Genomic DNA, 115,343 nt, shown 5'->3' on the forward strand with positions numbered 1-115,343 from the left:
CTGCAGGAGCCACAAACGGCCATCCTCGACGGTGAATTCGACATCCTGGACATCGCCGAACGCGCGCTCGAGGCGGAAGAGCACGGCGCTGAGTTCTGTCGCGAGATTCGGTAGCGCACGGGCGATGGTCTCCGCAGTATCGGGCGGGCGCCGGCCCGAGACGACGTCCTCGCCCTGGCCGTCAAGCACCATGTCGATCACCGGCCGCGGCGTGCCGCTCGACGGGTCGCGGGAGAATGCGACACCGGCGCCGGAGGAAGGCCCCGAATTGCCGTACACCATCGCTTGAACGGTGACCGCGGTACCCTGGAGGGATTCCAGATTCTGCAGGCGGCGATAGGTGTTGGCGCGTTCGCTGGTCCAGGATCGATAGACGGCGCCGGCGGCAGCTTCGAGCTGCGCCATGGCGTCGTCTGACCAGATTTCTCCAGCCTCCTCGATCAGGGCGAGGTGTTCAGCCGCGAGATCCTCGAGCGCGACGCTGTCGAGATCGCGTTCGCTCGTCGCGCCGTCGGCGGCGACGGCCGCGTCACGGCGGGCGGTGAACGGCGCCGGTGCCAGGCCCAGCACCGTCTCGGCGTAACTCTCCAGGAAGCGCCGCCGGCAGTCCCAGGCGAGTCGCGGGCGTCCGGTGCTGCGGATCAGTCCCTGCACGGCGTCCAGAGTGCAGCCGACATCGAGGACGGTGTCCAGCATGCCGGGCATCGATCGTTCGGCCCCGGAGCGCACCGAGACCAGAAGCGGGCGCCGTCGATCGCCGATTCGCTTCCCGGTCTGCCCCTCGAGAAAGGCGACGCCCTGCTTGAGACTGTCGCGTAGTTCTCGGCCGGCGCGGCGGTCGCCGCGGATCACGGCGGCACAGAGCCGGACCGGCAGGACGAAGGCCGGAGGCACCGGCAGTCCGAGCGCTGCCATGCGGGCGAGATTGGCGGCCTTGGCGCCGATGTTCTCGGCGGAATGATGCCGCTTGCTTCCATCGCCGATGAGGATGAGGGTCATGGCAGGTCTCGTCAGGCGGTCAGGTCGGTCATGAGGTAGCGACGCAGCAGATGTCCGAAGCCGGCCAATCGATCGGTCGCCCGCTCGATCGCCCGCGCGAGTTCGAGGATGGCGAGCGCCTGGGGCATTTCGATCGTTCCGCTCAGGGCCAGCGCCGTCAGGTGCCTTTCGTGGGCGTCGGCGGCATGCTCGGCATCGGAGAGGCGCGCAACACAGGCGAGTGCGTCCTCGGAATCGATCTGGTTTCCCTCCGGTATCTCGCAAACCGCGGCAAGTCCGCTGGCTGCCGCCTCGATGCCGGACAGCGCCTCATGGCAAAGGCCGACCAGCGCCGGCACGCAGGTCGCGTCGATCTTCGCCGGCAGCAGCGAGGCGACAAAGGTGGCCTGTTCGAGGTCGTCGATCGCGTCTTCGAGGCGATCGACGAACTGTTCGATCATCGCGCCGCCCTGCAGACGGGCGATATCGCCGCGCGCTTCGATGGCGATCCGATCGGCCTTGCGCTCGATCGCCGCGGCGCGGGCGGCGAGGGTGCTGCCGTCGCAGCTCCGGCCGGTCTGTAGCGTGGCGACGTGGTGAGCGAGGGCCGCGGCGATATCATGGGCAAGTCCGGCCTGGCGGATGACGATGGCGAGCAGGGTGACGTCGACACTTTCGAGGCGACGGACGAGATCGGACTCGATGCTGTCGCGCACCAGCCTGACCGAGCGGCCGGCGGTAAGACCGTCGGTCGACATGCGCAGCGTGGTCTTGAGAAAATCGACCGCTCCGCCGCGGCCCAGCACTTCGTCGAGGCGTTCACCGAAACCGATGCGCGTCGGCGCCGCATTGCGGACCGCCGCGCCGATCAGTTCGCTGCCGCCGAGTTCGAGGAACGCGCGATGCCCGACCCTCGCCCGCGCTGCCCAGGTCAGGATCGAGACGGCATCCGTCTTGCCGACATAGTCGCGCAGCAGTTTACGAGCCCGGTTCCAGTCGATCAGGAACACCAGCGTCGCGCCGAGCGCGGCAAGGGCGGCGTCGCGTTCGGCGGCGCTATCCGTCTCAAGGCGTCCGGTGACCAGATAGAAGCCGTCGTCGCCCAATCCTTCGGCGTCATGGCGGTCGAGACCGCTCCAGACGAAGTCGTGGCCCTCCATCAGCGAGATCAGGAACTTCGCGCGCGGGCGATGCACGTCGGTATAGGTTACCGTCACGGCATTGCCTTCTACCGAGATCACCACGACATGGGCGTCAGTCGTGCCGATGTCGTTCTGGATCACCAGCCGCTCGCCGGAGCGCGTCGCCAGCGTATCGAGTCCGGGATGGTCGAATTTGAGTCCGCGGGTTTCGGCGAGACCGCGCATGAAGGCCTCGACGGCGCGGTGATCCTGCGGCGCGAGGCCGAAGACCCGCGCGCCCGCCAGTTCCTCCTCGGCGCAGCCGGCGGCCAGCCTGTTGAGTTGCTTGTGCAGATCCAGCACCAGGCGGTGCAGGCTGTCGCCGCCGCTTTCCGCCACGGCAGTCAGTCTGGCGATCTGCGCCGCATCGATATCGTCGCCGGCGTTCAGCGCGCCGCCGCCCCTGATCGCGATGAGCCGATCCTTCACACCGGCGCCTGCCGCCGGGTCAGCGGCAGCGACGGCGTCGATCATCGCGAGAGTGTCCTCGGCAATGTCCTTCATCAGGCGGTTAAGGGCCGGCGCGGCGATGCGACCCTCGCCGACGAGATGAGCTCCGGCGATGATTGGACTAATCGCAGCGGGTGCAAGCCCCGCCTGGCGGCACTCGACATCGAGATCCGTCACGGGACGCATCGGTTCTCGGGCGTGCAGCGCCGCGGCCTGCAAGGCGCTCAGCCGCACCTTGATACGATCGTTGGCACGCAGACCCTCCGAAACCAGCTTTGGCAACAGGACGGCGGTCTCGCCGAGTTCTTCGATCATCCGGGACTTCATGGCCTGTCCTTCGGGCGGCGTGGCCAATCTGCCATTTAACGGAGCCGACGTCTTGCGCTAGATGGGATACGAACGTTGGAAACGGGACACTAGTGTGGCGTCTCGCAATTGCCTACCGCCTTTGCGGCAAGCCTCTCGTAGGCAATTGCGAGACATAAGCCACACTAGCACTTTGATTTTTCTAGTGTCCTTATGTCTCCGAATTACCGTGCGAGGGTGAGGCAAACGAAGCGGTAATTCGGAGACAGGACACTAGATCATTCATCTGATTGTCATAACCGCTGTCGCCGCCGGCCTGCGGTTGCAGGGCGTCACTGCTACAATTGCGCAGGATCAAGGGGCGGGAGACGGGGCTATGGATGATACCCCGGGTGGAAAGCGGAGGAGCCACGATGGTCATCACGGATATCAACTGCGGATGCGGCGCAAGTTATCGCTGCGCCGAATCGTTATCACTCCGCGGCGAGGGCGGAGAATTTCTCTGCAGCTGCTGCGGGGCTTTGGTCGCTCGCTGGGATCGCCCGAGCCGGCGCGCCTATCGCCTCATCCACGCGCCGGAGCGGTTCTTCGCGCTTCATGTGCCGGTCGCGCCCGCGCCCGTTGTGCGCCCCTCAGGCTTGCGTTCGCAGGTATGAGGGAAAAACCGGCATACTAAATCTTAAGCTTGCCCGGATATGATCGAGTGAACTTCAATCATACGGGCGCGCGCGATGAAGCTGTTTGCCAATCTGTCGATCCGAGCAGTTCTGGGGCTGATGATCGGCCTGCTCGGCGTCTTGCTGGTCGGATTGTCGTCGATGGGCGTGCTCGGCGCGATCGAGCGCAACACCGCCGCCCGACGGGTCGAGACCCTGGCCGGGACGAGCCAGCAGCTGTTCGCCACCCTGCTCGGGTTTCGTCTTGAGCGCGGTACCGTCAATCCAGCGCTGATCGCTGAGGCGCCGGCCGATACAGTCGCCGATGCCCGGATTGCGACCAATCGCCAGGCCTCGGAGAACGCCTACAAGGCCGTGCAGGAGCATCTCGCCGGGGTTGTTGACCAGAATCTTTCCGCACTGCTCGTCAGGCTGACCTTGGCCCACGACGCCCTGTCGTCTCTGCGGAAAAATGCGGATGCTGCGATCCACCAGCCCAAGGCGGCGCGCAGCGCGACGATCGCAGCCGACTATGCCCGGGCGGCGCAGGCCTATCTCGATGCCATCGTCGAACTGACCGGTGAGCTGGAAGCGACCCTCAAGCTGTTCGATCCCGTGGTCGACCAGCTCCTGTCGATCAAGCAGTCGGCCTGGGCCGCCCGCAATTTCGGCGGGCTGGTGGCCGTGCGGATCGAAAATGCCGCTGCGGCCGGTAAGCCCTGGACGGCAACGGATATCGTCGGGGCAGCGGAAGACACCGGGCGTGCGGCGCAGGCCTGGTCTCAGGTGCTCGATGCCGCGGCGCGGCCCGACGCGCCCGGCGCGATCGCGGAGGCGGTGGCACGGTCGAAGGGCGCGGACGCGCTCGCCATGGCGGAGCGTCAGAAGGCGGTCGTCAAGGGCTTGAGCAACAATCAGACAATCGAAGTCAAGATCAGCGAATTGCAGAAGCTCAATACGGCGCTCCTCGTCTATAGCGTCGATGTCGCCAACTCCGCGCTCAAGGAGATGGTGGCCCGGGCGGAACGCCAGATGGCGGCCGGCACGCGTAGCCTCGTCGTCAACGGGCTGATGATGCTGGCCGCGGTGGCGATGGTCCTCCTCGGCTTTCTCATCGTGCATCGGCGCGTCAGCGCCCCGATCCTCGCCTTGACCGAGTCCATGCGCCGTCTCGCCGACCATGATCTATCGACCGAAGTCCAGGGGTTCGATCGCCGGGACGAGATCGGTGCGATGAGCCGCGCCGTCGCGGTCTTCAAGCAGAACATGATCGCCGCCGATCAGCTCGCCGGCGAGAAGGAGGCCGAACAGGCCCGCAGGGAACGGCGGCAGATCGCGGTAGACACCTTGATCGCGCAGTTCGAAAAGACGGTGCTGGAATCGCTGCAAACGCTGGCAGGAGCTTCCAATGAGCTCAATGCAACGGCCCAGTCGATGTCGTCGACCGCCGAGCAAGGGCGCTCGAAATCGACCGCCGTCGAGCTGGTCTCGAAGGAAGCTTCGGCCAACGTCCAGACCGTGGCCGCCGCGACCGAGGAACTCTCCGCGTCGATCAGCGAGATCAGCCGTCAGGTGGTGGAATCCACCAGCATCACCGGGGAAGCGGTGATGCAGGCGGAGCGGACCAATGGCGAAGTGCAGGCGCTTGCAGATGCCGCGCAACGCATCGGCGACGTCGTGCAGCTCATCAACGGCATTGCCGAGCAGACCAACCTGCTCGCGCTTAACGCGACGATCGAAGCGGCGCGCGCCGGCGAAGCTGGAAAAGGGTTCGCCGTGGTCGCTGCCGAGGTGAAGAATCTCGCGACCCAGACCGCCAGAGCGACCGGGGACATCACCGCCCAGGTGACAGCGATCCAGGACGCTACCCGGGCTTCAGTGCAGGCGATCCACGCGATCGGCGGCACCATCAACCGCGTCAACCAGATCGCCGCGGCCATCGCCGCCGCGGTCGAGCAACAAGGCGCCGCGACCCGGGAGATCGCCCGCAACGTGATGCAGGCTTCGGAAGGCACGTCCCAGGTGTCGGGGCATATCGTCGGCGTCAGCGAGGCGGCAACGGAGACCGGCGCTGCAGCCGGTGAGGTGCTGGACTCGGCGAGAATGCTGGCGCGCCTGTCCGACGACCTGCGCAACGATGTTGATCGCTTCGTCGGCCATCTGCGCGCCGCCTGAGGGCGCGGCGACCGCCCCGAGACGGCGGCGAGGGAAGGCCCAGTTCAGGGCTTCTCGCTACGCTCGTCGATCAGGAGGTCGAGCGCGTATTTGATCGTCGCGCGTTCGTCGTCGGAAAAGCGCCTCAGCAGATCGGCCTCGTGGGCTTGGGCGGCGCGCAGCACCGGCTTGACCAGCTTGCGCCCCTTGGCGGTGAGATGGATGGGTGTGCGGCGGCGGTCGGCGGCGGTGCCGCGCCGCTCCACGAGGCCCTCGGCCTCCATGCGATCGAGCACCTTCGTGAGCCTCGGTTGCTTCATCAGCGCCATCGCGGCGAGTTCGCCGACCGAAAGGCCGTCGGCATCGGTCAGGCAGGCCAGCACCCGCCATTCGGGCACCGAGAGATTCCACGTCCCGAGCGTGGCGTGAAATTCGCCGGAGACGATGACGCTGGCGCGGGCCAGCAGATAGGGGAGATAGTTGCGGACGAAACCCGAACTGGCGGCCGCCGGCGTCCGGCGCGGACCTTCGATCCGGCGCATCACGCCGGAATGGAACAGCAGCGGATCGTGAACCCGCTCGACCAGGCGGATCACTTCGCCGACGAGGATGGTGTGATCGCCGCCGTCGTAACGCGCCCAGGTGCGGCATTCGAAGATCGGCGCAAGTTCGGTCAGGAGCGGGGCGCCGGAAATTCCCGTCTCATGGGGAATATCGGCAAACTTCTCGGCAGTGCGGCTGGCGAAGCGAAGCGCAAGATCCTGATGGTCGGCGCCGAGAAAGTGGATCGCGAAGCCTTCCGCGGCGACGAAGGCGTCGTGGCTCGGAGCCGCCTTCGCCGGGCACCACAGCACCAGGGGCGGGTCGAGGGACACTGACGCGAAGGAATTGGCGGTCATGCCGAGGCGGCGATCCGCGCTCTGGGCGGTGACGATGGTGACCCCGGTGGGAAACTGGCCGAGCGCCTTGCGAAAGGACAGCGGATCGAGACCGGCAGCGCGGCGGGTGTCCAGTTTGGTTGTCACGACTTTGGTTGTCACGACGGTCCTCGCGATGCCGACCGGCTGGCCAATACTTTAAACGTAAAAAAATTCCTTTTCATATAACACGGCCGCTTTTATGCTCCAATGGTCAATGCCGTCGAGGGATGGGATGCTGGCCGACAGGATCGAGGGAAAGTGGATCGACGCGTTCTGCGAGGTTTTCGCACGCTGCGCCGTGAAGCCCGGTGACACAGCGGCCATCCTGTCGGAGACCCAGTCGCGCGCCCTCAACGTCCAGCTCGCCGAGCTGGCGCTGCTGCGGATGGGGGCGCGGCCGTTCCATGTGGTGGTGCCGACGCCGCGCAATCGCCAGCCGGTGCCGATCCGCTCCACCGGGGCGAGCGAGGCGATCCAGCAGCTCGGGCCCGTGATCAGCGCGATGCAGCAGGCCGGCTTCGTCGTCGATTGCACCGTCGAAGGCCTGATGCACGCCAAGGAGACTGCCGCCATTCTCAAGGCCGGCGCCCGCATCCAGGTGATCTCGAACGAGCATCCCGAAGCGCTCGAGCGCATGGTGCCGGATGTCGGTCTCGAAAAGCGCGTGCGCAACGCGGCGCGGATGCTGCGAGGTTCAAAGCGCATGCGCGTCACCTCTGCCGCCGGCACCGATCTCGACGTCGACATGGAAGGCGCATCGACGGCCGGGGTCTGGGGCTGGACCGACAAGCCGGGGACGCTGGCGCACTGGCCGGGCGGCATCGTGGTGTCCTTCCCCAAAAGCAAGTCGGTCAACGGCACGCTGGTGCTCGCGCCGGGCGACATCAACCTCACCTTCAAGCGCTATCTCGCCTCGCCGGTGCGGCTGACGATCGAGGACGACTACGTCGTCGCTCTCGCCGGCGAAGGCACCGATGCGGCGATGATGCGGTCCTATCTTGCGGCCTGGGGCGACCGCGAGGCCTATGCGGTGTCCCATGTCGGCTGGGGCATGAATCCGGGAGCGCGCTACGAGGCGCTGTCGATGTACGACCAGCGCGACACCAACGGCACCGAATTGCGGGCGGTGTCCGGCAATTTCCTGTTTTCGACCGGCGCCAATGAATTTGCCGGCCGTTATACCGCCGGCCATTTCGACCTGCCGGTGATGAATACGACGATCGAGATCGACGGCACCACCGTGATCAGGGATGGGGTGCTGCAGGACGTGTTCGGCTGAACGAAGGCGCTGCGGGCCCTCGTCCTCTCAATCCAGCACCGGTGGCTTCGCCAGCCCCATCCGCTGCAGCTGGGCCGCCAGTTCGGCGAGACGGCCGTTGCGGTAGGCCTCAACGTCCATGCCGGCATAATCGAGGAAGCCCTCGCCGGTGCGCAGGCCGATGCGCCCTTCGGCCATGTTGCGCTCGACGATTTCCGGAGCGGCGTAGCGATCGCTGCCCAGCGCGCCGGACAGATAGCGGCTGGCGTAGAACAGAATGTCGCCGCCGCCCCAATCGATGAATTCCAGCAGGCCGAGCACGGCGAAGCGGAAGCCGAATCCGTACTTGATCGCCTTGTCGACATCTGCAGCGCTGGCGACGCCTTCCTCGACCATGCGCGCGGCTTCATTCATGGCGAGGGCCTGGATCCGCGGCACGATGTAGCCGGGTCGGGCGGCGCAGGTCACCGGTACCTTGCCGATGGCTTCGAGGATCGCAATCAGCCGCGCCGTGACCTCATGTGATGTGTGCTGGCCCGGAGAGAGCTCGACCAGCGGCACGAGATGGGCGGGGTTGAGCCAGTGCGCGTTGAGGAAGCGCTCCGGCTGCGCCACCGCGGGGGACAGGTCATCGACCAGGATGGTGCTGGTCGTGGAGGCGATGATCGGCTGCGGGCCGGCCAGCACGGCGGCTCGGCTCAGCGCCTCGCGCTTGAGATCGACCACTTCCGGTACGCCCTCGAAGATCACCTCGGCGTTGGCGAGGGCGGCGGCGGCCTCGTTCTCGGGGACGACGCTGACGCGGGACATCAGCCGATCGACCTGTGCGGGCTCAAGCGCGTTCAGGCGGCCGAGGCTGTCGAATGTGCGGCGCACGTCGCTCAGCGCCTCGTCGCGCAGGCCGGCGAAGGCGGCACCATCGCGCCGTTTGAAATCGACGATGGCGACCGGATGCCCCGCCCAGGCGAAGGCGACGGCGATGCCGCGGCCCATCCGCCCGGCGCCGAGGCAGGCAATGGCGGCGCGCCCGGTCATGCGAAGCCCCCCTTCAGCAGGCGCTGCAGTGCGTCGCGGTCGAGGTCGCCGAGGCCGAGGCCTGCGAGCGTGCGGCCGCCTTCGAGGAAATTCCCGCCGCAGATCGCGCCGCCGATGGCGAGAAAGGCGGTGGCGAGCGGGGTGGCGGCGCCGGCGAGGCGCGCAACCGAGGTCAGGAAGGAAAGCCCGACGCGCAGGTCCTCGCGCATGTACCGATGCTCGCGCAGCACAATGCGCTCGCGCCAGTCGCCTGAATCGGTCAGCCGGTCATGGGAGCCGCGGCCGTACATCCACTCTGGCCCTTCCTTGGCATAGTGGTCGGCCAGCGGGAAATGCGGCGCGCCGTAGTCGAGCGCGGCGCGCACGGCGATGCGTTCGGCGTCGAGCGCGTCGGTAACGCGGCGGATCGCTCCTTGCGTTCCTTCCTTGTGGATGTCCCAGCGCTCGAAATGCTCGATCGGGCCGGCATTCATCACGATCAGCGGCGGATGGATGATCGGCCCGGCATTCATCAATGCGCCGGAGAGCGCGTCGCCGCAGGAGGTGATGACGCCGGGAAAGGCCTTGCCGATCACGTCCAGGGCGTGATCGCTTGCCGCGAGCGGGAATACGCCGGTGGGCAGATGCTTGGCGCGCACGGTGATGGCGACTTCGAATGGGCCATGCTTGCGCGCGAGCCAGGGCAGCGTGCCGGTTTCGGCGAAGGCGAGCTCGGCGCGGTTTCCGGCATCATGGGCGGCTTTGGCGAAGATGAACGAACCGAATGTGGCCGGCGGCAGGAAGACCACCTGTCTGTCGGTGAGATGCGGCGCCAGCGCCTTGGCGATGTCGGCTTGGGCAAAGGCCGGCGCGGGGCAGAGCACCAGCTCGGCGTCCTTGATCGCCGCGGCGATGTCAGTCGTGACGAGGGCGAGTTCGGTTTCACGGCGGCCGCGGGCGTCCCTGACGGTGACGCGGCTGCGCGCCTGTCGATGGGCTTCGACCATGGCCGCGTCGCGCCGCCACAGGCGCACCTCGTGGCCCTGAAGGGCGAAATCACCTGCCGCCGCGAAGGAGCCGTTGCCGCCGCCCAGTACCGTAATCCTCACGCATCGTCTCCTTGTTCGTTCTTCATGACAGCGGCGGGGTGCTTCAGTCTCTTCAGTCTTCGGGCGCGCGATCCCGCAGCCGGAAATGCTGCACCTTGCCGAGCGCGGTGCGCGGCAGGTCCTCGACGAAGACGATGTCGCGCGGCACCTTGAAGCGGGCGAGATGCAACAGCACATGGCCGCGCAACTCGCTGCGCAGAGCGTCGGCGTCGGCGCTGACGCCACCGCGCAGCAGCACATAGGCCACGGGCACCTCGTCCCATCTCGGATCAGGACGACCGACGACGCCGACGTCGGCCACTGCCGGATGGGTCAGCAGCACGCGCTCGATCTCTGCGGGGTAGATGTTCTCGCCGCCGGAGATGATCATGTTCTTCTTGCGGTCATGGACCCAGAAATAGCCGTCCTCGTCGCGGGTGCCGATGTCGCCGGTGCGATACCAGCCGTCATGGAGCGCATCGCGGGTCGCGGTCTCGTTGCCCCAATATTCGAAGAACACGTTGGGCCCGCGCACCACGATCTCGCCGGCGCTGCCGTAGGGCAGCTCGTTGCCGTCGTCGTCGACGACCGCCGCCTCGCAGCAAAGACCCGGCAGTCCGGTCGAGCCGCGGCGCGAAAGGTCGCCGCCCATTCTCGTGTAGATCGCAATCGGGCAGGTCTCCGTCGAGCCGTAGACCTGCAGCACCGGCACGCCGCGCGCAGTGAAGCGATCGATCAGCGCCGGCGGCACGATGGTGGATCCGGTGGCGATGGCGCGAAGCGAGGAGAAATCGCTCGTCGTCCAGGCAGGGTGATCGAGCAGCGCCTGAAGCGTTGCCGGCACCAGCACGGTCAGGGTCGGACGCGCGGTCGCGATGGCCGCAAGGGTGGCGTCGGGGGCAAAGCGCTCATGGATGGTGACGGTGGCGCCGTGGTGCAGCGCCGGCGTCGTCTGGATATTGAGGCCGCCGACATGGAAGAACGGCAGCACGGTAAGCACGTGATCGTCGGACGTGAGGTCGTGCATGTGCTGGCTCATCACGCCGTTCCACAGCAGCGCCTCCTGGCGCAGCACGGCGCCCTTGGGCCGCCCGGTGGTGCCGGAGGTGTAGACGATCAGCAGCGGGCATGTGAGGTCGGTGTGCGGATTGCGCCCGTCGCCGGCGGCGCAGGCGAGCAGGTCACCAAAGCCGAGGCCATTGGCCGGGCCGAAATCGAGGCCGACCGGACGCACCTGGGGTAGCGCTGCGTCAAGGTCCGGCAGCAGAGCCTCGAAGGCCTGTTGCAGCACGACCACCTTCACCGCGGCGTCGCTGACGATGAAGATCTGTTCGGCGCCGGCAAGGCGCCAGTTCAGAGGCACCAGAATGGCGCCGAGCCGCGCGCAGGCATAGAGCAGAACGAGGTAATCGGGGTGGTTGAGGCTGAGAATGGCGACGCGATCGCCGCGCCCGACGCCGAGCTCGGCCTTCAGCGCCTGTGCTGTCGCCGTGATCCTCTCGTGCAGGGCGCGATAGGTCAGGACCTCGCCGCCGAACACGATCGCCGGCTTGTCCGGGGTGAAGGCGGCATTGCGCTCGATCAGGCTGGCGAGATCCATCTGTAGCCGTCGCTATGCGGTCGTCATTCGTCGGTTTCGCCGGGATTATACAGCGCCTCGCGGCCGATGCGGTCGAGGCACAGCTCGGCCGTCCAGGGCAGCATCAGCGATCCACAGCGGCTGTCGCGGTAGACCCGTTCCAGCGGCAGTGACTTGAGCATCGCCTGGCCGCCGCAGGTCCGGATCGCGAGGCGGGCAAGATCGTTGGCGCCCTCCATGGTGGAATATTGCGCTGCATAAGCCCGCAAGACCTGCTCCTTGCTCGGGTTCGGTCCGGCCTCGGTCACGGCCTGGAACCACAAGGCCTTGATCTGCTCGAGCTTGACCTGCATCTCGGCGACGGCGATCTGCTTGGTCGGATACATGCGCCGCTTGACCGGCGGCATGCCCGGGACCTCGCCGCGCAGATACTTGACGGTGAAATCGACCGCCGCCTGGGCGAGGCCCATATAGGTCGGGGAGAGCGTCAGGAACATGTGCGGCCAGCGCAGCGCCGCCTGGTAATAGACCCCGCGCGGCATCAGCGCCGCATCCTCGGGCACGAAGACGTCCTTGAAAATCAAGGTGCGCGAGACCGTGCCGCGCATGCCGAGGGGGTCCCAGTCCCCCACCACCGAGATGCCGTCGCTCACCGCGGCAATGGCAAGGTACAGCGTATTGCGGCGCGTCGCCTTGGCGCCTTCCTGCACTTCGGTGCAGAGCACGCCGTAGTAGTCGGCGTGTCCCGCGAGGGAGGCGAAGATCTTCTTGCCGTTGACGATCCAGCCGCCCGGCACCGGCCTCGCCTCGGTGCCGAAGGCGACGCCGCCGGCCGCTGCCGCGCCGCCTTCCGAGAACGGCTGCGAATAGACCGCGCCGTCGTCCATGATCCTGCGGTAATGGATCGCCCGGCGGCGCTCATGCGCCGCGCGGGTTTGCGCGTCCATGTCGAGATCGTCCGCGAGGGGGCCCGACCACAGCGTCGAGCACACGTGCATGTTCCAGGTCAGCGCGGTCGATCCGCAGTAGCGGCCGATCTCGGCGGCCGTCAGCGCATACGTCTGGTAATTCGCGCCCATGCCGCCGAGAGTCTTGGGGATGGCGATGCCGAGGAGGCCGGCGCGGTGGAGGTCCTTGTAGTTCTCGGTCGGGAAGGTGGCTTCGCGGTCATGGACCGCGGCACGGCCGGCGAACACGGTCTCGCCGAGATGACGCGCCTTGGCCATGATGTCGGCCTGCTCGGCGGTGAGGCGGAACGCCTTGGGATCGAAAATCGGCGCATCGGGCGCGGTGGTCGTGGCGGTGCTGGCGCTGCTGCTCATGGCGGTCTCTCGGCGTCCCTTATGATGGCCGGGGCAGGGTGGCGAAGAAGTCGTCGAGCGCGGCGTTGAAGGCCGCCGGCTGCTCGAGATTGGCGAGATGGCCGACGCCGCTCAGTTCGACATAGTGGGCACCGGGAATGAAGGTCGCCATCCTGGCCATCATCGGCGCCGGCGCATTGGTGTCCTTGCTGCCCGCGAGGACCAGGGACGGGACGGCGATGCGGGGCAGCGCGCTGCGCAGGTCGAAGCCGAGCAGGGCGGTCATTGTGGCGCGGTAGGTGGCCTCGGGAACTGAAGCCATGCAGTCGCGGGCTCGATCCATGCCCGCGGCATCAGGAGCCTCACCGGCGAGCTCCTGCACCAGCGATGGCGCCAGCTCCGCCATGGTGGCGCCGCGATCGAGCGGCCCGAGGCGGGCGGCGATGAAGGCCTTCTGCCAGTCGCCGTCGGATTTGCCGAAGGCGGGGCTGGTCTGCGCCAGCACCACGGCGCGGGCCGCGTTGGCGTCGTCGGCGAGCAGCTGCTGGACGATCATGCCGCCGATGGAGTGACCGACCAGCACCGGGGGGGTCGCGCCGGTTGCGGCGAGAAAATCGCGCAGCGCGCCGGCAAGCGAGGCGATGCTGACCGTGTTGAGCGGCGCTGAGCCGCCATAGCCCGGCATGTCCCAGGCGAGGGTGCGAAAGCGCGGCGCGAAGTGCGCAAGCTGCGAGCGCCAGGCGCGGGCCGCGCCGCCGATGCCGTGGAGAAAAATCAGGGCCGGCGCGTCGGTTGGCCCGGCCTCGTCGTAGACGAAGCCATCATTCGATTTCGTGGCGATCTCGACCATCAGCCTCTCCGGCCCAATATCCACAATCCTAGCAGGCCGAAGATATATGAAAAGCGATAATTTTAGGATTGAAATAACTAGGCGGTAGGCAGAGCCGCGGTGGCGGTGTTGTCACGGTCCGGCCGCCGGATGCTTATGGGGTCCGTTCGCGCGATGCGTCGTCCTCGACAACCTTGTTCCTTGGCGCCAGGCACCCGCGAGCGCGGCGGTGCGCCGCTCAGGCACGCGCTGGGCGCGCTGGCAAGGTCTGCGATTGACGGTATAGTTCCTCGACGGGTTGCACCCGCGATCACGTCCTAAAGGCATGGTCACGCAAGCATGCCGCTGTCGCCCTCCGGCTTGACCATAGGAGATTCACGCATTGGGACCGCAACAGATGCGCCCTGACAATAATTCATTCTCGTCATGGCCGGGCTTGTCACCGGAAGTCGGATGTTTCCGACTTCCGGCATGAGAAAAGAACGCGATCCGGCAAGAGCCGGATCGCTATGTCATCCACGTCTTTCAGGTTGAGAGGCTCCAAAGTCGTGGATGCCCGGCATCGCAGACAAGTTTACGCAGTCTGAGTGGCCGCTTTCTCGGCTGCGGATCAGATGTGTGAATACGATAGGGCTCGACCGGAGGGCCCAGTACCGAGGTCTTGTCGAGGGACTGTAAAGATGAAGAAACCGCGGTCGCGGGTTACGACCGATGGGCTCGATCGGGCGCCGCACCGCGCCTTCATGCGAGCCATGGGGCTAGACGATGCCGCCATCGCCAAGCCGATGATCGGCGTCGTCAGCATGAAGGGCGAGCAGACGCCCTGCAACATGACCCATGATTTCCAGGTCGCCGCCGCCAAGGAGGGCATTGCCGAGTCCGGCGGCACGCCGCGGGAGTTTGCCACCATTTCGGTGTCCGACGGCATCAGCATGAATCACGAAGGCATGAAATTCTCGCTGCTGTCGCGGGAATTGATCGCGGATTCCATCGAGGCGGTGGTCCACGGCCTCGCCTATGACGCGCTGATCGGATTTGGCGGCTGCGACAAGACCCTGCCCGGGGTGATGATGGGCATGGTCCGCTGCAACGTGCCCTCCGTCTTCATCTATGGTGGCAGCGCGCTGCCTGGCCGATTCGAGGGGCGCGACCTCACAGCGCTCGATTCCTACGAGGCGGTGGGCTCCGTGCTCAGCGGCGACATGGACGAGGCGACGCTGGCGCGCATCGAGCGCGCCTGCCTGCCGACCGTCGGGGCCTGCGCCGGCCAGTTCACAGCCAATACCATGGCGATGGTGTCCGAGGCGCTCGGCCTCACCATTCCGAATATCTCGATGGTGCCCGGCGTCTATGCCGAGCGCGCTCAGGCTGCGCGTCGCGCCGGTCGCCTCGTCATGGAGATGCTCGCGAGAGGTGGCCCGAAGCCGCGTGACGTCGTCACCCGCATGGCGCTGGAGAACGCCGCTGCCATTGTCGCAGCCACCGGCGGCTCGACCAATGCGGCGTTGCATCTGCCGGCGATCGCCAACGAGGCCGGCATCCGCTTTACGCTTGATGATGTCGGCGAGGTCTTCGCGCGCACGCCGCTGATCGGCAATCTTCGTCCGGGCGGCAAACACACCGCGAAGGATGTCTATGACATCGGTGGTGCCGCGGTGGTGATCCGCGCACTGATTGCAAGCGGCCACATCGAGGGGGATTGTCTCACCATTACCGGACGGACGTTGGCGCAGGAGCACGACGCCGCGCCGGCGCCCGATGGCGAGGTGGTGTTCGCGCCCGCTTCGCCGATCATGCGCGACGGCGGCGTTGCCATCCTCAAGGGCAATTTGTGCCCCGACGGCGCGGTGATCAAGGTGGCCGGGCTCAAGGCGCTGCAGTTCGAAGGGACCGCCCGGGTGTTCGAGGACGAAGAGAGCTGCGTCGCCGCGGTCCGCGACCGCGCCTATGCCGCAGGGGACGTGCTGATCATCCGCAATGAAGGTCCCGTCGGCGGGCCGGGCATGCGCGAGATGCTGGGCGTCACAGCGCTGATCTATGGTCAGGGCATGGGCGAGAAGGTGGCGCTGGTCACCGACGGCCGTTTTTCCGGTGCCACCCGTGGGCTGTGCATCGGCTATGTCTCACCGGAGGCTGCGGTCGGCGGGCCGCTGGCGCTGGTTGCAACCGGCGATCGGATCCGCATCGACGCCGCGGCGAGGCGCATGGATCTGCTGGTCGACGACGCCGAACTCGACCGCCGCCGCGCCGCCTGGACCGCCCCGCCGCCACGCCATCGCGCCGGAGCCTTGGCGAAATATGCCAAGCTCGTCGGCCAGGCGCCGGGCGGCGCGGTCACCCACGATTGTGCGGCGGATTGGCCGTGGTTCGATGATGAGGTGCGGTAATGGCTGGTGAGCCTGCGGAAACCCTCGGTTATATCGGTCTCGGCCTGATGGGCCTGCCGATGGCCAAGCGGCTGCTTGCCGCCGGCCACTGCGTCACCGTCTGGAACCGCTCGCCGCAGAAGCTGGCCGAGGCAGTCGCCGCGGGTGCGCGTGCCGCGCCAGGACCATCCGGTGTCGCCGCCGCGAGCGAGATCATCTTCATGTGCCTGACCGACGCCGCCGCCGTGGAGCAGGTCGCCTTCGACTCCGGCGGTCTTGCCGAGGCTGCCGGAACGGGACGGATCGTCGTCGATTTTTCGTCGATTCATCCGGAGGCGACCCAAGATATCGCCGCCCGCCTGCACGCCGCCAACGGCATGGCCTGGATCGATGCCCCGGTCTCCGGCGGGACCAAGGGCGCGGCGGAGGGGACGCTGGCAGTGATGGCCGGCGGTGTGGCCGAGGACATCGCGCGAGTCGCCCCCTATGTCGGCGTGATGGCGCGCAACTTCACCCACATGGGCCCGCTCGGCGCCGGACAGACCACCAAGCTCTGCAACCAGATCATCGCCGGGTGCACCATGGCGGTTCTGGCCGAGGCGGCGCGGCTCGCGGTCAATGCCGGCATCGACGCGGAGCGTTTGCCCGTCGCGCTGAAGGGCGGCTTCGCCGACTCGATCCCTCTCCAGCTCTTCGTGCCGCGCATGGTCAAGGCCATCCACGATCCGCCGCTCGGGCATGGCGTGACCATGCTGAAGGATCTCGACACGGTGCTCGACGTCGCGCGCAAGTCGAAGACGCCGGTGCCCATGACCGGTCTCGCGGCGCAGCTGTTCCGCATGCTGCAGGCAAGCCGCGGCGATGACGCCGAGGCCTTGGAGATCTACAAGCTCGGTGGTCCGATCTCTGCCTGATCGCCCTCGGTCGCGCCGGCGGTCTGGACAGTCGGCAAGATAAGATGTATCTATAGTATATCTTATTGAGCGCGAGGCCAGCATGCGTCTCACCCATTTTTCCGACTACGCCCTCCGGGTGCTGCTGTTCGCGGCGGCCGCCGGCGACCGGCTGGTCACCATTGACGAGACGGCCAAGGTCTACGGCATCTCGCGGGCCCATCTGATGAAGGTGGTGAATCAGCTCACCAGGGCGGGCTTTCTCGCCGCGGTGCGCGGCCGGGCCGGCGGCCTCAAGCTGGCGCGGCCGCCCGAGGCGATCCGGCTCGGCGACGTGGTGCGGGCGACGGAACCGGATTTCGCGCTGGTGGAGTGTTTCAGCCCGGACTGTGCCTGCCGAATCATGCCGCGTTGCCGTCTGCGTGGTGTCCTCAACGAGGCGCTCGATGCCTTTCACGCCAGGCTGGACCGCAGCACGCTTGCCGATCTGATGCTGCCGCCCCGGGATTTCGGCTTGCAGCCGGCGGCCTGAGCGGATGCGGACTTTGAACGATCCAACAAAGAATCCACGACAGCCATGACCGAGACTGCCATTCCCCGTGCCGTCGCCCATGACGAGGGCGGACCGGAGCGCCGCGCTCGCATCACCGCCGAACTGGCGGCGCAAACCGGCATCGACGATGCGATGATCGCGCGTCTCGTCCGCACCTTTTACGACCGCGTTCGCCAAGATGCACTGCTCGGCCCGATCTTTGCCGCCAAGGTCGAGGATTGGGATCGGCACATCGAAAAACTCTGCGCCTTCTGGTCTTCGGTCGCGCTGATGACCGGCCGTTATCACGGTCAGCCGATGCGTGCGCATGCCGGGTTGCCGGTGGAGCGGCGGCATTTCGATCATTGGCTCGCTCTGTTCGAGCGCACGGCGCAGGACGTCTGTCCACCGGTCGCCGCCGCCCATTTCGTTGAGCGGGCGCGCCGCATCGCCGACAGTCTCGAAATGGGGATCGCCACGGCGCGGGGCGAGATCCTCGCGCCGCGCCATCAGCGCTGAGATGCCGGTTCTGTTCACCGGGTGCAAACCAGGATGAATTCAGGTCTTTCTTAACTGCGTCCGACGCTCGTGGACTCCGACAACAGAAATTAAAGGGTGCGCGTGCGAGAAGCCTCGCCAATTCAGAGCGGTTCGCATGGGTAAATCGGGCATCAACGGGAAATTCTGGTATCTCGCCTCCCTGGTCATTCTCGGGGCGCTGGCGCTCGGCGTCGGTCTCGTCTGGAACGGCTACGCCAAATATCGGTCGGATGGGGTCAATCTCGTCAATATCCGGCAACTCCACGGCGCACTGATCGTCATGGACCGGATTTCCGCCGAGCGCGGACCGGCCAATTCGGCCATGACCGAGGACGCCGGCGCGGAGGCGTTTGCCAGGGCGCTGAAAGGCGCGCGCGGCGGCGTCGATGATGCCCTGACGGAACTAGCCGCGGATATCGCCGCCAGCGGCGTCGCCGATGCCCAGGCGACGCTTGCCCGGCTCGATCTCGTACGCGATCGCCTGCTGCGCGCCCGCCGCCGGGTCGATGCCGTCGCGCAAACGCTGAAGAGCCAGCGGGATCCCGTGGCGCTGCAGGGCGCTATCGAGGCCATGTTCGGCGTCGTGGACAGTAGCGTCGCGCTGGCGGAGGACATCGGCAGCCGGACCACCGCACATGATCCGGCGATGGCGCATACAGTCATCGTTGCCAGCATCGTTACGGAATTGCGTGACATCGCCGGCCGGCTCGGGTCTCAATACATTGTTCCGTTGCAGACCCAGCAGGTGCCGTCGGCGGAGCGGCTGAAGGAAATCGTCCGGTTACGCACCCGGATCGAACAGATGCGCGATATCGTCGCCACAAGCATCCGGCCGCTGCTCGATGACAGCGACGTTGCCCGCAGCTGGAGCGAAGTCAACGGGCGCTATTTCGACCGCGCGTTCCAGTTCCTCGATGGCCTGCATATGGGCGATCCCTCGGCCGTGCCTTATCCGCTGACGCCGGCCGAATTCACCGCGCGGCTTGTCCCGGACATGAACACGCTGCAGGGACTGCGCGACGTCATCCTGCGCACGACCTTCGCCCGTGCGATGGCCGCCCGCGACGCCGCCTGGCGCGTGCTGGTGATTTCGAGCGGAACAACGACGTTGCTGATCCTCGCCATTGTCAGCATCATCATCGGTATCCAGCGCTTCCTGTTCCAGCCGCTGCTCTATATCCGTGATCAGATCATGGCGATGGCGCTGGGTACGCCGATGGAGGTCAAGATGCCTTCGGTCGGCAGCGAACAGGTCGGCGAGGTGCTGCGCGCGCTGCGACTGCTGCGCGAGAGCCAGCGAGCACGGCTCGCGGCGGAACGCGAGCGCGACGAGTTGAATTTGCGCCTGAAGCTGCTCGCCGAAACCGATCCGCTCACCGGACTGCTCAATCGCCGGGCGCTGAAGGATGCGCTCACCCACCGCCACAATCACCTTGCCGGCTTCGATGGAGCGATCGGCGTCGTTCTCCTCGATCTCGACCACTTCAAGCAGGTCAACGACGTCCACGGCCATCTTGCCGGCGACCTGGTCCTCCAGGAAACTGCGCGGCGCATCCGGCAGTGTGTCAGGTCGGCCGATCTCGCCGCGCGCTACGGCGGCGAGGAATTCGCCATCATTGTCGCTCAGCCGACAACCGAGCTTGTGGAATCGATTGCCGAGCGGATTCGTGACGCGATCGCAGGGGGCGCTTTCGAGGCCGGGCCCGGACTGCGGCTGGACGTCACCGCCAGCCTGGGCGTTGCTCTCGGCGACGATCGCGTGCATGGCTGGACTCACACCTTCGGTTGCGCCGACCAGGCGCTCTATCGCGCCAAGGACGAAGGCCGTAACCGCGTCATCTTCACCCGCGTAACGAGCGGCAAGCGCGCGGCGGCGTAGGATCGCCGCGTTCATCAGTTGGCCTCCGGAGGCGCCACGGTGTAGCCGGGGGCCGAGGCGAGAAACCGCGCATAGGCGTCGGCATCCGGCGGTGCGAATTTCTCGACCAGCGCGCTCCGCCGTCGGGTGCCGGCGCCCATATCCTCCAGCAATTCGTCAAAGTGCCTGAAATGGTAGGGCGCCACGCAAAGCCCGCCATAGACGCCCGCGGCCGGTCGCTCGTGCCGCTTGAAGCGCAACATCATGTCGATGTTGTCGTGCATCTGCGCCGCGGTCGGCTGCCGCGCAAGCTGACCGTCGGCGTAGCGCACCAGCCAGTTGGCGGCGAGATCCGCGCAGAGCACGGTGCAGAAACTGGAGTTGAACCCGACGAAACCCATGTCGGGCAGGTCGGGATTGGCGATAATGCGATAAAGGCGATATTGGCCGTCGGGTTCGACCAGCTTGTCGCGCCAGGCTGCCGGCAGGAATGGCACGCCCAGCTTGAAGCCGATGGCGAGGATGACGACGTCCGCCTCGACTGCGGTGCCCCCGGTGGTGATCACCGCGCCGGCTTCGTAGTCATTGATACTGCCGCGGATCGCCCGGATGCGGCCGTCGGCCACCATCGGATAGAAGCCCGGAGTGGCGATCGGAACCGAGCAGTTGACGCCGTCTTCAATCCGCTCGTCCGGGATCATGTCGCAGGCTTTCAGCCGAAGCTGCAGTTTGAGCAGGCTCTCCAGCGCGCGCCAGTTGGCCCAGACGAATGGCCTCGCCAGGGCGTGATTGATCCGGGAGCGAACGCTCATGCCCCAGCTTCGAAACATCTCTTCCTGAGCCCGAATGTAGAGGATCCGCTTGAAGTTGATCAGGCCGCCGATGAAGTAGGGAATGCGCCAGACGGGCGTCCGGTAAACGAGGGTCACGGCGCTGGCGCCGGATCTGACTGCATTCACCGCAATGTCGGTCGCCGACTTCGAGCCGCCCAGCACCACGACACGGCGTCCCTTGACGATGCTGCCGTCGTTGTATTTCGACGAATGCAGGATCTGGCCGCCGGCAGCCGTGAAAGTGTCGCGGCCGGGCAGTTCGAGGTCCTGCGGCTCGTTGAACTGTCCGGTGCAGACGGCGACGAAATCGAAATCCTCCTGAGCATGGTGTCCGTCTGCATCGCGCAGATCCAGCCGCCATCCCGGCTCGCCGTCCGGACGCCGGTTCATCTCCAGCACGGCGGTGTTGAACCGGATCAGCCGGGCGAGATCATAGGTCCTGGCGTAGTCGACCAGATAGGCATGGACCTGAGGCCCTTTCGGCCACTCCGGATAGGTATCCGGCATGGCCTTGTCGATGAAACGGTAGAGTTCCTTTGGGCTCTGGGTCTGGACGTCGGGGTAGGATCGCGCCGGCTCCCATACGCCGCCGAGATCGCTGCTGCGTTCGATGATCGTGACCTTGTGGCCGCGCGAGGTGAATGCCTTCGCGGTGGCCAGCCCGGAGACGCCGGCGCCGATCACGCAGACGTTCTTCTGCCGGATCATGGCATCCTCTTCACTCATTGGCTTCGGGCGGCAGGAAGTCGACGTCGTGAAGCGCCGAGATGCGGACCACTTCGGCGGGGTCGCTCAAATTGTGCAGTTGGTTGAAGAGCTCCTCGAGTTTCTGCATCGGCGACACCCAGAACAGGGCGCGCGCCGGCTTGTCCGATTTGTTGAAGTAACCATGGGGGATGCCGCGCGGCATGCGCACGAGATCGCCGACGCTCGCCTTCACCCAGACGCCGTCGAGCTTGAGATCGAGCGTCCCCTCCTGGACGAGGATGAATTCGTCCTGGGTGGGATGAATGCGGACCGGCACGAACTGGCCGGGTTCGCTGTTGGTCTCGAATGCGAACGCCGAGTCGGTGACAGCCTTGGGGTAGTAGACCTGTCCAAGGATGTTCCAGGACTTGCCGCCGTACCCCTCTCCGTTGCGGGTAATGCCTTTTTCCAGTGCTGGCATCTGTCGTCTCCTTGATCGCCCGGGACGTCGAGTGTCCCCGCAACCAAGGCTGCGGCGGCGGATCGCGCCGCGCTATCCGCAAAACGAATCCGGTGTGCGGGGGCCTGCGGAAAATGCGTCCGATGCTGCGGCGCATCAGGGAATCAGCTCCTTGCTGCGCAACAGAACAGCACCCGGTGGCGCCGAATTGAACTTGGCCGGAGCATCAGCGGTGGATAGTCTAAGCTTAAAATAACTGGCGTCGGCGCACTCGAGCGGAGCGTGCAATGGCCTGGAATGCCGAAGGTGCAGAGGGCGGGCCGCAGTCGTTGCCACTGGGCGCCTATCGGCGGGTGTCGACCGATCGTGTCGACGACGCGGCCGAGGCGATCGGGCAGATCTTCTGTCCGCACAATCTGGAACCGATCCGCGGCACTCAATCGCGCTTCTTTGCCCGGCACCACTGCGCGGCCCTCGACGGCATCTCCGTGAACTACGTCGCTTATGGCGGCACCGTCACCATCGATCCGGGGTGCCTCGACCGCTTCTTCTTGCTGCAGGTGCCGCGCACCGGCGCTGCGCGCGTCTCAACCGCGTCGCGTCTGGTCGAGACGCTGCCGGGCAACGTGGCGTCGCTGCTGTCGCCGACGGTGCCGACGCGGATGGAATGGCACGACGGCTGCGGTCAGATGATCCTGTTGATCGATCGCGACGTCCTCGAACAGCGTGCCGCCGCGCTCGCCGGGGCGCCGCGCCAGATCGTGGAGTTCGATCCCGCCCTCGACCTGCGGAATGCGGCCGGTCGGATGCTGGTTGCGCAGCTCACTGCGTTGATCGATGCCCTCGATCGCCCGCCGGCCGGGCGGGGCCTGTCTCGGCTGGCGGTCGCCGACTTTCGCGAAGCGTTTCTGTCGATGCTTCTCAACGGGCAGCCGCACGGGCTGACCGAGCCGATCCGCAGGTTCAGCGGACAAGCTCCGACGACGCCCGCGGCGCTGCGCCGCGCCCGCGACCATCTGCGCGCCCATGCCGACGAGGCGTTCGACCTCGCCCGGCTGGCGGCCGTTGCCGGCACTGGCATCCGGGCCTTGCAGCTCGGTTTCAAGCGCCATTTCGGCACCACCATCTCGGAGATGCTGCTCGACATCAGGCTTGATCATCTCAATAGTGCGCTGCGTCGGGCAGCCGACGGCGCTTCGGTCACCGACAAGGCCTACGAGCTCGGCTTCACCCATCTCAGCCGGATGGCGGAGGCCTATCGCTGCAAATATGGCGAGCCGCCGTCGGCGACGCTGCGCCGAGCCCGCCGGCCTTCCTTGCAATCATTTCAAGCTTAAAATATATTGACGGTCTCATCCGAGGTCGTCCGATGCCGATGTTTTCCACGGATCAACATGCCCTCGTCACCGGCGGCGGCCGCGGCATCGGTCGCGCCGTTGCCGCGGCACTCAGCGAGGCCGGAGCGCGCGTCACCATCGTCGGCCGCAACCGCGCGGTGCTGGAAGCGGCCGTCACCGAGGGGGCGGCGGCGGCCTATGCGGTCGCCGACGTCGCCGATGAAGCCGCGCTCGCCGCGGCGGTGGCCGAGGCGGCCGCCGTGCAGCCGATCAGCATTCTGGTCGCCAATGCCGGTGCGGCGGAATCGGCGCCGTTCGGCCGCAGCGACGCGGCGCTGTTCCGCCGCATGATCGACATCAATCTGATGGGCGTTGTGCATGCCGCCCAGGCGGTGGCGAGGCCGATGGCCGAGCGCAAGCGCGGGCGCATCGTCGCCATCGCCTCCACCGCGGGCCTCAAGGGCTATCCCTATGTCAGCGCCTATTGCGCCGCCAAGCACGCCGTGGTCGGATTCGTCCGGGCGCTGGCGGTGGAGATGGCGGCGAGCGGGGTCACGGTCAACGCGGTCTGCCCCGGCTTCACCGACACCGATCTCGTCGCCGAGAGCGTCGAGCGCATCGTGCAGAAGACCGGCCGCAGCCGTGACGAGGCCCTGGCGGATCTCGCCCGCCACAATCCCCAGGGGCGGCTGGTGACGCCGGCTGAAGTCGCCGATGCCGTGCTGTGGCTGTGTTCGCCGGGAGCGAGCGCGGTGACCGGACAGGCGATTGCCGTGGCCGGCGGGGAGATCTGATCGCCCGCAGCGCCGCCGATTGCGGCGAGGAGGCGGAGCCGCAGATTCAAAAGCAGATATTCGAAGGACGGAGGAAGGCCCGATGACCAGCAGCGCGACCGTTTACGCCAATGCCGTGACCCTGCCGATCGCGCAGTACCAGCCGCGGCACTTCCTGCTGGTGGTAGACGGCCCGGTGGCGATTGTGACGCTCAACCGCCCCGAGCGGAAGAACCCGTTGACCTTCGAGAGCTATCGCGAATTGACGGACTTCTTCCGCGCCTGCGCCCATGACGACGTGGTCAAGGCGATCGTGGTCACGGGGGCGGGCGGCAACTTCTCCTCGGGCGGCGACGTCTTCGAGATCATCGGCCCGCTGGTCGCCATGGATACCAAGGGGCTCACCGCCTTCACCCGCATGACCGGCGATCTCGTCAAGGCGATGCGCGCCTGTCCGCAGCCGGTGATCGCTGCCGTGGAGGGAATCTGCGCCGGTGCCGGCGCCATCATCGCCATGGCGTCCGACCTGCGGCTGGCCGCCACCGGCGCCAAGGTCGCCTTTCTGTTCAACAAGGTCGGGCTGGCCGGTTGCGATATGGGCGCCTGCGCAATCCTGCCGCGCATCATCGGTCAGTCGCGGGCGTCCGAACTGCTCTACACCGGCCGCTTCATGAGCGCGGAGGAGGGCGAGCGGTGGGGGTTCTTCAGCCGGATCGTCAGCCCGGCGGACGTTCTGCCGCAGGCGCGACGTCTGGCCGCCGAGATCGCGGCGGGACCGACCTTCGCCAACACCATGACAAAGCGGATGCTGGCGATGGAATGGGCGATGAGCGTGGAAGAGGCGATCGAATCCGAGGCGATTGCCCAGGCCTTGTGCATGACCACCAAGGATTTCGAGCGGGCCTTCAAGGCGTTCGCTGCCAAGCAGAAGCCGGTATTCGAAGGCGACTGAGCAAAAGCGCGCCGCAGCGCAAACGCCCTTGCGGGCCGATTTATTTTAGACTTAAAATATCTGGGTTGGCTCTGCCTCGGAGGTGCTCATGAAGGTTGCGATCATCGGTGGTGGCCCTGCGGGTCTCTATGCTGCCATCCTCCTCAAGAAACAGCGCCCGGAAGCCGACATCGCCGTCTATGAGCGCAACCGGGCCGACGACACCTTCGGCTTCGGCGTGGTGTTCTCGGACGCGACGCTGGACAACTTCGAACAGCACGACCTGCCGAGCTATCGGCGCATCACCGAAGAATTCGCCTACTGGGACGATATCGCCATCCATTTTCGCGGCACCGTTCACAAGGTCGGCGGCAACGGCTTCTGCGGCTGTTCGCGCCGCACCCTGCTCCTGATCCTGCAGGAGCGGGCTCGCGAACTCGGCGTCGCCCTGCATTTCGAGACCGAGATCAGCGACGAGGCGCAGCTCGCCGATGCCGACCTGATCCTGCTGTCGGACGGCATCAACAGCCGCTTTCGAGACAAATACCTCGATCACTTCCGGCCCGAGACCGACCTGCGCGCCAACAAGTTCGCCTGGATGGGGTCGACCAAGCCGCTCGACGCCTTCACCTTCGTCTTCCAGGAGACCGAGTGGGGGCCGTTCATTGCTCATGCCTACCAGTACGAGGCGGGCCGCTCGACCTGGATCTTCGAAACCGATCCGGACACCTTCGCCCGCGCCGGGTTGAGCGGCCTCGATGAGCAGCAGTCGGCCGACCGCATGGCCGCGATCTTCGGCTGGTTCCTCGATGGCCATCCGCTGCTGATCAACCGCTCGATGTGGCGGAATTTTCCGATGATCCGCAACCAGCGCTGGGTCAAGGACCGCATGGTGCTGCTGGGCGACGCCAAGTCGACCGCGCATTTTTCGATCGGCTCCGGCACCAAGCTTGCCATGGAGGATGCCATCGCCCTGGTCGAGGCGATCGGCAACACGGCCAGTCTCGACGATGCGCTTGCGCTCTACGAGAGCGGCCGGCGCGAGGAGGTCGAGAAGACGCAGCACGCCGCCGACGTCTCGCTGGTGTGGTTCGAGCACCTCGACCGCTTCTGGGATTTCGATCCTGTTCAGTTCGCCTTCGGCCTGATGACGCGGTCGAAGGCGATCACCTACGATAATCTCAAGCTGCGCGCGCCGGATTTCGTCGCCGAGGTCGATCGGGTATTTGCCCGCCAGGTCCGGGCTAAGGGGCTCGACGTCGACCTCGACAAGCCGGGCGCACCGATGTTCCAGCCGTTCCGGCTGCGCGACATGGTGCTGGCCAACCGCGCCGTGGTCTCGCCGATGTGCATGTATTCGGCCAAGGACGGTGTCCCGCAGGATTTCCATCTCGTGCATTACGGCGCGCGTGCCATCGGCGGCGCCGGGCTGGTCTTCACCGAAATGACCTGCATCGCGCCCGACGCGCGCATCACCCGCGGCTGCGCCGGCCTGTGGAACGATGCCCAGGAGGCGATGTGGACGCGCATCGTCGATTTCGTTCATGCCAATTCGGCGGCCAGGATCTGCCTGCAGCTCGGCCATGCCGGCCGCAAAGGCGCGAGCAAGCTGATGTGGGAGGGCATGGACCGGCCGTTGGAAGAGGGCGGTTGGGAAGTGTTTTCGGCGTCGCCGATTCCCTATTTCCCGGACAGTCAGGTGCCGCGCGAGCTCGACCGTGCGGACATGATCCGCATCCGCGATGAATTCGTCACCGCCGCCGAGCGCGGTATCCGCTGCGGCTTCGACATGCTCGAGCTGCACTGTGCCCACGGCTATCTGCTGGCGAGCTTCCTGTCGCCGCTGACCAACACCCGCACGGACGCCTACGGTGGCACGCTGGAGAACCGCCTGCGCTACCCGCTCGAGGTGTTCCGGGCGTTACGCGCGATGTGGCCGGCGCACAAACCGATGTCGGTGCGTATCTCGGCGACCGACTGGGCGGAAGGCGGCATTACGGGCGACGACGCCGTGAAGATCGCGGGGGCCTTCCATGCGGCCGGCGTCGATCTCATCGACGTCTCCACCGGCCAGACGGTGCGCGGTGCGCGCCCGGTCTATGGTCGCATGTTCCAGACGCCGTTCTCGGACCAGGTCCGCAACGAGGCCCGCGTCGCCACCATGTGCGTCGGCAACATCACCACGGCCGATCAGGTGAACACGATTCTGGCGGCCGGCCGCGCCGACCTCGTCGCACTGGGACGGCCGCACCTGGTGGATCCAGGGTTCACCCTGCGGGCCGCCGCCTGGTACGGCGCCGAGCAGGCCTATTGCCCGCTGCCCTATCTGCCCGGCAAGGAGCAGCTCTTCCGCAACAGCGTCCGCGACCGGGCGGATTTCGAGGAATTGAAGGTCAAGAGCAAGCCGAAGACGCGCGCCGAATTGCGCGGCGAGGCAGCCGGTCGCCTGGCCGCGGAATAATCGGCGCCGACGGTGCAGCGAAGGGCGTTATCCATGGCCGGCGGCAGTTCGCGGCGGCGCCGCCGCGCGCTTGCTTTGCCGGTCGGTTAGGGCATGATTGATACTTCCATGCGTCTGTCGTGGGAGTAGGGAATGAAGGCGATCATCGTCGGTGGCGGAATCGGCGGGCTGACCACCGCCCTGATGCTGCGGGCGCGCGGCATCGATTGCGAGCTCTTCGAGCAGGCGGACTCCATCCGTGAACTCGGCGTCGGCATCAATACGCTGCCCCACGCCATCCGCGAGCTGACCGGTCTCGGACTGTTGGACCGCCTGGACGAGGTCGCGATCCGGACCGACGAACTCTATTACCTCACCCGCCGCGGCCAGGAGGTCTGGCGCGAGAAGCGCGGCATGGATGCCGGCTACGACGTGCCGCAGTTCTCGATCCATCGCGGGCGGCTGCAGAGCGTCATTCATCGGGCGGTTGTCGAGCGGCTCGGCGCCGACGCCGTCCACACCGGCTGTCGCCTCGGCGCCTTCAGCCAGGACGAAGGCGGCGTCAGCGCCTATTTCTTCGATCGCCATGGCAGCCACACGCTGACCGCGCGCGGCGACGTCCTGATCGGCGCCGACGGTATCCATTCCTTCGTCCGTCGCTCGCTGTTTCCGGACGAGGGCCCGCCTTGCTGGAACGGCCTGATGCTGTGGCGCGGCGCCACCGACTGGCCGGTGTTTCTCACCGGCAGCTCGATGATCGTCGCCGGCGGTCTCAACGCCAAGGCGGTGATCTATCCGATCGCCGAGGGCTCCAGTCCCGCCAGCCGTCTCACCAACTGGGCGGTGCTGGTGCGGATCGGCGACGCCAACACGCCGCCGCCGCGGCGCGAGGACTGGTCGCGGCCGGGCAAGCGCGACGAATTGATGCCCCATGTCGCCGGTTTCAACGTTCCCCAGGTCGATCTCGCTGCGCTGATCGGCGCCACGCCTGAATTCTGGGAATATCCCTGCTGCGACCGCGATCCGCTGCCCCACTGGACCAGCGGGCGGGTGACGCTGCTCGGCGATGCCGCGCATCCCATGTATCCGGTCGGCTCCAACGGTGCGTCGCAGGCGATCCTGGATGCACGCGGCCTCGCCGACGCGCTGGCTTCGGCCGAGCACCCCCGCCAGGCGCTGCTCGCCTATCAACGAAAGCGTCTGCCGATGACCGCCGAGATCGTCGCCGCCAATCGCCGCGGCGGGCCGGAGGGCGTCATCGACGCCGTCGAGCAGCTGGCGCCGCAGGGTTTTTCCGATCTCAACGCGATCCTCAGCTATGACGCCCGCGAATCCATCGTGCGCGGCTACGCGGCGAAGGCCGGCTTCGCCGCCCGGGTGGTGCAGCGCGCCTCCTGACAGTAAGCTGGTCGGCAATCCCATCTTCTCGACGGTGAGGAATGTGCTGCCGGTGAGCAGTGGCGCGAGCACTGCCGCTGCATTTGTCGGTGTGCCGGGTTTCTGTTATGGAACCCGCGCCCGGCCTCGGCGAACAGCGCCACAGCCACAGACCTCAGGGAGTGCCCGTGTCTCCAGCCGATCTGCCGCCTGCACGCCGGACGACGGTGGTGTTCGACCTCGGAGGGGTGCTCGTCGACTGGGACCCGCGTTATCTCTATCGCAAGCTGTTTGCCGGCGATGACGCGGCCATGGAGCGCTTCCTCGGCGAGGTCTGCACCAGCGAATGGAATCTCCATCAAGACGCTGGCCGCAGCTTCGCCGACGCGAGCGCGGTTCTCAAGCAGAAGCATCCCGAACAGGCGCAACTGATCGACGCCTACCATCAGCGCTGGCCGGAAATGATCGCCGGGCCGATCGATGGGACGCTGGCTATCCTGCGTGAACTGAAGGCGCAGGCGACGCCGCTCTACGCCCTGACCAACTGGTCGCACGAGACGTTCCCGCTGGCGCTGGAAATGTTCGACTTCATGGCCTGGTTCTCCGGCATCGTCGTTTCCGGGCAGGAGCGGCTGATCAAGCCGGACCCGGAAATCTTCCGATTGCTGATGCGGCGTTACGGCCTGCGCGCCGAGGACCTCGTCTATATCGACGACAATGCGCGCAATGCGCAGACGGCGCGTGATCTCGGCATGCACGGGATTCATTTTTCCGGCCCCGAGGCGCTGCGGCGCGAACTGGCGGTGCTCGAGATTCTGCCAGCCTGACGGCGGACAACGGCGTTGCGCGGCCTTGCCGCGCAACGCTTGATGACCCGCGTTCGGCGGCGATCTCAGCAGTAGTGAGCGCCCTGCGTCTCCACATAGACGGCATAGAGCGACTGGCTCGCGGTCATGAACAGCCGGTTGCGCTTGACCCCGCCGAAGCACACATTGGCGCAGATTTCCGGCAGGCGGATGAGGCCGATGCGCGCCCCGTCCGGGGCGAAGACATGGACGCCGTCGTAACCCTCGCCGACCCAGCCGACGCCCGCCCAGACATTGCCCTCGATATCGACGCGCATGCCGTCCGGGAATCCTGATTTGCCGTCCATCGTCATGTCGGCAAAGATGCGCGGATTGGACAGCTTGGCGCCATCGATATCGTACTGCCAGATGATGTTCTTGGCGTTGGGATAATGGGTGATGCCCGTATCGCAGACATAGAGCTTCTTGTAGTCGTGGCTGAAGGCGATGCCGTTCGGCTTGAACGGCTCGTCGGCGACCTTGGTGATCTGGCCGGTCTGGCCGTCGATCCGGTACACCGCCTCCTTCTGATAGGGCTGTACCGAACCGGTGTTGGCCCGCTGCCCTTCATAGAGGCTGTTGGCGCCGTAACCGGGATCGGTGAACCAGATCGATTTGTCGTTGGGGTGAACCACGATGTCGTTCGGCCCGTTCAGCGGTTTGTCGCCGACCCGCTCGGCGAGCACGGTGGGCTGGCCATTGTGCTCGAAGCGCACCACGCGGGTCCGTTCGCAGGTTAGCTGGCGTCCTTCGGGATCGAAGGTGTTGCCGTTGCTCTCGTTGGACGGATAGCGAAACCGTTCGGACACGTGTTTGTCGTCGTCGAGATAGCGGAGCTGACGATTGTTTGGGATGTCGCTCCAGAGGAGATAGCGGCCCTGGGCGTTCCAGGCCGGACCTTCGGCCCATAGGCATCCGGTAAAGAGGCGCTGGATCGCGGCGTTGCCGACCTTGGCCTTGAAACGCTTGTCGTCGATGACGACGATATCCGGATCGGGATAGCGCTGCGGCTGCGCATTGCGGCCGAAATCGCGGGCCAAAGCGCTGCCGCTCAGCATCGCCGCCGCCGTGGCTGCGCCGGCGGTGCGCAGCAGGTCCCGGCGATCGAGCCCGGTCGTGCCGCCCCGCGCCGTGGCGGTGGACGTCTCTTGCCGCATTCCCATGGTGTTTCCCCTGACTGATGTTGTTCTGTTTCTTCGAGACGGAATTTCGCAGTCAGGCCGGGGCCGGACGGCGGTCGAGCCAAACCCCCAGCCTGCTTTGAGGTTCCGCTGCAAACAAAAAAGACTGCGACAGGGCCGCAGCCTTTGAACAGCAATCAGCGGTTGTTCTGGGACTGTCCGTCGTGGAACTGTCCCTAGTGTGGTGGATCTGACGCTCGTTTCAGTATCGCAGCGAGTTCTTCGAACGAGCGTCAGATCCAAAACCACACTAGAATCATAATGATGCTAGTGTCCCTTTGGTTCTAACGTTCGTAGAAGTGCTCGCTGCATGGGAATACGAACGTTAGAACCGGGACACTAGTGTGGCGTCTCGCAATTGCCTATGCCCTTCGCGGCAAGCCCCTGTAGGCAATTGCGAGACATAAGCCGCACTGGCTTTTTGATTTTGCTAGTGTCCTGATGTCTCCGAATGACCGTGCGAGGGTGAGGCAAATGAAGCGGTAATTCGGAGACAGGATACTAGTGTGGCGTCTCGCAATTGCCTATGCCCTTCGCGGCAAGCCCCTGTAGGCAATTGCGAGACATAAGCCGCACCAGCTTTTTGATTTTGCTAGTGTCCTGATGTCTCCGAATGACCGTGCGAGGGTGAGGCAAATGAAGCGGTAATTCGGAGACAGGACACTAGCCGCACGTCGTGCGGGTGTTATGCCGCGGCCGGCGGCGGCAGGAAATGGATGTTGTGTTCGGCGGCGAGCGCCACGACAGCTTCCGGCGTCTGCTCGCGCATGTTGTGGATGCCCCAGAACAGGTCGTAGAGCCGGCGGGTGGGAGTCACCCAGAACAGCGACTTGGCCAGCTGCTGCGACTTGTTGAAGATGCCGTGGGGCTTGCCCATGGGCAGGCGGACGAGATCGCCGGCGGTCGCATAATCGTCGGCGCCGTCGAGGAAGAAGTCGAGGCGGCCCTCGAGAATATAGAGGTATTCGTCCTGGTCGGGGTGGATATGCGGCGGCACAAAGGTGCCGGGCGGGAAGGCGGCGTGCCAGGAGAAGGATTGGTCGGTGCGGGATTTCGGCACATAGGTCTGGCCCAGAATGTTCCAGCTGATGCCCTGCATCCCCTCATTGGCCCGGGTGATGCCGGCGGTCTCGAGCAGTGGCATGGTCCTCTCCATCAGGTTTGCGCATTCGAAATCGTGCGCGTTGATTATCACACGTGCAGAAAACGGTCCTTGGCGGACGCGTCGGCCTTGAGGTCGCGGCTGGTCCCGGTCCATACCACGCGCCCCTTTTCGATGATGACGTGGCGATCGGCGAAGGCCGCGAGCGCTTCGACATTCTTGTCGATCACCAGGATCGCCATCCCGTCGGCCTTCAGGCGCTTGAGACAATTCCAGATCTCGATGCGGATCAACGGTGCCAGGCCCTCGGTCGCCTCGTCGAGGATCAGGAGCCTGGGATCGGTCATCAAGGCGCGGCCGATCGCCAGCATCTGCTGCTCGCCGCCGGAGAGCTGGTTGCCGAAATGGCCGCGCCGCTCGCGCAGTCGCGGGAACAGGGCATGGACGGCGTCCAGCTTCCAGCGAGAGCGTCCGCCGTGCGAGCGCGCCGTGGCGACCAGATTTTCCTCCACCGTCAGGGTGGGAAAGATCTGGCGGCCCTCGGGGACGAGGCCGATGCCGCATTGTGCGATCCGGAACGGCGGCAGGCCATTGAGCCTCGTGGCGCCGAACCGAAGATCACCGCCGCTCGGCCTGAGCAGGCCCATGATCGTCTTGACGGTGGTGGTCTTGCCCATGCCGTTGCGGCCGAGCAAGGTGACGACTTCTCCCGCGCCGACATCGAGCGTGATGTCGAACAGGACGCGGGCGGCGCCGTAACCGGCCTGCAGATGGGCGACGTTCAGCATCAGCGCGGCTCCTCCGCCTCGTCGCCGAGATAGGCGGCGCGAACCTCGGCGTTGGCGCGCACCTCGTCGGGCAGCCCGGAGGCGATCAGGCGGCCATAGACCAGCACTGAAACGCGGTCGGCGAGGGCAAAGACCGCATCCATGTCATGTTCGATCAGGATGATCGGCACTTCGCCTTTGAGCGCGCGAAGGATCGCGATCACCCGGGCCGATTCCTCGTGGCTGGTGCCGGCGAGCGGCTCATCGAGCAGGAGCAGCTTCGGCTTCGCGGCGATGGCGACCGCGAGCTCGAGCTGGCGCTTCTCGCCGTGAGAGAGCGTTCCGGCCAGGATGTCGGCGCGGGCGGCGAGGCCGAAGCGCGCCAGGACGTGCAGGGCTTCGTCGTTCAGCGGCGCCTCAGCGGCGGCATGGCCGACGAAGCGGAAGCTCGAACCGGCATGGGCCTGCAGCGCCAGCGCCACATTCTCGCGTGCCGAAAACCCCGGCAGGATCGAGACGATCTGGAACGAGCGGATGAGGCCGCGCCGCGCCCTCGCATGCATCGGCAGTCGGGTGATGTCCTCGCCGTCGAACACGATGCGGCCGGCATCCGGCGTCGCGAGGCCCGAGATCTGATGCACCAGAGTGGTCTTGCCGGCCCCGTTGGGCCCGATGACGGCATGCAGTTCGCGCCGGCCGATGGCGAGCGAGACGTCGTCGGTCACGCGCAGCGCGCCGTAGGACTTGCGCAGGTGTTCGAGGAGCAGGATCGGTGCCGTCATGACCCGCTCCTGAACAGGCCGGCGAGACCGCCGCGGGCGAACAGGACGACGAGAATGAGCAGCGGGCCGAAGATCATGCCCCAATACTCGGTCAGGCCCGACAGGAATTCGGCGACCAGGGTGAAGGCCGCCGCGCCGATGATGGCGCCGCTGAGCGAACCGAGGCCGCCGAGCACGACCATGAAGATCAGGTCGCCGGAGCGCTGCCAGCCGACATAGGCCGGACTGACGAAGCCGCTCTGGTTGGCCAGCAGCCAGCCGGCGACGGCGGCGATCAGGCCGGCGATGACATAGGCGGTGAGCTGATAGCGGTAGGGCGAGAAGCCGATCGCCTGCATGCGCACCGGATTTTCCCTGATGCCGCGCAGCACCCGGCCGAACCGCGAGGCGATGAGCGCCCGCAGCGCCAGATAAAGCCCGCCGAGAACGGCGAAGACCAGGTAATAGAGCGCAAGATCGCTCTCGAGCAGACGCCAGCCGACGATGGTGCTGCGGGAGGCGAGGCTGAGCCCGTCGTCGCCGCCATAGGCGGCGAGCGAGGTGAACAGGAAATAGAGCATCTGGCCGAAGGCCAGCGTGATCATGATGAAGTAGACGCCGCGGGTGCGCAGGGAGATCGCCCCGGTCGCGAGGGCGAACAGGCCCGCCGAGGCGAGCGCTGCGGCGAGCTGGACGAAGGCATCGTCGATGCCGTGGCTCGACAGGATGCCGGCGCTATAGGCGCCGAGGCCGATATAGGCGGCATGGCCGAAGCTGATCATGGCGCCACAGCCGATCAGCAGATCGAGCGACATGGCGGCGATTGCAAGGATCATGGTGCGCGTCACCAGCGCCAGAACGAAGTCGCCACCGCCCAACGCGGCGGCGAACGGCACCAGGGCCAACGCGGCGAAGACGACGATGGGCAGCACCTGGCCGCGGCGCCGCGAGCCGGCCATGGAGGTCGCCGGCTCCGCCTCGTCGTTTCCGCTCACTCCGGGGACGTCGGCCATGTCAGTGCTTCGCCGGAAACAGGCCGGTCGGCCGGAAGAACAGCACCGCCGCCATCAGGATGTAGATGAGCATCGGCGCGATGGCGCGGCCGGTCTGGCTGGCGCTGGCCGGATCGAGCAGGGCGCGCAGCAGCGTCGGGGCGAAGAAGCGGCCGAGCGTGTCGACGAGGCCGATCAGCAGCGCCGCGACGAAGGCGCCGCGGATCGAGCCGATGCCGCCGATGACGATGACAACGAAAGCGAGGATCAGCACATTGTCGCCCATCCCGGGCTCGACCGAGAGAATGGGCGCGACCATGGCGCCGGCGAAGCCGGCCAGCATGGCGCCGACGCCGAACACCACGGTGAAGAGCAGGCGGATATTGACGCCAAGCGCGGAGACCATGGGCGCGTTGCTGGCGCCGGCGCGCACCAGCATGCCGAGGCGGGTGTGATTGACCGTCAGATAGAGCAGGAGGGCGACCGCGAGCCCGGCGCCGATGACGACGAGGCGATAGACCGGGTAGAGCATGCCCGGCGCCAGCGTCACGGTCCCGGACAGGAGTTCCGGCACCGGGACGCTGAGCGGCGCGGCGCCGAAGACGAGCTTCACCGCCTGATTGAGGAAGATGATGACGCCAAACGTCGCGAGCACATGGGAGAGGTGGTCGCGCTCGTAGAGGTGGCGGAAAACGAGCAGCTCCAGCACCAGTCCGAAGATCAGGGCGCTCGGCAGCGCCAGCGCGAGGGCGAGCACGAACGAGCCGGTCAGGGCGGTGAAGGCGGCGGCGAGATAGGCGCCGACCATGTACTGCACGCCGTGGGCCAGGTTGATGAAATCCATCACGCCGAAGACGATGGTGAGCCCCGCCGCGATCAGGAACAGGATCAGCCCGAATTGCAGGCCGTTGAGGATCTGGACGAGGGCGAGTGTGAGCGTCATTGGCGCCTAATACCCGGCACGCGGAGTCGACGAGATCGGCACGCCCATCGCGCGGCCCCCCGCCCCGTTGTTAGTTGCTCGCCGGGCAGTCCTTGGCGAACTGGTCACCGAAGCTGGAAAACACCTTCTGCACGATCTCGGTCTGGAACTTGCCATCCGGGCGCTTGGCCGCCTTGACGAGATAGAAGTCCTGGATCGGATAGTGGTTGGTGTTGAACTTGAAAGGTCCGCGCAGGGAAGTGAAATCGGCCTTCTTGAGGGCGGCGCGCACCGCATCCTTGTCGGCGAGGTTGCCCTTGACCGCCTTCACGGCGCTGTCGATCAGCAGTGCGGCATCATAGGCCTGGAAGGCGTAGGTGCCGGGCACGGAATGATAGGCCGCCTCGTAGGCGGCAACGAACTTCTTGTTCTGCGGCAGGTCGAGGTTCGGCGCCCAGTTCGCCCCGCCGAACATGCCGACCGCCGCATCCTGCTGCGCCGGCAGGGTGGATTCGTCGACGGTGAAGGCCGACAGGAACGGGATGCGGTCGGCGAGGCCGGCCTGCTTGTACTGTTTCACCAGGTTGACGCCCATGCCGCCCGGCATGAAGGTGAAAATGGCGTCGGGGTTGAGTGCCGCGATTTTCGACAGCTCAGCCTGGAAGTCGAGGGTGTTGAGCGGCACGTAGGATTCCTCCACCACCTCACCCTTGTAATCGATTTTGAAGCCGGCGACCGCGTCCTTCCCGGCCTGATAATTCGGCACCAGGAGATAGACCCGCTTGTAGCCGCGCTCCTGGGCGACCTTGCCGAGCACTTCGTGGACCTGGTCGTTCTGGTAGGAGGTGACGAAGAAATAGGGGCTGCAGGACTTGCCGGCGAAACTGGAGGGGCCGGCATTCGGGCTGATCAGGAAGGTCTTGCTTTCGACGACCGGCTTCTCGATCGCGATCAGGATATTGGAGAAGATCGGCCCGACGACGAAATCCACCTTGTCGCGCTCGAGCAGGCCCTTGACCTTGGTGACCGCGACGTCCGGCTTGAGCTCGTCGTCGGCGATGACGACCTCGGCGTCCCGGCCGCCGAGCTTGCCGCCGAGATCCTTGAGAGCAAGATTGAAGCCGTCACGGGCCTGCTGGCCGAGCACCGCGGCCGGACCCGACAGGCTGAGGATCAGGCCGACTTTGACCTTTTCCTGGACCTTGTCCTGCGCGACGGCCGGACTGGCCGCACCGGTGACGCCTGCCAGGATGGAAAGGGCCGCTGCTCCGAGGATCCGCTTCATAGTCATCTCCTGTGCCGCGCCCAGCCGGCGGGACTTGTGAGGTAATTGTGTTCGTTTCCAATTCGCCGTTTCGAACGCGCCGGCCGCTTTCATCCCGCTGCGGTGCACAGTGCGGCGCCGCACCCGGGACAGCCGACCCTAACTGTTGCCGGGCGGCGGCTGCAAGCCGCGCCGCGGCGGCCGCGGTCCGTAATTGCTTGAAACTTAAAGTAACGAAGCCCGCCGTCAAGCGGGCGCGCTGCCCATTCGGCGGGCGCAACGAGCGGCAAGCCGCCGCAGCGATAGGCACGATGCGCTCGCCCGTCCTGCGCCGCCGGACGTGCGGCAAACTGCAGCGGCGATATTGAGCAACAGAACCTCTGCTCCGATCGAACCGGAGCGATGCTTCTTGCATTGATGCGTCTTTCCTTGACGCCAGTGCGGTGGATCCGACGCGCAAGCGCATCGCAACTTGACGAGCGGTGCGGCTGCGGTTTTGACTTCCGGGCCATTCCGACTTATTTGAAGATTAAAGGTGATTGCCGGGCCGGGGGCGATCCGCGATGCGCAGGCCACGGCAAGTGTCCGTCGTCCGAAGTTACAGCGCCGCACGTCCAGGCACGAACTTCGGGAAACGGGGTGCTGGGCGAGACAACCTGCGTTTGCAAGCTCGTGGCCGGAGCTGCGTGCGCCAATTCACCGGGAGCTTCCCGATCATGACCTTCGATTCCGAAACCAAGGCTGTCGAAAAGCCCGAGGACCACGGCGACGAATTGCGGCTGTGGCTCCGACTGCTGACCTGCACGACCTTGATCGAGGGCGAGGTGCGCAGCCGCCTGCGCGAGCGCTTCGACGTTACCCTGCCGCGCTTCGATTTGATGGCCCAGCTCGACAAGGCGCCGGACGGCATGACCCTGTCCGACGTTTCCAAGCGCATGATGGTGTCCAACGGCAACGTCACCGGGCTGGTGGAGAGGCTGGTGGAGTCGGGCCATATCGACCGGCGCACCTCTGACAGCGATCGCCGGGTCCAGGTCATCCGCCTGACCAAGCTCGGCCGGGTGGTGTTCCGCAAGATGGCGGCAGAACACGAGACCTGGATTGCAAGCTTTTTCGCCGATCTCACCGAGAAGGATGTTCGCGACCTGATGCGGCTGCTCGCCAAGGCCAAGGTGTCGACCACCAGGGCGGCGCAGGAACGGCTGGCGCGCGGCAAGGCGGCGCTGCTGGCCTGAGCCCGTCACGGAGAACGATGTGTCCGAAATCGATTACGCCGCGGAATACAACAACCGGGCGCGGGTGCCGGAGCATCCCGGCATTCTCGCCGGCTGGAGCCGCGACGCCGAAGCCTATCGCGCGGCGCGCGCGGGCGCCTGGCGGACCGTCGACTACGGGGCCGGCGAGCGCCAGCGCATCGATTTCTTCCCCGGCGAGGGCCGGGGCGCCGTCGTGGTGTTCATCCATGGCGGCTATTGGCAGAGCCTCGATCGTTCGTCCTCCAGCCACCTCGCTGCCGGCCTCAACGCGCGTGGCATCGACGTCGCCGTGCCGGGCTATGATCTCTGCCCCGAGGTGACGATTGCCGAGGTCCTCGCGCAGATGCGCGCTGCGGCGCGGGAACTGGCTCGCCATGGCAGGCCGCTCGTCGTCAGCGGCCATTCCGCCGGCGGGCACCTTGCCGCCTGCCTGCTGGCGACCGACTGGCGCAGCGTCGATGCCGCTCTGCCCGCCGATGTCGTCACGGCCGCCTATGCGATTTCCGGCTTGTTCGATCTCGCCCCGCTGATCGCGACGCCGCTTAACATTGCGCTGCGGCTCGATTCCGCAACGGCGCAGGCGATCAGCCCGATCCACTGGCCGCCGCCGCAGCATGGCAGCCTCGATGCCGTCGTCGGCGGCGCCGAAAGCTCGGAGTTCCTGCGACAGAGCCGGATGATCACGCAGGCCTGGAGCAAGGCGGGTGTCGCCACGCGCTACGGCGAAATTCCCGGCGCCAATCATTTCACGGTTGTCGCGCCGCTCACCGACCCTAACTCGACGATGACCGCACGGCTTGCCGAACTGGCGCTGGCGGCGGCGTAAGCGCGAGCCGGACGCTCCGGGTCTCGCCGACATCGGTTGCTTTTCAGGCAGGGCGGGCATCAAATGGCAGGCGAAGTCCGCAGGCCCGGTCGAAAGCGACCCCTTGCAGGCAGATATCGACAACACGTATCTGAAACTCATGGCCATGCCTGTCGCCGTCTCGCCCACGATTTCGCTCAAGGTGCGCCGCCTGGGGCCGCGCGACGTCGCCGATTATCGTGACCTGCGCCTTGAAGGCTTGAAGGTTCACCCGGAGGCCTTCGCCTCGTCCTGGGAGCACGAGGTCGACAAGCCAGCCTCATGGTGGGAGGAGCGTCTGGAAACGAACGCGGTCTTTGGCGGCTGGGTCAACAGTTCGCCTCTCGTTGGCCTGGCCGGCTTCAGCGTGCAGGACGGCGTCAAGCTCCAGCACAAGGGCGTGTTGTGGGGAATGTATGTTCGGCCGCAAGCGCGCGGTACAGGATTGGCCGCAGTTCTCGTGAACCAGGTCGTCGAGCACGCCAGGACACTCGTCGAAGACGTTTGTTCGACGGTGGTGGCTTCAAACGCCGCCGCGCATCGCCTTTACGGTGAAGCGGGCTTCGTAGAATACGGATTGGAGCGGCGGGCCCTGAAGGTCGGAAGCGAATACTACGACGAACTGCTCATGGCCCTGCCGCTCAAGCCGCGTGCTTGAGGAGCAAGGCGGACTTCAACATCGAGGCGTTACGCTTGGCGAGCTTGCATATCTGACGGACCGACCTATGCACCTGACGCCGACAGGAGCGGAGTAGCCGCGCTGAACGTCGATCGAGAAGACGTTCGGTTGCTGATCCATTTCATGGAACCTGTCCGGCATGCCGATCCAACTCTCGCCGGATCGCGCTCTGTTTTTTTCAATGCCGGAACGTCCGACGTCCAGTGGAGAGCCCGGCCATGGCGGGAGGGACCGAGTCCGGCCTGACAAAAGAACGAGGCTGCCGTTTCGCGCTGCCGCATCTTGCGGCAGGGCACGGCGAAAAAGCGGGCGGATCCGCCGCAGATTCCATGTTGCGTCCAATTGTTTTAGGTTTAAAATGATTGGTGTCGCGACGGGATCCATGCTGTCGGATCGGAGCGCGACGCCGACTGTGAATTTTGAATTGCGGTTTTCGAGCCGTGATTTGCGGAGCGCGACAGTGGCCGATCGATCATTTCTCGCCTGGCCGTTCTTCGACGAGGCCCATCGCGGCGTCGCCGGCGAACTCGGCCGCTGGGCCGACGGGACGATCGATCGCCTCGTCGATCATCACGATGTCGACGGCTCTTGCCGCCGCCTGGTGGCGGCCCTCGGCCGCGCCGGTTTTCTCCGCGCCGCAGCGCCAGCGGCGCAGGGCGATGGATCGCTGTTCGATGTCCGCACGCTTTGCCTGATCCGCGAGACGCTCGCCTACCGCTCGGGTCTCGCCGATTTCGCCTTCGCCATGCAGGGGCTCGGCACCGGCCCGATCACCCTGTTCGGGTCCGATGCATTGCGGCAGCGCTATCTGCCCAAGGTGGTCCGCGGCGAGGCGATCGCTGCGTTCGCGTTGTCCGAGCCGGAGGCCGGCTCGGACGTGGCGGCGATGACCACGACGGCGACGCCCGATGGCCCCGATCACGTCCGCCTCGACGGCCTGAAGACCTGGATCTCGAACGGCGGTATCGCCGACCATTACGTGGTGTTCGCCCGATCCGGCGAGGCCGCGGGCGCCCGCGGCATCAGCGCCTATGTCGTCGATGCGGATGCGCCGGGGCTGTCGATTGCCGAGCGTATCGATGTCATCGCACCCCATCCGCTGGCAACGCTGAAATTCGATGGCTGCCGTGTGCCGCTTGCCCGCCGGATCGGCGGCGGCGGTGACGGCTTCAAGGTGGCGATGGCCACCCTCGATGTCTTCCGCTCGACGGTCGGCGCCGCCGCGCTCGGGCTCGCCCGCCGGGCGCTCGACGAGGCGCTCGGCCGCGCCGCCAGCCGCAGGATGTTCGGCGGCGTGCTCGGCGATCTGCAACTCACCCAGGCCGGACTGGCTGAGATGGCGACCGGCATCGATGCCGCCGCCTTGCTGGTCTATCGCGCGGCCTGGACCAAGGACCGCGGCGCGGCCCGCGTCACCCGCGAGGCCGCCATGGCCAAGCTGTTCGCGACCGAGACCGCACAGCAGGTGATCGACCGCGCGGTCCAGATCTTCGGCGGGCTCGGCGTCAGGCAGGGCGTCAAGGTCGAAGAGCTCTATCGTGAAATTCGGGCGTTGCGCATCTATGAAGGCGCGACGGAAGTGCAGAAGGTTGTCATCGGCCGGGAACTGATGAAGGCCGCGCAGGCGGCGACCGCCGGAGGCGACGCCGCGCAATAGCGGCGCCGCAACGGCGGCAGGAAACGCAATGGACGGGCCATGGGGTCGCGGGAATCTTGGCGATTCCTCCGACGGAATGGTCGCCGCCGCGGGCGCAGCCGGCGGGGCTGAAAGGGACACGCGATGGCCAAGACGGCGCATGTCGATACATTTGCACAGGATCATCTGCCGCCACGGGAACTGTGGCCGGACATGATCTTCACCCGCCCCGAATTTCAATATCCGGAGCGGCTCAATTGCGTGCACAGCTTCCTCGACCGCTGGGTCACGGAGGGGCGCGGCGACGAGACCTGCATCTTCACCGACGAGCGGACCTACACCTATCGCGAGCTGCAGGCATTGGTGAACCGCATCGCCAATGTGCTCGTCGGCAAGCTTGGTCTCGTCACCGGAAATCGCGTGCTGCTGCGCTCCGCCAACAATCCGATGATGGTGGCGACCTATCTCGCGGTGATCAAGGCCGGCGGCATCGCGGTGGCCACCATGCCGCTGCTGCGTGCCAAGGAGATCGTCTATCCGATCGGCAAGGCCAGGATCCGTCTCGCGCTGTGCGACCATAAGCTCGCCGACGAGATGGAGAAGGCGAAGGCCCAGTCGAGCGATCTCGAACGCGTGGTCTATTGGGGCGGCAACGATGCGCAGTCGCTGGAGGCGCTGATCGCCGACGTCAGTCCGGAGTTCACCGCGGTCGATACCGCTGCCGACGATCTTTGCCTGATCGCCTTCACCTCCGGCACCACCGGCGATCCGAAAGGAACCATGCATTTTCATCGCGACATGCTGGCGGTGTGCGACGGATTTGCCCGCAATGTCCTGCGCGCCGGGCCGGCCGATCGTTTCATCGGTTCGGCGCCGCTCGCCTTCACCTTCGGCTTCGGCGGCGTTCTGTTTCCGATGCATATCGGCGCGTCGTTCGTTCTCCTCGAGAAGACGACGCCGGACAACCTTGCCGCCACCATCGCGCGCTTCAAGGCCACCGTCTGCTTCACCGCACCGACCGCCTACCGGGCGATGCTGTCGCTCCTCGACAAGCACGACTTGTCGTCGCTGCGCAAATGCGTCTCCGCCGGCGAGCCCCTGCCAAAAGGCACCTTCGAGGCCTGGCTGAAGGCGACCGGCCTCAAGCTGATCGACGGGATCGGCTCGACCGAGATGCTGCACATCTTCATCAGCGCCGTCGAGGACGAGATTCGTCCCGGCGCCACCGGCAAGCCGGTTCCCGGCTTTGAGGCCAAGATCGTCGGCGACAACGGCGAGGATCTGCCGCCGGGGCAGATCGGCCGGCTCGCCGTGCGCGGCCCGACGGGCTGCCGCTACATGGCCGACGAGCGCCAGCGCAAATGCGTGCTCAACGGCTGGAATCTCACCGGCGACACCTACCTCATGGATGAGGACGGCTATTTCTGGTACCAGTCGCGCTCCGACGACATGATCGTGTCCTCCGGCTACAACATCGCCGGTCCGGATGTGGAGGCCGCGCTGCTGACCCACGATGCGGTCGCAGAATGCGGCGTGGTCGGAGCGCCTGACGACGCCCGCGGCACCATCGTCAAGGCCTATGTGGTGCTGCGTCCGGGGGTGACCGGCGACGCCGCGCTGGTCGGCGCGCTTCAGGAGCATGTCAAGCGCGAGATCGCGCCCTACAAGTATCCGCGTGCGATCGAGTTCGTCGGCGAATTGCCCAAGACCGCCAGCGGCAAGCTCAAGCGCTTCACCCTGCGGCAGATGACGCAGGAGGCGGCGGAATGAACATGATGACCGGCGCCAAGGCGGCTATTCCCGCGCTGGAGGCGCTTGGCCCGGGCGTCTGGCGCCGGTCGGTGCCGATCCGTTTCTCTCACTGCGACCCGGCGGGCATCGTCTATTTCGCCAAGTATTTCGATATCGCCAATGGCGTGGTGGAGGACTGGTTTGCCGCCGCGCTCCACCTGCTTTATCACGATTTCATCGGGGCTCGCCGCACCGGGCTCGGCTTCGTCAACGTCACCTGCGATTTCGTCCGCCCGGGCATGATGGGCGACGAGGTGATCTTCGCCGTGATGGTGGAGGGGGTCGGCACGGCCGCGATCAGGCTGGTCATCGACGCCTATCGCGAGGGCGAGGTGGTGCTGGCAATGCGCCTCGTCATGGCGACGACGTCGTTGCTGGTTCACCGGGCGATTCCGGTTCCGGACGACCTGCGCGACGCCATCGAAACATACAAGGAGAACTGCCGGTGACGGCGATCAAGGGAACCACGGTTGCGGTGATGCCCGCGGCCACGGATCGGGAAGCTGCGGAGCGTCCTGTGGCGCTGCAGCCGTCGGGCTGGCCGCGGCCGAAAGGCTATGCCAACGGCATGCTGGCCGAGGGCCGGCTGGTGCTCACCGGCGGCGTGGTCGGCTGGGATGCGCAGGAGCGGTTTGCCGATGGCTTCGTTGCCCAGGTCCGCCAGGTGCTGGAGAACATCGTCGCCATTCTCGCCGAAGGCGGCGCCGGGCCGGAGCATCTCGTCCGCCTCACCTGGTATGTGGTGGACATGGCCGAGTACACCGACAATCTCAAGACGATCGGCGAGGCCTACCGCGAGGTGATCGGCGCGCATTATCCGACCATGGCGCTGGTCCAGGTCGTCCGCTTGGTCGAGCCGGTCGCCCGCGTCGAGATCGAGGCGACGGCGGTCCTGCCGGCGCGCGGCTGAGTGCGATCGGCGTAGACACCTCGGCCGCCGTCAGGCTGATGCCACATTCCAGCACCACGATGCTTGCCATTGATGATGGGCCGCGGCGGTTTGCAGTGCGGGAGAGAGGCGCGTTCTAGTGTGGCGTCTCGCAATTGCCTATGCCCTTTGCGGCAAGCCCCTGTAGGCAATTGCGAGACATAAGCCACACTAGCACTTTGATTTTGCTAGTGTCCCTATGTCTCCGAATTACCGTGCGAGCGCGAGGCAAACGTAGCGGTAATTCGGAGACGGGACACTAGTGTGGCGTCTCGCAATTGCCTATGCCCTTTGCGGCAAGCCCCTGTAGGCAATTGCGAGACATAAGCCACACTAGCACTTTGATTTTGCTAGTGTCCCTATGTCTCCGAATTACCGTGCGAGCGCGAGGCAAACGTAGCGGTAATTCGGAGACGGGACACTAGCGCCACCCTGATTCGGCGGAGCGCAGATGGCGAACCAAGATATCGGACCGGTCCGCAACATTCTTTGCGTTTTCCCGCGGTATGCGCCGTCGTTCGGCACCTTCGAATATGCCTACGGGCTGACCGACGGCATTCGCGCCTTCATGCCGCCGCAGGGGCTGCTGGTGATCGCGGCGGTGTTGCCCGGCCACTGGCGGGTGCGCTTCATCGACGAGAACCTCGCGCCGGCCAGCGCAAATGAGTTTGCCTGGGCGGATGCCGTGCTCGTCAGCGGCATGCATATCCAGCGGCGGCAGATCAACGACATCTGCGCCCGGGCCCACGCCGCCGGCCGCGTCGCCGCCCTGGGCGGCCCGTCGGTCAGCTCCTGCCCGGACTACTACCCGGCGTTCGACTACCTCCATGTCGGCGAACTCGGCGATGCCACCGACGAGCTGATCGAGCGGCTCGCCCGGGACGTCGCGCCGCCGCAGCGCCAGGTGGTGCTGACGACGCGCGAGCGGCGGGACATGACCGCATTTCCGCTGCCGGCCTATGAACTGCTGCCGCTGTCGCGCTACTTCATCGGCAGCATCCAGTTCTCCAGCGGCTGTCCCTACCAATGCGAATTCTGCGATATTCCGGGGCTCTACGGCCGCAATCCGCGGCTGAAGGCCCCCGAGCAGATCACCGCCGAACTCGACAAGCTGCTTGCCGCCGGCCTGATCGGCTCGGTGTATTTCGTCGACGACAACTTCATCGGCAATCGCCGCGCGGTCCAGGAGCTGCTGCCGCATCTGATCGATTGGCAGAAGCGCAACGGCTATGCGCTGCAATTTGCCTGCGAGGCGACGCTGAACATCGCCAGGCGCCCGGACATTCTTGCCCAGATGCGCGAGGCCTATTTCACCACGATCTTCTGCGGCATCGAGACGCCCGATCACGATGCGCTCAAGGCCATGGCCAAGTCGCACAATTTGATGGTGCCCATTCTCGACAGTGTCGCGACCCTCAACGGCTACGGCATGGAGGTGGTGTCCGGGATCATCCTCGGCCTCGACACGGATACGCCGAACTCCGGCGAATCGATCCTCGATTTCATCGAGCAGTCGCAAATACCGATGCTGACCATCAACCTGCTGCAGGCGCTGCCGCGGACGCCGCTGTGGGACCGGCTTGCGCGGGAGAACCGCCTGGTCGACGACCCCGGACGGGATTCCAATGTCGATTTCCGCTTGCCTTACGACCAGGTCGTCGCGATGTGGCGCAGCTGCATGGCGAGGGCCTATGAACCGGACAGGCTGTTCGCCCGCTTCGAGCATCAGGCCCGCGCCACCTATCCCAACCGTCTCAAGCCGCCGAATTCGCGCCAGCGCCTGTCATGGCCGAACCTCAAGCGTGGATTGACCATGCTGGCCAAGATCCTGTGGCAGGTCGGGCTGCGCGGCGACTATCGCGCCGCGTTCTGGGCCTTCGCCTGGCCGAAGTTGAAACAGGGGGATATCGAGCGCGTGATTGCCGTCGGTCTCGTCGCGCATCACCTCATCCTGTTCGCGCGAGGTGCGGCCAGTGGTCGCCAGACCGCATCCTATTATTCGACGCGGCTGCGTGAAGCGTCGGTGCCGGCGGAATGATCGCCGGCGATCGGCCGTCGCGGCAAAAGTTCCGCGCATTCACCGGTTGCCAAGCCAGCGTCGGAGCACCAGAATCCAGGGCATAGGGGCGCCCATATCTGCGGTTCCCGCCCGGCTGCGACCGGGCGGGTCCAGAGGAGGAAGACGCCATGCGGGAGATGCAAGTCCACGACATCGCGCGGCAGATGCTGGAACGGCACGGCGGCACAGCGATCGCCCAGGCCGCGCAGAAGGCGGTGATCTGCGAAGAGAAGGGCGACGTCGAAGAGGCCAAGGAATGGCGGCATATCGAAGCCGCCATGAAGATGATGCGCGGCCCGCATCAGAGCTGAGGCACGCATCAAGGACCGCTCGTGATGTGCATCGGCGGTCGCCGCGCGCTTCAACGATCGTCCCGTCGTACTGGATCGTCCAATCAGGCCGGTCGATGACAACGACGGTGAGGCGGCGGCTGCCGGCTCGCCTCGTTCGTGCGTCGGCTGTTGGGGCCGCCTGCGTTCGCGCCGCTGTGGACTATGAGGCCGTTTGAACCTGCTTCCGGTTTCACGACACTCATCGGGATGTGCCGAGAAGCAACATCCCTGTGCAGAAGAGCCTGCGCTGCGCGCTTTTTTCCCTGACCGGGTCCTCCGCGCTCTATTCGCGGTCTTCGCCTTCCTGTTATGGGACAGGAAATTCTGGGGTTATCTGAATGGCCGGGGCGACGTTAGCTGAGCAGGGGCGGGCGCGGGTGCAGGGGCGATCTGCCCCGATTCTGTCGTGCCTCGCCGCCGTGCTGTTGAGCGCGGCCGTCGCCCTGCCGCTGCCCGCAGATGCGCAGACGGCCGACGGGTCGGAGCAGGACCGCCTCTTCCAGGCGACGCTTGCCAACCCCCGCGATCTGGAGACGACCTTCGCCTATGCCCGCGTCGCCGCCGCCAACGGCGATTACGAGGCGGCGATCGGCGCCCTCGAGCGCGTGGTGTTCTATCATCCCAATCTCGCCCGGGTGAAATACGAGCTCGGCGCGCTCTATTTCCGGCTCCGCTCCTACGAGATGGCGCGGCGCTACTTCCGGGAGGCGCTGGCTTGCCCGGATCTCGACCCGGCGACCAGGATGCGGATCGAGGCATCGCTGCCGGACGCCGACAATCAGCTGCAGCGGAGCCGGTTCTCCGCCTTCCTGCAGACCGGCGCGCGCTACCAGAGCAACGCCAGCTTTGCCCCGACCAGCGGCATCGTCCGTTTCGGCGGCCAGGACCTCGCGCTGTTGCCGTCGGCCACCCGCAAGAGCGATACCAACTGGTTCGGGATCGCCGGGGTGAGCCACGACTACGACCTCGACAACGAGCGCGGCGACACCTTGGAGACGCGTTTCGTCGGCTACGCGACCGAGCAGGCGCGCTATAGCGAACTCAATGTCGCCCTGTTCGATTTGAGCTTCGGACCGCGTCTCGTGCTGGCGCCGGATCTGCTGCCCGGGGCGACCATCAAGCCCTACGTCGTCGGCGGCAACACCTGGGTCGGCGGCTCGTCCTATGTCGGCAGTTATGGCGCGGGTATCACCGCCAGCCTGCCGGTCGGCCGGCGCCTGACCATCAGCCCCGAATTCGAGTGGCGGCGCGCCGACTTCCGCGACAACGCTCTGGCGCCGCTGTCGTCGTTCAATTCGGGCAACTGGTACACGGCGGGCGTCGCCGGCGCGGCCAACCTCAATGCCGATCTCAAGCTCGAGGCGCGCGGCGCCTTCCGCCACGGCGATTCCCAGCTCGCGTTTTCCAGTTTCGATCAGTGGATGGGCGAGGCGGCGCTGACCTGGTCCTTCGCCCCGCCGTTCGAATCCATCACCCGCAACTGGAGCGTGTCGCCCTTCGTGCGGCTGATCCAGACCGACTTCAAGGCGCCCAACCCGGCGATCGATCCTTTGGTTGCCGAGCACGACACCGAATGGATCGCCGGTGCGCGCTTCGACACCCCGGTGACGCGCACGTTCGGCCTGTCCACCGCCATCCAATACGACCGCACCAATTCGAACCTGCCGAATTACCGCCAGAACAACTTCTCGGTGATATTCGGCCCCACCGCGCGCTTCTGAGGTCTGGCCCATGATGCGATGCCGCCATGATATCGCTCCGCGCGGCCGTGCTGCGCACGGTCCCTTGCCGGCGCTGCTGGTCGCATCGGCGCTCACCGCGGCATTGGCGCTGCCGGCGCGCGCCGACAGTTTCGCCAGGATCGGCGCGGCCAATCAGGACGCCACCGGCACGCCGCCAGGCGGCGCCACCCGCAGCCTCGTGGTCGGCATGGGCGTCGTCTACAAGGAGAAGATCCAGACCTCGGCGCAGGGGTCGACCCAGGTCCTGTTTCCGGATTCATCGACGCTGAATATCGGCCGCAATGCCAGCGTCACCATCGACGAGTTCGTCTACGATCCCAAGCCCAATAGCGGCACCATGGTGGCGACCCTGGCGAAGGGCGCGCTGCGCTTCGTCGGCGGCCAGATCAGTCATCACGACGGCGTCACAGTGAAGACGCCGGTGGCGACGCTCGGCATCCGCGGCGGTGTCGCCAGCCTGAGCTATCCGACCCCGGCCAAGCTCGCCGGCGCCGACCCCAATCTCGCCGGCTGTACCGGCGAACTGGTGATCGGTCATGTCGGCGCCATCGTGCTGAGGAATCGGGCGGGGCAGGCGACCCTGCGGCCGGGCTTTGCCACCTGTGTCAACGGACCGGATACGCCGATTCCGCCGCCGTTCCGCATCTCGGATGCAGCGCTGAACATTGTCGTCAGTCTGCTCACCAGCGGGCCAGGACAGAATGGCGGCAATCCGACGCCGGCGCCGGGACCGCTGATCGTCGGCAACACCGGAACGGTGCACCTCGACCCGCCGGGCAGTCCGCCGGGCAGCGATCCGCTCGGCTTGCTGTCGATCATTTCCGGTGGCGACAACACCGTGAAGAACCGCTCGCAGGCGGGTCAGCTGCAGACCGGGCTGCCGCCGCCGCAGATCGTCGATCCGCCGCCCCCGGTCAATACGCCGACCACGACGTCACCATCGACGCCACCCCCCGTCTCTCCGCCGCCACCGCTGACGGTCGGGCCCCGGGATTAGTCGTCTGGGCGAGCCAGTCGAAAAAGTCATTCCGTGACTGGATATGAGCCGGCTTGTCATGGTTCTTGCCGGTCTTCACATTCCGGCCGGCGGCTCGATAAGAATATCGATGTCCTCCGAAAACCGGCCTATGCCGCCATTGCCGCCGGTGACCACCGCGACCCGGCCGTTGAGATCGAACACGTTCGTCATCGTTTTCTTCCGATAACCCGATTTCAGCGCTCGTCGGCGATCACCCGGCCGTCATTGGGCAGCGTGCCCGGTGTCAGCAGCTCGACGCCGCCGCGCAGCTTGGTGACCGCCTGCAGCGAGGTGGCCACCGCCTCGCCAAGACTGTCGTCGATTGCCGCCGTCTCGGCCCGAAGCACCATGGCATCGGTTTCGCCCTCGCGGCGGACGACGAGGCGCAGCCGGCCGAGTTCGGGATGCCGCCGCGCGATCTCGGCGACCTGCTCGGGGCGGACGAACATGCCCTTGATCTTGGTGGTCTGATCGGCCCGGCCCATCCAGCCCTTGATGCGCATATTGGTGCGGCCGCAGGCGCTTGGTCCCGCCAGCACCGCGCTGAGGTCGCCGAGCGCCAGCCGGATCCAGGGATGATGGGGATCGAGCGAAGTGACGACGATCTCGCCGACCTCGCCGTCGGGCACCGCATCGCCGGTGCCGGGCCGCACGATCTCGACGATCAGGTCCTCGTTGACGACGAGGCCGTCGCGCGCGCCGGTCTCATAGGCGATGAAGCCGAGGTCGGCGGTAGCGAAAGCCTGGTAGGCATCGATGCCGCGGGTCGTGAATTCGTCCTGTAGCGATCTGGGGAATGCGGCGCCGGAGACCAGCGCGCGCCTGATGCAGGTGGCATCGCGGCCGGCGGCCGCGGCGCCGTCGAGCAGGATCTTGAGAAAGTCGGGGGTGCCGGAATAGGCGACCGGTCGATAGGCGGCGATCAGTTCGAACTGCTGCTCGGTGTTGCCGGGGCCAGCCGGGATCACGGCGCAGCCGAGCGCCCGCGCCGCGCCGTCGAAGATGAAGCCGCCGGGGGTCAGATGATAACTGAAGGTGTTGAGCACGATGTCGCCGCTGCGGAAGCCCGCCGCGAACAGCGCGCGGGCGCCGCACCACGGGTCACGCTCTGCCGGTTCTGCCTCGAAGATCGGTCCCGGCGAAGTGAACAGCCTGGCAAAACGGCCGGGCGCCTCGAGGTTGAAGCCGCCGAACGGGGGCGTCGCGCGATGCAGCGCCGGCAGCGCCGACTTGCGCAGCACCGGCAGGCGCGCCAGCGCGCCGCGGCTCGTGACCGCCGCCGGTTCAATGCCGGCAAGATGCGCGGCATAGCCCGGCGCCGCCATGGCCCGGCGCAGGATGTCGGGCAGGCGGGCGAACAGATCCTGTTCGCGGGCCTGCGGCTCGCGGGTCTCCAGGGCGTCGTAGTGCTCGGTCATGCCGTGGTTGCCTTTTTGTGTTCGCATCCGCTCCGCGTCATCCTGAGGTGCGAGCCATGCGCCGCTTTGAGCGGCGCGCGGCGAGCCTCGAAGGATGGCGCGGCCCAAATATCTGCCGGTGTTGCACCCGGCGCCGTCGTCCTTCGCGGCCCGCTGGCGCGAGCACCTCAGGATGACGGAACCTCCACTTCGCTCATCCCTCACAGCCAGCGCTTGCGGCGCTTGAAGCTCTTGAGGTTCTTGAAGCTCTTGCGCTGGTCGCCGGCGCCGCCGAGGTAGAATTCCTTGACGTCCTCGTTGTCGCGCAGCTCATCGGCGCCGCCGTCGAGCACCACCTTGCCCTGTTCCATGATGTAGCCATGGCTCGCCACCGACAGCGCGGCGCGGGCGTTCTGCTCGACCAGAAGGATGGTGACGCCGAGGTCGCGATTGATCTTGCGGATGATGCCGAAGACTTCCTTCACCAGCAGCGGCGACAATCCCATGGATGGCTCGTCCATCAGGATCAGCTTCGGCCGCGCCATCAGCGCGCGGCCGATGGCAAGCATCTGCTGCTCGCCGCCGGAGAGATAGCCGGCGAGCCCGGTGCGCTCCTTGAGGCGGGGAAAATAATCGAAGACCATGTCGATGTCGGCGGCGACCTCGCGGTCGCGCCGGGTGTAGGCGCCGAGGCGCAGGTTTTCCAGGGAGGTCATGTCGGCGATGATGCGCCGGCCCTCCATCACCTGGAAGATGCCGCGGCGGACGATCTTGTCGGGATCGATGCCGTCGATGCGCTGGCCGTCGAAGACGATCTCGCCGCGGGTGACTTCGCCATCTTCCGTCTTGAGCAGGCCGGAGATCGCCTTCAGCGTCGTCGACTTGCCGGCGCCGTTGGCGCCGAGCAGCGCGACGATCGCTCCCTTCGGCACCTCGATGCTCAGCCCGCGCAGTACCAGGATGACGTCGTCATAGACGACCTCGATGTTCTTGACCGCCAGAAGCGGCGCTGTGGCCGGGGCCGGCTCGGGTTGCGATGACGACGTGGTCTGCAGCATTGCGGCCTCGCTTGGCAGTGAGGTTGATATGACGCTCGCATCAGCATCCTGCGTCATGGCCGGGTTTATCCCGGCCATCCACGTCTTCTCCCGGGGACAGGCAGCGAAGGCGTGGATGCCCGGCATGAAGCCGGGCATGACGAAGGAATTGCTGGTTCAAGCCGAGCGTCACGGACGATCACCAGCCCAGCAATTCGGGCTTGCGGGGCAGCTCGATGGTCTTGACCTTCTCCAGCTTGATGGTGCCCTTGGCCATCAGGTCGTTGAGGTCGCCGTCGGTCGGTCCCGATACCCGCGAACGATAGAGATCGACCTTGAGCGTGCCGCGGTGATCGGTGTCGGTCCAGGTCGAGGGATTGCAGACGCCTTCGAGGCCGGCCGGCACCCAGTCCTTCTTCTGATAGAAGCCCTTCTTGACGTTCTCGCCGGTGGCGCCGCCATTGGCCACGGCCCAGGCGATGGCCTCCTTCATGTAGAGCGCGGTGCAGACCGCGGCGACGTAATGCACCGGCCGATAGACCTTGCCGGTCGGGTCGGACATCTTGGAGATCTCGGCGACGGTCTTCATGCCGGGCGCGCTGCCGCCCCAGGCCACCGCCGTGCGCAGCGGGAAGATGACGCCGTCGGCGGCGTCGCCCGCGGTCTTGGCGGCGTTCTCGTCCATGCCCCAGACGTTGCTCATGAACTGCACGTCGACGCCGGCCGCCTTGCAGGCCTTCATCACCGAGATGTTGGAGGCGGCGGTGTTGCCGAGATAGGCGTAGTTGGCGCCCGACGACTTCAGGCTGAGGCACTGGGCGCTGTAGTCACCCGGCGCGAGGGCAAACACCAGCGGCGGCAGCACCTCGAAGCCGAGCTCCTTGGCCATGGCCTCGCCGGCTTCCTTCGGCGCGTTGGGGTAGGGGTGGTTGGCGCCCATATGGACGAATTTCGGCTTGCCCGGCTTGCCCTTGGCCTTCCAGTCCTCGGCCGCCCAGGTCAGTTCCGCGCGCAGCGCGTCGGAATAGCTCGGCCCGTAGAAGAAGTTGTAGGGCGCCGGCTTGGCCTTGCCGCTCTTGCCGGTGGGATCGGTGAGGGCGGCGGCATAGGAGCCGGAGATGTCCGGGATCTTGTCCTGGGCGAGGAAGCCGGTCAGCGCCTCGGTGTCGGCAGTGCCCCAGCCCATGATGGCGGAGACCTTGTCGGTGCCCGACCACTTCTTGTACAGCGCGATCGCGCGCGGCACCTGGTAGCCGTAATCCACAGTCTCGACATCGAGCTTGGTGCCGTTGATGCCGCCATTTTTGTTGACGAAGGCGAAGGCGTCGGCGACGCCCTGGCCGAACGGGGTGCCGACGTCGGAGGTGCCGCCGGAATAATCGGCGAGATGGCCGAGCTTGATCGCCGATTGCGCCATGGCCGGGCCGGCGAGGACGAGCGCCAGCGCGGCGGAGCCGAGCGCGAGGCGAAGGCTGGTGATGCGGGTCATTTTACGTATTTCCTCCTTTTGGCTTTCTTGATCGTTGGTCCGGACCGTCCTCTTCAGTGCGAGAACGGGTAGAGCTTCCAGTAGGTCTTGATCTGGCGCCAGCGGTGGGCGAGCCCGTCGGGCTCGAACACCAGGAACAGGATGATGATGAGGCCGACCGCAATCTCGCGCAGGAAGGTGAGATTGTTGTTGAGCTCGAGCGCGCGGTCGATGGCGCTGCCCTTGAGCGCGGCGCTGATCCACTGCATCGATTCCGGCAGCAGCACCACGAAGGCGGTGCCCATCAGCGAGCCCATGATCGAGCCGGTGCCGCCGATGATCACCATGGCGAGGAACAGGATCGAGCGTTCGATGCCGAAGCCCTCGTTGGAGACGACGAGCTGGTAATGGGCATAGAGCGCACCGCCGACGCCGGCGAAGAAGGCGGCGAGGCCGAAGGACAGGGTGCGGTACTTGGTGAGGTTGATGCCCATGATCTCGGCGGAAAGATAGTGATCGCGCACCGCCACCAGGGCGCGGCCGTCGCGGCTGCGCATCAGGTTGGTGGCGAGGATGAAGCAGACCACCACATAGGCCAGCACGACGTAGAAATACTGGCGGTCGCCCTGCGCCACATAGCCGAAGATCGAGAACGGCTCGGCCATGGCCGGCACCGTGCCGCCGGTGAACCAGTCGGCGCGGGCGAAGAAGTCGAGCAGGATGTACTGGGCGGCGAGGGTGGCGATGGCGAGGTAGAGGCCCTTCAGCCGGGCCGCCGGCAGGCCGAAGACGAGGCCGACCAGCGCCGTGACGGCTCCCGACAGCGGGATCGAGAAGAACACCGGCACCGAAAGCTTCGACGACAGATAGGCCGAGGTGAAAGCACCGAACAGGAAGAACGCGGCGTGGCCGATCGAGATCTGGCCGGTGAAACCGACCAGGATGTTCAGGCCGAGCGCGGCGATGCCGAACATGCCGATCTGGATCAGGATGGCGATCCAGTAGTCGCCGAGGACATAGGGGGCGAAGGCGAGCAGGACGACGCCGAGGATGGCGGCGTTGCGGCTCGTCACCGTCGGGAAGATGGTGGTGTCCGCGGCATAGGAGGTGCGGAAGTCGCCGGCGGGAATGAGGGACTGGCCTGCCATGTCAGAGAGGTCCGGTGGGATTGGATTGAGAAACGCCGCTTGCCGGATCAATGGTGCGGGGCAGCGGCCGCCACCGGCCGCACGGCGTACTGGGTCGCCCGGTCAAGCCGGGCGACGACAACAGAGTGAGTGATAGGCGCGGTGCTGGCATCACCCCCGGCGTCGTCACCCGCGAAAGCGGGTGACCCAGTACTCCGTGAGGGTGCAGTGGGGGTCGCGTTCCGAACCGCGCACCTTCGCGGCCCGATCGCCCCCCACACTCTCCGTCGTCATGCCCGGCCTTGTGCCGGGCATCCACGACTTTGCAGCCTTTCGCGGAATGAAGACGTGGATGGCCGGGACGAGCCCGGCCATGACGAGGGATGCCATGGCGGGCGCGAGGACGCGGTTTGTTGTCAGCGTTTCCCTGCATCAGATCCGCTCGATGTCGTGGGTGCCGAACAGGCCGTAGGGCTTGATCATCAGGATGATCACCAGCACGTAGAACGGCGCGACTTCGAACAGATTGCCCCAGTGCAGGTATTCGCCGTCGATGAACTGCGCCGCATTCTCCAGCAATCCGATGATGATGCCGCCGATCACCGAGCCGGCGATGCTGTCGAGGCCGCCGAGGATCACCGCCGGAAACACCTTGATGCCGTAGACCGACAGCCCCGAGGACACGCCGTTGACCACGGCGACGACGATGCCGGCCACCGCCGACACGGTGGCCGAGATCGCCCAGGCCATGGCGAACACGCTCTTCACCGAGATGCCGAGCGACTGCGCCACCTGCTGGTTGAAGGCGGTGGCGCGCATGGCGAGACCGTATTTCGAGACCCGGAAGAACCAGGCCATGCCGGCCATCATCGCCACCGAGACCACCAGCGACAGCACGTAGACCGTCTGCAGCGTCAGGCCGGCGATGGTCACGGTCTGGCTGGCGAAGATCCGGGGAAAAGGCTGGGGCGAGGTGCCGAACATCCATTTCATCAGCGCCTGGAGGATCGTCGACAGGCCGATGGTGACCATGATCACCGAGATGATCGGCTCGCCGATCATCGGCCGCAGCACCACGAGCTGGACCGTCATGCCGAAGGCGAACATGAAGGCGAGGGTGATCGGCATGCCGAGATAGAACGGCACCTGGTATTTGGTCAGCAGCGCCCAGCATACCCAGGCGCCGACCAGCAACAATTCGCCTTGCGCGAAATTGACCACCTGCGTCGCCTTGTAGATCAGCACGAACGACATGGCGACGACGCCGTAGAGCGTGCCGACGACGAGGCCGTTGACGAGGAGCTGGATCAGGAGCTGGGTGTTCATCGTGCCTCTCGTCCTGTTCGGCTCATTCGGCGGCCAGTGCCAGCGGCGGCGGACCGACGAGGTCGACCACCGCCAGCGTGCAACGCACCCGCTGGGTGCTGCCGTCCTGGAAGCGGATCACCGTGTCGATGTCGATCTGCGGGCGGCCGGAATAGATGGCGTCGATGATGCCGGCGTATTTCTCGTTGATGACGCTGCGCCGCACCTTGCGGGTGCGGGTCAATTCGCCGTCGTCGGCGTCGAGCTCCTTGTAGAGCAGGAGGAAGCGGGCGATGCGCTGGGCCGGCGGCAGGGTGGCGTTGACGGCCTCCACCTCCTTGCGCAGCAGGTCGTAGACTTCCGGCCGCGAGGCGAGGTCGCTGTAGGTGGTGAAGGCGATGCGATTCTTCTCGGCCCATTTCGAGATGATCGAATAACGGATGCAGATCATCGCCGCGAGGCTGTCGCGGCCGGCGCCGAGCACCACGGCCTCGGCGACGTAGGGTGAGAATTTCAGCTTGTTCTCGATGTACTGCGGCGAGAAGCGGTCGCCCTGGGTCGTCTCCGCGAGATCCTTGATGCGGTCGATGACGACGAGTTGCCCCTTCGGATTGAAATAGCCGGCGTCGCCGGACAGCAGCCAGCCGTCGCTCATGTCGGCGGCCGAGGCCGCCGGATTCCTGTAGTAGCCGAGGAACATGTTGGGATGGCGCACGACGATTTCGCCGACGCCGCTGGCATCGGGATTGTCGATGCGGATCTCGATCTCCGGGCCCATGGCGACGCCGGTGCTGTCGGGATCGACCGCCTCCGCCGGGTGCAGGGTATAGGCGCCGAGCAGTTCGGTCTGGCCGTAGAGCGTGCGCAGCGGCACCCCCATGGCGCGGAAGAAGCGGAAGGTGTCCGGCCCGAGCGCGGCGCCGCCGGTCGCGGCCGAGCGCAGGCGGCTGAAGCCGAGGCGGTCGCGCAGCGCACGGAACAGCAGCGTCTCGGCGAGGAGCGAGCGGCGGCGATGGTCGAGGGCTTTGAGCCCGGCTGCCATGCCGAGGTGGTAGAGCCGCCGCTTCAGCGGCGAGGCATCCATCACCCGGGCGCGGACGTCGGCGGCGAGCGATTCCCAGATCCGCGGCGCGAACAGCACGAAGGTCGGCGCGATTTCGCGGAAGTCGTTCATCATGGTGTCGGCGTGCTCGACGAAGTTCACTTTCATCCGGCACAACAGGCCTTTGCCGAGTGCGTAGACCTGCTCCATGATCCACGGCAGCGGCAGCACCGAGACGTATTCGTCCTCGGGTCCCTTGGGATCGAAGGCGAGATAGGTGGCGCAGTGGGCGAGCACTCTCCCGGCGGCGAGCATCGCCAGCTTGGGATGGGAGGTGGTGCCCGAGGTCGTGCACAGGATGGCGACGGCGCTGCCGCGCGTCGCATCGACGAGGCGGTCATAGAGGTTGGGCTCCGCCGCGGCACGGGCGCGGCCGAGCTCGGCGAGCTTGTCCGCGGGCAGCAGCCGCGGATCGTCGTATTTGCGCATGCCGCGCGGGTCGGAATAGACGATGTGCTTGAGCCTGGGCGCGCGGTCGCCGAGACCGAGCAGCTTGTCGACCTGCTCCTCGTCTTCGGCGAACACCAGGCGTGCGTTGCCGTATCCGAGCAGATAGGCGACTTCCTCGTCGAGGGCGTCGCGGTAGATGCCGAGACTCATGGCGCCGATGGCATGGGTGGCGATCTCGGCCGCGACCCAGTCCGGACGGTTGTCGCCGATGATGCCGATGACGTCGCCGGCGCAAAGGCCGAGTGCGGTCAGGCCGAGGGCGAAATCGGCGACGCGGGCCTGGTAGTCGGACCAGGTGTATTCGCGCCACAGTCCGAAATCCTTCTCGCGCAGCGCGACCTCGCCGCCGTGCTCGCGAGCGTTGAGCCGCAGCAGCTTGGGATAGGTGTCGGCCTGGGTGAGGCGGGCTCGGTAATCCATGACGCCTCCCTCAAGCGGCCGGCGCTGGTGCTGCATCGTCGGGGCTGACCAGCCGTTCGTCCTCCTCGCCGAGATAGGCGCGCTTGACGTGCGTGTCGGCGAGCACCGACTGCGGATCGCCTTCGGCGATCTTGCGGCCGAAATCGAGCACCATGACGCGATGGGAGATGTCCATCACCACCCCCATGTCGTGCTCGATCATCATCACCGTCATCCCGTACTCCTCGTTGAGATCGACGATGTAGCGCGCCATGTCCTCCTTCTCTTCGAAATTCATGCCGGCCATCGGCTCGTCGAGCAGGATGAGGCTCGGCTCGAGCGCCATGGCGCGGGCGAGCTCGACACGCTTGCGCAGGCCGTAGGACAGGGTGCCGGCGGTCGCCTTGCGCACCGGCTGCAGGTCGAGGAAGTCGATGATTTCCTCGACCTTGCCGCGGTGCTCGAGCTCCTCGGCGCGCGCGCCGGTCAGCCAGTACAGCGCGCCGGTCAGGAAGTTGTTCTTGAGGAGGTGATGGCGGCCGACCATGATGTTGTCGAGCACGCTCATGTGGTGGAAGAGGGCGAGGTTCTGGAAGGTCCTGCCGATGCCGAGCGAGGGCCGGGCATTGGGATTGAGGCCGGTGATGTCGCGGCCGCGATAGTACAGCCTGCCCTCGGTGGGGCGGTAGCGGCCGGAAATGCAGTTGACCATCGAGGTCTTGCCGGCGCCGTTCGGGCCGATGATCGAGAACAGTTCGCCCTCGTTGACGGTGAAGCCGACATCGGTGAGCGCACGCACGCCGCCGAAGCGCAGCGACACGCCACGCACTTCCAGCGCGGGCCGCAACGAGGCGGTGACGCCAGCCGCGGCCGGCGGCGTCGCCTCCTTGTCCAAGCTGCCCTTGTCCGAGCTGCTCTTGTTCAAGCCGCTCTTGTCCAATGTCTCCTGGACCAAGCCGCACCCCTCCCGTCCGGCGCCTTCGGCGCTCTCGTGCCCGGATTGTCGTTCATCCGGCGCCTCTAATCTAGTTCGATCGGGCCCGCTAACCTATTCAACTTAGGGCATAATGCTGCACCAGAAAAAATGGCGTGCGGCGGTCGCCCCGAGCACGCCATGGCTCCCACGCGCGGGCGCTGGTCCGCCAGCGTTTAGGTGACACAAGGCGGAAAATTTTCGAGGGAAGGATCTTCTTCAGAATGCGCTTTCGCACCGCGTTCGGCGCTGCAGCAAAACCGCTGCGCAGGCCGGCAATCCTATTCGCCGTAATTGGCGAGCCCGGCGAGGCTGCGCACCGTGATGCCGCCGCGCTCGACACCGAGCAGCCCCCTGGTCTCGAGCAGCTTGAGAGCCTCGTTGGTGTGCTGGCGCGACAGGCCGGCGAGCTGACCCAGCTCCTCCTGGGTGATTTCCAGATGGGTGTCGGCGGTCGGGTACAGCACCGGATTGAACAGCCAGGCGATGCTGCGGGCGACGCGGCTCGGCGCATCGAGCGTGCGGTCGTACTCGACGAGGCCGATGAACTGGCTGATCCGCTCGTTGAACTGGCGGATCAGGAAGCGGTTGAAGGCGACGCTGTTGTCGTACAGCCAGAAGAAGGTCGCCCGCTCCATGAGCGCCACCCGGCTGTCGCGCAGCGCGATCAGGTCGTAGCGGCGTGGTTCGGACTTCAGCACCGAGCCCTCGCCGAACCAGCTGCCGGCTCGCAGGCCGGCCAGCGTCGCAGACTTGCCGGACTTCGACACGGTCGCCATCTTCATGACGCCGCCAATCATGCCGGTCCAGAAATCGAGCCGGTCGCCGCGGTGGCAGAGATAGGCGCCCTTGGCGACGTCCTTCTCGACGATGCCGCGGCGGGTCTGCTCGATCTCGGTCTCGTTCAGCCCGTGCGCCCAGAAGGCGATCTGGCGCAGTCGCTCCGCCGAAATCATGGTTTGGACCGCTCCCTTGCGGACGGCAAAAGACGAGTGTCCCGTTTCCAACGTTCGTATTCGATCGCAGCAGACGCTCGCCGCCTACACCTCCAGCCATTCCTTGCGGACCGCGTCGTTGGCCTTGAGTTCGGCCGGCGTGCCCTCGAACACCATCCTGCCGTGACCCATGACGTAGACGCGGTGCGAGATGCGCATGGCGATCGACAGCTTCTGCTCGACCAGGAGGATGGCGAGGCCGCGCCGGGCGATCTCGGCGATGAGGTCGCCGACCCGCTGCACGATCAGCGGCGCCAGTCCCTCGGTCGGCTCATCGATCATCACGAGATCCGGGTTGCCCATCAGGGTGCGGCAGATGGTCAGCATCTGCTTCTCGCCGCCGGACAGGACGCCGGCGGCGGTGTCGGCGCGCTCGGCGAGATTGGGAAACATCGCCAGCATGTCTTCGAGCTTCCAGCGGCCCCGCCGGCGCGGGTCCTTGATCCCCATCAGGAGGTTCTGGCGCACCGTCAGCGTTGGGAAGATGTCCCGGTTCTCCGGCACGTAGCCGAGCCCGAGCCGGGCAATCCGGTAGCTCGGCCAGCCGGCGATGTCCTGCCCCTTGAAGCGGACGATCCCTTGCGGCGGCACCTCGCCCATGATCGCCTTGACCGTGGTGGAACGGCCGACGCCGTTGCGGCCGAGCAGGCTCACCACCTCGCCGGCATCGACGTGGAAATCGACACCCTGCAGGATGTGGCTCTTGCCGTAATAGGCGTGAAGATCATGCACCTCGAGCATCAGGCCGCCTCTTCGCCCAGATAGGCTTCCCGGACCTTGGGATTGGCGCGGATCTCGTCCGGCGTGCCGGAGGCGATGATCTGGCCGTAGACCAGCACCGAGATGCGGTCGGCGAGGCCGAACACGACGCTCATGTCGTGCTCGACGATGAGCAGGGTGCGGCCTTCGGTCAGGCGGCGGATCAGCTCCACCGCGCGCTCGGTCTCGGCATGACTCATGCCCGCGGTCGGCTCGTCCAGCAGGATGACGTCGGCGCCGCCGGCGGTGGTGATGCCGATCTCCAGCGCCCGCTGCTCGGCATAGGTCAGCAGGCCGGCGGGAATGTCGCGGCGGTCGGCGAGGCCGATGTCCTCCAGGATCTGGGCGGTGCGCTCGCGCACCTCGGGCAGGCGATCGACATTCTTCCAGAAGGCGTAGCGATGGCCGGTGGTCCAGAGCAGCGCGCAGCGCACGTTCTCCCACACGCTCATGTTGGCAAAGACGTTGGTCACCTGGAAGCTGCGCGACAGTCCGCGGCGGTTGATCTGGTAGGGCGGCAGGCCCGAGATCACCTTATCGCGCAGCAGAATCTCGCCGGTGGTCGGCGCCATGTAGCCCGAGATCAGGTTGAAGGTGGTGGATTTGCCGGCGCCGTTCGGCCCGATCACGGCGTGGCGCTCGCCCTGACCGACCGTCAGGTTGAGGCTGCGGATGATCTGGATGCTGCCGAAACTCTTGCTGACATTGCGGATGGTGATGGCGGGCGTCATGCGAGGTATCCCTTGGCGCGCGCCGCGATCAGCGCTTCGTCGAAGCTGTGGCCGACATAGGTCCAGGCCGGCCGTGCCACGGCGTAGCCGACCAGAACCAGCGTTGCCGCGGCCAGCCAGGTCATCGGGCTCGCCGTGTCGAAGGTCATGCCGAATGCCCGGATATGGGGATCGTCGGTGGCGTTGACGGTGTGATGGACGATCACTTCGATGCTCAGGACGCAGCCCGCGAGCAGGGCCAGCGTCGGCAAAGCCGCCACGGCGTAGGAGCGCAGGACCGGCCCCATCCGGCCCGCGCGCAACACCGGCCGGTGGCGCATCATGACGCCGGCGATGCCGCCCGGCGCGAACACCACCACGGCGATGAAGATCAGGCCGAAATAGAGCTGCCAGACCGAGGTGAGATCGCTGAGCGCCAGCGACAGATAGGTGACGAAGATGGCGCCGATAATCGGGCCGAAGAAAAGGCCGATGCCGCCGATATAGGCGGCGAACAGCACGATGCCGGATTGCGCGGCGCCGAGATAGGCCGAATTGGCGATCTCGAAATTGATCGCCGACAGCGCCCCGGCGATGCCGGCGAAGAAGCCGGAGAAGCAGAAGGCGATATAACGGACCACATGCGGATCGTAGCCGACGAACTGGACGCGTTCGGGATTGTCGCGCACGGCGTTGCACATCCGGCCCAGAGGCGTGCGGGTGAGAGCGTACATCGCGATGGCCGCGATCAGGGCCCAGAGCGCAACCAGGTAGTAGATCTGGACCTGTGGCCCGAAGCTCAGATCGAAGACGCGGAACAGCTTGGTGCGATTGGCGGTGACGCCGGCCTCGCCGCCGAAGAAGCTGCGCAGGATCAGCGCCGAGGAGCCGACCAGTTCGGCGAGGCCGAGCGAGATCATGGCGAAGACGGTGCCGCTGCGTCGCGTCGAGACCCAGCCGAGCAGCAGCGCGAAGGTGAGGCCGGCGAACCCGCCGATCAACGGCACCAGCGGCAGCGGCACCGGCCACTTGCTGGCGGCGATCAGGTTCATGCCGTGGATCGCCAGGAAGCCGCCGAGGCCATAATAGACCGCGTGGCCGAAGGACAGCATGCCGGTCTGGCCGAGCAGGATATTGTAGGACAGGGCGAAGATCACCGCGATGCCGATCAGGCTGAAGGTGGTCAGCGAGCTGCCCGAGGCGAACAGCCGGGGCAACACCAGCAACACGACTGCGGTCGAAATCCAGATGCCGTAGAAGCGCAGGTTCGCGCCCTTTGAGGAATTCCGGTCTTGCGTGCTCATGTCTGCGGGCTCGTGTCCTGGGGGCTCATGACTCGCGGGTTCCGAGCAGACCCATCGGGCGGAAGATGAGGATCAACACCAGCAGCATGTAAGGCAGCACCGGCGCGATCTGGGCGATGCTGACGTTCCAGATGTCGCTGAGCAGGGACGGACCGCTGGTGGCGAGCGGCCCGAACACGCTGGCGAGCGAGGCATTGATCGAGACCGCGAAGGTCTGCAGCAATCCGATCAGCAGCGAGGCGATGAAGGCGCCGGGCAGCGAGCCGAGCCCGCCGACCACCACGACCACGAACAGGATCGGGCCGAGCAGGCCGGCCATGTTCGACTGGGTGACCAGCGCCGGGCCGGCGATGACGCCGGCGACGGCGGCAAGCGCCGTGCCGAAGCCGAACACCGTCATGAAGATCCGCCCGACGTTATGGCCGAGATGTCCGACCATATGCGGATGGGTGAGCGCGGCCTGGACGATCATGCCGATCCGGGTCTTCTTCAGCACGACCAGCAGCGCGACGAAAATCGCCACCGCGACCGCCAGCATGAACATCTTGTAGGCAGGGTAATTGGTGGAGAAGACGGTGAAGGCCGGAAAGTCGAGCAGGGCAGGCACCCGATAGTCCATCGGCGCCTTGCCCCAGATCATCTGCACGACCTCCTCGATGGCGAAGGCGAGGCCGAAGGTGAACAAGAGTTCGGCGACGTGGCCGTTCTTGTGGACATTGCGCAAGCCGTAGCGCTCCACGGCGGCGCCGATGCAGCCGGCGAGCGCCGGCGCGATCACCAGTGCCGGCCAGAAGCCGATCCAGCGGCTGAGCTGATAACCGAAAAAGGCGCCCAGCATGTAGAAGCTGGCATGGGCGAAGTTGAGCACGCCGAGCATGCTGAAGATGACGGTCAGCCCGCTCGCCATCAGGAAGAGCAGCATTCCGAACAGAATGCCGTTGAGCGTCGATATGGCGATCAGTTCGAGCAAGGAAGGTCTCCCACCCCCAACGTGTTTCCCCTCGTGGTGAGGAGCGCGGCGCGCTCATTCGAGCCGTCGCCGGACTCCGGCGCGCCGCGCGTCTCGAACCATGAGGCCGAAGCATCTCCTGCAAGTCCGCCCTCGTCCGTCGAGACGGCGCGTCGCGCCTCCTCGGGATGAGGGCGGGAGATCCTCCTTACGGCCGGTCCATCTTGCAGGTGGTCGGCAGTACGGTGTTCGGGGTGTCGATCTTGGCGACGAGGCGCCAGCCCCAGCCGGTCTTCTCCTCGTCGAACGGCTCCTTGTCGTTGCGCGCGCCGAAGGAGGAGATGTACATCGGCTGGAAGAACTGATGGTCGTCCTTGCGCATGACGCCCTTGCCGCCGTCGTAGACCTCGACTTCCATGCCTTCGAGCGCCTTGGCGACCTTCACCGGGTCGAGCGAATTGGCCTTTTCCGCCGCGGCCTTGAACATCCGCATCTCGTTGACGGCGCGCGGGTAGAACAGGCTGAAGTCGTACTTGGCGCGGAGCGCCTTCTCGAATTCGGCGGCGGGGGCATAGCCGAGATTGGGCACGCCTTCGGAGATCTGGAAGACCTGATGGTCGAGATTGGCCTGCTTGATCGCGGTCGGGCCGCCGGTGCCGCCGGCGTAATAGGTGAACCAGTCGACCTTGAGGCCGGCGTCCGCGGCGGCCTTCAGCAGCAGCGCGAAATCCTGTCCCCAGTTGCCGGTGATGACGCTGTCGGCGCCCGAAGCCTTGATCTTGGCGATATAGGGCGCGAAGTCGGTGACCTTGAGCAGCGGATGCAGCTCGTCGCCGACGATCTGGATGTCCGGCCGCTTCTTGGCCAGCATCGCCTTGGCTTCGGTGCGCACGGATTCGCCGAACGAATAGTCCTGATTGATCAGGTAGACCTTCTTCACGGCCGGAACGGTCTTGATGTAGTTGGTCAGCGCTTCCATCTTGATGTCGGAGCTCGCATCCCAGCGGAAGTGCCAGAAGCTGCACTTGTCGTTGGTGAGCACCGGATCGACGGCGGCGTAGTTGAAGTAGAGCACTTCCTTGCCCGGGTTGCGCTCGTTGAATTTGGTGACGAAGTCGGACAGCGCCGCCGCCACCGACGAGCCGTTGCCCTGGGTGATGTAGCGAACCCCGGCATCGATCGCCTTTTGGGCCTGGACCAGGCTTTCCTGCGGATTGGTCTTGTTGTCGAGCGGTACGATCTCGACCTTCTTGCCGAGAATGCCGCCCTTGGCGTTGAGCTCGTCGGCCAGAAACTGGAAGGTCTTGAACCCGACTTCGCCGACGCTGGCGCCGCCGCCGGACAGGGGGTCGATATAGCCGAGCTTGACGGTGTCCTCGGCCGAAGCGCCGCCGCAGAGCGGAAGCGCCAGCAGCGCTGCCGTCATCAGCGCGGTGGAGAGGGATCTGCGCATGGTTATCCTCCTGAGATCGTTTCTGTCATTATCGGCCGAAGCCTTTTTGCAGGAACCTTATCGCCAATCTGGCGTGGGGTCCGCAAGTGGCTTGCGTCGTTGAATTTTCCTGCCGGATTGTGGGGGTGCAGGGCCGCTGTTGGCAAGGGTGGCCGTGGCCGGCAGCGATTTGCGCAGTGCGCAAATCGCGTGGTAGGGAAGGCCGCCAGCGGTGATATGCGGCCATGGTCGCGGCGGCGGTTCTCGGCCCTGACGGCCGTGATGACGGATGCCGGCTGCGGCGATCGTGAGGAGTGCAATGGCGACGACGCCGTTCGATCTGAAGGGCAAGAAGATCTATGTCGCCGGCCATGGTGGCATGGTCGGTGGCGCGGTGGTTCGCCGCCTGGCGAGCGAGGGCGTCGAAATTCTCACCGCCTCGCGCAGCGAACTCGATCTCGCCGACCAGGCCGCCGTCCAGCGCTTCTTCGCCGCCGCCCGGCCGCAGGTCGTGGTGCTTGCGGCCGCCAAGGTCGGCGGTATCGTCGCCAACAACACCCTGCGCGCCGAATTCATCTACGATAACCTGATCATCGAGGCCAATGTCATCCACGCCGCGCATCTGCATGGCGTCGAAAAGCTGTTGTTTCTCGGCTCGTCCTGCATCTACCCCAAGCTGGCGGCGCAGCCGCTGCGTGAGGACTCGCTGCTGACCGGCCCGCTCGAGCCGACCAATGAGCCCTACGCGATCGCCAAGATCGCCGGCATCAAGATGATCGAAGCCTATCGCGCCCAGTACGGCAGCGATTTCGTCAGCGTGATGCCGACCAATCTCTATGGCCCCGGCGACAATTACCATCCGGAATACAGCCATGTGGTGGCCGCGCTGATCCGCCGTTTCCACGAGGCGAAACAGTCGGGCGCTGGCGAGGTGGTGGTCTGGGGCACCGGGACGCCGCGTCGCGAGTTTCTCTATGTGGACGACATGGCCGATGCCTGCGTCCACCTGCTCAAGACCTATTCCAGCGACCAGCTGGTCAATATCGGCACCGGCGAGGACATCACGATCGCCGAATTCGCCCGCGTGGTGGCCGAGGCGGTCGGCTATGGCGGAGCGATCCGCTTCGACGCCTCCAAGCCGGATGGCACGCCGCGCAAGCTGCTCGATGTCGGCAGGCTGGCGGCGCTGGGCTGGCGTGCCCGCACCTCGCTGCAGGACGGCATTCGCCTGGCCTACAAGGCCTTCCTGCGCGAGACCGGCCCGGCCTGAGCGGGCAGGGTGAAGATCAGGCGGGGCCCCGGCCGGCGCCGAGGACCTGGGCCATGGCGCTGATCAGCGGCTTCATGAAGAAGGCGTGGTTGGCGGGGTAGATATCGGTCCGCAGTCCGTTGGCCGAGAGCTCCTCCGATACCACCGGGCCCACCGAGGCGATCTTGGTTCGCTCCAGCGCGGCGCGCAGCCGATCCTCGTAGCCGTGATGGCGGGCCGCCTCGATCAGGCGGCGCACCTGGCCCGAGCTCGTCAGGGCGACGGCGTCGACCCGCCCGGCGGCCATTTCGTCGATCGCCTTGAGGATGTTGGCGTCGGCGGCCTTCGGATCATAGACGTAAGGCAGCACCGTCTCGACCTCGGCGCCGAGCGCGGTGATGGCCGCGATGAGCGCGCCGTGATCCTTGTCGGGATAGAGCTGCAGGCCGACGCGATGGCCATTGAGGTCGTAGCCGGCGAGCAGGGCGGCGACGCCCTCCGAGGTCGGGGTATCGGTGGTTGCATCCGGAGCGAGGCCAAGGTCGCGCAGCGCCCGGCCGGGTTTGGGCCCTCTGGTGAAGCAGCGTGCGGCGCCGACCGCTTTGACGAATTCCGCTTCGAGGCCGATCCGCCGCGCCGCGGCCACCAGCCGGCGCAGGCCTTCGCCGGTCAGCAGCACGAAATCGTCCAGCGGGCGTTCGACGGCACGCCGGATGAAGGCCTCCACCGGTTCTGCGACCGGGTTGTCGTGGATCACGAACATCGGGCATTGCAGCACGTCGGCGCCCTGCTCGACGAGCAGGCGCGAGAACTGCGCCTCCTCCCGCGTCTCCAGGATCAGGATTCGCGCGCCGTTGAGCCGGTCCGCCATGAGGCACCTTCGAGATGAGAGCGTTCGCTGGTAAAAGGGACACTGGCATCATAGTGCGGTTTTGGATCTGACGCTCGTATGAAGAACTCGCTGCAATGCTGAAACGAGCGTCAGATCCACCGCACTAGCCATTGTCGCCGCTGCGGGGATTGGCGCAAGGGGGGGCGAGGTGATACAGGACGCGGAACTTTCGAGTTCATTCCCGGTGACGTGATCCCATGTCCTCATCCCAGTTCGTGCTGACTCTGTCCTGCCCGGACCGCCCCGGCATCGTCGCCGCGGTGTCCGCCTTCCTGCTGTCCCACGGCCAGAACATTCTCGACGCGCAGCAGTTCAGCGATACCGAAACCGGGCATTTCTTCATGCGGGTGCTGTTCGGGCCGGCCGATGCCCGCATTCCGCTCACCGACCTCAAGGCGGCCTTCGTCGCCATCGCCTCGCGTTTCTCCTTCGACTGGCAGATGCGCGATCGCGCCGAGCGGCGGCGCGTCATGCTGCTGGTCTCGAAATTCGACCACTGCCTCGCCGACATCCTCTATCGCTGGCGCACCCAGGAACTGGAGATGATTCCGACGGCGATCGTCGCCAATCATCCGCGCGAGACCTATAACGGCTTCGAATTCGGCGACATCCCGTTTCATCACCTGCCGGTGACGCGCGAGACCAAGGCGGCGCAGGAAGCCGAAGTGCTCAAGCTGGTCGAGGATACCGCGACCGAGCTCGTGGTGCTGGCGCGCTACATGCAGGTGCTGTCGAACGACATGTCGAAACGGCTTGTCGGTCGCTGCATCAACATCCATCACTCCTTCCTGCCGGGCTTCAAGGGCGCGAAGCCCTACCACCAGGCCCACGAGCGCGGGGTCAAGCTGATTGGCGCCACCGCCCATTACGTCACCGCCGATCTCGATGAGGGGCCGATCATCGATCAGGATGTCGAGCGCATCAGCCATCGCGATTCGCCCGAGGACCTGATCCGAAAGGGCCGCGACATCGAGCGGCGCGTGCTGGCGCGCGCGGTCCGCTATCACCTCGAGAACCGCGTCATTCTCAACGGCCGCAAGACGGTGGTCTTCACCGACTGAATACGGGTGCTGAGCATGGGCGCTCAGCCGGCAAAACCGTAGAGCCGCGGCGGGGTGTCGGTCAGCACGGCGGCGCGCCGGCGCGTCGACCGCCTCGAAGGTTGCCAGCTCCAGCGCGCAATCGATGCCGCCGTTCTGCTGCATTGCGATAGGTCGGGTGCGCTTCCGGTCATTCGCCGCCCGTCGCGCCTGACTGGTTCATGTCATGAAACCCAGCTGGTCTTGCCGGGCTGAGCCCGGTTGAGAAATGGTGACCGCGGGAACTTTGACCTGGACTTGTATACATTGAATTGCGATGTCCGGCGAATTCAGTCCCGGAAAGGTTGATTCAAGCAGGCTTCTGTATACAAATGGCGCCGCTCCGGCGGGCGCATTGCAGGAGGGGGACGTCGCGGGCCACAGCGCGGCGCGGACCATTCTCGGGTGGCCGAGATCTCGTTCGAAAGTCGATACTGACTTCGGCGACGAAATGGCGGCCTGTCATCGCGTCCCGGGGGTGGCTATGCGACGGTCTGCCTCGCCCGCCGCCCTCGCGTTTCGAGCGGCGCTGAAGACGCTGCGCCGGAGGGGCAGGGCCTGGCGGCAGGATTGCCGGGTGAGGGTTTCGCCTTCGCTCGGCCAATGCTCTAATTTTATCGAGACCACGCCAAGTGGTCCTGAACGAATAACCACTGGAGGGACCACATGACTGCATCGAAATTTGCACTGAACCGCCGTGCCGCCTTGGTGGGCCTTGTCGGCGCCGCCGCCCTGATCGGTACCCCGGCGCTGGCCGAGGACACCGTGAAGATCGGCCTGATCGTGCCGATGACCGGCGGCCAGGCCTCGACCGGCAAGCAGATCGACAACGCCATCAAGCTGTATCAGCAACTGAACGGCAGCACCGTGGCCGGCAAGAAGGTCGAAGTCATCCTCAAGGACGACGCGGCGCTGCCCGACAACACCAAGCGCCTCGCTCAGGAACTGATCGTCAACGAAAAGGTCAACATCATCGCCGGGTTCGGCGTGACGCCGGCCGCCCTGGCGGCGGCGCCGCTGGCGACCCAGGCCAAGGTGCCGGAAGTCGTCATGGCGGCGGGCACCTCGATCATCACCGAGCGCTCGCCCTATATCGTGCGCACCAGCTTCACGCTGCCGCAGTCCTCCACGGTGATCGGTGACTGGGCGGTGAAGAACGGCATCCAGAAGGTGGCGGTGCTGGTCTCCGATTACGCTCCGGGCGTCGACGCGCTGAACTCGTTCAAGGAGCATTTCGAGGGCGGCGGCGGCAAGATCGTCGAGGAAGTGAGGGTCCCGCTCGCAAATCCGGACTTTGCGCCCTTCCTGCAGCGCATGAAGGATGCCAAGCCGGACGCGATGTTCGTGTTCGTGCCGGCCGGCCAGGGCGGCAACTTCATGAAGCAGTATGTCGAGCGCGGTCTCGACAAGAGCGGCATCAAGGTGATCGGACCGGGCGACGTCATGGACGACGATCTGCTCAACAACATGGGTGATGCGGCGCTCGGCGCGGTGACCGCCCATATCTATTCGGCGGCTCACCCCTCGCAGAAGAACAAGGATTTCGTCGCGGCCTACAAGAAGGCGTTCGGGACCCGGCCGGGCTTCATGGCGGTCGGCGGCTGGGACGGCATCCATCTCATCTATGAAGCGCTCAAGAAGACCGGCGGCAAGGCCGACGGCGATTCCCTGATCGCGGCGATGAAGGGGATGTCGTGGGAAAGCCCGCGCGGCCCGATCTCGATCGATCCGGAAACCCGCGACATCGTCCAGAATGTCTATATCCGCAAGGTCGAGAAGGTCGATGGCGAACTCTACAACGTCGAATTCGCCACGTTCGGCCCGATCAAGGATCCCGGCAAGCTGAAGAAGTAAGGCCTGCGCGCCGGATTTTCCCCGGCGCCGGAATGCCCACCGCAGGCGCGGTTTGGTACCGCGCCTGCATGTCCTGCATATCAACTCTGATCGCAACGGAAGTCCCGACCACGATGACGACGCGCTTGCCGGAACGGCCATGACAGTTCTGACCATCCTGTTCGACGGCGTCGCCTACGGCATGCTGCTGTTCGTCCTTGCCTGCGGTCTCGCGGTGACCATGGGCCTGATGAACTTCGTCAATCTCGCCCACGGCGCCTTTGCCATGGCCGGCGGCTATGCCTGTGTCATCCTGGTCAACCGCTGGGGCCTGCCGTTCTTTTCGTCGCTGCCCCTGGCCTTCGTCTCCGCGGGCCTGATCGGCCTCGTCCTCGAGCGACTGCTTTATCGCCATCTTTACGGTCGCAACCACCTCGACCAGGTGCTGTTCAGCATCGGCATCGCCTTCATGGCGGTCACCGCCATGGACTACGTCATGGGCTCGCAGCAGGTCTTCATCCAGATTCCGGATTATCTGCGCAGCCAGATCGATATTTTCGGCATCGGCGTCGGGCGCTACCGCCTGATGATCATCGTGATCTGCGGTCTCCTGACGGTGGCGCTGCAACTCATTCTGGCGCGTACCCGGTTCGGCAGCCGGCTGCGGGCCGCGGTGGACGACCCCCGCGCCGCCACCGGTCTCGGCATCAACGTCAATCAGGTCTTCGCGCTGACCTTCGCCTTCGGCTGCGGCCTCGCCGGTCTCGGCGGCGCGCTCGGCGCCGAGATCCTGGGTCTCGATCCCTATTTCCCGCTTAAATTCATGATCTACTTCCTGATCGTGGTGGCGGTCGGCGGCACGTCGACGATCACCGGCCCGTTCGTCGCCGCGCTGCTGCTCGGCATCGGCGATGTCGCCGGCAAATATTATGTTCCCAAGATCGGCGGCTTCGTCATCTACGCGATGATGATCGCGATCCTGCTCTGGCGTCCGAACGGCCTGTTCGGACGCTCGGCGACGCGGTGAGGCGACGATGACCATGACCTCGCATCCCGCCATCGGCGAACAGCTCGTTGCCAAGGCGAAATGGCGCTGGCCGGAGGCGCTGTTCTGGCTCGTTGCCTTCGGGGCGATTTTCCTGTTCCCGAACCGCTACCTCATCCTTACCGAGATGGCATGGCTCGGCCTGTTCGCGCTCTCGCTCGATCTCATCCTGGGCTACGCCGGCATCGTCTCGCTGGGACACGCGGCTTTCTTCGGCCTCGGCGCCTACGCCGCCGGGCTGCTTGCCAAGCATGGCATCGTCAACGAGCCGGTGCTCGCGCTCGTCGCCGCCGGGCTGGTGGCCATGGTCGCCGGTTTTCTCACCAGCTTTCTGGTGATGCGCGGCACCGACCTGACGCGGCTGATGGTGACGCTGGCGGTGGCTCTCGTGCTGCGCGAACTCGCCAACCGCTATTCCGACATCACCGGTGGCTTCGACGGCCTCCAGGGCATCACCATGGCGCCGATTCTCGGGCTGTTCGAGTTCGATATCTTCGGCAAGGTGGGCTTCATCTACTGTCTGTGCGTGACGTTCGTGCTGTTCCTGCTGGCGCGGCGCATCGTCCATTCGCCGTTCGGCCTGTCGCTGCGGGCGATCCGCAACAATCCGTTGCGGGCGGCGGCGATCGGCATTCCGGTCAATCGCCGACTGATCGCGATCTATACGGTGGCGGCGTTCTTCGCCGGCATCGCCGGTGCGCTGTTCACCCAGTCCACGGCGCTCGCTTCGCTCGACGTCTTCTCCTTCGACCGTTCCGCCGACCTGCTGCTGGTGCTGGTGATCGGTGGTACCGGCTATCTCTATGGCGGGCTGATCGGGGCGGTGATCTTCCGCCTGCTGCAGGAGACATTCTCGTCCTGGACGCCGCAATACTGGCAGTTCTGGATCGGCCTCGTGCTGGTGGTGGTGGTGCTGATCGGTCGCGACCGCATGCAGCGCTGGATCGGTGTGGTGACGAGCCGTCTCGGCCTCGCCGGCCGCGCCGCGACCGTCGCTCCGGGCGAGGGCACGTCATGACCTACGCACTCGAAACCATCAATCTGCAGAAGCATTTCGGCGGCCTCGCCGTCACCCGCGACCTGTCGCTCAAGGTCAAGCGCGGCGCCCGCCACGCTTTGATCGGCCCGAACGGCGCCGGCAAGACCACGGTGATCAATCTGCTCACCGGTGTGCTGCGGCCGAATGGCGGACAGATCCTGCTGGACGGCGCCGACATCACCTCGCTGCCGGTGCATCAGCGGGTGCTGCGCGGCCTGTCCCGGACCTTCCAGATCAACCAGCTCTATCCCGAGCTGACGCCGCTCGAGACCGTCGGTCTCGCGGTATCCGAGCGGCTCGGCCATGGCTCGGACTGGTGGCGGGTGCTCGGCACCCGGCCGGACGTCAACGGCGAAATCGCCGAGCACCTGGCGCGTTTCCACCTGTTCGACGTGCGCGGCGAGCGCACCGCGACGCTTCCTTACGGCAAGCAGCGGCTGCTCGAGATCGCCGTGGCGATCGCCACCAAGCCGCGCGTGCTGCTGCTCGACGAGCCGGCCGCCGGCGTGCCGGAGAGCGAGCGCCACGACATTCTCGCGGCGGTGGCGAGCCTGCCCCGCGACGTCACCGTTCTGCTGATCGAACACGACATGGATCTCGTTTTTTCCTTCGCCGACCGGATCTCGGTGCTGGTCAGCGGCGCCATGCTGGTCGAAGGCGAGCCGGACGACGTGGCGCGCGATCCCCAGGTCAAGGCGGTGTATCTTGGCGAGGGTGCCGATGTCTGACCTGCTGGCGATCACCGATCTGCGCGCCGGCTACGGCGAGGCCGTGGTGCTGCCGAAATTGACCCTGTCGCTGCCTGAAGGCCAGGTTCTGGCGCTGCTCGGCCGCAACGGCACCGGCAAAACCACATTGATCAATTCCATCGTCGGGGTCACCCGCCGCTTTTCCGGCAACATCGTTCTCGGTGGGGAGGATTTCACCAGGATGCGGCCCGACCAGCGCGCCCGTGCCGGCATCGGCTGGGTGCCGCAGGAGCGCAACATCTTCCGCTCCCTCACCGTCGAGGAGAACATGACGGCGGTGGCCCAGCCGGGACCCTGGACCCTCGAGCGGGTCTACGAAATGTTTCCGCGGCTTTACGAGCGCCGCCGCAATTTCGGCAATCAGCTGTCGGGCGGCGAGCAGCAGATGCTGGCGATCGGCCGCGCGCTCACGCTCAATCCGAAGGTGCTGCTGCTCGACGAGCCGACCGAAGGCCTTGCGCCAATCATCGTCGACGAGCTTCTGGCGGCACTCGGCAAGATCACCCGTTCGGGCGGCATCTGTTCCATCATCGTCGAGCAGAACGCCCGCAAGATTCTCGGCCTCGCCGACCGGGCGGTGATCCTGGAGCGCGGTTCGATCGTCCACGATGCGCCGAGCGTGGCGCTGATCAACGATCCGGCGACGCTGGAGCGCTTTCTCGGGGTTTCCGGCGGCGCCGGGCATTGAGCTATGCCGACCGGCATTCGTCTTCGGTGCCGCCGGTGGGACGGCAGGACATTCAACACGGAGGAACGACCATGCAGCGAACGATACCACCTTTCCGCGCCGACGAGGTCGGCAGCCTGTTGCGTCCGCAGCGCATCAAGGAAGCCCGTGCCAAGCTGGAGGCCGGTGAAATCGATGCCGCCGAACTGCGGCGCATCGAGGACGTCGAGATCGAAAAGGTCGTCCACAAGCAGAAGTCGATCGGCTTGCAGCTCGCGACCGACGGCGAGTTCCGGCGCTCGTGGTGGCACTTCGATTTCCTCGCCAAGCTCACCGGCTGCGAACTCTATCACCCGGAAGGCATCCAGTTCGCCGGCGTCACCACCCGGCCGGACAATGTCCGCGTCACCGGCAAGATCGATTTCGCCGACGACCACCCGATGCTCGATCACTTCCGGTTTCTCAACAAGCAGTGCGCCGTGACCGGCGCCACCGCCAAGATGACGATTCCCTCGCCGGCGGTGCTGCATTTCCGCGGCGGCCGCAAGGCGATCTCCAAGGACGTCTATCCCGATCTCGAACCGTTCTTCGAGGATCTGGCACGGACCTATCGCAAGGCGGTGAAGGCGTTCTACGACGCCGGCTGCCGCTACCTGCAGTTCGACGACACCGTGTGGGCCTATCTGTGCTCGCAGGACGAGCTCAAGAAAGTGCGCGAACGCGGCGAGGAGGTCGATCGCCTGCAGGAGATCTACGCCCGCGTCATCAACTACGCCATCGCCGACAGGCCGGCCGACATGGCCATCACCACCCACGTCTGCCGCGGCAATTTCCGTTCGACCTGGATCTCCTCGGGCGGCTACGAGCCGGTGGCGGAGACGCTGCTGGCCGGCACCAATTACGATGGCTATTTCCTGGAATACGATTCCGACCGTGCCGGCGGTTTCGAGCCGCTGCGCTTCCTGCCGAAGGGCAAGAAGGTCGTCGTGGTCGGGGTCATCACTTCGAAATTCGGCCAGCTCGAGCGCAAGGACGACGTCAAGCGCCGGCTGGAGGAGGCCGCCAAGTTCGTCGACATCGACCAGCTCGCGGTCTCGCCCCAGTGCGGCTTCGCCTCGACCGAAGAGGGCAATATCCTCTCCGAGGAAGAGCAGTGGGCCAAGCTGAGCCTTGCCGTCGAGGTCGCCAACGAAGTCTGGGGCAAATAAGGCGGCTTCCGGTCACAGCTCTCCAAGCGCTTCGCGGCGGCGCTGCTCGGATTCCTCCGAGTAGCGCCGCAGCGCATAGGCCTCGGTGAGCAGGCCGACGACGCGGCGGTCCTCGACGGAATCGACCACCGCGAGGGATTCCGCCTCGGCCTTGTCGAAGGCGGCCACGGCTTCCTGGATATTCATGCGGGGCAGCAGCATCGCCGACTGGCAATGCAGGATGTCCCGGACCTGGGCGGCGGTCGTTTCCTCGGCATGGGCTTCGGTCACCAGCGTCATGCCGGCATAGCGGCCGTCGGCGTCGACCGCCACCACCTGGGTGCGCGAGCCGAGCGGGAATTTCGTCCTGAATTCGCCGAGTGCCATGCCGGCGAACACGGTCGGAACGTCGCCGCGCATCATGCTGCCGACGGTGAGGTCGCGAATCCAGCCGACATCGGCGGCGCTGCGGATGGTCTCGCCCCGCAGGTGGAAGCGCCAGGTCGCGAAGGAATAGCCGAAGATCTCGCGGGTGAGCTGGGCGGAGATGATGATCGCGACCAGCACGGCGGTGGCGAGCCAGAGATTGCCCGTGGTCTCGAGCGCGATGAAGGACATCGTCAACGGCCCGCCGATGATCGAGGCCGACAGTGCTCCCATGCCGATGATCGAATAGACGTTCGGATCGAGCACGGCGCCGGGAAACAGCACGGCGAGCCCGGCGGCGAACAGCCGTCCGCCCAGCGCGCCGAGCAGCAGCGAGGCGAAGAACAGGCCGCCGCGAAAGCCGGAGCCGAGCGAGGCGATCGAGGCCAGTGTCTTGAGCACGAAGACGAGGGCGATCATCCGCAGGCTCATCTCGTCGAGGCCGGCGAGATGCAGCGCGCCGTGTCCTGACGACATCACCTGGGGCGTGGCGAGGGCGAACAGACCGACGATCAGCCCGCCCAGCATCGGCCGCAGCGGCGGCCATAGCCAGCGCCGGTTGAGGATCTTCTCCCAGAGCGCGACGCTGCGCATCAGGGCGATGCCGAACAGTGCGGCCACCGTGCCGAGCAGGCCGGCGATCACCAGGTCCTGGGTCGCCACTTCGCCGATCTGGCCGGAGACGATACCGATCGAGAATGGGGCGAAGACGCGGGCGACGACGAAGCCGAGCACCGCGGCGACGCCGACCGGGGTGAGCGCCGCCGGGGTGTAGCCGCCGATCACCAGTTCGAAGGCGTAGAACGCGCCGGCCAGCGGTGCGCCGAAGGCGCCGGCGATCGCGGCGGCGGCGCCGCAGCCCACCATGATGCGCTGGTCGGCGCGACGCAGGTGGAAGGCGCGGCCGACCGAGGCGGCGAGGCCGCTGGAGAGCTGGGTGTAGCCGGCCTCCAGCCCGACCGAGGCGCCGACGCCGCTCGACCAGACCGTCTGCAGCGCCACGATGACGCTGCCGCGGAACGACATCCGGCCGCCATGCAGGGCGTTGGCTTCGATCGGGTCGACTTCTCGTGCGGGCCGCCAGCGCAGCAGCACGAGGAATGCGAGGCCGATCGCCAGCCCGCCGAGAGAAGGCACCAGCAGCGCCGTGGCTGGATCGAGCCGCGGCTGGGCGGAGAGGCGGGCGCCGAGCGGCAGCCCGAACAGCGCCGCGTGCAGGAAGCTGACCGCGCCGCTCATGGCGGCGACGCCGAGACCGCCCATCACGCCGATCAGGGCCGCGAGCAGGACGAGGCTGGATTCCCGTGCCCGGACCAGGGCGCGCAAGCGCAGCGGGGCTTCGAGATAGCGGCTCGTGGATGGCATGGGCGGGATCGACCGGACCGAGACCTTCAGGGGCGCCGACCGTCAACGTCCCCATGCGGTTCTTGATCGATTTCGCCGCCGATGAAAAGCACCAATTGCGCCGGTGCGCCGCGCGCCTACGCCGCGTCGTGGAAGATGATGCCGAGCGTGTGCCGACGGCCGGAGCGCAGCCGGCTGACGCCGTGGCGCAGGTTGACGCGATAGATGCCACGACTGCCCTGGACGGGCCGGTGGCGGACGGCGAAGGCCACCGCGTCGCCCTGGCGCAGCGGCACCACCTCGGCGCGCGACTGCATGCGCGGGCGCTGCTCGGTCAGGACGAATTCGCCTCCGCTGAATTCCCGGCCCGGTTCCGACAGCAGCACGGCGACCTGCAGAGGAAAGACGTGCTCGCCATAGAGATCCTGGTGCAGGCAATTGTAGTCGCCGGCGTCGTAGCGCAGCAGGAGAGGCGTCGGCCTGATCTGTCCGGCGGCGTGGCAGCGGGCGAGAAAGGCCGCATGCTCGGCCGGGTAACGGGTCGAGATCCCCAGCGCCGCGTTCCAGCGGCTGGCGAGCGGCGCGAGGCGCGGATAGAGGGCCGCGCGCAACGCCGCGACGACATCGGGCAGCGGATAGGCAAAGTACTGGTATTCGCCCCGGCCGAAGCCGTGGCGCGCCATCACGATGCGGCTGCGGAAATGATCGCCGTCATAGAGCGCGGCGAGGCTTTCGCAGTCCTCGCGGCTGATGAGGCCGGGGAGCACGGCGCAGCCGCTGGCATCGATGTCGGCCTCGATCGCGGTCCAGTCCGAAGCGGCCACGGCCGAACGAACGGCTTCGGCGGCGGACGATGCGGCCGGCGCGGATGGGCGGGAGCGGGGGGCGGCGGGCATGGCGGATCGGCTCCTCGGGTGCAGATCGATGCGCGGCCGGTGCGCATCGTTTCCGTCACCATGCGGCGCCGCCGCGCCGTCACGCCACCCGTTTTGCGGCTTGCCGCTTAGCGGCGCGCTCGCCCGATGCTCTCGTAGGCAAAGCCGTGCTCGGCCATCTCCTCGGGCCGATAGATGTTGCGCAGATCGACGATCACCGGCTGCGCCATCTCGCGCTTCAGCCGCCTGAGGTCGAGGGCGCGAAACTGCTCCCATTCGGTGACGATGACGAGGGCGTCGGCGCCTTCGGCGCAGGCATAGGGATTGTCGCAATAGGCGATCGCGGGCAGCTCAAGCCTCGCCTGCTCCATGCCCTCGGGGTCGTAGGCCCTGACCTGCGCGCCCATGTCCTGCAGCGCGGTGATCAGCGGGATCGACGGCGCTTCGCGCATGTCGTCGGTATTGGGCTTGAAGGTCAATCCGAGCACACCGATGGTTTTGCCGCGCAACTGGCCGCCGAGCGCGGCGGCGACCTTGCGGGCCATCGCCCGCTTGCGGCTGTCGTTGACCGCCAGCACCGCCTCGACGATGCGCAGCGGCGCGTCGTGGTCCTGCGCCGTCTTGACCAGCGCGCGGGTGTCCTTGGGAAAGCACGAGCCGCCGAAGCCCGGTCCGGCATGCAGGAATTTCGAACCGATGCGGTTGTCGAGGCCGATGCCGCGGGCGACCTCCTGGACATCGGCGCCGGCGCGCTCGGCGAGATCGGCGATCTCGTTGATGAAGGTGATCTTGGTGGCGAGAAAGGCGTTGGCGGCGTACTTGATCAGCTCTGCCGTGCGCCGGCCGGTATACATGATCGGCGCCTGATTGAGATAAAGCGGCCGGTAGATCTCGGTGATCACCTTGCGCGCGCGCTCGTCGTCGGTGCCGACCACGATGCGGTCGGGGTGTTTGAAATCGCGGATCGCCGCGCCCTCGCGCAGGAATTCCGGGTTGGAGGCGACGAGGACGTCGGCCTGCGGATTGGTCTCGGCGATGATGCGCTCGACGTCGTCGCCGGTGCCGACCGGCACCGTCGACTTGGTGATCACGACCGTGAAGCCCGTGACGTTGGCCGCGATCTCGCGCGCCGCGGCGTGGACGTAGGTCAGATCGGCATGGCCGTCGCCACGACGGGATGGGGTGCCGACGGCGATGAAGACGGCATCGGCCTCGGCGACCGGGGCGGACAGATCGGCGGCGAAATCGAGCCGCCCGGCGGCGGTGTTGGTGGCGACGAGCTGGTTCAGCCCGGGTTCGAAGATCGGGATCTCGCCGCGCTGGAGGGCGGCGATCTTGCCGGCGTCCTTGTCGATGCAGGTGACGTGATGGCCGAAATCGGCGAAGCAGGCTCCGGAAACCAGGCCGACATATCCGGTGCCGATCATCGCAATGCGCATGCTGCGGTTCGCTCCTGCTTCCAAAAACAACGGGCCGATGGCCGGTGAGTTGCCGGCCTTGTAGCAACTGGCTCGCGGGCTGACGAGGCCGCGCGGGCCCCGGCTTCCCGCCGGACGGGCGGTCCACAGGCCGATTCTGCGCCGCTCCGGAACGGTGGTAGGGGAGAAGGGTGACCGATTTGCGAAGCCCCTCGAGGCGATGAAAAACGATCAACTGCTCGCCAACATTTCCGAGTACTGCCGGCAGGCGGGGATGGCCGAATCGACCTTCGGCCGCCTGGCCGTCAATGACGGCAAGCTGGTCTCGCGCCTGCGCGAGGGCAAGCGCATCACGACGGATACGCTGGAGCGGATCCGGGCCGTCCTGGATGGCGCTCTGCCGGCGCCGCAGCGCCGCCCGGAACCGCCGCCGGAGCGGCGCGACCCCCGGGGCAACTTCCGCTTCTTCGAAAACCGCCAGAAATACCTGCTGTTCGTCCACACCTGCAGCGAAAAACGGGTGATCGCCCATCGGATCGAACTGGAACTTGGCAGCATCCACCCCCGGCCACCGGCCCTGCGGCTGTTCGATGCCGGGGTCGGGGATGGTACGGTGCTGGCCCGGGTTCTGCGCGCAATGCATGCCCGTTTTCCCCACATGCCGTTTTATGTGGCAGGCAAGGAGATCAGCCTCGAAGACGTTCGCCTGACCCTGGAGAAGCTGCCCGACCGCCTCTACGAGCATCCGGCCACGGTCTTCGTCCTGACCAACATGTATTACGCCGAGGCGCCGTGGCTCGCCCCTCGCTCCCCGGCCGCGGCCGCGGCGATGATCTGGCGGGAGGTGGCCCTGACCGGCTCCACATCTGGGGATTTCGAGGCCCAGATCGCCGAATTGCAGCCTTTTCTTGAGGAAAACTGGCGGGCCAGCATCAGCCCCCGCTCGGGCATGCCGGTTTATGAGCGCCCGATTGCCCTGGTTTTCTACCGCGACGACCACCGTTTCCTGCTCGATTCGGTGATTCCCAGGGCGGGCAAGGTCGAGGCGGGTTTCGACCTCGTGATCGCGTCGCAGCCCTATCGTGCCAAATCCTCGGTCTCGTTCCGGGCCAAGCGGATCATCGCACCGCTGGCCAGGGCGTTGCGGCCGGGAGGGCGGCTGATCGGAATTCACTCGTATGGCCATGATCCGGGGATGGAGATCATCGATGCGGTCTGGCCGGGAGAAAATCCTTTCGCCGTCAGCCGCCATGAGATATTGCGCGCGGTCAAATACGAGCTCGGTCCGGACGGGCGGAACCTGAACTTCAACGCCTATTCTGACGCCCGGTCGATTTTCCGGTATGATATGGAAGCATTGCCCAATGAGGTGACCGGGTCTATCGGCACATCAACGGCCTTTGCAGCCTGGAATGCGGCGGTGTATGTCGCTCAGGTCGAGGATGACCGGTTGGCGGATATCACCCAGAACGGGCAATATCTCGACACCAGTCGGGAGGTCCTGCGCCGGCACAACGGCCTGTGGTTCTACGACGAGTCCTACGTCATCTCGCGTCGGCGGGACTGACGTTTCATGATCATCAATGCGGACCGCTGGAGTGGTCCAGCGGAAGGGGTTCTTGATGCGCGCGTCCTACTTGTTCACCAGCGAGTCGGTGTCGGAAGGTCACCCGGACAAGGTCTGCGACCGGATCTCTGACGAGATCGTCGATCTGTTCTATCGCGAAGGGCCGAAGGCCGGCGTCGATCCGTGGGCGATCCGAGCCGCCTGCGAGACGCTCGCGACCACCAACCAGGTCGTGATCGCCGGCGAGACCCGCGGTCCCTCGACCGTGACCAGGGACTGGATCTCCCATGTCGCGCGCATGGCCATCCGCGACATCGGCTACGAGCAGTCCGGCTTCCACTGGGACAAGTGCGATATCAAGGTGCTGCTGCATCCGCAGTCGGCCGACATCGCCCAGGGCGTCGACGCGCTGCAGCCCGGCACCAACCGCGAGGAGGGCGCCGGCGACCAGGGCATCATGTTCGGCTACGCCTGCAACGAGACCCCGGAGCTGATGCCGGCGCCGATCTATTACGCCCACAAGATCCTGCGGCTGATCGCGGAAGCCCGCCATTCCGGCGACGAAGCGGTGCTGGGACCGGATTCCAAGAGCCAGGTCACCGTGCGCTACGAGAACGGCAAGCCGGTCGGCGTCACCCAGATCGTGGTGTCGCACCAGCACCTGATCGAGGATCTCACCTCGGCCAAGGTGCGTGAGCTGGTCGAGCCCTATGTGCGCCGGGCGCTGCCCGACGGCTGGATCTCCAAGGACACGGTGTGGCACGTCAACCCGACCGGCAAGTTCTACATCGGCGGTCCCGACGGTGACGCCGGCCTGACCGGCCGCAAGATCATCGTCGACACCTATGGCGGCGCGGCGCCCCATGGCGGCGGTGCGTTCTCGGGCAAGGATCCGACCAAGGTCGATCGTTCGGCGGCCTATGCGGCGCGCTACCTTGCCAAGAACGTGGTGGCGGCCGGCCTCGCCGATCGCTGCACCATCCAGCTCTCCTACGCCATCGGCGTCGCCAAGCCGCTGTCGATCTATGTCGACACCCACGGCACCGGCAAGGTCGATGCCTCCCAGATCGAGAAGGCGGTGGGCGAGGCCATGGACCTCACCCCGCGCGGCATCCGCCGGCACCTCGACCTCAACAAGCCGATCTATGCGCGCACTTCGGCCTACGGCCATTTCGGCCGGCAGCCCGACGCCGACGGCGGTTTCTCCTGGGAGAAGACCGATCTGACCGACGCCATCAAGCGCGCGGTTTAGGAGCCGCGGTCGGCTCGTTCACACCACATCGTCATGGCCGGGCTCGTCCCGGCCATCCACGTCTTAGGCATCGATGCCCTCCAGACGTAGATGCCCTGCAGAGCAGACTGGTCTACGCAGTCTGCACAAGACCGACTGCTATTGCCGGGCATGACGGCGGAGGCAGACCCTCGGGCCCGCGGGCCACTTCAAAGAGACAAGAGGAAAATTCATGAGCAACGCCGACTACATCGTCAAGGACATCGGTCTCGCCGAATTCGGCCGCAAGGAGATCGATCTCGCCGAGACCGAAATGCCGGGCCTGATGGCGACCCGTGCCGAATTCGGCGCTTCGCAGCCGCTGAAGGGCGCCCGCATTGCCGGCTCCCTGCACATGACCATCCAGACCGCGGTGCTGATCGAGACGCTCAAGGCGCTCGGCGCCGATGTCCGCTGGGTGTCGTGCAACATCTATTCGACCCAGGACCACGCCGCCGCGGCGATTGCCGCCGCCGGCATTCCGGTGTTCGCCTTCAAGGGCGAGAGCCTGAAGGAATACTGGGACTTTACCGCCAAGCTGTTCGACTGGCATGGCGGCGGCGTGCCCAACATGATCCTCGACGACGGCGGCGATGCCACCATGTTCGTCCATCAGGGCCTGCGCGCCGAGAACGGCGACACCGCCTTCCTCGACAAGGCCGAGAGCGAGGAAGAGGAGATCTTCTACGCCCTGATCAAGAAGAAGCTCGCCGAGAAGCCGAAGGGCTGGTTCGCCGAACTCGCGAAGAGCATCCGCGGCGTCTCCGAGGAGACCACCACCGGCGTCAACCGCCTCTATCAGCTCGCCGCCGCCGGCAAGCTGCTGTTCCCGGCGATCAACGTCAACGACAGCGTCACCAAGTCGAAGTTCGACAATCTCTATGGCTGCCGCGAGTCGCTGGTCGACGCCATCCGCCGCGGCACCGACGTGATGATGTCGGGCAAGGTCGCCTTCGTCGCCGGCTTCGGCGATGTCGGCAAGGGCTCGGCGGCGTCGCTGCGCCAGGCCGGCTGCCGCGTGCTGGTGGCCGAGGTCGATCCGATCTGCGCGTTGCAGGCGGCGATGGAGGGCTACGAGGTCGTCACCATCGAGGACGCGCTGCCGCGCGCCGACATCTACGTCACCGCCACCGGCAACCGCGACATCATCACCATCGAGCACGTGCGGGGGATGAAGGATCGCGCCATCGTCTGCAACATCGGCCACTTCGACAACGAGATCCAGGTCTCGTCGCTGCGGAACTACAAGTGGACCAACATCAAGCCGCAGGTCGACGAGATCGAACTCGCCTCGGGCAAGCGCATCATCCTGCTGTCGGAAGGCCGGCTGGTAAATCTCGGCAACGCCATGGGCCATCCGTCGTTCGTGATGTCGGCCTCCTTCACCAACCAGACCATCGCCCAGATCGAGCTCTGGACCAACCCGGGCAAGTACGACGAGAAGGTCTATACGCTGCCCAAGCATCTCGACGAGAAGGTCGCCATGCTGCATCTGAACAAGATCGGCGTGAAGCTGACCAAGCTCAAGCCCGAGCAGGCCGCCTATATCGGCGTGCCGCAGGACGGCCCGTTCAAGGCGGATCACTATCGCTACTGAGGCCGAGCCAAGGCTCACGGCAGACAACAAGCCCCGGAGCGATCCGGGGCTTTTTTGATGGGTGCGCAACGTCGCGGCGGATTGGCGTAGACGCCGGCCCTCGACCAACGGTCGTCCTCCGCGAAAGCGTTACAATATGCACACATCTGATCCGCAGCCGGGAAAGCGGCCACTGTTTCAGCCTTTCCGTCGTCATGCCCGGCCTTGTGCCGGGCATCCACGATTTTGAAGCCTCATTTCGGTGACATCATTTCGGTGACAGTGCATTTAATTGAGCTAGCCCGTAGAGCCCGTCAGGAGGGGCCGAAGGCTTGGCGATGCTTGGCTGCTTCCACCACTTCGTCGGGGTATTAAGTGCAGTGTCACCGTAACTCTGATCGGATCCTTTGGTGCTGGTCTGGGCGCTTTTGGCGCTGCCATGGACAGGCTTGCGGATGCTTGGGCGGGCGGTGCAGTTTACGAACAAAGGCAGACGCCGGATCAGGAGGCACTGAAAGATATTGTCAAAGGTGCTACGAACGACGGTCGCAAACCTCTTTCCGTTCCCGACACCGAAACGGTGCTCGATTGGGCAAAGGAGACAAATTACCCTGGCGTCCGGGCCGGGGTTGGAGATGTCTCGCGACCATCGAATTGGGCTGGGGGCAATGGGCAGCCGCATATACACGTTCCTGGTGTTGGTAGCGGACATGTTCCTGTCGAAGATGGCGTGATGCCACGGTGATGAGTAAAATGCTAAATCTGTGTGGCTTTGTGGTTGTTAGGAAACCGGAGTTTGCGGCGAACGAACTCATTAGACCGAACTTGCGCCTTGGCAATCTTCTTTACCAAGGTGTTGATCGGCTTCGTTGGGAGGACCTGGAGGTCGCCCACTACAACCGAACTTTGCCGACCGCAATGATCCCCATATTCGAGGAGCTTGAGCGGGAGAATAACGATCTCTCTGGGCTAAAGCTGCTGAAAGATCTGAGCAAAGCCCAGCGGACGTTAAGCCTCGCTTCTGCGGTCTCAGAAATCATAGGCATATGGTCCGTCGAGCTCGAGCAAATCAAGGGATCCCAGGACCATCCCCTTAATTGGAATTTCTTGGGGTTCGATTGCTTTGGATTGGGAGAATGGTCTCTTTTGCTTGAAGGCGTGTTCGCTCACCCGAATCTGTTTCCTGGGCTGATGGGCAACCTAAATGAAAATGGACTATTACGGTCTGAACAGGCGTGCCTTGAGCTGAGGGAGCGCTATCTCGCTCTTTCAGAAGAGGAATTGGTCGAGCCGCTTATGCAAAGCAGTTCGGTAACAAACGTTAAGATCTTTGGTCCCCGTTGCGTATCGTAACCGGAATTACGGTGACAGGTGCGCCGAATTACGGTGACACTGCACTAAATTAGCCGAGACGCTCTGCAATGGCCCGTCTGGAATTTCGGTGACAGTGCATTTAATTGAGCTAGCCCGTAGAGCCCGTCGGGAGGGGCCGAAGGCTCGGCGATGCTTGGCTGCTTCCACCACTTCGTCGGGGTATTAAGTGCAGTGTCAACGTAACTCCGCGGTGAGGTCTGGCCGAAAACACGCGAGCAGCGCTGCTGGGTGCACAAGACTGCGAACGTGCTCGCCAAGCTGCCGAAGAGCCAGCAGCCGAAGGCCAAGCGCGCATTGCAGGAGATCTGAATTTCGGTGACAGTGCATTTAATACAGAATTTCAGTGACAGTGCATTTAATTGAGCTAGCCCGTAGAGCCCGTCAGGAGGGGCCGAAGGCTCGGCGATGCTTGGCTGCTTCCATTACTTCGTCGGGGTATTAAGTGCAGTGTCACCGTAACTGTGGTCAGAGACCCTGGCATGTATGGACGCTCTTCGACCAGGAACCGGGAGGTCTCTCGCTCGACCACAGGCCGCATGGCCGTCTGGTCCGCATCGGGAAGGCGATGAGCCGAAGCCGATGATGCACGAACGGGAGAAGTCAGACCCTGCCATAGTAGCCGTGAAGCCTGCGAACACAGCCGATCGACCGGAGATGGCGCGAGCAGTTGTGGAGCAGGTGGAGCCAAGGGCAGGGGCCGAGGAGAACGCGACACAGGACGGCACGCACCGGACACCGAGCCGGGCTGACGTGTCCCCCGGACTGGAGCGCGTACGACAAACTGCGAGGGGGCTGAAGGAGAAGTTCACCGCGCTCCTGCACCATGTCGATACCGATCTGCTGCTAACCGCCTATCACGCGTTGAAACGCGAGGCGGCGGCTGGCGTGGACGGGATGACATGGCGCGACTACGGCGAGGATATCGAGCGCAGGCTCGAGGACCTGCACGGCCGTATTCATCGGGGAGCGTATCGAGCGCAACCGTCGCGGCGGACGTTCATACCGAAGCCGGATGGCAGAGCGCGCCCGCTCGGCATCGCGACGCTGGAGGACAAGATCGTCCAGCGCGCGCTGGTCGAGGTGCTGAACGCGATCTACGAGGAAGACTTCCTCGGGTTCAGCTACGGCTTCCGACCAGGGCGGAGCCAGCATCTTGCGCTGGACGCGCTGGCGGTCGGGATCGATCGCACACAGGTGAACTGGATAGTGGACGCCGACATCGCGGGGTTCTTCGACACGGTCAGCCACGACTGGCTGATCCGCTTCGTCGAGCACCGCATCGGCGACCAACGGGTGCTCCGCCCGATCCGCAAATGGCTGACGGTCGGGGTGATGGAAGACGGGGTGGTGACGCCGAGCGAGGTGGGCACGCCGCAGGGCGCGGTCATCTCACCACTGCTGGCGAACATCTACCTGCATTACGTCTTCGATCTCTGGGCGCAGCAATGGCGCAAACGCCATGCCCGAGGGAACGTCATTCTGGTGCGCTATGCCGACGACATCGTCGCCGGCTTCGAGCACAAGGCCGATGCCGAGAGGTTCTTGACGGAGCTTCGTCAACGGATGGCCGAGTTCGCGTTGTCGCTGCATCCGGACAAGACGCGCCTGATCGAGTTTGGCTGCTTCGCGGCGGCAAACCGAAAGCGGCGCGGCCTTGGCAAACCGGAGACGTTCAACTTCCTGGGCTTCACGCATATCTGCGGACGCACGCGCAAGGGATACTTCCAGCTCCGGCGGAGGTCCCGAGGTGATCGGATGCGGAGTAAGCTGCGTGAAGTCAAAATGGAGCTGAACAGGCGACGGCATGAACCGATCTCGAAGCAGGGGCATTGGCTGAAACAGGTCGTCACCGGCTGGTACAATTATCATGCCGTACCGACCAACGGCCCTGCGCTCTGCGCCTTCCGCGACCGCGTGGCCGAACTCTGGCACCGCACGCTTCAGCGGCGAAGCCAGAAAGACCGGACCCCATGGGATCGCATGAGGCAAATCGCCAAGCAGTGGCTACCCGTACCCAATATCCGCCATCCCTGGCCCAACCGCCGCTTCGCCGTCACTCATCCAAGGTGGGAGCCGGATGCCTTAATCGGGCCCGTCCGGTTCTGTGCGGGGGGCGTCCAGTAATGGACGTCCCTACCGCGATTGCACTAAATTAGCCGAAGCTCTCAGCTATGGCCCGTCTCGCCCGCGTCGTCATTCCCGGCATTCCGCATCACGTCACCCAGCGCGGCAACGGCCGCGCGCGGACATTTTTCAGCAATGCAGATGATGCGCTCTGCCGCCGACGCTTCTTGCGAAGCGTTGCGCGGCGGCGAGCGGGCGGCGCAGATCAGATCCCAAAATGCAGAAGCCCCGGATCGCTCCGGGGCCTTCTTCGATCCAAGGTGATGCCGGCGGTCCGCAGTGTCAGCCTGGTGGTCCGATTCCAACATTCGCATCCCGTTTCTGCAGGCGCATTTGCGAATGTTGGAATCATAGGACCACTAGTCCACCAGCGGCCCGATCTGCACCTTGAGCGTGCCGACGCCGTCGATGCCGCACTCGATCCTGTCGCCCGGCGCCAGCGCCGCGACCCCGGCCGGGGTGCCGGTCATGATGATGTCGCCCGCACCCACGCTGACCTGCAGCGACAGGCGGGAGATGATCTCGGCGGTGTTCCAGATCATCTCGGCGAGGTCGCCGTTCTGGCGTTGCGTGCCGTTGACCGACAGCCAGATCCGCCCCTTGGCCGGATGGCCGATCTCGGCGGCGGGCTTCAGCGCGCCGCAGGGCGCCGAGAGGTCGAACGACTTGCCGATCTCCCAGGGCTGCTCCTTCTTGCGCGAGGCGGTCTGCAGGTCGCGCCGGGTGAGGTCGATGGCGACGCCGTAGCCGTAGACGTGGCCGAGCGCCTGGTCGGGGGTGATATTGGTGCCGCCGCTCCTGAGCGCCACCACCATCTCGACCTCGTGCTGGAAGTCCTTGGTCAGCGACGGATAGGGCACCGTGGCGCCGTCCTGGGCGATCATGTCGGCATGCTTGGCGAAGAAGAACGGCGGCTGGCGCTCGTCGTTGCCGAGCTCGCGGATATGCTCGAGATAGTTGCGGCCGACGCACCAGATCCGGCGCACCGGAAAGCGCGCTCTGGTCCCGGTGACCGGCAGCGACGGAACGGGCAGGGCGGGGATGACGTAGCTGTCGCTCATGGGTGTGGGTCTCAACGGCTGGTCGAAGGATTTCGTGATCAGGCGGAAGCGGCGACCGGCGCCAGCGGCGCGTCCTCGCGCTGCTGCAGGCGGAAGAACGAGGCGTAGCGGCCGTTGCGGCGAAGCAGGTCGTCGTGGCGGCCGGATTCGACGATGCGTCCGCCCTCGACCACGTGGATGGCGTCGGCATGCATGATGGTGTGCAGGCGGTGGGCGATGACGATGGTGGTGCGATTGGCGCAGAGATGATCGATCGCCTCCTGCACCTGGCGCTCGGATTCCGAATCGAGCGCGGCGGTGGCTTCATCCAGCAGGATCAGGGGCGAGTTCTTGAGCAGGGCGCGGGCGATCGCGACGCGCTGGCGCTGGCCGCCGGAGAGCTGGGCGCCGTGTTCGCCGACCGGGGTATCGTAGCCGAGCGGGAACGCCGAGATGAAGTCATCGGCGCAGGCGGCCCTGGCCGCCGCGACGATCTCCTGTTCGCTCGCGCCGGGGCGGCCGAAGGCGATATTCTCGCGGATGGAGCCACGGAACAGGTAGACGTCCTGGCCGACATAGGCGATCTGGCCGCGCAGCGAGTGGCGCGACACGTCCGCAATATCCTGGCCGTCGATCAGGATGGTGCCGCTATTGCGCTCATACAACCGCAACAGCAGCGCCAGCACCGTCGACTTGCCGCCGCCGGAGGGACCGACCAGAGCCGCGACCTTGCCCGGCTCGGCGATCAGATTCATGCCGCTGAGCACCGGCTCGTCGGGGCGATAGGCGAAAGAGACCTCGCGCAGTTCCACCCGCGCCGGACCCATGGCGAGCGCCGGCTTGTCGGCATCGTCGGGCTCGGTCGCCGGGCTGTCGACGATCTCGAGCAGCTTGCTGGCGCCGATCAGGCTGCTGTTGAGGTCGATGTTGAGCCGCGCCAGCCGCTTCGCCGGCTCATAGGCGAGCAGGAAAGCGGTGAGGAACGAGAAGAACTGGCCCGGCGTCGCACCCTTCACCACCACGCCGTAGCCGCCATACATCAGCGAACCGGCGATGGCGAAGCCGCCGAGCATCTCCATCAGCGGGCTCGAGCGGTTGGAGACGCGAGCGATCTTGTTGGCGTTGCGCTCGTTGGCATCGATATTGGCGTCGATGCGCGCGCGCATGATGGCCTCGAGCGTGAAGGCCTTCACCGTGCGGATGCCCTGCAGCGATTCCTGCATGGTCTCCAGGATGTCGGAATTGGTGGTGAACTGGTTCTGGGCGAGATTGCGCACCCGGCGGACCAGCTTGCGCAGCACCACGATCGCCGGCGGCGCCACCACGAGGCCGAACAGCGACATCCAGGGATCCTGGGTCATCATCACGACGACGAGGCCGATCAGCGACAACAGATCGCGGCCGACCGCGGTGATCAGGAGGCTGAGCACCTGGGTGACGGCGGCGGCCCCGGCGGATAGGCGCGCCAAAAATTCCGACGAATGGCGGTCGGCGAAGAAGCCGAGATTCTCGCTCATCAGCTTGGCGAACAGCCGGCGCTGGTTGGAGGCGACGATGGCGTTGCTGATGCGCGAGAGGATGACCTGGTGGCCATAGGTCGCCGCGCCCTTGACGATGAACAGCACCATGGTGACGACCGACAGCATGACGATGCTGCGGAAGTCACGCGCCACATAGGCGGCGTTGATGACTTCGCCGAGCAGCCAGGCCGACAGCGCCGTGGCGCCGGCGACCACCGCCATCATGGCGAAAGCCGCGAGGTAGCGCCGCCAATAGGCGGCGCCCTGCTCGCGGACGAGGCGCTTGATCAGCGCCGCGGCGCGATAGGGATCGTCGGTGATCTTGCGCGGGGCGTTGCCTCGCGGGGTGTTGTCTCGAAGATCGGTCATCCGCATTCCAGCGACGGCGCGGCAGGTCGCGGCGCGGTCTCCTCATTGGAGGATTAGAGGCAAAAAGCTGCGTCTCCAATGCCCCCAACCGGCCGGAAATTCAAGCGGAAAACCGGCTTTTCCAAATGTTTCAAGGACTTGGCGGGGGTGCGCCGGACGCGCTCGGTTGCCCCGAGCCCCCGCCACGCTCGCCGTCGTCGCCGCCCGACTTGATCGGGCGACTTAAGTACGCCGGGACGCCTGTGTTGTTGAAACCGTCAATCGCTGTGCACCGTCCCACCGACACGGCGTACTGGGTCCCCCGCTTGAAGCGGGGGACGACGGCAGAAAATGCATCAACGTTCCGCCAAATCACGGACCGAGGCGCGCTGACCTCTCGTGGGCCGCTGCAGTATCCCACATTCCTTCGTCGTCGCCCGACTTGATCGGGCGACCAAGTACGCCGGGACGCCTGTGTTGTTGAAACCGTCAATCGCTGTGCACCTTCCCACCGACACGGCGTACTGGGTGCCCCGCTTCAAGCGGGGGACGACGGCAGAAAATGCATCAATGCCCGACCTTACGCCGTCGCCATGGCCGGCGCCGGCACGCCGCGCCGGGAGAGCCAGTGTTCCTCCCAGGCGAGGGCGTGGGCCGCGATGACGTCGAGGTCGTCGTAAGCCGGCGTCCAGTTCGTGGCCGCGCGGATCCGCGAGGTGTCGGCGACCATGGTCATGATGTCGCCGGGCCGGCGGCCGGATTCCTGCACGGCGATCGACCGCCCGGAGACGCGGCGTACCGCATCGATCACTTCGCGCACCGAATAGCCGCGACCATAGCCGCAATTCCAGGTCGCCGAGCCGCGGCCGACGGCAAGGTGGGCGAGGGCGGCGCGGTGGGCCTGGACGAGATCGCTGACGTGAATGAAATCGCGGATGCAGGTTCCGTCCGGTGTCGGATAGTCCGTGCCGTGGATGTCGATCTTGGCGCGCTGACCGGTGGCGACTTCCACCGCGACCTTGAGCAGATGGGTGGCGCCGGTGGTGGCGAGGCCGGTGCGCGCCTGCGGGTCGGCGCCGGCGACGTTGAAATAGCGCAGCACGACGTATTCCAGGCCGTGCGCCGCGGCGGTGTCGTGCAGCATGATTTCGCTCATCAGCTTCGACATGCCATAGGGCGACAGCGGCCGGGTCGGCGCATCCTCGGCGACCGGCACACGATCAGGATTGCCGTAGACCGCCGCGGTCGAGGAGAAAACGAAACGCGGCACGCGGCAGCGCACCGCGGCGCTGAGCAGGTTGCGGGTCGTCATGGTGTTGTTGCGGTAGTAGCCGAGCGGATCGCGCATCGAGTCCGGCACCACCACCGAGCCGGCGAAGTGGATGATGGCGTCGACGTCGTGGGCGGCGATGACGCCCTCGACCAGGTTCTCGTCGCCGGCATCGCCGATGAATAGCGGCACGTCCTCGGGCAGCAGCGACGAGAACCCGGTGGAGAGATTGTCGATGACGACGACATCGTCGCCGGCCTCGCGCAGCGCCAGCACCATGTGGCTGCCGATATAGCCGGCGCCGCCGGTCACAAGCACGGTCATGATGGTCCACCCGTCTCCGCCGTAGGCAATTGCGAGACATAAGCCACACTAGCTTTTTGATTTTGCTAGTGTCCCGATGTCTCCGAATTACCGTGCGAGGGTGAGGCAAACGAAGCGGTAATTCGGAGACGGGACACTAGGGTCGCGAGGGTGAAGAGGTTCTTTGCGGGGAAGGGGGATGTAGCCGGTATGCTTAACAAGACGTAGTGTGGTGGATCTGACGCTCGTTTCAGTATTGCAGCGAGTTCTTCGAACGAGCGTCAGATCCAAAACCACACTAGAATCATAATGATGCTAGTGTCCCCTTGTTTCCAACGTTCGTATGAGCGCCTGCTGCAATGGGATACGAACGTTGGAAACAGGACACTAGCTAGCCGCAGCACTTCTTGCGGCAGTCGAACGATGGGTCCCGCGGTCAGTTCGGCGCGGCAGGTGCGCCATTTCAGAACAGAGCTCTGAACACCGATTGCGATCGATTTCCCGCCTGAGGCGGCGACCAGGGTACGCACGCGGCGGCGCGGGGCGGAATTGGGGCAGCGGTGGAGACGACGCACGTCATGGCGATACCAGGCTCAACGCCGTCGCCACCGGCAGATAGAGAGTGCGCGGCCGCCGGACCAACGGCGTGAAACCGAAGGCTGTATAGAAGGCAGCCGCACCGTCGTCGATGGCGTCGGCAAAGATGGCGTGCGCACCGATAGGCGCGGTCGCCACGGTCTTGATGGCGTCGAACAGCAAGGCTTCTCCAAGCCCTTGTCCAGCGTAATCGCTATGCCGCCCAAGCCAACCGATCAGCACCGCCGGGACAGTCGGATAGCGCGGCAGCTTCTTCGCCAGCAACTCGGGAACCTCGTTCAAGGGGACGTTGCTGGATGACAGGGTGTAGAAGCCGGCCACCCGATCCGTCGCGATCTCTTTGGCGACGAAGCAGGTGGCGTATTTGCGCTTCACGTCCTGCGAGACGGTCTCGCGGAAATAGCTATCGATCCGGTCGTTGCCGCACGTGAAATCCGCCCGCTTGTGCGCCTTCGCCAGCGGCTCGATGGCGAAGCGGACGCTCACCGGCGTTCGATCAACTCGGCATGGCGCTTGGCTGCGCGGACCAGCCGCTCATTCGGCTTGGGCGGATTGATCAGCGCCTCGGCAAAGCGGATTTGATCTTCTCGCGCGAGGCGCATGATCTCGGCGTCTTCGACGACGCGCCTTGCGTCCTCGCCGGCCGTGGCGATGAGATAGCCGGTCAGGGTCAGGCCGCGCAGTCGGGCGGCGCGCTGCATCTGGTCATAGACCTGGACGGGAATACGCGCTTCCAACCGGGCGGTCTCGGCTTCGACTTGGGGCTTGGGCATAGGGGCCTCCTTCGGTCCTGTTATATACGGCAAAATGCCGTATCGTTCAAGGCGCTTCATAGCCCCGCCCCGATCTGCCGCTTGCGGCTGAACTCCCGTTCAATGCCGCCGTCGTCGCGCCGAGGAGCGGTTGAAACGTTGACGACGGCCCTGCAGACCTGGACCGGCGCAGATGGATTTGGCATGCGGATTCATAGGGCTATGGCGGAAACGTAGTTCTCATCATCGCCGGTCGCGGTGCGCGGGCAAGGGGCCGCGGGCGTGACGGCAAGACCGGGCACAGCCCCGCTCATTGCCTCTTCCTCGCGGTGGCGATTGGGGATAAGCGTCCGCGATGGAACCGGGGCCGGGCAGGGAATGACGGACGTCGAATTGCAGTCACTCGAGGTGGTCGTCGCCAATCTGCACCGCCGCTATTCCGGCGTGACCGCCACCAGCCGCGCGGTGGCGCCCTTCGTCGCACGCCGTGTGCGCGCCGGCTGGCTCGGCACCGACGCCCCCGAGGGCATCGCCCGCCTGAATTTCCGGGATCTGGTCGCGCTGTGGCGCCGGCGCCGGCCGCTGGTATGGCACGCGCGGCGCAACGATGAAATGATCGTCGGCGTCCTGCTCAAGATGCTGGGCTGGCCGTTCCGGCTGGTCTTCACCTCCGCGGCGCAGCGCCACCACACCTGGATCACCCGCTGGCTGATCGGCCGCATGGACGCGATCATCGCCACCAGCGAGGTCTCGGCCTCGTATCTCACGCGTTCGGCGAATGTCGTCCACCACGGCGTCGACGCGGCACGCTACGCACCGCCGCCGGATCGCGCCGCCGCCTTCGCCGAGACCGGGCTGCCCGGAAGCTTTGCCATCGGCTGCTTCGGCCGGGTGCGGGCCCAGAAAGGTACCGACCTGTTCGTCGAGGCGATGTGCGCCCTGTTGCCGCGCTATCCGGATTTCACCGCGGTGATCGTCGGCGCCATCACCCCGGAGCAGACGCCTTTCGCCGCCGGCCTCAAGGCCCGGATCGCCGCTGCCGGGCTCGCCTCGCGCATCGTCATCCTCGGCGAGTTGCCGATCGACGACGTGGTGCGCTGGTTCCAGCGTTTGACGATCTATGCCTTCACCTCGCGCAACGAGGGCCACGGCATGACCCTGATCGAGGCGATGAGCGCGGGCGCGGCGCTGGTGGCGACGCGCGCCGGCGCCGCCGAACTGGTGGTCGCCGACGGCGACAGCGGTGTGCTGGTGCCGACCGACGACGCCGCCGCGCTCGCCGCCGCCATCGAGCCTTTGATGCGCGATCCCGCGGCCGCCGCCGCGATGGGGGCGCGGGCGCGGGCGAGCGTCGCCGCGCGCTTCAGCCTCGATGCCGAGGCCGACGGCATCGTCGCGGTCTATCGCGCCCTGCTGTGACGCTGCAGGCAGGCGGCAACGAACGCATCGAGATTGCCACCCGCGAACAACTCGCCGGGGATGCCGGCGGCGGATGCCGCCGCCATGTCGATGGCGCGGTCGCCGATCAGGAAGCTGCCTTCGCGCTGCACCGGCCAGTGCCGCATCAGGTCGAGGATCATGCCGGGCCGGGGTTTGCGCCAGTCGCTGTCGCTGCGATAGCGCGCCAGCGGCGCCTCGGGATGGTGCGGGCAGTAGCGGATGTCATCGATGCGGGCGCCGTCGCGACCGAGTTCTTCGCGCATCCAGTGATGCAGCGCCGCGACATCGGCTTCGGAAAACATCCCCCGCGCGACGCCTGACTGGTTGGAAACGACGAAGACGAAATAGCCGGCGTCATTGAGGCGGCGGATCGCGGCGGCCGCCCCCGGCATCCAGCGAATGCGTTCGGTGGTGCCGATATAGGCGTCGTCGTGGTTGAGGACGCCGTCGCGGTCGAGAAACGCGGCGGGGCGCCTGTCCTCGGTCACGGTCATGTTCTCAGCCGCGGGCGGTCGGGGCCAGCGCCTGCTCGACCGCGTCGCAGATGGCGTGGCCCGCCATGAGGTGGATCTGCTGCGCCACTGCGGTCTCCTCGCAGGGGGCGACGAACAGGTGGTCGCAATGGGCCGCCATGGCGGCGCCCTTCTTGCCGGTGAAGCCGACGGTGAGGAGGCCGCGCCGGCGCGCCGCGGCGAATGCCGCGAGCACATTGGCCGACGTCCCCGAGGTCGAATAGCCGAAGAACACGTCGCCGGGCCGGCCGAGGGCCTCGAGCTGGCGGGCGAAGACGGCTTCGAAGCCGTAGTCGTTGGCGATTGCCGTGAGCGCCGAGGTGTCGGTGGTGAGCGCGATGGCCGGCCAGCCTGGCCGGTCGAGCTTGTAGCGGCCGACGATCTCGGCGGCGATGTGCTGGGCGTCGCCGGCGCTGCCGCCGTTGCCGGCGAGCAGCAGCTTATGGCCGCCGCGCAGCGCCGCGATCAGCGTCTCGGCGATGACCGCCGTGGTGGTTTGCAACGCGTCGTCGTGCGCCGCCGTGGTGAGCGCAGCGAGCGAGGCCGCGAAATGGGCTGCGATGGGGGTCTTGGTCAAAGCGTCACCGCGGGCGGAGGATCGGGACTGAACAGGTCAGGGTGTCGTAATGGCCGGCTCCGGCCGGCGCAAGCGCAGTCCTTTACCTGACCGGCTCGCTGGTCCGCGCCAGAATGGCCTCGGCCTTCCCGACGACCTCGCCGGGCGTGATATCGGTCATGCAGCGGTGATCGTTCATGGTGCAGATCGGGCGATGGCAGGGCTGGCAGGGCGGCGGGGTCCTGGTCCCGACCGTGGCGGCGAGGCCGTTGAGCGGTCCCCAGAGCCAGGGATCGGTCGGGCCGAAGATCCCCATGGTCGCCGTGCCGAGGGCGGCGGCGACATGCATCAGCCCGGAATCATTGGCGATGGCCACTTTGGCGGCGGCGAGGGCCAGGATGCCGTTGCGCAGGTCGGTGCCGGTGAGATCGCGCACCTTCGCGCCGCCGGCGGCGACGATCTCCGCGGCAAGAGCCTTTTCGCCGGGGCCACCGACCACCCAGACGTCGTGGCCATGGGCGGCGAACAGCCGCGCCGCCTCGGCGTAGCCCCCCAGCGCTTGCCCGAGCCGACCGAGCCGGGGGCGAGCGCGATGGCCGGCGCCTCGCCGAGGCCGTTCCGGGCGCGCCAGGCGGCGAGCTCGGCCGTTGGCACGACGAGCTGGGGAACCGGGAGCTCGGCCGGAGCCGGGGCGCCGGGCGGCAGGGCGAGGGCGACCTTCTTGTCGATGATCCGGGGCAGGGCCTTCTCGCCCCAGCGCCAGTCGTTGATCAGTCCGAACCGGACCTCGCCGACGAAGCCGGTGCGCTCCGGGATGCCGGCGAGCCACGGCGCGATGGCCGATTTCCAGGTCCGCGGCATGATAAGAGCGGTAGCATAATGCTGGGCGCGCAAGGTCTGCGCCAGCGTCCACTGCCTGGCGAGGGCAAGGCGGCTGCGCGGCAGGTCGAAGACGATGCTGCGGCGGACCCCGGGCATGTAATCCACCAGCGGCGCGCATAGCGAGGTCGCCAACATATCCACCGGCCGGTTGGGCCAGCGCTCCTTCAGCACCCGCACCACGCTGTGGCCCCGGACGAAATCGCCGATCCACATATACGGCACGATCAGGATCGGTTGCTCGTCGGCGATATCCACCGGCTCCCCGCTAAGAACTGAATCAATATTCATTTATTCGACGGCACGACTGTTCTGTTGCGCAGCGGTTAGCGGTTGAAAGCCCCGCCGTCCAGTGGTGGCTAAGCCTTTCGAGAGTTGCCACCCACCCTTGGCTTTGGCAAAGGAAGCTGGGGCGCATTCTTCAAGGACATCATGCTGCTGGTCACCGGCGGAGCCGGCTTCATCGGGTCGAATATCGTCGCTGCGCTCAACGATGCCGGCCGCGCCGACGTCGCGGTCTGCGACGTGCTGGGCACGGAAGGCAAATGGCGCAACCTCGCCAAGCGCCAGCTCGCCGATGTCGTCCCGCCGGGCGAATTGATGCACTGGCTCGCCGGCCGGCGCCTCGAGGCCGTGGTCCATATGGGCGCCATCTCCGAGACCACCGCCACCGACGGCGATCTCGTGGTCGAGACCAATTTCCGCCTGTCGCTGCGGCTGCTCGACTGGTGCACCGCCAACGCCACGCCGTTCATCTATGCCTCTTCGGCGTCGACCTATGGCGACGGCGCCGAAGGTTTCCAGGACGAGGCCAGCGTCGCGGCGCTCAAGCGGTTGCGGCCGATGAATCTCTACGGCTGGAGCAAGAACCTGTTCGACCTCGCGCTGCTGGGGCGCCTCGAGAGCGGCGAAAAGCTGCCGCCGCAATGGGCCGGGCTCAAGTTCTTCAACGTGTTCGGGCCCAACGAATATCACAAGGGCACGATGGCGAGCGTGCTGGCGCGGCGCTTCGACGAGATCCGCTCGGGGCGCACCGTCGAGCTGTTCAAGTCGCACCGCGAGGGCATCGCCGATGGCGACCAGCGCCGGGATTTCATCTATGTCGACGATGTGGTGCGGGTGGTGCTGTGGCTGTTGTCGCGCGGCGCCGTCAGCGGCTTGTTCAATGTCGGCACCGGCAAGGCGCGCAGCTTTCGCGACCTGATGCTGGCGGCCTATGGCGCGCTCGGCCGCTCCCCCAACATCGCCTATATCGACATGCCGGAACAAATTCGCGGCAGCTATCAGTATTTCACCGAAGCGCGTGTCGACCGGCTGCTCGCCGCCGGCTACAACGGCGGCTTCACGCCGCTGGAAGAGGCGGTGTCGGCCTATGTCACGGGATTCCTCGACCGGCCCGACCGTTACCGTTGACGGCAACAGGAACGCTATCGATGTTCGACTTTGACGCGCTGACGCGCGCGATGGTCCAAACGACCGTGCTGTGCATCGGCGACCTGATGCTCGACGAATTCGTCTATGGCGAGGTGTCCCGGATCTCGCCCGAGGCGCCGACCCCGGTGATTGCCGTTCAACGCAGCGAAACCGGCATCGGCGGCGCCGGCAATGTCGCCCGCAACGTCGCCGGTCTCGGCGCCCGCTGCATCTTCGTCAGCATGGTCGGCGCCGACGAGGCCGGGGCGACGCTGACGGCGCGCCTCGCCGCCGTGCCCGGCATCGAGCCGGCGATCATCACCGATTCCGTGCGGCCGACCACGCGCAAGGTGCGCTATGTGTCGGATCATTTCTCGACCCACATGCTGCGTGCGGATTGGGAGCGCGCGGCTCCGGCCAACGAGTCGATCGAGCGCCAACTGATCGCCGCCGCCCTCGAGGCGCTGCCGCGCTCGGACATCGTGCTGCTGTCCGACTACGCCAAGGGCGTGCTCACCGCGCGCGTCATCCGCGACGTCATCGACGCCGCGCGCGCTGCAGGCAAGCGCGTCATCGTCGATCCCAAGAGCGCCAACTTCGCCATCTATCGCGGCGCCACCCTGCTGACGCCCAATCGCAAGGAATTCGCCGAGGCGAGCCGCACCAGGGCGGCGAGCGAGGCCGACATCGCCGCGGCGGCGCATGAACTGATGCTGCTTGCCGATTGCGAGGCGATGGTGGTGACGCAGGGCGAAGGAGGGATGACGCTGGTGCCGCGCGAGGGCTCGGCGCTGCATGTCCCGGCCCAGCCGGTGCGGGTGCGCGACGTCTCCGGTGCCGGCGATACCGTCGCGGCGGTGCTCGCGGTCGCCCTGGCGGCCGGCGCGGACTGGGATGCCGCGCTGCGGCTCGCCACCGCCGGCGCCGCGGTCGCGGTCGGCAAGACGGGCACGGCCACGGTGACGCTGGACGAACTGCGCCGCCGGGTGCTGCCCCACGCCTCGCTTGCCGCCGAGGAGAAGATTGCCGCGGGCGCTGAACTCGACGCCATGCTGGCCGAATGGCGGCGCGCCGGCCTGCGCATCGGATTCACCAACGGCTGTTTCGACATCCTGCATCCCGGCCATGTCCGCCTGCTCACCGAGGCCCGCGCCACCTGCGATCGCCTCGTCGTCGGGCTCAACACCGACGCCTCGGTGCGGCGGCTCAAAGGCGAGGGTCGGCCGGTGCAGCACGAGCGCGCCCGCGCCGAGGTGCTGGCCGCCCTCGAAGCTGTCGACCTCGTGGTGCTGTTCGCCGAGGACACCCCGATCGAGCTGATCCGCAAGGTCCGTCCTTCGGTGCTGGTCAAGGGCGGCGACTATAGCCGCGAGCAGGTGGTCGGCCATGACGTCGTCGAGGCCGACGGCGGCCGTGTCGTGCTGGTCGACGTGCTGGCAGGCCACAGCACCACTTCGCTCGTTGAGCGCGCCCGCGAGGGCGGGGCATGAACGGCGGCATGCCGGCCGCGGCCACCATCCCCGGAGCTTCGTCGTGGTGGCGGCGCTGGCGTGAGCCGGCGGTGCAGATGCGCAGCGTGGACGTTCTTGCTGCGGCGGTTGCGGCCTCTTTGCCCTGGTCGACCTCGGCGACGGGGATCCTGATGGCGCTGTGGTTCATCGCCCTCGTGCCGACGCTGCGCTGGCACGAGCTGAAGGCGACGCTGCTGCGTCCCGCCTCGCTGCTGCCGCTCGCCTTCGCGGCGCTTTCCATTGTCGGCATCTTGTGGGCGGATGCGAACTGGGCGGCGCGGCTGCACGGCACCAATCCGCTCGCCAAGCTGATCGCGATCCCGTTCCTGATCTACCATTTCCAGCGATCGAGCCGCGGCCACTGGGTCTTCATCGCCTTCCTCGCCGCCTGCGGCGCGCTGCTCGCGCTGTCGTTCGCGGTCGCGGTGGTGCCTTTTACGCCGGTCTCCAAGCTCAATACCGGCGTGCCGGTGAAGAACTATATCGACCAGAGCCAGGAATTCGCGCTGTGCCTGTTCGTGCTGGCGCTGCCGCTGCTGCGCCTCCTCCAGGCGCGGCGCTGGGCGCTCGCCGCCGCCTGCGCCGCACTGATGCTGGCATTTTTCGCCAACATGATGTTCGTGGTATCGGCCCGCACCGCCCTGGTCTATATGCCGGTGATGCTCGGCCTGTTCGCGTTCCTGCACCTGTCGCGCCGCGCCATGGCGCTGGTGCTGGTGTCGGCCGCCGCGGTGGCCGTGGCGGTGTGGTTCTCCTCGCCTTATCTGCGCCAGCGCGTCGACAACATCGCCGCCGAGTATCACGACTATCAGACCAATGCAGTGAGCTCGACCGCCCAGCGCCTCGAATACTGGCGCAAGTCGCTCAAATTCATCGCCGCCTCGCCCCTGATCGGCAACGGCACCGGGGCAACCCGCGAGCTGTTCGAGCGCGATGCGGCCGGCCAGACCGGGCTGCTCGCCGAGGTGATCGCCAATCCCCACAACCAGACTCTCAACGTCGCGGTGCAGTGGGGGCTGATCGGCGTCGTCCTGCTCTATGCCATGTGGATCAGCCATCTGGTGCTGTTTCGGCGTGGCGGCACCGATCTTGCCGCCTGGACCGGTCTCCTGGTCGTCGTGCAGAACATGGTGAGCTCGCTGCTCAATTCGCATCTGTTCGATTTTCACGAAGGCTGGATGTATGTTCTGGGCGTCGGCGTCGCCGGCGGCATGGTGCTGCGCCGGGCGGGACGAGCGACGGCGCACGCGGCCGGCGCCAGGCAGGGCGGGGACGATTTGGTGTTCGGCGAACTGGCAGACAATCGGCGATGATACGACGACTCTACGGCTTGACCTGGCGGAACTGGCTGATTGCCGCGCATGATGCGCTGGCGACCGCCGCTGCTTTGCTCGTGACCGTCGTTCTGCGCTTCGAGGGACCGGATCTGACCGGTCGGTTGCCGCTGCTGCTGTGGATTCTACCCTATTTCGTGCTGTTCAGCTTCGTGACCTGCTACCTCTTCCAGCTCACCACGACGAAATGGCGGTTCATTTCCTTCCCGGATCTGCTCAACATCGTCAAGGCCGCGATGGTGTTGGCGCTGGTGTTGCTGGTGCTGGACTACATTTTCCTTGCGCCGAACGTCTACGGCACGTTCTTTCTCGGCAAGATCACCATCGTCCTCTACTGGTTCATCGAGATCTTCTTTCTCTCCGGGGCGCGGCTCGCCTATCGCTATTTCCGCTACACCCGCACACGCAACCAGGCGCGGGTGATCGATGCCGCGCCGGCGCTCCTGATCGGCCGGGCGGCCGATGCCGAAGTCCTGCTGCGCGCCATCGAGAACGGCGCCGTCAAGCGGCTGTGGCCAGTCGGCATACTGTCACCGTCGCCGTCCGACCGCGGCCAATCGATCCGCGGCATTCCGGTGCTCGGGGCGGTCGATGATCTGGCCGACGTGGTCGCCGATTTCAGCCGCCGTGAGAAGCCGATCGACCGCGTCGTGATGCTGCCCTCGGCCTTCGACCAGCAGGTCCAGCCGGAATCGGTCCTGATGCGCTCGCGCAAGCTCGGCCTGACGGTGAGCCGGCTGCCGTCGCTGGAGGAGAGCCGCGACGTGCCGCAGCTCGCCCCGGTGGCGGTCGAGGACCTGCTGCTGCGGCCAAGCGTCAAGATCGACTACAGCCGGCTCGAAGCGCTGGTGCGCGGCAAGTCGGTCGCGGTGACCGGCGGCGGCGGCTCCATCGGCTCGGAGATCTGCGAGCGCATGGTCGCCTTCGGCGCCGCGCGGCTTCTGATCATCGAGCATGCCGAGCCGGCGCTGCACGCGGTGGTCGAGCAGCTGGGGCTGCGCGGCGCCGCGACCGTGATCGAAGGCCGCATCGCCGATATCCGAGACCGCGACCGCATCATGCGCCTTCTGGCCGAATTCCGGCCGAACATGGTGTTCCACGCCGCGGCGCTGAAGCACGTGCCGATCCTCGAGCGCGACTGGGGCGAGGGGGTCAAGACCAACATCTTCGGCTCGGTCAATGTCGCCGATGCCGCGGTCGCCTGCGGCGCCGATGCCATGGTGATGATCTCGACCGACAAGGCGATCGAGCCGGTGTCGATGCTGGGACTGACCAAGCGCTTCGCCGAGATGTATTGCCAGGCGGTCGATCGCCAGCTCGCGACCAAGGGCAACGGCAAGCCGCCGATGCGCCTGATCTCGGTGCGCTTCGGCAATGTGCTTGCCTCCAACGGCTCGGTGGTGCCGAAGTTCAAGGCGCAGATCGAGGCGGGCGGTCCGGTCACCGTCACCCATCCCGACATGGTGCGCTACTTCATGACCATCCGCGAAGCCTGCGACCTCGTGGTGACGGCGGCGACCCATGCCCTGCAGCCGCAGCGGCCCGACGTCTCGGTCTACGTCCTCAACATGGGTCAGCCGGTCAGGATCGTCGATCTCGCCGAGCGCATGATCCGTCTATCGGGACTGCAGCCCGGCTACGACATCGATGTCGTGTTCACCGGCATCCGGCCCGGCGAGCGGCTCAATGAGATCCTGTTCGCCCATCAGGAGCCGACCGCCGATATCGGCATCGCCGGCATCGTGGCGGCGCAGCCCAACGAGCCGCCGCTGGCCACCTTGCGCAGCTGGCTCGAAGCGCTGCAGCGCGCGGTCGCCACCGAAGACCGCGGCGTCATCGAGGGCGTTCTCAAGGATGCGGTGCCTGAGTTCGGGATTTCCGGTCAGGCTGATCGCTGACCAGGCCGGGCGGCGGTCAGGTCAGGCTGGCTTGCGGCCAAAGCGCCGCAGCACCGTCGCCACCGCGACCGTGCCGACTGCAAGCAGAACGATATCGGCGGCAACGGTTGACAGCGCGACCGATAGTCCCGCGAGCGTCGCGAGCGCGAGATTGAGCGCGAACACGGTCCCGACCACCTCGCGCACCGTGAAGCCGTGGTCGGTGGCGCGCTGATAGAAGTGGGTGCGGTGGGCGACCCAGACTTTCTCGCCCCGCCTCAGCCTCGACAGCAGCGTCAGCGTCGCGTCGGCGAGATAGTAGAGCGGCAGCAGCAGCGCGGCCGCGAGATGACCGGCTCCGGCGAGCAGCACCAGGGCCCAGCCCACCAGCAGGCCGATGGGCAGGCTGCCGACATCCCCCATGAACAGCCGCGCCACCGGGGCGTTGAAGGGGGCGAATCCGACCAGCGCGCCGGCGAGGCCAAGCGTCACCGGCGCGATGGCCGCGGGCGCGGTTCCGATCAGGGCGAACACCGACAGCGTTGCCGTGAGCGGCAGCATTTCGGCTACCGTCATCCAGTCGAGCCCGTCCATGAAATTGGTCAGGTTGACGAACCAGACCAGGGCGAAGAATGCGAGGCCGCGCTCCAGAACGAGTGGCAGCGGCGGCAGGATGCGAAACTCCGCCGGCAGGACGACCAGAACCAAGGCTACCGCGACGGCCTGCAGGGCAAAGCGCGGCAGCACCGGGATCGGCCGCAAGTCGTCCAGGGTGCCGATGGCGGCAAGCAGCAGCGCTGCCCCGACAACGGCAACGGGGACGGTCGGCCCCCCGAGCAGCGGCGAAAGAACAGCAGCGCCGAGGCAAGCCGCGATGATCGCGATGCCGCCGCCCTGGGGGGTCGGCACCTTGTGCGAGGAGCGGGCGTTGGGGCGCGCCAGCGCGTAGCGCCGCAGCAGCGGGAACAGCGCCAGGATCAGGACGGCGCAAGCAAGCGCCGCGGCAACCGCCAGCGCGGCAGCCGCGAGCGGCATCGCCTGAAGCTGATCCGTCGCCACCATGGCGGGCTGTTTAGGGGAAGGACAGCAGCCTGACAACGCTGCCCGGCAATTCAGAGCAGCGATCGATAGAGCTGGACCGTCGCCGCGCCGACCGCGCGCGCGGACATCCTGGTTTCGACCAGTTCGCGGGCCGCGGCGCCATAGCGGGCGCGCAGTTCAGGTGAAGCGGCGAGGCGCGCGATCGCCTCGGCGAGCCGCAGCGGATCTTCGACGGGCACCAGCAGCCCGGTGCGCTCGTGCAACACCACCTCGCGGCAGCCCGGCGCGTCGGTCGCCACCATCGGCCGGCCGAAAGCGGCGGCTTCGAGCAGGCTCTTGGGCAGGCCCTCGCGATGGGAGGGCAGGGCGGCGATGTGGGAGCGCCGCCAGAGCGGGGCGATATCGTCGAGATGGCCGAGCCAGGTGATGCCATCCTCGCGGCCCCAGGCCTCGGCTTCGGCCTGGCTGACCGAGGCGGGGTTGGCGGGGTCCGGCTCTCCGGCGATCAGCAAGCGGATGTCGAGGCCGCGCTGGCGCAACAGGCGGTGGGCCGCGACCAGGGCGCGGATGCCCTTGTCGGTGAGGAGGCGGCCGGCGAAGCCCACCGTGACGGGCCCGTCGGGCTCCGGCAGGGGGCGCAGCGCGTCGGTGTCGACGCCGGAGCCAGGGATCAGAACCAGCCGCTCGGGACGGACCCCGAGCCGCTCCAGCGCGGTCCAATCATCCGGGTTCTGGACCAGGGTCCGGCTGTCGGGGCGATTGAGCAGAAAGCGCAGCAGCGCCGACAGCAGGCGGCGCATGGTGCCCGCGCGGCGGGGGTCGCCGGTGAAGGCATAGCCGAGGCCGGTCAGGGCATTGACCTGGGGCAGACCGCGGCCGAGCGCGGCGAGACCGCCGAAGATGCAGGCCTGCAGCCCGGAATGGTGCGCCATCGCCGGGCTGATTTGCCTCTCGACCCGCCGCAGCGCCCGGATCGTGGCTTGCGCGGCAACTGGAGACAGGCCGCCGCGATGGAACGGAATGGGATGAAGCGTGAAGCCCAAGGCCCGGATCGCCTCGCCGTCCTCTCCCACCCGCGTCGCCACATGGACCTCGAAACCCGCCGCCCGCGCCGCCCGCGCCATCGGGAGCCGATGAGACAAAAATGCCCAGTCCTCGGACACGACGAAGAGGAGGCGCGGGGCGATGCGGGATTTGACGGCCGCGGTTCTTGGCACGGTGATTCCGACTCGGGAATGGCTGCCGGCGGGCAGGCGCGGCGTGGAGGATTGCTGCGGCCGGTTTTAGGACGCTTCGATGCGAGGTGCCAGATCTCGGTCAAGCCTGGAGGGGCCCCCTGCGCCCCACATCCGAACGGCAAAATCAAGCGATTTGCTCCAAAAATCAGCCCGTTGCAGGGGCTGGACGCGGGCCGGGGATGATCGTAACAGAGCGTCTGTCGACTGCGGGAAAAGCGACTAAGGTCGCCTGATTTCCGCATTAATTTAAGCTCCAGCCGTTCGGGTTCGCTGCCAAATGTCCAAGAAAACCGCGCTCATCACCGGCATCACCGGCCAGGACGGCTCTTATCTGGCCGAGTTCCTGCTGGGCAGGGGCTATGCGGTCCATGGTGTCAAGCGCCGGACCTCGCTGTTCAACACCGATCGGATCGATCACCTCTATCACGACCTGCATGAGCAGGGATCGGATCTCACCCTCCATCATGGTGACCTGACGGATTCGTCCGGGCTGCTGCGCATCGTCCAGCAGGTTCAGCCCGACGAGATCTACAATCTCGCCGCCCAGAGCCATGTTGCCGTGTCTTTCGAGGAGCCGGAATACACCGCCAATTCCGATGCGCTCGGCACGCTCCGCCTGCTCGAGGCCATTCGCATTCTCAAGCTGGAGAAGAAGACCCGTTTTTATCAGGCTTCGACATCGGAGCTCTATGGCCTCGTCCAGGAGACGCCGCAGAAGGAGACGACGCCGTTCTATCCGCGCTCGCCCTATGGCGTGGCCAAGCTCTACGCCTACTGGATCACGGTGAATTATCGCGAGGCTTACGGCCTCTACGCCTGCAACGGCATCCTGTTCAATCACGAATCCCCGGTGCGCGGCGAAACCTTCGTCACCCGCAAGATCACGCGGGCGCTGGCGCGCATCAAGCTCGGCCTGCAGGAGCGCCTCTTTCTCGGCAACCTCGATGCCTTGCGGGACTGGGGCCATGCCCGCGATTATGTCGAGATGCAGTGGCTGATGCTGCAGCAGGACAGGCCGGAGGACTATGTCATCGCCACCGGCGAGCAGCACTCGGTGCGCGAATTCGTCGAGATCGCGGCGCGCGAGGTCGGCATCACCATCCGCTGGGACGGCAAGGGCGTCGAGGAGAAGGGCTTCGATGCCGGGACGGGCAAGTGCCTCGTTGAGGTCGATCCGCGCTATTTCCGGCCGGCCGAGGTCGAGACCCTGCTGGGGGATGCTTCCAAAGCCAAACGCAATCTCGGCTGGACACCGAAGACCAGCTTCGCCGAATTGGTCCGGGAGATGATGCAGGAAGACCTGAAGACGGCCCAGCGCGACGAACTGGTGAAGCGGCACGGGTTCAAGCATTTCAATTATCACGAATAGGACGTCCGGGCAGCAGACCTGCAGCGGGCGCCCCTCTTCTTGATTGGTTGTTGACCGCAACATCTCTCGGAGAGGTTGCGCGCTCCCTGCATTCCGAATACTGTTTCTGCCAATTATTCGGGCGGGAGCAATGCAGTTCAACAGCTTTGCGTTTGTCTTCGTCTTCTTACCGCTCGTTCTTGCGGGCTATTTGATCCTTCGCCGCACGCGATTCGCGAACCTTTTTATGCTGCTGGCGAGCCTCTACTTTTACGGGGTAAGCGCGTGGTGGTATCTGATCCCGTTTTTTGTCACTGCGCTGTTGGACTTCTTTGTCGGCCAGAAGATTGAAGGCAGCAACGACCCCCGCCTTCGGAAACGTATGCTGGTCGTCAGTGTCGTTGCCAATCTGGGTCTGCTTTCAGTCTTCAAATACACCAGTTGGCTGACCACGGATCTCGCGCAGCTATTGGCTCTGCTCGGGGTTACGATGACCCCGATTTCTCTCGCATTGCCGCCGGCGATCTCGTTCTACACCTTCCAATCGATGAGCTACACGATCGACATCTACAGGCGTGAGTTCAAACCGTACCGTAGCGTCGTCGATTATCTGTCTTTCGTTTCCTTCTTTCCTCACCTCGTCGCCGGGCCAATCATGCGCGCCCGCGATCTGCTGCCCCAGCTTGCGCGCATAAGACCTCTACCGAGCGCTGCCGTCGTGAGTGGTGCTCTCTTCATGATCCTGTTCGGTCTCTTTCAGAAGACCGTCCTCGCGGATAATTTCGGTGGTCTGGTCGAGACGATCCAGCGCATGATGCCGACGAGGGAAGCCGTTCTGCCGCCGGGGGTAGGACTGATCTTTGCCTATGCCTTCGCTTTCCAGATCTATTGCGATTTTGCCGCGTACTCGACGATCGCCAGAGGCGTGGCGCGACTGTTCGGCGTGGATTTGATGCGTAATTTTGCCACGCCGTATTTTTCGACCAATCCATCGGAATTCTGGACCCGCTGGCACATCTCGCTCTCCACGTGGCTTCGCGACTACCTCTACATTCCATTGGGCGGCAACCAGCACGGCCGGCTGATGACAATGCGCAACCTGATGATCACGATGCTGCTTGGCGGATTGTGGCATGGGGCCGGAGCGTTCTTCATCCTCTGGGGATTTTACCATGGCGTCCTCCTGGTGCTCTATCGGCTCCTTCCGATCGACGAGGTATTGATCCGCGCCTTCGGGCGTGCCGGCAAGGTGCTGTCGATCGTTCTCTTCTTTCACCTTGTTTGCCTTGGATGGATCTTCTTTCGTGCCACTCCGGAGCAATTCTGGCCGATAATGAATTCGATCGTCGCGCTTCCGGCCGCGATTGGCGATGTTTGGAGCAAGTTCGCGCAGTATTGGGCACCCGTGTTGCACGGTGACGCACTGGCGAGGATACCCTCACTGCTGAAGGGCACGATCTCGGGATTCGTATCGCTGAACTGGACCTTCAGCGTCTACGCTTGGGGACTTGCAGTATTTGCGATTCCAGTCTGTCTGACCGATTATCTCGGATGGCGGCGCGGCGTCGAATTTCCAGACCTGTTCGAGCGATGGGCCTGGCCGGTGGCCGGAGCCGTCATCGTCCTGCTGCTCTATGGCATCATCTTCTTCGCGCGGAGACAGGCCAATGAGTTTATTTATTTCGCATTTTAGATCCTGGATCTTCGCCGCGGCCCTGTTCGTGGTGCTCGAGGCAACGGTTTGGCTCGTCGCGCACCCGAATTGGTTTGATCGGACGAATTTTCTCGAATTCTCGTTTGCCCACGACGAGACGCCGCAACGGCTGTTCGTCCTCGAAAAGATCAAGGCATTCGCCAGCTCGAGCCCGACAATCGTGCAGTCGGGAGACAGTTCGGGCTTCTACGGAATCGACCCGCGGATCGTCACTGCTCATCTTCCCGCCGGCCAGTCGTTCATCAACATGAGCTGCTGTGCCAACTTGGGTTTTCGCGGTTACTACAACCTCCTCGATCTGATGGCGAGCCAAAATGGGTCCGTGCGCTATCTCATCCTTCACTTCACGCCGTATACAATGCCGAGACCCGAGATGTGGGAATCAGATGGCGCTGCGTTGTGGGGGGTACCCGACGTCAAGGTCTTCGGGGACGCGGTGTATCAGGACTTCATGAGCCCTTGGCGCGCCCTGCTGCATGTGCCGTCGCTGGCATTTCGTCGCCAGGTGACCGATCGGATCTATTATCTCAATGGCACGTTCAATCGCTTGGATCGACCGCTACTGAACAACGAGAACTACCTCGAGTTCCTTCGCATCTTCCGGGATACGAAAGGGTGGATGCCGGAAACCGACGTCAGGCAGGTGCTTCCCGCCACCGAGTGCGAAGTATCGACGCCGACCTTCTTCGATGTGCGGACCATGGCGTCCAAGACATATCTCGAAGATGTGCTGGAGTCCTATGCCCGGCTAGCGAAGCGCCACGATGCGACCTTGGTCGTGGTGTTTCAACCGGTTGCGTGCACGCTCGGGACAGGCCGGGGAAGCGACACCGCCCGCAAGGTAGTCGCCCGGTTCACGCAAAATCATCCCGACGTCGAAGTTCCGTTTCCTCTTATCGAGACGTGGCCGGCCGATATGTTCTCTGTGCCTGCGCACGTTCGGCACGAATACACCGACAGGCTGGGCAACCGTCTTGGCGAGGCTATGGCGGAGATCGTCAGGCGTCGCGGATCGTAGCGGGTGGACGTCGTCGCTCATGATTGGAGCAGCTAAACTCTCCGCCCGGCTCCAATCGCAATCACGTAATTGGCCATCTTGTGGAAGCCGGTGTGGACGACTTCGTCATTCATGCTGAACATGAATACGTTGTGGAAATAATCCTGCATCAGGCTCTTCAGCTCGGGAGCCGACTTGCAGTTGATGTGCCCGATCTTCGATTGCGACGACGCATAGGGCTGGCTCTCGAGCGAGGGCATGCCGATGATTGCAGCGCCTTGTGGATTGAGGGTCGCAAAGGCATTGCTCAGGAAGAGGCGTTCCTTGGTAGGCTCGACGTGCTCCAGGACATCGAGAGAATAGACAGCGTCGAATTCACCCGGAACCGGACCGTCCAGCATGTCGTGGACTTGGGCGTCAAATGGCCATCGCGGGACCATGCGCTGCTTGGCATCGTCGATGAAGACCGGATCGAAGTCGACTGCGGTGACCTTGCCGACTTCAGCCTGCACAATGCGGGTTCCGAAGGCGTCGCCACAACCAATTTCGAGCACGCGGTCGCGTCCAGCAAGCATCTTGGCGACGAATTTGTACCGGGACAGCCGAAAGACGAGATGCTTCGGATCCTGATGCCAGCTCTCGCTGCCACGCAAGCCGAGCGTCTCGTAGCCACGTTCGGCGGCTGCCTGGATCATGATCTGATATTGGGTTTCTTTGGTTTGCTTGTCGTCCACGGCCTGGACTTCCTCTTATCGTCTGAAAGGGAGAAGGACGTCAGATTTTGATATCGCCATCTTTGCCGACCACGCGGGTCTCCGGGCAGAGGACGACGAAACGTCCCCCCTTTGCCAGGTAATCCTGATTGGATTCTATGATCTTTTTCGAGTGAACCCAGGCAAGTATGACGGTGTAGTCAGGCATGCGTGACATGAGTTCGGACGTCGGCAGGACCAGGGTGCCGTCGCCGGATGCGAATTTGCCGACCTTCTGGGGGTGGTCATCAACGATGAAGTCGATGCTGCCGGAGAGGCCGAGCTGAATGATCAGGGTCGGCCCACTGCGCGCCGCGCCATAGCCGGCGACGGTTGCACCCTCGGCTTTCCATTTGGCAACGAGTTCCGAAGTGCGCTCCCGCAGCAGCTTCACCTTGGTGTCGAATGCGCGCAACGTATCGAGCTTATCCAGGCGGCGTTCCGCTTCGAGCGCCAGCAGCTGCCTGACGGAGTTCTCGACGGGCCTTTGAGCTCCCTTGAGCTGCACCGTGCCGATCAGTGAGCCATGCTGGATGGGGGCGCGTTCGGCAGCGATCAGCTCAAGCCCATGGCTATCGAGAAACCGGACGAGCGGCTTGACCGAGTGGTGACTTAGATGCTCGTGAAACAACGTCGCAATCAGAAGACCATCGACAATGTCGAGGAGATATTGAGCCTCGAAGAAGAACAGCCCGCCAGGTGCGAGCATGATACGGACACAGTCGGCCATCTCGCCGAGATCGTCCGCATGTGCGAACACATTGAATGCGCAGATGATGTGGGCGGGCCCGTGTTCTTCGCGGATCTGTCGGGCGAGGTCGCGGGTCATCAGTGAAGTGATCGTCGGGATGCCAGCATCGTTGGCGCGCTGCGCGGCGTCGACGGCGGGATCGACGCCAAGAACGCGATAGCCGGCTTCCTTGAAAGGCTTAAGCAGCGAGCCGTCATTGCTGCCGATATCGATAACCAGGCCGCCGGCAGGCGGCTTGGCTGTCAGGATCGCCTTGTCTGCGACTTGGCGAAAGTGCTCGGGCATGCCTTTGGCGCTGCCCGAATAATAGGTGTAGGAATCCCAAAGGATTTTGGCGTCGATCACGTCGAGTTGTTGCACGTGACCGCAGTCGGCGCACATATAGACGTCCACTGGAAATCGCGGCGCGTTGGCTGCCTGTGTCCGATCGAGCGAGTAATTCTCGGAAAGCGGGATCGGGGCGAGTTCAACTACACGCTCGACGTTCCGCGAGTTGCATAGCCGGCAGGTCTGGCGCCTGGTGACAGTGACGGTCATCGCATGCATCCTTGAGTTTCACGCTTCAGTATCCGCGAACAGGTCCTCGACCAGGGTATCGAGAGATTGCGGCTTGATCCCGGAAAGGCGGGTCGTCCGCTCCATTCCAAGGCCGCTGAAGCGTGGCTTGAACGGAATATGGATTCCCTTTTCGATCGCTGTCGTCGGCTTGATCAGCCCGGGGGATATGCCGAGCCGGGATGCCAGCCTGCGGGCGAACTCGACGTAGGTGACATTCTCGGCGCCCGACAGATGGAGATTGCCGGCGATCCGCTGCTCGCCGATCGAGGCCAGGGCTTCGCCGACGAACTTGACCGAAATCGGCGCAAAGATGAGGTCTGCAAATGGCTCCACCGGACTGCCACGCTTCCATGCGGCGAGCCAGGACGGCAGAGGCGAGACACTCGCATTCATAATCTTCGTCAGGCGTACGATGTTGATACGGTCGGCCGCATGCAGTCGGGCTGCGGCATCCCGGACGACCTCCTCGCTGTCGGATTTTTGCTGTGCATAGGGGATACCGGGACTGTGGGGGTCGTCTTCCTGCGGCCAAGGCCTCTCGCCGCCGAATACGGAGTTGGTGGAAATATAGGTCACAAACAGCCCTTGATCCAGCAAAGATGCAACAGTCCGGGGTATCAACTCTACATTGATGACCCTGGCGAGCGGATCTGTCGCACATCGCTCGTAATTGGTTGCAGCGGCAATCAGGAAGGCGTAGCCGACATCCCGAGGGACGCGAAACGGCGTGCTGCTCTCGAAATCGAGAAGAACCCGGGTTGGGCTTACGGTATCGGCGCGCCTGGTGGTTGCCAAGGTCCGATGCCCGCGCTGCTCCAGCGCCCGGACGACGCCGCCGCCGACCAGGCTGTCGCCTCCCACCACCAGAAAAGCATTCTTTCTCTGCATCATCATGTTCCTAGTGTGGCGTCTCGCAATTGCCTACCGCCTTTGCGGCCAGTCTCTCGTAGGCAATTGCGAGACATAAGCCACACTAGCGCTTTGATTTTGCTAGTGTCCTTTATGTCTCCGAATGACCGTGCGAGGGTGAGGCAAATGAAGCGGTAATTCGGAGACAGGACACTAGTGTCCCGTTTCCAACGTTCGTATCCCATTGCAGCAGGCGCTCATACGAACGTTGGAAACAAGGGGACACTAGCATCATTATGATTCTAGTGTGGTTTTGGATCTGACGCGCGTTTGAAGAACTCGCTCCAATACTGAAACGAGCGTCAGATCCACCACACTAGGCCATGGAGGTGCAGCGAGATCATCGCCCTGGCTCTGCCGAAGGACGGTCCCTCGAGAGGGATAACAGCACGCTCGTGCAGTAGTCAGGGCAGAAGGATGAGGCCTTTCTGGCGGTCAAATTGTGAAGGGCCGTAAGGGCGGCGATAATGACCCATAGGGAGGCACCCAGGACGATGTTCGGAAGCCGCCGTAAGGCCGGCGGCCAGAGCTGCGGGTACAGCTTTCGTTCGAGTATGCGCAGGCGCCGTTTCCACTTGCCGCCGGCGAAAAGCGCCTCGAGCCGATAGCCGATCCAGTCGGAAGGGAGAATAATGTCGGCATATTGGGCGAGCTCGAAAGAGAAATTGCTGCCGTCGAGCTCGGCGTCTCTATGCTCGATGAAAACCGAGATCGTGCTCTGCGGATGTGCATGCCGCTCGGCGAGTGCCAGCACTTTCCGGAGCGACAGAACCTCCGCCCTGCGGATATGGATCAGAATATGATCGTAGGTATCTGCTGCCAATGATGAGCCGTCGAACTCGGGGTCGAGTAGCTGGACGATGGGCGGCGTGCGGCTGCCCAGCGGGGCCGAGAAGCGAAGCACTTCCATCGGCAGATGCTTCGGCAGCGATGCGCTCAGCGGGCTGAATTCATCGCAAAGCAGCAGCAGGCGCGATGGGGCGGCCGATCTGGATTTGACCCAATCCAACAGCAGGCGCGAATCGAGCCAAAGATGGTGCCAGACGGGGACGTCCGGAATGACGCCGATAGATCGTTTCACACCGCCGATGAGGCTGCTGTACCAGCGAAAAGGATCCCTGCGGCGCCGGGGTGACGTTTGAACGCGTTGTGGAGGCTCCTGCGGTGGAATAGCAGACTCGCCTGCAGCCTGGTTGTCGGCCGGCGCAATTTCGGGCGGCAGTATTGGTGTTTCGCCCCGAAATTTCAGTAGTATCCAGGCTTGGACGCCGGACACCCAGTAATAGTGGTCGACATGGTCCTTGGCCGGTGTCTCCAGGTTCGATTGGAGCTCTTGCATAAAGGAACGTGCCTGCGCCTGGAGGGCGGGGAGTTGAGGGGGGCACTCGCCCGTGCGGAATACAATGTCGGCCTCGGCGAATTTCCGATGCTCCTTTGTCGTCCACTGCGAAAGTTCGGCGCTGATCTCGGCGACGTCCGTTCTGCCGCAGCGGAGAAACTGCCGCTCCTGACTTGCGGGCTGAAGCTCCAGCATGAAGAATTCGTCTGAATCGTCGATGATGCTGAAGGCGCCTGAAGGGACGAGCTCGGGCACAAAACCGTAATCGCAGTAGGAGTTCACTGGTCCCATCGGAACTTCTGGCCTGATTGCCAGCATGAAAATCAGATAGTGCCTCGCCAAAAGCGTGCTGTCGTCGACCTGCCAGTAGATCTGGTTGTGAGTCGAGCAGCTGACGAACTCCTGGGTGACTGTCTTGCCGATGACCGTCGGATGGAGATTGTCGAAGGCCAGTTGCACCATTGCCCGCGGGGGCATCGCCAGAACCTGACCCCGGTCGGTCAAGGCCTCGCCGAGGGCGGGCATGGTGGTCTCGGCGGACGCACGCAAGGATGGGGCCATCACGCAGGGATGCCCCTGGCGCAGCTTGGCGATCAATGTGCGTAGCGAGCCGTCGGCAAGCACGAAATCCGAATTCATGAAGACGAAGTGTGTGTTCGTCTGGTCGGTGCCGCTGTCCATGATCCCGCGCGCATAGGCCAGCGTGAGGGTGACGCCATAGTTGCCGGTCGCGATCAAATCGTCGATGAAGATGAAGCGGACCGAGCAGAGAGATTTCAGTCTTGCCATGATGGGCAAAGCGTTGAAATGAGCGTCGCCACCTGCCGAGGTCAGGATGACAACCTCGAGATCGGTTTCAGCCGCGACGAAGGGAAGATTGCCCGGGGCCAGGTACGAGGGCAGAGAAATGCGGGCGAATTCATCGATGTACCGAGCCCCCCAGATCGCCGTCAGAAATTTGACCTTCATCGTTCCCCAAGTGCCCTCATGATCGTGACCTCGATCCGCTGATAGCATCGTCCACGAGCTGCAGCGTCCCCTGATTTTGAACATAAGACGAACGGCGTGTCAGCGGTAGCTCAATATTTTCCCTTGCAATTCATCGTGGCGGAAAGGGGCGGAGCCGGTCTGGCGGGATGACGGGACTACTACCTAGCATTGCGCGGTAAAGTCAGATATTTGGGGTCTTGAGCGCCCAGTTTGCCGCCGGCTGATCGATCCGTGGCGGGGCGCCAGGCGTTCTTGGAGGCTGGGGATCCAAGTGTCTTCTGTATTGGGACGGCAGATCTCATGAGAAGTCCTTATGGACGATTGAGGGATGTCTCGCCGGAGGTTCTTTATTCGGACGGCGGATTTTTCGCCGTCGATTCGGCCGTTGTGTCGTTGCTGAAGGGCCGGGCCGAGGCGTCTCCGAGGCGCCGCTGCCGCCTTTGCTTCCATGCCGATCCTGCGGACCTTCAGCAGGAGATGCTGATCGTGATGCATCGTTCCGCTTACGTCCGTCCGCACCGACATCACCAAAACGCCGAAACCCTGACCATCGTCGAAGGTCAGTGCGACGCTCTCCTCTTCGATGGCGCCGGAGGTGTGACGGCGGCATTTCCGATGTCGCCTGCGGCGGCAGGCGGATGCTTCTTTTACCGGATGCCGCCAGGACGGTTTCATAGCCTGAGCTTTCGATCCGAATGGCTGGTCTTCCTGGAAACCACCATCGGTCCATTCGATCCGAACCAGAGTGAGGCGGCGGAGTGGGCGCCTCCGGAATCCGATCCCGAGACCGGGCGCGCCTATCTGTCGAAGTTCGTCGCGCTACATGCGGGACGTCGTGTCGACTGAGCTTTGATCGGGTGTTAGAGAAACATCGCTCGGGCCGTCCGCATGAATGGCCGGTGGAGCGGAGGAGGTGATTTGGATGGCTTGCCTCGTTTGTAACGCACGCGCCGTCGATCAGGCGCTGGATCTGGGAAGTCATCCGGTCTCGTCGTTCTTCCTGCAGAGCCGGGATGCCGCCGAGCACCATGTTCACCTGTCGCTCGGCCAGTGCTCGGCTTGCGGCACCATCCAGCTGATGAAGCCGGTGCCCCAGGAGGCGCTCGTTCCACCCTATGACTGGCTGTTCGCCCGTGAGCCGGAGGAGCATCTGGACGAAGTGGTCGACCGGATACTGGCGATTCCCGGTGTCACCACGGAGAGCGTGATCGGGGCGCTGACGTCAAAGGACGACACGACGGTCGAACGCTTTCGGAAGAAGGGCTTCACCCGCACCTGGCGGGTCACTCTCGACGGAGATCTCGGCGCGTCGGATCCGGTCTGTGGAATCGAGACGGTGCAGAAACTGACGACGCCGGATCGCATGGCTGCGATCGCGGCCCGGAAGGGAGCGGCCGACGTCCTGATCGTGCGCCACATCCTCGAACACGCCGAGAATCTGCATGATTTTGTCGGAGGCATTGCCGCTTTGGTCAAGCCGGGCGGCATCGTGATGGTCGAGGTGCCTGATTCCACAAACAGCCTGAAGCTCTGCGATTATTGCATGCCGTGGGAGGAACATTCCCTGTACTTCACGCCGGAGACGTTCGAGCCGGTTCTCTCGATGGGCGGCTTCGAGCCGATCCGGATCGACGTCTATCCGTTACCGTTCGAGAATTCGATGGTCCAGTTGGCGCGGAAGACCGGCGCTCCGGGCCGGCCGCGGATCAATTCCGCTGCACTGGGCCAGCTGGACCTGCTGCGCCGGTATGCCGGGAATTTCGAGCCCAGCCGCCGCACATTGCGGGACAAGCTGGCTCGGATTCGCGCGGAGCAAGGGCCGATTGCACTTTTTGGTGCGGGCCATCTGGCGTGCGCCTTCGCGAACTTTTTGCAAGTGGCTGACCTGATTGATTTCGTCGCCGATGACACGCCTCAAAAGATCGGGAAGTACCTGCCTGGTGCGAGGTTGCCGATCCTGCCGTCTGCCGCATTGGTCGAGCGAAGGGTCGCGCTTTGCCTGCTAGGGCTTTCGGTCGGCAGCGAAGACAAGGTCATCGAACGCAATCTGCCGTTCGTGAACGGTGGCGGAACGTTTCGATCCATTCTCCGGGCAAGCCGAAGGTCGGTGTTCTCGGAGCAGGCGTGAGTTCGTCCTGCGCAAGCGAATCCCGGAAATGGTTCGATTGGGGCCAGGCTGAGCTGAACAAAGGATGACTGATGACCATCGGGTTGTCTCCTGAGCGTGGCGCGCAGGTCGTGGTGTTTCCTGCCTCGGGAAATCCATTCTCAGTGGCTCTGCGCGATCTCTCCGAGGCAATAAGGCTTGCGCCGATCTGGTTGCACTCGGGCTGGATCGACGTCGTCTGGCGCTTCCGCCGGACGCGCATCGGG

At 65.5% G+C, this 115,343-nt stretch carries 96 protein-coding genes and 2 pseudogenes (2 of these 98 running past the window's edge); 49 read left to right on the forward strand and 49 right to left on the reverse strand.

What is annotated here, in order from left to right:
• Together DB459_RS16805 and DB459_RS16810 are read right to left on the reverse strand one after the other, a co-directional pair.
• Positions 1–999 carry the 5' portion of a PEP/pyruvate-binding domain-containing protein gene (locus DB459_RS16805; protein ID WP_253706415.1) on the reverse strand. 588 nt of this gene lie to the left of the window's left edge, so 999 of the gene's 1,587 nt are visible here — the first part of the coding sequence; it begins with the start codon at positions 997–999; the stop codon falls past the left edge of the window.
• A gap of 11 nt (positions 1,000–1,010) precedes the next feature.
• Positions 1,011–2,936: a hypothetical protein gene (locus DB459_RS16810; RefSeq protein WP_253706416.1), complete on the reverse strand. Its 1,926-nt coding sequence runs from the start codon at positions 2,934–2,936 to the stop codon at positions 1,011–1,013.
• Between the two features lie 710 nt (positions 2,937–3,646).
• On the opposite strand from DB459_RS16810, the gene DB459_RS16815 reads away from it, so the two are divergent.
• A complete protein-coding gene (locus DB459_RS16815) occupies positions 3,647–5,746 on the forward strand; it encodes a methyl-accepting chemotaxis protein (protein ID WP_253706418.1) in 2,100 nt (699 codons plus the stop codon).
• Between the two features lie 44 nt (positions 5,747–5,790).
• On the opposite strand, the gene DB459_RS16820 is transcribed toward DB459_RS16815, so the two are convergent.
• On the reverse strand, positions 5,791–6,750 hold the full coding sequence (locus tag DB459_RS16820) for a flavin reductase (RefSeq protein ID WP_253706420.1): 960 nt from the start codon (positions 6,748–6,750) through the stop codon (positions 5,791–5,793).
• Between the two features lie 127 nt (positions 6,751–6,877).
• Here DB459_RS16820 and DB459_RS16825 point away from each other — a divergent pair, with 127 nt between their 5' ends.
• Positions 6,878–7,924, forward strand: coding sequence for a peptidase M29 (locus DB459_RS16825; RefSeq protein ID WP_253706421.1), 1,047 nt, complete (start codon positions 6,878–6,880; stop codon positions 7,922–7,924).
• A gap of 27 nt (positions 7,925–7,951) precedes the next feature.
• Here the strand turns inward: DB459_RS16825 and DB459_RS16830 are convergent, their stop codons facing one another.
• The 5 genes from DB459_RS16830 to DB459_RS16850 are packed head-to-tail and all read right to left on the reverse strand — an operon-like array spanning position 7,952 to position 13,735.
• Positions 7,952–8,938, reverse strand: coding sequence for a 3-hydroxybutyryl-CoA dehydrogenase (locus DB459_RS16830; protein ID WP_253706422.1), 987 nt, complete (start codon positions 8,936–8,938; stop codon positions 7,952–7,954).
• Positions 8,935–10,026: an NAD/NADP-dependent octopine/nopaline dehydrogenase family protein gene (locus DB459_RS16835; RefSeq protein ID WP_253706423.1), complete on the reverse strand. Its 1,092-nt coding sequence runs from the start codon at positions 10,024–10,026 to the stop codon at positions 8,935–8,937. The genes DB459_RS16830 and DB459_RS16835 overlap by 4 nt, the downstream gene beginning before the upstream one ends.
• 52 nt (positions 10,027–10,078) lie before the next feature.
• The gene (locus DB459_RS16840; protein WP_253706424.1) at positions 10,079–11,605 is read right to left on the reverse strand and encodes a class I adenylate-forming enzyme family protein; all 1,527 of its coding nucleotides are present in this window, start codon (positions 11,603–11,605) and stop codon (positions 10,079–10,081) included.
• A gap of 23 nt (positions 11,606–11,628) precedes the next feature.
• Positions 11,629–12,906 carry an acyl-CoA dehydrogenase family protein gene (locus DB459_RS16845; protein ID WP_253706425.1) on the reverse strand — a complete coding sequence of 426 codons (1,278 nt, stop codon included), beginning with the start codon at positions 12,904–12,906 and terminating at the stop codon, positions 11,629–11,631.
• 19 nt (positions 12,907–12,925) lie between these two features.
• Positions 12,926–13,735: an alpha/beta fold hydrolase gene (locus DB459_RS16850; protein ID WP_253706426.1), complete on the reverse strand. Its 810-nt coding sequence runs from the start codon at positions 13,733–13,735 to the stop codon at positions 12,926–12,928.
• 659 nt (positions 13,736–14,394) lie between these two features.
• On the opposite strand from DB459_RS16850, the gene ilvD reads away from it, so the two are divergent.
• The 5 genes from ilvD (at position 14,395) to DB459_RS16875 (ending at position 19,924) form a co-directional block, all read left to right on the forward strand.
• Positions 14,395–16,101 carry a dihydroxy-acid dehydratase gene (ilvD, locus tag DB459_RS16855; protein ID WP_253706427.1) on the forward strand — a complete coding sequence of 569 codons (1,707 nt, stop codon included), beginning with the start codon at positions 14,395–14,397 and terminating at the stop codon, positions 16,099–16,101.
• Entirely contained in the window at positions 16,101–16,994 is an 894-nt protein-coding gene (locus tag DB459_RS16860; protein WP_253706428.1) for an NAD(P)-dependent oxidoreductase, read from the forward strand. The genes ilvD and DB459_RS16860 overlap by 1 nt, the downstream gene beginning before the upstream one ends.
• Positions 16,995–17,076: 82 nt before the next feature.
• A complete protein-coding gene (locus DB459_RS16865) occupies positions 17,077–17,505 on the forward strand; it encodes an Rrf2 family transcriptional regulator (protein ID WP_253706429.1) in 429 nt (142 codons plus the stop codon).
• Positions 17,506–17,550: 45 nt separating this feature from the next.
• On the forward strand, positions 17,551–18,024 hold the full coding sequence (locus tag DB459_RS16870) for a group III truncated hemoglobin (RefSeq protein WP_253706430.1): 474 nt from the start codon (positions 17,551–17,553) through the stop codon (positions 18,022–18,024).
• A gap of 136 nt (positions 18,025–18,160) precedes the next feature.
• The gene (locus tag DB459_RS16875) at positions 18,161–19,924 is read left to right on the forward strand and encodes a diguanylate cyclase (protein ID WP_253706431.1); all 1,764 of its coding nucleotides are present in this window, start codon (positions 18,161–18,163) and stop codon (positions 19,922–19,924) included.
• 14 nt (positions 19,925–19,938) lie between these two features.
• Here DB459_RS16875 and DB459_RS16880 read toward each other — a convergent pair whose 3' ends face one another.
• Both DB459_RS16880 and DB459_RS16885 read right to left on the reverse strand, forming a co-directional pair.
• A complete protein-coding gene (locus DB459_RS16880; RefSeq protein ID WP_253706432.1) occupies positions 19,939–21,444 on the reverse strand; it encodes an NAD(P)/FAD-dependent oxidoreductase in 1,506 nt (501 codons plus the stop codon).
• Positions 21,445–21,454: 10 nt separating this feature from the next.
• A complete protein-coding gene (locus DB459_RS16885; protein ID WP_253706433.1) occupies positions 21,455–21,904 on the reverse strand; it encodes a cupin domain-containing protein in 450 nt (149 codons plus the stop codon).
• Positions 21,905–22,170: 266 nt separating this feature from the next.
• Between DB459_RS16885 and DB459_RS16890 the strand changes: the two genes are divergently transcribed.
• The 6 genes from DB459_RS16890 (at position 22,171) to DB459_RS16915 (ending at position 29,568) form a co-directional block, all read left to right on the forward strand.
• Positions 22,171–23,220, forward strand: a complete 1,050-nt coding sequence (locus DB459_RS16890; RefSeq protein ID WP_253706434.1) for an AraC family transcriptional regulator — start codon at positions 22,171–22,173, stop codon at positions 23,218–23,220.
• A 32-nt stretch (positions 23,221–23,252) separates the two neighbouring features.
• Positions 23,253–24,014: an SDR family NAD(P)-dependent oxidoreductase gene (locus DB459_RS16895; RefSeq protein WP_253706435.1), complete on the forward strand. Its 762-nt coding sequence runs from the start codon at positions 23,253–23,255 to the stop codon at positions 24,012–24,014.
• An 82-nt stretch (positions 24,015–24,096) separates the two neighbouring features.
• Positions 24,097–24,945 carry an enoyl-CoA hydratase family protein gene (locus DB459_RS16900; RefSeq protein ID WP_253706436.1) on the forward strand — a complete coding sequence of 283 codons (849 nt, stop codon included), beginning with the start codon at positions 24,097–24,099 and terminating at the stop codon, positions 24,943–24,945.
• 88 nt (positions 24,946–25,033) lie between these two features.
• Entirely contained in the window at positions 25,034–27,385 is a 2,352-nt protein-coding gene (locus DB459_RS16905; RefSeq protein WP_253706437.1) for a bifunctional salicylyl-CoA 5-hydroxylase/oxidoreductase, read from the forward strand.
• A gap of 132 nt (positions 27,386–27,517) precedes the next feature.
• Positions 27,518–28,762, forward strand: coding sequence for a flavin-dependent oxidoreductase (locus DB459_RS16910; protein ID WP_253706438.1), 1,245 nt, complete (start codon positions 27,518–27,520; stop codon positions 28,760–28,762).
• A 167-nt stretch (positions 28,763–28,929) separates the two neighbouring features.
• A complete protein-coding gene (locus DB459_RS16915; protein WP_253706439.1) occupies positions 28,930–29,568 on the forward strand; it encodes an HAD family phosphatase in 639 nt (212 codons plus the stop codon).
• A gap of 65 nt (positions 29,569–29,633) precedes the next feature.
• Here the strand turns inward: DB459_RS16915 and DB459_RS16920 are convergent, their stop codons facing one another.
• The 7 genes from DB459_RS16920 to DB459_RS16950 form a co-directional block, all read right to left on the reverse strand.
• Positions 29,634–30,743 carry an SMP-30/gluconolactonase/LRE family protein gene (locus DB459_RS16920; RefSeq protein ID WP_253713602.1) on the reverse strand — a complete coding sequence of 370 codons (1,110 nt, stop codon included), beginning with the start codon at positions 30,741–30,743 and terminating at the stop codon, positions 29,634–29,636.
• Positions 30,744–31,452: 709 nt separating this feature from the next.
• Positions 31,453–31,911 carry a cupin domain-containing protein gene (locus DB459_RS16925; RefSeq protein WP_253706440.1) on the reverse strand — a complete coding sequence of 153 codons (459 nt, stop codon included), beginning with the start codon at positions 31,909–31,911 and terminating at the stop codon, positions 31,453–31,455.
• A gap of 47 nt (positions 31,912–31,958) precedes the next feature.
• Positions 31,959–32,657 carry an ABC transporter ATP-binding protein gene (locus tag DB459_RS16930; RefSeq protein WP_253706441.1) on the reverse strand — a complete coding sequence of 233 codons (699 nt, stop codon included), beginning with the start codon at positions 32,655–32,657 and terminating at the stop codon, positions 31,959–31,961.
• Positions 32,657–33,418 carry an ABC transporter ATP-binding protein gene (locus tag DB459_RS16935; protein WP_253706442.1) on the reverse strand — a complete coding sequence of 254 codons (762 nt, stop codon included), beginning with the start codon at positions 33,416–33,418 and terminating at the stop codon, positions 32,657–32,659. The genes DB459_RS16930 and DB459_RS16935 overlap by 1 nt, the downstream gene beginning before the upstream one ends.
• Entirely contained in the window at positions 33,415–34,410 is a 996-nt protein-coding gene (locus DB459_RS16940; RefSeq protein WP_371926764.1) for a branched-chain amino acid ABC transporter permease, read from the reverse strand. The genes DB459_RS16935 and DB459_RS16940 overlap by 4 nt, the downstream gene beginning before the upstream one ends.
• Before the next feature lies 1 nt (position 34,411).
• Complete coding sequence (locus tag DB459_RS16945; RefSeq protein ID WP_253706443.1) at positions 34,412–35,332, reverse strand: branched-chain amino acid ABC transporter permease; 921 nt, start codon at positions 35,330–35,332, stop codon at positions 34,412–34,414.
• Positions 35,333–35,402: 70 nt separating this feature from the next.
• Complete coding sequence (locus DB459_RS16950) at positions 35,403–36,596, reverse strand: ABC transporter substrate-binding protein (protein WP_253706444.1); 1,194 nt, start codon at positions 36,594–36,596, stop codon at positions 35,403–35,405.
• 695 nt (positions 36,597–37,291) lie between these two features.
• Between DB459_RS16950 and DB459_RS16955 the strand changes: the two genes are divergently transcribed.
• The 11 genes from DB459_RS16955 to DB459_RS17005 all read left to right on the forward strand — a co-directional run bounded on the left by DB459_RS16955 (position 37,292) and on the right by DB459_RS17005 (position 48,839).
• Complete coding sequence (locus DB459_RS16955; protein ID WP_253706445.1) at positions 37,292–37,810, forward strand: MarR family winged helix-turn-helix transcriptional regulator; 519 nt, start codon at positions 37,292–37,294, stop codon at positions 37,808–37,810.
• A 19-nt stretch (positions 37,811–37,829) separates the two neighbouring features.
• Complete coding sequence (locus DB459_RS16960) at positions 37,830–38,657, forward strand: alpha/beta hydrolase (RefSeq protein WP_253706446.1); 828 nt, start codon at positions 37,830–37,832, stop codon at positions 38,655–38,657.
• Positions 38,629–39,333 (forward strand): GNAT family N-acetyltransferase, encoded by a 705-nt coding sequence (locus DB459_RS16965; RefSeq protein WP_253706447.1) that lies wholly within the window; start codon positions 38,629–38,631, stop codon positions 39,331–39,333. Before DB459_RS16960 ends, DB459_RS16965 begins: the two co-directional genes overlap by 29 nt.
• Positions 39,334–39,814: 481 nt before the next feature.
• Positions 39,815–41,011 carry an acyl-CoA dehydrogenase family protein gene (locus DB459_RS16970; RefSeq protein WP_253706448.1) on the forward strand — a complete coding sequence of 399 codons (1,197 nt, stop codon included), beginning with the start codon at positions 39,815–39,817 and terminating at the stop codon, positions 41,009–41,011.
• Between the two features lie 123 nt (positions 41,012–41,134).
• Entirely contained in the window at positions 41,135–42,760 is a 1,626-nt protein-coding gene (locus DB459_RS16975; RefSeq protein WP_253706449.1) for a benzoate-CoA ligase family protein, read from the forward strand.
• Positions 42,757–43,230, forward strand: a complete 474-nt coding sequence (locus DB459_RS16980; RefSeq protein WP_253706450.1) for a thioesterase family protein — start codon at positions 42,757–42,759, stop codon at positions 43,228–43,230. The genes DB459_RS16975 and DB459_RS16980 overlap by 4 nt, the downstream gene beginning before the upstream one ends.
• Before the next feature lie 29 nt (positions 43,231–43,259).
• Positions 43,260–43,691 (forward strand): RidA family protein, encoded by a 432-nt coding sequence (locus tag DB459_RS16985; RefSeq protein WP_253713604.1) that lies wholly within the window; start codon positions 43,260–43,262, stop codon positions 43,689–43,691.
• A 469-nt stretch (positions 43,692–44,160) separates the two neighbouring features.
• Positions 44,161–45,747 carry a B12-binding domain-containing radical SAM protein gene (locus DB459_RS16990; RefSeq protein WP_253706451.1) on the forward strand — a complete coding sequence of 529 codons (1,587 nt, stop codon included), beginning with the start codon at positions 44,161–44,163 and terminating at the stop codon, positions 45,745–45,747.
• A gap of 149 nt (positions 45,748–45,896) precedes the next feature.
• Complete coding sequence (locus DB459_RS16995) at positions 45,897–46,079, forward strand: hypothetical protein (protein WP_253706452.1); 183 nt, start codon at positions 45,897–45,899, stop codon at positions 46,077–46,079.
• A gap of 359 nt (positions 46,080–46,438) precedes the next feature.
• Positions 46,439–47,821 (forward strand): tetratricopeptide repeat protein, encoded by a 1,383-nt coding sequence (locus DB459_RS17000; RefSeq protein ID WP_253706453.1) that lies wholly within the window; start codon positions 46,439–46,441, stop codon positions 47,819–47,821.
• Positions 47,822–47,831: 10 nt separating this feature from the next.
• A complete protein-coding gene (locus tag DB459_RS17005; RefSeq protein WP_253706454.1) occupies positions 47,832–48,839 on the forward strand; it encodes a FecR domain-containing protein in 1,008 nt (335 codons plus the stop codon).
• 215 nt (positions 48,840–49,054) lie between these two features.
• Here the strand turns inward: DB459_RS17005 and DB459_RS17010 are convergent, their stop codons facing one another.
• The 13 genes from DB459_RS17010 to DB459_RS17070 form a co-directional block, all read right to left on the reverse strand.
• Positions 49,055–50,278: a phenylacetate--CoA ligase family protein gene (locus DB459_RS17010; protein ID WP_253713605.1), complete on the reverse strand. Its 1,224-nt coding sequence runs from the start codon at positions 50,276–50,278 to the stop codon at positions 49,055–49,057.
• 200 nt (positions 50,279–50,478) lie between these two features.
• The gene (locus tag DB459_RS17015) at positions 50,479–51,315 is read right to left on the reverse strand and encodes an ABC transporter ATP-binding protein (protein ID WP_253706455.1); all 837 of its coding nucleotides are present in this window, start codon (positions 51,313–51,315) and stop codon (positions 50,479–50,481) included.
• 178 nt (positions 51,316–51,493) lie between these two features.
• A complete protein-coding gene (locus tag DB459_RS17020; protein ID WP_253706456.1) occupies positions 51,494–52,783 on the reverse strand; it encodes an ABC transporter substrate-binding protein in 1,290 nt (429 codons plus the stop codon).
• A 53-nt stretch (positions 52,784–52,836) separates the two neighbouring features.
• Positions 52,837–53,910 carry a branched-chain amino acid ABC transporter permease gene (locus DB459_RS17025; protein WP_253706457.1) on the reverse strand — a complete coding sequence of 358 codons (1,074 nt, stop codon included), beginning with the start codon at positions 53,908–53,910 and terminating at the stop codon, positions 52,837–52,839.
• Positions 53,911–54,321: 411 nt separating this feature from the next.
• Positions 54,322–55,215, reverse strand: coding sequence for a branched-chain amino acid ABC transporter permease (locus DB459_RS17030; RefSeq protein WP_253706458.1), 894 nt, complete (start codon positions 55,213–55,215; stop codon positions 54,322–54,324).
• Positions 55,216–55,237: 22 nt separating this feature from the next.
• Positions 55,238–57,166, reverse strand: a complete 1,929-nt coding sequence (locus DB459_RS17035; protein ID WP_253706459.1) for a long-chain fatty acid--CoA ligase — start codon at positions 57,164–57,166, stop codon at positions 55,238–55,240.
• A 10-nt stretch (positions 57,167–57,176) separates the two neighbouring features.
• The gene (locus DB459_RS17040) at positions 57,177–57,992 is read right to left on the reverse strand and encodes an ABC transporter ATP-binding protein (protein ID WP_253713606.1); all 816 of its coding nucleotides are present in this window, start codon (positions 57,990–57,992) and stop codon (positions 57,177–57,179) included.
• A 407-nt stretch (positions 57,993–58,399) separates the two neighbouring features.
• Positions 58,400–59,074, reverse strand: coding sequence for a Crp/Fnr family transcriptional regulator (locus DB459_RS17045; protein ID WP_253706460.1), 675 nt, complete (start codon positions 59,072–59,074; stop codon positions 58,400–58,402).
• An 84-nt stretch (positions 59,075–59,158) separates the two neighbouring features.
• Entirely contained in the window at positions 59,159–59,854 is a 696-nt protein-coding gene (locus DB459_RS17050; protein WP_253706461.1) for an ABC transporter ATP-binding protein, read from the reverse strand.
• Entirely contained in the window at positions 59,854–60,603 is a 750-nt protein-coding gene (locus DB459_RS17055; RefSeq protein WP_253706462.1) for an ABC transporter ATP-binding protein, read from the reverse strand. The genes DB459_RS17050 and DB459_RS17055 overlap by 1 nt, the downstream gene beginning before the upstream one ends.
• Positions 60,600–61,886 (reverse strand): branched-chain amino acid ABC transporter permease, encoded by a 1,287-nt coding sequence (locus DB459_RS17060; RefSeq protein ID WP_253706463.1) that lies wholly within the window; start codon positions 61,884–61,886, stop codon positions 60,600–60,602. The genes DB459_RS17055 and DB459_RS17060 overlap by 4 nt, the downstream gene beginning before the upstream one ends.
• A gap of 25 nt (positions 61,887–61,911) precedes the next feature.
• A complete protein-coding gene (locus DB459_RS17065; protein WP_253706464.1) occupies positions 61,912–62,856 on the reverse strand; it encodes a branched-chain amino acid ABC transporter permease in 945 nt (314 codons plus the stop codon).
• Positions 62,857–63,043: 187 nt separating this feature from the next.
• A complete protein-coding gene (locus tag DB459_RS17070; RefSeq protein WP_253706465.1) occupies positions 63,044–64,288 on the reverse strand; it encodes a branched-chain amino acid ABC transporter substrate-binding protein in 1,245 nt (414 codons plus the stop codon).
• Between the two features lie 298 nt (positions 64,289–64,586).
• Here DB459_RS17070 and DB459_RS17075 point away from each other — a divergent pair, with 298 nt between their 5' ends.
• On the forward strand, positions 64,587–65,537 hold the full coding sequence (locus DB459_RS17075) for a GDP-L-fucose synthase (protein WP_305884135.1): 951 nt from the start codon (positions 64,587–64,589) through the stop codon (positions 65,535–65,537).
• 16 nt (positions 65,538–65,553) lie between these two features.
• On the opposite strand, the gene DB459_RS17080 is transcribed toward DB459_RS17075, so the two are convergent.
• Complete coding sequence (locus tag DB459_RS17080; protein ID WP_253706466.1) at positions 65,554–66,387, reverse strand: uroporphyrinogen-III synthase; 834 nt, start codon at positions 66,385–66,387, stop codon at positions 65,554–65,556.
• Positions 66,388–66,605: 218 nt separating this feature from the next.
• Between DB459_RS17080 and purU the strand changes: the two genes are divergently transcribed.
• From purU to DB459_RS17115, 7 genes are all read left to right on the forward strand, one after another.
• Positions 66,606–67,469 carry a formyltetrahydrofolate deformylase gene (gene purU, locus DB459_RS17085; protein ID WP_253706467.1) on the forward strand — a complete coding sequence of 288 codons (864 nt, stop codon included), beginning with the start codon at positions 66,606–66,608 and terminating at the stop codon, positions 67,467–67,469.
• Between the two features lie 684 nt (positions 67,470–68,153).
• Positions 68,154–69,341: an ABC transporter substrate-binding protein gene (locus DB459_RS17090; RefSeq protein ID WP_253706468.1), complete on the forward strand. Its 1,188-nt coding sequence runs from the start codon at positions 68,154–68,156 to the stop codon at positions 69,339–69,341.
• A 139-nt stretch (positions 69,342–69,480) separates the two neighbouring features.
• On the forward strand, positions 69,481–70,347 hold the full coding sequence (locus DB459_RS17095) for a branched-chain amino acid ABC transporter permease (RefSeq protein WP_253706469.1): 867 nt from the start codon (positions 69,481–69,483) through the stop codon (positions 70,345–70,347).
• A gap of 7 nt (positions 70,348–70,354) precedes the next feature.
• A complete protein-coding gene (locus DB459_RS17100; protein WP_253706470.1) occupies positions 70,355–71,383 on the forward strand; it encodes a branched-chain amino acid ABC transporter permease in 1,029 nt (342 codons plus the stop codon).
• Positions 71,380–72,132, forward strand: coding sequence for an ABC transporter ATP-binding protein (locus DB459_RS17105; RefSeq protein WP_253706471.1), 753 nt, complete (start codon positions 71,380–71,382; stop codon positions 72,130–72,132). Before DB459_RS17100 ends, DB459_RS17105 begins: the two co-directional genes overlap by 4 nt.
• Complete coding sequence (locus DB459_RS17110) at positions 72,125–72,841, forward strand: ABC transporter ATP-binding protein (protein WP_253706472.1); 717 nt, start codon at positions 72,125–72,127, stop codon at positions 72,839–72,841. Before DB459_RS17105 ends, DB459_RS17110 begins: the two co-directional genes overlap by 8 nt.
• A gap of 71 nt (positions 72,842–72,912) precedes the next feature.
• A complete protein-coding gene (locus tag DB459_RS17115; RefSeq protein ID WP_253706473.1) occupies positions 72,913–74,028 on the forward strand; it encodes a cobalamin-independent methionine synthase II family protein in 1,116 nt (371 codons plus the stop codon).
• Positions 74,029–74,040: 12 nt separating this feature from the next.
• Here the strand turns inward: DB459_RS17115 and DB459_RS17120 are convergent, their stop codons facing one another.
• From DB459_RS17120 to DB459_RS17130, 3 genes are all read right to left on the reverse strand, one after another.
• Positions 74,041–75,798, reverse strand: coding sequence for a chloride channel protein (locus DB459_RS17120; RefSeq protein ID WP_253706474.1), 1,758 nt, complete (start codon positions 75,796–75,798; stop codon positions 74,041–74,043).
• A 116-nt stretch (positions 75,799–75,914) separates the two neighbouring features.
• Positions 75,915–76,673 (reverse strand): 2OG-Fe(II) oxygenase, encoded by a 759-nt coding sequence (locus tag DB459_RS17125; protein ID WP_253706475.1) that lies wholly within the window; start codon positions 76,671–76,673, stop codon positions 75,915–75,917.
• A gap of 107 nt (positions 76,674–76,780) precedes the next feature.
• Positions 76,781–78,091 (reverse strand): UDP-glucose/GDP-mannose dehydrogenase family protein, encoded by a 1,311-nt coding sequence (locus tag DB459_RS17130; protein ID WP_253706476.1) that lies wholly within the window; start codon positions 78,089–78,091, stop codon positions 76,781–76,783.
• Positions 78,092–78,290: 199 nt separating this feature from the next.
• Between DB459_RS17130 and DB459_RS17135 the strand changes: the two genes are divergently transcribed.
• The 6 genes and pseudogenes from DB459_RS17135 to ltrA all read left to right on the forward strand — a co-directional run bounded on the left by DB459_RS17135 (position 78,291) and on the right by ltrA (position 85,981).
• A complete protein-coding gene (locus tag DB459_RS17135) occupies positions 78,291–79,637 on the forward strand; it encodes a hypothetical protein (RefSeq protein ID WP_253706477.1) in 1,347 nt (448 codons plus the stop codon).
• 55 nt (positions 79,638–79,692) lie between these two features.
• Positions 79,693–80,889, forward strand: a complete 1,197-nt coding sequence (gene metK / locus DB459_RS17140; RefSeq protein ID WP_253706478.1) for a methionine adenosyltransferase — start codon at positions 79,693–79,695, stop codon at positions 80,887–80,889.
• 211 nt (positions 80,890–81,100) lie between these two features.
• A complete protein-coding gene (ahcY, locus tag DB459_RS17145; protein WP_253706479.1) occupies positions 81,101–82,504 on the forward strand; it encodes an adenosylhomocysteinase in 1,404 nt (467 codons plus the stop codon).
• Between the two features lie 723 nt (positions 82,505–83,227).
• On the forward strand, positions 83,228–83,836 hold the full coding sequence (locus DB459_RS17150) for a hypothetical protein (RefSeq protein WP_253706480.1): 609 nt from the start codon (positions 83,228–83,230) through the stop codon (positions 83,834–83,836).
• Between the two features lie 213 nt (positions 83,837–84,049).
• Positions 84,050–84,163: pseudogene (locus DB459_RS17155) on the forward strand (transposase); the annotation flags it as partial.
• Positions 84,164–84,439: 276 nt separating this feature from the next.
• On the forward strand, positions 84,440–85,981 hold the full coding sequence (gene ltrA / locus DB459_RS17160; protein WP_253713608.1) for a group II intron reverse transcriptase/maturase: 1,542 nt from the start codon (positions 84,440–84,442) through the stop codon (positions 85,979–85,981).
• Between the two features lie 41 nt (positions 85,982–86,022).
• Here ltrA and DB459_RS17165 read toward each other — a convergent pair whose 3' ends face one another.
• The 6 genes from DB459_RS17165 to DB459_RS17190 all read right to left on the reverse strand — a co-directional run bounded on the left by DB459_RS17165 (position 86,023) and on the right by DB459_RS17190 (position 91,832).
• A complete protein-coding gene (locus DB459_RS17165) occupies positions 86,023–86,289 on the reverse strand; it encodes a hypothetical protein (RefSeq protein ID WP_253706481.1) in 267 nt (88 codons plus the stop codon).
• 51 nt (positions 86,290–86,340) lie between these two features.
• Positions 86,341–87,042: a fumarylacetoacetate hydrolase family protein gene (locus tag DB459_RS17170; protein ID WP_253706482.1), complete on the reverse strand. Its 702-nt coding sequence runs from the start codon at positions 87,040–87,042 to the stop codon at positions 86,341–86,343.
• Positions 87,043–87,080: 38 nt separating this feature from the next.
• On the reverse strand, positions 87,081–88,910 hold the full coding sequence (locus DB459_RS17175; protein WP_253706483.1) for an ABC transporter ATP-binding protein: 1,830 nt from the start codon (positions 88,908–88,910) through the stop codon (positions 87,081–87,083).
• Positions 88,911–89,469: 559 nt separating this feature from the next.
• Entirely contained in the window at positions 89,470–90,483 is a 1,014-nt protein-coding gene (gene galE / locus DB459_RS17180; RefSeq protein ID WP_253706484.1) for a UDP-glucose 4-epimerase GalE, read from the reverse strand.
• A 555-nt stretch (positions 90,484–91,038) separates the two neighbouring features.
• Positions 91,039–91,545 (reverse strand): GNAT family N-acetyltransferase, encoded by a 507-nt coding sequence (locus tag DB459_RS17185; RefSeq protein WP_253706485.1) that lies wholly within the window; start codon positions 91,543–91,545, stop codon positions 91,039–91,041.
• Positions 91,542–91,832, reverse strand: coding sequence for a DUF1778 domain-containing protein (locus DB459_RS17190; protein ID WP_253706486.1), 291 nt, complete (start codon positions 91,830–91,832; stop codon positions 91,542–91,544). Before DB459_RS17190 ends, DB459_RS17185 begins: the two co-directional genes overlap by 4 nt.
• 357 nt (positions 91,833–92,189) lie before the next feature.
• On the opposite strand from DB459_RS17190, the gene DB459_RS17195 reads away from it, so the two are divergent.
• Positions 92,190–93,230, forward strand: coding sequence for a glycosyltransferase (locus DB459_RS17195; RefSeq protein WP_253706487.1), 1,041 nt, complete (start codon positions 92,190–92,192; stop codon positions 93,228–93,230).
• Here the strand turns inward: DB459_RS17195 and DB459_RS17200 are convergent.
• The 3 genes and pseudogenes from DB459_RS17200 to waaF form a co-directional block, all read right to left on the reverse strand.
• Entirely contained in the window at positions 93,212–93,745 is a 534-nt protein-coding gene (locus DB459_RS17200; RefSeq protein ID WP_253706488.1) for an HAD-IIIA family hydrolase, read from the reverse strand. The genes DB459_RS17195 and DB459_RS17200 overlap by 19 nt on opposite strands.
• A gap of 4 nt (positions 93,746–93,749) precedes the next feature.
• Complete coding sequence (locus DB459_RS17205; RefSeq protein ID WP_253706489.1) at positions 93,750–94,340, reverse strand: D-sedoheptulose 7-phosphate isomerase; 591 nt, start codon at positions 94,338–94,340, stop codon at positions 93,750–93,752.
• Between the two features lie 82 nt (positions 94,341–94,422).
• Positions 94,423–95,489: pseudogene (gene waaF / locus DB459_RS17210) on the reverse strand (lipopolysaccharide heptosyltransferase II).
• A gap of 141 nt (positions 95,490–95,630) precedes the next feature.
• On the opposite strand from waaF, the gene rfaD reads away from it, so the two are divergent.
• Genes rfaD through DB459_RS17230 form a run of 4 tightly spaced genes read left to right on the forward strand, consistent with a single transcriptional unit; the run spans position 95,631 to position 101,354 of the window.
• Positions 95,631–96,611, forward strand: coding sequence for an ADP-glyceromanno-heptose 6-epimerase (rfaD, locus tag DB459_RS17215; protein ID WP_253706490.1), 981 nt, complete (start codon positions 95,631–95,633; stop codon positions 96,609–96,611).
• Between the two features lie 20 nt (positions 96,612–96,631).
• A complete protein-coding gene (rfaE1, locus tag DB459_RS17220; RefSeq protein ID WP_253706491.1) occupies positions 96,632–98,101 on the forward strand; it encodes a D-glycero-beta-D-manno-heptose-7-phosphate kinase in 1,470 nt (489 codons plus the stop codon).
• Positions 98,098–99,435, forward strand: coding sequence for an O-antigen ligase (locus tag DB459_RS17225; protein WP_253706492.1), 1,338 nt, complete (start codon positions 98,098–98,100; stop codon positions 99,433–99,435). The genes rfaE1 and DB459_RS17225 overlap by 4 nt, the downstream gene beginning before the upstream one ends.
• A complete protein-coding gene (locus tag DB459_RS17230) occupies positions 99,432–101,354 on the forward strand; it encodes an SDR family NAD(P)-dependent oxidoreductase (RefSeq protein ID WP_253706493.1) in 1,923 nt (640 codons plus the stop codon). The genes DB459_RS17225 and DB459_RS17230 overlap by 4 nt, the downstream gene beginning before the upstream one ends.
• A gap of 21 nt (positions 101,355–101,375) precedes the next feature.
• Here DB459_RS17230 and DB459_RS17235 read toward each other — a convergent pair whose 3' ends face one another.
• Both DB459_RS17235 and DB459_RS17240 read right to left on the reverse strand, forming a co-directional pair.
• Positions 101,376–102,395, reverse strand: a complete 1,020-nt coding sequence (locus tag DB459_RS17235; protein ID WP_253706494.1) for a glycosyltransferase family 4 protein — start codon at positions 102,393–102,395, stop codon at positions 101,376–101,378.
• A 50-nt stretch (positions 102,396–102,445) separates the two neighbouring features.
• Positions 102,446–103,597, reverse strand: coding sequence for a glycosyltransferase family 4 protein (locus DB459_RS17240; RefSeq protein WP_253713609.1), 1,152 nt, complete (start codon positions 103,595–103,597; stop codon positions 102,446–102,448).
• A gap of 292 nt (positions 103,598–103,889) precedes the next feature.
• Between DB459_RS17240 and gmd the strand changes: the two genes are divergently transcribed.
• The 3 genes from gmd (at position 103,890) to DB459_RS17255 (ending at position 107,692) form a co-directional block, all read left to right on the forward strand.
• Positions 103,890–104,981, forward strand: a complete 1,092-nt coding sequence (gmd, locus tag DB459_RS17245; protein ID WP_253706495.1) for a GDP-mannose 4,6-dehydratase — start codon at positions 103,890–103,892, stop codon at positions 104,979–104,981.
• 130 nt (positions 104,982–105,111) lie between these two features.
• On the forward strand, positions 105,112–106,653 hold the full coding sequence (locus tag DB459_RS17250; RefSeq protein WP_253706496.1) for an MBOAT family protein: 1,542 nt from the start codon (positions 105,112–105,114) through the stop codon (positions 106,651–106,653).
• A complete protein-coding gene (locus tag DB459_RS17255; protein WP_253706497.1) occupies positions 106,628–107,692 on the forward strand; it encodes a hypothetical protein in 1,065 nt (354 codons plus the stop codon). Before DB459_RS17250 ends, DB459_RS17255 begins: the two co-directional genes overlap by 26 nt.
• A gap of 32 nt (positions 107,693–107,724) precedes the next feature.
• On the opposite strand, the gene DB459_RS17260 is transcribed toward DB459_RS17255, so the two are convergent.
• From DB459_RS17260 to DB459_RS17275, 4 genes are all read right to left on the reverse strand, one after another.
• The gene (locus DB459_RS17260; RefSeq protein ID WP_253706498.1) at positions 107,725–108,405 is read right to left on the reverse strand and encodes a bifunctional 2-polyprenyl-6-hydroxyphenol methylase/3-demethylubiquinol 3-O-methyltransferase UbiG; all 681 of its coding nucleotides are present in this window, start codon (positions 108,403–108,405) and stop codon (positions 107,725–107,727) included.
• A gap of 40 nt (positions 108,406–108,445) precedes the next feature.
• The gene (locus tag DB459_RS17265; protein ID WP_253706499.1) at positions 108,446–109,711 is read right to left on the reverse strand and encodes a class I SAM-dependent methyltransferase; all 1,266 of its coding nucleotides are present in this window, start codon (positions 109,709–109,711) and stop codon (positions 108,446–108,448) included.
• 18 nt (positions 109,712–109,729) lie between these two features.
• On the reverse strand, positions 109,730–110,620 hold the full coding sequence (locus DB459_RS17270; RefSeq protein WP_253706500.1) for a sugar nucleotide-binding protein: 891 nt from the start codon (positions 110,618–110,620) through the stop codon (positions 109,730–109,732).
• Positions 110,621–110,981: 361 nt separating this feature from the next.
• The gene (locus DB459_RS17275; RefSeq protein ID WP_253706501.1) at positions 110,982–112,949 is read right to left on the reverse strand and encodes a hypothetical protein; all 1,968 of its coding nucleotides are present in this window, start codon (positions 112,947–112,949) and stop codon (positions 110,982–110,984) included.
• Positions 112,950–113,291: 342 nt separating this feature from the next.
• On the opposite strand from DB459_RS17275, the gene DB459_RS17280 reads away from it, so the two are divergent.
• From DB459_RS17280 to DB459_RS17290, 3 genes are all read left to right on the forward strand, one after another.
• Positions 113,292–113,816: a WbuC family cupin fold metalloprotein gene (locus DB459_RS17280; protein WP_253706502.1), complete on the forward strand. Its 525-nt coding sequence runs from the start codon at positions 113,292–113,294 to the stop codon at positions 113,814–113,816.
• A gap of 76 nt (positions 113,817–113,892) precedes the next feature.
• Positions 113,893–115,098 (forward strand): methyltransferase domain-containing protein, encoded by a 1,206-nt coding sequence (locus tag DB459_RS17285; RefSeq protein ID WP_253706503.1) that lies wholly within the window; start codon positions 113,893–113,895, stop codon positions 115,096–115,098.
• 71 nt (positions 115,099–115,169) lie between these two features.
• Positions 115,170–115,343, forward strand: partial view of an ABC transporter permease gene (locus DB459_RS17290; protein ID WP_253706504.1) — the start only. 675 nt of this gene lie beyond the right edge of the window; the window shows 174 of its 849 coding nt (coding positions 1–174); its start codon is at positions 115,170–115,172; the stop codon falls past the right edge of the window.

The sequence above is a fragment of the Bradyrhizobium sp. WD16 genome (assembly GCF_024181725.1).
GTDB lineage: Bacteria > Pseudomonadota > Alphaproteobacteria > Rhizobiales > Xanthobacteraceae > Bradyrhizobium_A.

What these genes read in the sequence shown, in the direction of transcription:
- DB459_RS16875 (WP_253706431.1), top strand. Translation starts at nt 18,161, where the DNA reads ATGGGTAAATCGGGCATCAACGGGAAATTCTGGTATCTCGCCTCCCTG.
- DB459_RS16890 (WP_253706434.1), top strand. Translation starts at nt 22,171, where the DNA reads ATGGCCTGGAATGCCGAAGGTGCAGAGGGCGGGCCGCAGTCGTTGCCA.
- galE (WP_253706484.1), bottom strand. Translation starts at nt 90,483, where the DNA reads ATGACCGTGCTTGTGACCGGCGGCGCCGGCTATATCGGCAGCCACATG.
- DB459_RS17045 (WP_253706460.1), bottom strand. Translation starts at nt 59,074, where the DNA reads ATGATTTCGGCGGAGCGACTGCGCCAGATCGCCTTCTGGGCGCACGGG.
- DB459_RS16865 (WP_253706429.1), top strand. Translation starts at nt 17,077, where the DNA reads ATGCGTCTCACCCATTTTTCCGACTACGCCCTCCGGGTGCTGCTGTTC.
- DB459_RS16895 (WP_253706435.1), top strand. Translation starts at nt 23,253, where the DNA reads ATGCCGATGTTTTCCACGGATCAACATGCCCTCGTCACCGGCGGCGGC.
- rfaD (WP_253706490.1), top strand. Translation starts at nt 95,631, where the DNA reads ATGCTGCTGGTCACCGGCGGAGCCGGCTTCATCGGGTCGAATATCGTC.
- DB459_RS16905 (WP_253706437.1), top strand. Translation starts at nt 25,034, where the DNA reads ATGAAGGTTGCGATCATCGGTGGTGGCCCTGCGGGTCTCTATGCTGCC.
- DB459_RS16910 (WP_253706438.1), top strand. Translation starts at nt 27,518, where the DNA reads ATGAAGGCGATCATCGTCGGTGGCGGAATCGGCGGGCTGACCACCGCC.
- DB459_RS16975 (WP_253706449.1), top strand. Translation starts at nt 41,135, where the DNA reads ATGGCCAAGACGGCGCATGTCGATACATTTGCACAGGATCATCTGCCG.
- DB459_RS17235 (WP_253706494.1), bottom strand. Translation starts at nt 102,395, where the DNA reads ATGGTGGCGACGGATCAGCTTCAGGCGATGCCGCTCGCGGCTGCCGCG.
- DB459_RS17055 (WP_253706462.1), bottom strand. Translation starts at nt 60,603, where the DNA reads ATGACGCCCGCCATCACCATCCGCAATGTCAGCAAGAGTTTCGGCAGC.
- metK (WP_253706478.1), top strand. Translation starts at nt 79,693, where the DNA reads ATGCGCGCGTCCTACTTGTTCACCAGCGAGTCGGTGTCGGAAGGTCAC.
- DB459_RS17275 (WP_253706501.1), bottom strand. Translation starts at nt 112,949, where the DNA reads ATGAAGGTCAAATTTCTGACGGCGATCTGGGGGGCTCGGTACATCGAT.
- DB459_RS17070 (WP_253706465.1), bottom strand. Translation starts at nt 64,288, where the DNA reads ATGCGCAGATCCCTCTCCACCGCGCTGATGACGGCAGCGCTGCTGGCG.
- DB459_RS16840 (WP_253706424.1), bottom strand. Translation starts at nt 11,605, where the DNA reads ATGGATCTCGCCAGCCTGATCGAGCGCAATGCCGCCTTCACCCCGGAC.
- DB459_RS16900 (WP_253706436.1), top strand. Translation starts at nt 24,097, where the DNA reads ATGACCAGCAGCGCGACCGTTTACGCCAATGCCGTGACCCTGCCGATC.
- DB459_RS17165 (WP_253706481.1), bottom strand. Translation starts at nt 86,289, where the DNA reads ATGTTGGAATCGGACCACCAGGCTGACACTGCGGACCGCCGGCATCAC.
- DB459_RS17265 (WP_253706499.1), bottom strand. Translation starts at nt 109,711, where the DNA reads ATGACCGTCACTGTCACCAGGCGCCAGACCTGCCGGCTATGCAACTCG.
- DB459_RS17100 (WP_253706470.1), top strand. Translation starts at nt 70,355, where the DNA reads ATGACCATGACCTCGCATCCCGCCATCGGCGAACAGCTCGTTGCCAAG.
- DB459_RS17060 (WP_253706463.1), bottom strand. Translation starts at nt 61,886, where the DNA reads ATGAGCACGCAAGACCGGAATTCCTCAAAGGGCGCGAACCTGCGCTTC.
- DB459_RS16980 (WP_253706450.1), top strand. Translation starts at nt 42,757, where the DNA reads ATGAACATGATGACCGGCGCCAAGGCGGCTATTCCCGCGCTGGAGGCG.
- DB459_RS17175 (WP_253706483.1), bottom strand. Translation starts at nt 88,910, where the DNA reads ATGACCGATCTTCGAGACAACACCCCGCGAGGCAACGCCCCGCGCAAG.
- DB459_RS17120 (WP_253706474.1), bottom strand. Translation starts at nt 75,798, where the DNA reads ATGCCATCCACGAGCCGCTATCTCGAAGCCCCGCTGCGCTTGCGCGCC.
- DB459_RS17170 (WP_253706482.1), bottom strand. Translation starts at nt 87,042, where the DNA reads ATGAGCGACAGCTACGTCATCCCCGCCCTGCCCGTTCCGTCGCTGCCG.
- DB459_RS16925 (WP_253706440.1), bottom strand. Translation starts at nt 31,911, where the DNA reads ATGCCACTGCTCGAGACCGCCGGCATCACCCGGGCCAATGAGGGGATG.
- DB459_RS16950 (WP_253706444.1), bottom strand. Translation starts at nt 36,596, where the DNA reads ATGAAGCGGATCCTCGGAGCAGCGGCCCTTTCCATCCTGGCAGGCGTC.
- DB459_RS16830 (WP_253706422.1), bottom strand. Translation starts at nt 8,938, where the DNA reads ATGACCGGGCGCGCCGCCATTGCCTGCCTCGGCGCCGGGCGGATGGGC.
- DB459_RS17255 (WP_253706497.1), top strand. Translation starts at nt 106,628, where the DNA reads ATGAGTTTATTTATTTCGCATTTTAGATCCTGGATCTTCGCCGCGGCC.
- DB459_RS16920 (WP_253713602.1), bottom strand. Translation starts at nt 30,743, where the DNA reads ATGCGGCAAGAGACGTCCACCGCCACGGCGCGGGGCGGCACGACCGGG.
- DB459_RS17135 (WP_253706477.1), top strand. Translation starts at nt 78,291, where the DNA reads ATGAAAAACGATCAACTGCTCGCCAACATTTCCGAGTACTGCCGGCAG.
- DB459_RS16985 (WP_253713604.1), top strand. Translation starts at nt 43,260, where the DNA reads ATGCCCGCGGCCACGGATCGGGAAGCTGCGGAGCGTCCTGTGGCGCTG.
- DB459_RS17015 (WP_253706455.1), bottom strand. Translation starts at nt 51,315, where the DNA reads ATGCTGCAGACCACGTCGTCATCGCAACCCGAGCCGGCCCCGGCCACA.
- DB459_RS16940 (WP_371926764.1), bottom strand. Translation starts at nt 34,410, where the DNA reads ATGGCCGACGTCCCCGGAGTGAGCGGAAACGACGAGGCGGAGCCGGCG.
- DB459_RS16995 (WP_253706452.1), top strand. Translation starts at nt 45,897, where the DNA reads ATGCGGGAGATGCAAGTCCACGACATCGCGCGGCAGATGCTGGAACGG.
- DB459_RS17090 (WP_253706468.1), top strand. Translation starts at nt 68,154, where the DNA reads ATGACTGCATCGAAATTTGCACTGAACCGCCGTGCCGCCTTGGTGGGC.
- DB459_RS17115 (WP_253706473.1), top strand. Translation starts at nt 72,913, where the DNA reads ATGCAGCGAACGATACCACCTTTCCGCGCCGACGAGGTCGGCAGCCTG.
- DB459_RS16870 (WP_253706430.1), top strand. Translation starts at nt 17,551, where the DNA reads ATGACCGAGACTGCCATTCCCCGTGCCGTCGCCCATGACGAGGGCGGA.
- DB459_RS16955 (WP_253706445.1), top strand. Translation starts at nt 37,292, where the DNA reads ATGACCTTCGATTCCGAAACCAAGGCTGTCGAAAAGCCCGAGGACCAC.
- DB459_RS17030 (WP_253706458.1), bottom strand. Translation starts at nt 55,215, where the DNA reads ATGAACACCCAGCTCCTGATCCAGCTCCTCGTCAACGGCCTCGTCGTC.
- DB459_RS17050 (WP_253706461.1), bottom strand. Translation starts at nt 59,854, where the DNA reads ATGCTCGAGGTGCATGATCTTCACGCCTATTACGGCAAGAGCCACATC.
- DB459_RS16930 (WP_253706441.1), bottom strand. Translation starts at nt 32,657, where the DNA reads ATGCTGAACGTCGCCCATCTGCAGGCCGGTTACGGCGCCGCCCGCGTC.
- DB459_RS17230 (WP_253706493.1), top strand. Translation starts at nt 99,432, where the DNA reads ATGATACGACGACTCTACGGCTTGACCTGGCGGAACTGGCTGATTGCC.
- DB459_RS17010 (WP_253713605.1), bottom strand. Translation starts at nt 50,278, where the DNA reads ATGACCGAGCACTACGACGCCCTGGAGACCCGCGAGCCGCAGGCCCGC.
- DB459_RS16850 (WP_253706426.1), bottom strand. Translation starts at nt 13,735, where the DNA reads ATGGTCGAGATCGCCACGAAATCGAATGATGGCTTCGTCTACGACGAG.
- DB459_RS16935 (WP_253706442.1), bottom strand. Translation starts at nt 33,418, where the DNA reads ATGACGGCACCGATCCTGCTCCTCGAACACCTGCGCAAGTCCTACGGC.
- DB459_RS17080 (WP_253706466.1), bottom strand. Translation starts at nt 66,387, where the DNA reads ATGGCGGACCGGCTCAACGGCGCGCGAATCCTGATCCTGGAGACGCGG.
- ahcY (WP_253706479.1), top strand. Translation starts at nt 81,101, where the DNA reads ATGAGCAACGCCGACTACATCGTCAAGGACATCGGTCTCGCCGAATTC.
- DB459_RS16990 (WP_253706451.1), top strand. Translation starts at nt 44,161, where the DNA reads ATGGCGAACCAAGATATCGGACCGGTCCGCAACATTCTTTGCGTTTTC.
- DB459_RS17200 (WP_253706488.1), bottom strand. Translation starts at nt 93,745, where the DNA reads ATGACCGTGACCGAGGACAGGCGCCCCGCCGCGTTTCTCGACCGCGAC.
- DB459_RS16885 (WP_253706433.1), bottom strand. Translation starts at nt 21,904, where the DNA reads ATGCCAGCACTGGAAAAAGGCATTACCCGCAACGGAGAGGGGTACGGC.
- DB459_RS17150 (WP_253706480.1), top strand. Translation starts at nt 83,228, where the DNA reads ATGAGTAAAATGCTAAATCTGTGTGGCTTTGTGGTTGTTAGGAAACCG.
- DB459_RS16845 (WP_253706425.1), bottom strand. Translation starts at nt 12,906, where the DNA reads ATGAGCAGCAGCGCCAGCACCGCCACGACCACCGCGCCCGATGCGCCG.
- gmd (WP_253706495.1), top strand. Translation starts at nt 103,890, where the DNA reads ATGTCCAAGAAAACCGCGCTCATCACCGGCATCACCGGCCAGGACGGC.
- DB459_RS17125 (WP_253706475.1), bottom strand. Translation starts at nt 76,673, where the DNA reads ATGCCCGCCGCCCCCCGCTCCCGCCCATCCGCGCCGGCCGCATCGTCC.
- DB459_RS17020 (WP_253706456.1), bottom strand. Translation starts at nt 52,783, where the DNA reads ATGACCCGCATCACCAGCCTTCGCCTCGCGCTCGGCTCCGCCGCGCTG.
- DB459_RS17250 (WP_253706496.1), top strand. Translation starts at nt 105,112, where the DNA reads ATGCAGTTCAACAGCTTTGCGTTTGTCTTCGTCTTCTTACCGCTCGTT.
- rfaE1 (WP_253706491.1), top strand. Translation starts at nt 96,632, where the DNA reads ATGTTCGACTTTGACGCGCTGACGCGCGCGATGGTCCAAACGACCGTG.
- DB459_RS16815 (WP_253706418.1), top strand. Translation starts at nt 3,647, where the DNA reads ATGAAGCTGTTTGCCAATCTGTCGATCCGAGCAGTTCTGGGGCTGATG.
- DB459_RS17075 (WP_305884135.1), top strand. Translation starts at nt 64,587, where the DNA reads ATGGCGACGACGCCGTTCGATCTGAAGGGCAAGAAGATCTATGTCGCC.
- DB459_RS17130 (WP_253706476.1), bottom strand. Translation starts at nt 78,091, where the DNA reads ATGCGCATTGCGATGATCGGCACCGGATATGTCGGCCTGGTTTCCGGA.
- DB459_RS16860 (WP_253706428.1), top strand. Translation starts at nt 16,101, where the DNA reads ATGGCTGGTGAGCCTGCGGAAACCCTCGGTTATATCGGTCTCGGCCTG.
- ltrA (WP_253713608.1), top strand. Translation starts at nt 84,440, where the DNA reads ATGCACGAACGGGAGAAGTCAGACCCTGCCATAGTAGCCGTGAAGCCT.
- DB459_RS17270 (WP_253706500.1), bottom strand. Translation starts at nt 110,620, where the DNA reads ATGCAGAGAAAGAATGCTTTTCTGGTGGTGGGAGGCGACAGCCTGGTC.
- DB459_RS17110 (WP_253706472.1), top strand. Translation starts at nt 72,125, where the DNA reads ATGTCTGACCTGCTGGCGATCACCGATCTGCGCGCCGGCTACGGCGAG.
- DB459_RS17025 (WP_253706457.1), bottom strand. Translation starts at nt 53,910, where the DNA reads ATGGCAGGCCAGTCCCTCATTCCCGCCGGCGACTTCCGCACCTCCTAT.
- DB459_RS17225 (WP_253706492.1), top strand. Translation starts at nt 98,098, where the DNA reads ATGAACGGCGGCATGCCGGCCGCGGCCACCATCCCCGGAGCTTCGTCG.
- DB459_RS17000 (WP_253706453.1), top strand. Translation starts at nt 46,439, where the DNA reads ATGGCCGGGGCGACGTTAGCTGAGCAGGGGCGGGCGCGGGTGCAGGGG.
- DB459_RS16880 (WP_253706432.1), bottom strand. Translation starts at nt 21,444, where the DNA reads ATGATCCGGCAGAAGAACGTCTGCGTGATCGGCGCCGGCGTCTCCGGG.
- DB459_RS17005 (WP_253706454.1), top strand. Translation starts at nt 47,832, where the DNA reads ATGATGCGATGCCGCCATGATATCGCTCCGCGCGGCCGTGCTGCGCAC.
- DB459_RS17190 (WP_253706486.1), bottom strand. Translation starts at nt 91,832, where the DNA reads ATGCCCAAGCCCCAAGTCGAAGCCGAGACCGCCCGGTTGGAAGCGCGT.
- DB459_RS16810 (WP_253706416.1), bottom strand. Translation starts at nt 2,936, where the DNA reads ATGAAGTCCCGGATGATCGAAGAACTCGGCGAGACCGCCGTCCTGTTG.
- DB459_RS17195 (WP_253706487.1), top strand. Translation starts at nt 92,190, where the DNA reads ATGACGGACGTCGAATTGCAGTCACTCGAGGTGGTCGTCGCCAATCTG.
- DB459_RS17285 (WP_253706503.1), top strand. Translation starts at nt 113,893, where the DNA reads ATGGCTTGCCTCGTTTGTAACGCACGCGCCGTCGATCAGGCGCTGGAT.
- DB459_RS17105 (WP_253706471.1), top strand. Translation starts at nt 71,380, where the DNA reads ATGACCTACGCACTCGAAACCATCAATCTGCAGAAGCATTTCGGCGGC.
- ilvD (WP_253706427.1), top strand. Translation starts at nt 14,395, where the DNA reads ATGAAGAAACCGCGGTCGCGGGTTACGACCGATGGGCTCGATCGGGCG.
- DB459_RS16825 (WP_253706421.1), top strand. Translation starts at nt 6,878, where the DNA reads ATGCTGGCCGACAGGATCGAGGGAAAGTGGATCGACGCGTTCTGCGAG.
- DB459_RS16945 (WP_253706443.1), bottom strand. Translation starts at nt 35,332, where the DNA reads ATGACGCTCACACTCGCCCTCGTCCAGATCCTCAACGGCCTGCAATTC.
- purU (WP_253706467.1), top strand. Translation starts at nt 66,606, where the DNA reads ATGTCCTCATCCCAGTTCGTGCTGACTCTGTCCTGCCCGGACCGCCCC.
- DB459_RS17035 (WP_253706459.1), bottom strand. Translation starts at nt 57,166, where the DNA reads ATGGATTACCGAGCCCGCCTCACCCAGGCCGACACCTATCCCAAGCTG.
- DB459_RS17095 (WP_253706469.1), top strand. Translation starts at nt 69,481, where the DNA reads ATGACAGTTCTGACCATCCTGTTCGACGGCGTCGCCTACGGCATGCTG.